Annotated in this window: 114 protein-coding genes, 2 tRNA genes and 2 pseudogenes (1 of these 118 running past the window's edge); 55 read left to right on the top strand and 63 right to left on the bottom strand. The window is 65.9% G+C overall.

Going from position 1 to position 110,928, the window contains the following annotated elements; genetic code table 11:
* Positions 1–227, top strand: the 3' portion of a protein-coding gene (gene phoU, locus PGB26_RS07550) for a phosphate signaling complex protein PhoU (RefSeq protein WP_271637039.1). The gene continues 493 nt to the left of window position 1, outside the view; the window shows 227 of its 720 coding nt (coding positions 494–720); the start codon falls outside the window, past its left edge; its stop codon occupies positions 225–227.
* 95 nt (positions 228–322) lie between these two features.
* Here phoU and PGB26_RS07545 read toward each other — a convergent pair whose 3' ends face one another.
* A complete protein-coding gene (locus PGB26_RS07545) occupies positions 323–1,066 on the bottom strand; it encodes a phosphoglyceromutase (RefSeq protein ID WP_271637038.1) in 744 nt (247 codons plus the stop codon).
* A 181-nt stretch (positions 1,067–1,247) separates the two neighbouring features.
* Between PGB26_RS07545 and PGB26_RS07540 the strand changes: the two genes are divergently transcribed.
* Positions 1,248–2,069 carry a class I SAM-dependent methyltransferase gene (locus PGB26_RS07540; protein ID WP_271637037.1) on the top strand — a complete coding sequence of 274 codons (822 nt, stop codon included), beginning with the start codon at positions 1,248–1,250 and terminating at the stop codon, positions 2,067–2,069.
* A gap of 39 nt (positions 2,070–2,108) precedes the next feature.
* Here PGB26_RS07540 and ygfZ read toward each other — a convergent pair whose 3' ends face one another.
* From ygfZ to PGB26_RS07525, 3 genes are all read right to left on the bottom strand, one after another.
* Positions 2,109–3,203, bottom strand: a complete 1,095-nt coding sequence (gene ygfZ / locus PGB26_RS07535) for a CAF17-like 4Fe-4S cluster assembly/insertion protein YgfZ (protein WP_271637036.1) — start codon at positions 3,201–3,203, stop codon at positions 2,109–2,111.
* A gap of 1 nt (position 3,204) precedes the next feature.
* Positions 3,205–3,807 (bottom strand): FABP family protein, encoded by a 603-nt coding sequence (locus PGB26_RS07530; RefSeq protein WP_271637035.1) that lies wholly within the window; start codon positions 3,805–3,807, stop codon positions 3,205–3,207.
* Between the two features lie 187 nt (positions 3,808–3,994).
* Positions 3,995–4,288: a hypothetical protein gene (locus PGB26_RS07525; protein ID WP_271637034.1), complete on the bottom strand. Its 294-nt coding sequence runs from the start codon at positions 4,286–4,288 to the stop codon at positions 3,995–3,997.
* Between the two features lie 91 nt (positions 4,289–4,379).
* Here PGB26_RS07525 and PGB26_RS07520 point away from each other — a divergent pair, with 91 nt between their 5' ends.
* The 7 genes from PGB26_RS07520 to pstB all read left to right on the top strand — a co-directional run bounded on the left by PGB26_RS07520 (position 4,380) and on the right by pstB (position 12,428).
* Complete coding sequence (locus PGB26_RS07520; RefSeq protein ID WP_271637033.1) at positions 4,380–5,057, top strand: winged helix-turn-helix transcriptional regulator; 678 nt, start codon at positions 4,380–4,382, stop codon at positions 5,055–5,057.
* A gap of 40 nt (positions 5,058–5,097) precedes the next feature.
* Positions 5,098–7,266 carry an RNA degradosome polyphosphate kinase gene (locus tag PGB26_RS07515; RefSeq protein WP_271637032.1) on the top strand — a complete coding sequence of 723 codons (2,169 nt, stop codon included), beginning with the start codon at positions 5,098–5,100 and terminating at the stop codon, positions 7,264–7,266.
* Positions 7,263–8,201, top strand: coding sequence for an NUDIX hydrolase (locus tag PGB26_RS07510; RefSeq protein WP_271637031.1), 939 nt, complete (start codon positions 7,263–7,265; stop codon positions 8,199–8,201). Before PGB26_RS07515 ends, PGB26_RS07510 begins: the two co-directional genes overlap by 4 nt.
* Positions 8,202–8,346: 145 nt before the next feature.
* On the top strand, positions 8,347–9,438 hold the full coding sequence (gene pstS, locus PGB26_RS07505; RefSeq protein WP_271637030.1) for a phosphate ABC transporter substrate-binding protein PstS: 1,092 nt from the start codon (positions 8,347–8,349) through the stop codon (positions 9,436–9,438).
* 99 nt (positions 9,439–9,537) lie between these two features.
* Positions 9,538–10,494 (top strand): phosphate ABC transporter permease subunit PstC, encoded by a 957-nt coding sequence (pstC, locus tag PGB26_RS07500; RefSeq protein ID WP_271637029.1) that lies wholly within the window; start codon positions 9,538–9,540, stop codon positions 10,492–10,494.
* Positions 10,495–10,522: 28 nt separating this feature from the next.
* A complete protein-coding gene (gene pstA, locus PGB26_RS07495) occupies positions 10,523–11,605 on the top strand; it encodes a phosphate ABC transporter permease PstA (protein WP_442923017.1) in 1,083 nt (360 codons plus the stop codon).
* A gap of 43 nt (positions 11,606–11,648) precedes the next feature.
* Positions 11,649–12,428 carry a phosphate ABC transporter ATP-binding protein PstB gene (gene pstB / locus PGB26_RS07490; RefSeq protein WP_271637027.1) on the top strand — a complete coding sequence of 260 codons (780 nt, stop codon included), beginning with the start codon at positions 11,649–11,651 and terminating at the stop codon, positions 12,426–12,428.
* 46 nt (positions 12,429–12,474) lie between these two features.
* Here pstB and PGB26_RS07485 read toward each other — a convergent pair whose 3' ends face one another.
* From PGB26_RS07485 to sigK, 4 genes are all read right to left on the bottom strand, one after another.
* The gene (locus PGB26_RS07485; protein WP_271637025.1) at positions 12,475–13,356 is read right to left on the bottom strand and encodes an aminodeoxychorismate lyase; all 882 of its coding nucleotides are present in this window, start codon (positions 13,354–13,356) and stop codon (positions 12,475–12,477) included.
* Between the two features lie 269 nt (positions 13,357–13,625).
* The gene (locus PGB26_RS07480; protein WP_271637024.1) at positions 13,626–14,255 is read right to left on the bottom strand and encodes a DNA-directed RNA polymerase subunit beta; all 630 of its coding nucleotides are present in this window, start codon (positions 14,253–14,255) and stop codon (positions 13,626–13,628) included.
* 29 nt (positions 14,256–14,284) lie between these two features.
* On the bottom strand, positions 14,285–15,052 hold the full coding sequence (locus PGB26_RS07475; protein WP_271637023.1) for an anti-sigma factor: 768 nt from the start codon (positions 15,050–15,052) through the stop codon (positions 14,285–14,287).
* On the bottom strand, positions 15,049–15,651 hold the full coding sequence (sigK, locus tag PGB26_RS07470) for an ECF RNA polymerase sigma factor SigK (protein ID WP_271637022.1): 603 nt from the start codon (positions 15,649–15,651) through the stop codon (positions 15,049–15,051). Before sigK ends, PGB26_RS07475 begins: the two co-directional genes overlap by 4 nt.
* A 157-nt stretch (positions 15,652–15,808) precedes the next feature.
* Between sigK and PGB26_RS07465 the strand changes: the two genes are divergently transcribed.
* From PGB26_RS07465 to PGB26_RS07455, 3 genes are all read left to right on the top strand, one after another.
* Positions 15,809–16,471, top strand: coding sequence for a fasciclin domain-containing protein (locus PGB26_RS07465; protein WP_271637021.1), 663 nt, complete (start codon positions 15,809–15,811; stop codon positions 16,469–16,471).
* A 159-nt stretch (positions 16,472–16,630) separates the two neighbouring features.
* Positions 16,631–16,703 (top strand) — tRNA-Lys (locus tag PGB26_RS07460).
* Positions 16,704–16,906: 203 nt separating this feature from the next.
* Positions 16,907–17,734, top strand: a complete 828-nt coding sequence (locus PGB26_RS07455) for a serine hydrolase domain-containing protein (protein ID WP_271637019.1) — start codon at positions 16,907–16,909, stop codon at positions 17,732–17,734.
* Positions 17,735–17,816: 82 nt separating this feature from the next.
* Here the strand turns inward: PGB26_RS07455 and PGB26_RS07450 are convergent, their stop codons facing one another.
* Positions 17,817–18,476, bottom strand: coding sequence for an IMPACT family protein (locus PGB26_RS07450; RefSeq protein WP_271637018.1), 660 nt, complete (start codon positions 18,474–18,476; stop codon positions 17,817–17,819).
* Between the two features lie 117 nt (positions 18,477–18,593).
* On the opposite strand from PGB26_RS07450, the gene PGB26_RS07445 reads away from it, so the two are divergent.
* From PGB26_RS07445 to PGB26_RS07430, 4 genes are read left to right on the top strand one after another with little or no spacing between them, the layout of a single operon-like run.
* Complete coding sequence (locus PGB26_RS07445; RefSeq protein ID WP_271637017.1) at positions 18,594–19,142, top strand: type 1 glutamine amidotransferase domain-containing protein; 549 nt, start codon at positions 18,594–18,596, stop codon at positions 19,140–19,142.
* Between the two features lie 54 nt (positions 19,143–19,196).
* Positions 19,197–19,880 carry a response regulator transcription factor gene (locus tag PGB26_RS07440; RefSeq protein WP_271637016.1) on the top strand — a complete coding sequence of 228 codons (684 nt, stop codon included), beginning with the start codon at positions 19,197–19,199 and terminating at the stop codon, positions 19,878–19,880.
* Entirely contained in the window at positions 19,877–21,220 is a 1,344-nt protein-coding gene (locus PGB26_RS07435; protein WP_271637015.1) for a sensor histidine kinase, read from the top strand. Before PGB26_RS07440 ends, PGB26_RS07435 begins: the two co-directional genes overlap by 4 nt.
* A 56-nt stretch (positions 21,221–21,276) precedes the next feature.
* A complete protein-coding gene (locus tag PGB26_RS07430) occupies positions 21,277–22,095 on the top strand; it encodes a PepSY domain-containing protein (protein ID WP_271637014.1) in 819 nt (272 codons plus the stop codon).
* Positions 22,096–22,173: 78 nt separating this feature from the next.
* Here the strand turns inward: PGB26_RS07430 and PGB26_RS07425 are convergent, their stop codons facing one another.
* Complete coding sequence (locus PGB26_RS07425; protein ID WP_271637013.1) at positions 22,174–22,719, bottom strand: DUF1697 domain-containing protein; 546 nt, start codon at positions 22,717–22,719, stop codon at positions 22,174–22,176.
* Entirely contained in the window at positions 22,716–23,294 is a 579-nt protein-coding gene (locus PGB26_RS07420; RefSeq protein ID WP_271637012.1) for an isochorismatase family protein, read from the bottom strand. The genes PGB26_RS07425 and PGB26_RS07420 overlap by 4 nt, the downstream gene beginning before the upstream one ends.
* A gap of 497 nt (positions 23,295–23,791) precedes the next feature.
* On the opposite strand from PGB26_RS07420, the gene PGB26_RS07415 reads away from it, so the two are divergent.
* Together PGB26_RS07415 and PGB26_RS07410 are read left to right on the top strand one after the other, a co-directional pair.
* Entirely contained in the window at positions 23,792–25,459 is a 1,668-nt protein-coding gene (locus PGB26_RS07415) for a sodium:solute symporter family protein (protein ID WP_271639615.1), read from the top strand.
* A gap of 5 nt (positions 25,460–25,464) precedes the next feature.
* Entirely contained in the window at positions 25,465–25,596 is a 132-nt protein-coding gene (locus PGB26_RS07410; RefSeq protein ID WP_271637011.1) for a putative transporter small subunit, read from the top strand.
* Between the two features lie 60 nt (positions 25,597–25,656).
* Here the strand turns inward: PGB26_RS07410 and PGB26_RS07405 are convergent.
* The 8 genes and pseudogenes from PGB26_RS07405 to PGB26_RS13900 all read right to left on the bottom strand — a co-directional run.
* A tRNA-Thr gene (locus tag PGB26_RS07405) sits at positions 25,657–25,728 on the bottom strand.
* 82 nt (positions 25,729–25,810) lie between these two features.
* On the bottom strand, positions 25,811–27,376 hold the full coding sequence (locus PGB26_RS07400) for an alpha/beta hydrolase (RefSeq protein WP_271637010.1): 1,566 nt from the start codon (positions 27,374–27,376) through the stop codon (positions 25,811–25,813).
* Complete coding sequence (locus PGB26_RS07395; protein WP_271637008.1) at positions 27,373–28,530, bottom strand: DNA polymerase III subunit delta'; 1,158 nt, start codon at positions 28,528–28,530, stop codon at positions 27,373–27,375. Before PGB26_RS07395 ends, PGB26_RS07400 begins: the two co-directional genes overlap by 4 nt.
* A 51-nt stretch (positions 28,531–28,581) precedes the next feature.
* A complete protein-coding gene (gene tmk / locus PGB26_RS07390) occupies positions 28,582–29,208 on the bottom strand; it encodes a dTMP kinase (protein ID WP_271637007.1) in 627 nt (208 codons plus the stop codon).
* Between the two features lie 29 nt (positions 29,209–29,237).
* On the bottom strand, positions 29,238–32,081 hold the full coding sequence (gene topA / locus PGB26_RS07385) for a type I DNA topoisomerase (RefSeq protein ID WP_271637006.1): 2,844 nt from the start codon (positions 32,079–32,081) through the stop codon (positions 29,238–29,240).
* Positions 32,082–32,190: 109 nt separating this feature from the next.
* Positions 32,191–32,517, bottom strand: a complete 327-nt coding sequence (locus PGB26_RS07380; RefSeq protein WP_271637005.1) for an Rv3654c family TadE-like protein — start codon at positions 32,515–32,517, stop codon at positions 32,191–32,193.
* A 37-nt stretch (positions 32,518–32,554) separates the two neighbouring features.
* Positions 32,555–32,908 carry a TadE family type IV pilus minor pilin gene (locus PGB26_RS07375; RefSeq protein ID WP_271637004.1) on the bottom strand — a complete coding sequence of 118 codons (354 nt, stop codon included), beginning with the start codon at positions 32,906–32,908 and terminating at the stop codon, positions 32,555–32,557.
* Positions 32,908–33,021: pseudogene (locus tag PGB26_RS13900) on the bottom strand (DUF4244 domain-containing protein); the annotation flags it as partial. The gene PGB26_RS07375 and the pseudogene PGB26_RS13900, both read right to left, overlap by 1 nt.
* Positions 33,022–33,141: 120 nt before the next feature.
* Between PGB26_RS13900 and PGB26_RS07365 the strand changes: the two are divergent.
* From PGB26_RS07365 to PGB26_RS07330, 8 genes are all read left to right on the top strand, one after another.
* Complete coding sequence (locus tag PGB26_RS07365) at positions 33,142–33,651, top strand: ImmA/IrrE family metallo-endopeptidase (RefSeq protein WP_271637003.1); 510 nt, start codon at positions 33,142–33,144, stop codon at positions 33,649–33,651.
* Positions 33,648–34,664, top strand: coding sequence for a hypothetical protein (locus PGB26_RS07360; protein ID WP_271637002.1), 1,017 nt, complete (start codon positions 33,648–33,650; stop codon positions 34,662–34,664). Before PGB26_RS07365 ends, PGB26_RS07360 begins: the two co-directional genes overlap by 4 nt.
* A 252-nt stretch (positions 34,665–34,916) precedes the next feature.
* Positions 34,917–35,741, top strand: coding sequence for a hypothetical protein (locus tag PGB26_RS07355; protein WP_271637001.1), 825 nt, complete (start codon positions 34,917–34,919; stop codon positions 35,739–35,741).
* 726 nt (positions 35,742–36,467) lie between these two features.
* Positions 36,468–37,382: a hypothetical protein gene (locus PGB26_RS07350; protein ID WP_271637000.1), complete on the top strand. Its 915-nt coding sequence runs from the start codon at positions 36,468–36,470 to the stop codon at positions 37,380–37,382.
* Positions 37,383–37,671: 289 nt separating this feature from the next.
* Positions 37,672–38,550 (top strand): hypothetical protein, encoded by an 879-nt coding sequence (locus tag PGB26_RS07345; RefSeq protein ID WP_271636999.1) that lies wholly within the window; start codon positions 37,672–37,674, stop codon positions 38,548–38,550.
* Between the two features lie 415 nt (positions 38,551–38,965).
* Positions 38,966–39,463, top strand: a complete 498-nt coding sequence (locus PGB26_RS07340) for a hypothetical protein (protein WP_271636998.1) — start codon at positions 38,966–38,968, stop codon at positions 39,461–39,463.
* Positions 39,464–39,490: 27 nt separating this feature from the next.
* Positions 39,491–39,742, top strand: a complete 252-nt coding sequence (locus PGB26_RS07335) for a hypothetical protein (protein ID WP_271636997.1) — start codon at positions 39,491–39,493, stop codon at positions 39,740–39,742.
* Positions 39,743–39,890: 148 nt separating this feature from the next.
* Positions 39,891–40,268 (top strand): hypothetical protein, encoded by a 378-nt coding sequence (locus PGB26_RS07330; RefSeq protein ID WP_271636996.1) that lies wholly within the window; start codon positions 39,891–39,893, stop codon positions 40,266–40,268.
* Here the strand turns inward: PGB26_RS07330 and PGB26_RS07325 are convergent.
* From PGB26_RS07325 to PGB26_RS07275, 11 genes are all read right to left on the bottom strand, one after another.
* Positions 40,221–40,868 (bottom strand): SOS response-associated peptidase, encoded by a 648-nt coding sequence (locus tag PGB26_RS07325; protein ID WP_271636995.1) that lies wholly within the window; start codon positions 40,866–40,868, stop codon positions 40,221–40,223. The two genes, PGB26_RS07330 and PGB26_RS07325, sit on opposite strands and share 48 nt — an antisense overlap.
* A 102-nt stretch (positions 40,869–40,970) precedes the next feature.
* Positions 40,971–41,285 (bottom strand): hypothetical protein, encoded by a 315-nt coding sequence (locus tag PGB26_RS07320; RefSeq protein WP_016465414.1) that lies wholly within the window; start codon positions 41,283–41,285, stop codon positions 40,971–40,973.
* Positions 41,282–41,842, bottom strand: a complete 561-nt coding sequence (gene lspA, locus PGB26_RS07315; protein ID WP_016465415.1) for a signal peptidase II — start codon at positions 41,840–41,842, stop codon at positions 41,282–41,284. The genes PGB26_RS07320 and lspA overlap by 4 nt, the downstream gene beginning before the upstream one ends.
* Entirely contained in the window at positions 41,839–43,752 is a 1,914-nt protein-coding gene (locus tag PGB26_RS07310) for a heavy metal translocating P-type ATPase (protein WP_016465416.1), read from the bottom strand. The genes lspA and PGB26_RS07310 overlap by 4 nt, the downstream gene beginning before the upstream one ends.
* A complete protein-coding gene (gene cmtR, locus PGB26_RS07305) occupies positions 43,749–44,108 on the bottom strand; it encodes a Cd(II)/Pb(II)-sensing metalloregulatory transcriptional regulator CmtR (RefSeq protein ID WP_016465417.1) in 360 nt (119 codons plus the stop codon). Before cmtR ends, PGB26_RS07310 begins: the two co-directional genes overlap by 4 nt.
* Before the next feature lie 95 nt (positions 44,109–44,203).
* On the bottom strand, positions 44,204–44,614 hold the full coding sequence (locus tag PGB26_RS07300; RefSeq protein WP_016465418.1) for an arsenate reductase ArsC: 411 nt from the start codon (positions 44,612–44,614) through the stop codon (positions 44,204–44,206).
* Between the two features lie 22 nt (positions 44,615–44,636).
* Positions 44,637–45,635 carry a metalloregulator ArsR/SmtB family transcription factor gene (locus tag PGB26_RS07295; RefSeq protein WP_016465419.1) on the bottom strand — a complete coding sequence of 333 codons (999 nt, stop codon included), beginning with the start codon at positions 45,633–45,635 and terminating at the stop codon, positions 44,637–44,639.
* Entirely contained in the window at positions 45,632–46,729 is a 1,098-nt protein-coding gene (gene arsB / locus PGB26_RS07290; protein WP_016465420.1) for an ACR3 family arsenite efflux transporter, read from the bottom strand. Before arsB ends, PGB26_RS07295 begins: the two co-directional genes overlap by 4 nt.
* Entirely contained in the window at positions 46,726–47,052 is a 327-nt protein-coding gene (gene trxA, locus PGB26_RS07285; protein WP_016465421.1) for a thioredoxin, read from the bottom strand. Before trxA ends, arsB begins: the two co-directional genes overlap by 4 nt.
* Positions 47,049–48,035 carry a thioredoxin-disulfide reductase gene (trxB, locus tag PGB26_RS07280; RefSeq protein ID WP_271636994.1) on the bottom strand — a complete coding sequence of 329 codons (987 nt, stop codon included), beginning with the start codon at positions 48,033–48,035 and terminating at the stop codon, positions 47,049–47,051. Before trxB ends, trxA begins: the two co-directional genes overlap by 4 nt.
* Positions 48,036–48,156: 121 nt before the next feature.
* A complete protein-coding gene (locus tag PGB26_RS07275; RefSeq protein WP_271636993.1) occupies positions 48,157–49,458 on the bottom strand; it encodes an NAD(P)-binding domain-containing protein in 1,302 nt (433 codons plus the stop codon).
* Between the two features lie 83 nt (positions 49,459–49,541).
* On the opposite strand from PGB26_RS07275, the gene PGB26_RS07270 reads away from it, so the two are divergent.
* Positions 49,542–49,901, top strand: a complete 360-nt coding sequence (locus PGB26_RS07270; protein ID WP_061015170.1) for an ArsR/SmtB family transcription factor — start codon at positions 49,542–49,544, stop codon at positions 49,899–49,901.
* A 3-nt stretch (positions 49,902–49,904) separates the two neighbouring features.
* On the opposite strand, the gene PGB26_RS07265 is transcribed toward PGB26_RS07270, so the two are convergent.
* Genes PGB26_RS07265 through PGB26_RS07250 form a run of 4 tightly spaced genes read right to left on the bottom strand, consistent with a single transcriptional unit; the run spans position 49,905 to position 53,091 of the window.
* Positions 49,905–51,344, bottom strand: a complete 1,440-nt coding sequence (locus PGB26_RS07265) for a hypothetical protein (RefSeq protein WP_271636992.1) — start codon at positions 51,342–51,344, stop codon at positions 49,905–49,907.
* A complete protein-coding gene (locus tag PGB26_RS07260) occupies positions 51,341–51,688 on the bottom strand; it encodes a helix-turn-helix domain-containing protein (RefSeq protein WP_061015168.1) in 348 nt (115 codons plus the stop codon). The genes PGB26_RS07265 and PGB26_RS07260 overlap by 4 nt, the downstream gene beginning before the upstream one ends.
* A complete protein-coding gene (locus tag PGB26_RS07255; protein ID WP_233486705.1) occupies positions 51,678–52,796 on the bottom strand; it encodes a tyrosine-type recombinase/integrase in 1,119 nt (372 codons plus the stop codon). Before PGB26_RS07255 ends, PGB26_RS07260 begins: the two co-directional genes overlap by 11 nt.
* Before the next feature lie 52 nt (positions 52,797–52,848).
* The gene (locus tag PGB26_RS07250) at positions 52,849–53,091 is read right to left on the bottom strand and encodes a hypothetical protein (RefSeq protein ID WP_271636991.1); all 243 of its coding nucleotides are present in this window, start codon (positions 53,089–53,091) and stop codon (positions 52,849–52,851) included.
* A 79-nt stretch (positions 53,092–53,170) separates the two neighbouring features.
* Between PGB26_RS07250 and PGB26_RS07245 the strand changes: the two genes are divergently transcribed.
* The gene (locus tag PGB26_RS07245; RefSeq protein WP_271636990.1) at positions 53,171–53,335 is read left to right on the top strand and encodes a hypothetical protein; all 165 of its coding nucleotides are present in this window, start codon (positions 53,171–53,173) and stop codon (positions 53,333–53,335) included.
* A gap of 1 nt (position 53,336) precedes the next feature.
* Here the strand turns inward: PGB26_RS07245 and PGB26_RS07240 are convergent, their stop codons facing one another.
* Both PGB26_RS07240 and PGB26_RS07235 read right to left on the bottom strand, forming a co-directional pair.
* Positions 53,337–53,654 carry a hypothetical protein gene (locus tag PGB26_RS07240; protein WP_271636989.1) on the bottom strand — a complete coding sequence of 106 codons (318 nt, stop codon included), beginning with the start codon at positions 53,652–53,654 and terminating at the stop codon, positions 53,337–53,339.
* A gap of 35 nt (positions 53,655–53,689) precedes the next feature.
* The gene (locus PGB26_RS07235; protein WP_271636988.1) at positions 53,690–53,860 is read right to left on the bottom strand and encodes a hypothetical protein; all 171 of its coding nucleotides are present in this window, start codon (positions 53,858–53,860) and stop codon (positions 53,690–53,692) included.
* A 140-nt stretch (positions 53,861–54,000) separates the two neighbouring features.
* On the opposite strand from PGB26_RS07235, the gene PGB26_RS07230 reads away from it, so the two are divergent.
* Positions 54,001–54,207: a hypothetical protein gene (locus PGB26_RS07230; RefSeq protein WP_271636987.1), complete on the top strand. Its 207-nt coding sequence runs from the start codon at positions 54,001–54,003 to the stop codon at positions 54,205–54,207.
* A gap of 269 nt (positions 54,208–54,476) precedes the next feature.
* Here PGB26_RS07230 and PGB26_RS07225 read toward each other — a convergent pair whose 3' ends face one another.
* Entirely contained in the window at positions 54,477–55,256 is a 780-nt protein-coding gene (locus PGB26_RS07225; RefSeq protein ID WP_271636986.1) for a hypothetical protein, read from the bottom strand.
* Between the two features lie 998 nt (positions 55,257–56,254).
* On the opposite strand from PGB26_RS07225, the gene PGB26_RS07220 reads away from it, so the two are divergent.
* Positions 56,255–56,695 carry a hypothetical protein gene (locus PGB26_RS07220; protein WP_064846260.1) on the top strand — a complete coding sequence of 147 codons (441 nt, stop codon included), beginning with the start codon at positions 56,255–56,257 and terminating at the stop codon, positions 56,693–56,695.
* Positions 56,692–57,369, top strand: coding sequence for a response regulator (locus tag PGB26_RS07215; RefSeq protein ID WP_010154757.1), 678 nt, complete (start codon positions 56,692–56,694; stop codon positions 57,367–57,369). Before PGB26_RS07220 ends, PGB26_RS07215 begins: the two co-directional genes overlap by 4 nt.
* Before the next feature lie 886 nt (positions 57,370–58,255).
* On the opposite strand, the gene tet(33) is transcribed toward PGB26_RS07215, so the two are convergent.
* On the bottom strand, positions 58,256–59,479 hold the full coding sequence (gene tet(33) / locus PGB26_RS07210; RefSeq protein WP_271636985.1) for a tetracycline efflux MFS transporter Tet(33): 1,224 nt from the start codon (positions 59,477–59,479) through the stop codon (positions 58,256–58,258).
* A gap of 38 nt (positions 59,480–59,517) precedes the next feature.
* Between tet(33) and PGB26_RS07205 the strand changes: the two genes are divergently transcribed.
* The 3 genes from PGB26_RS07205 to mobF (PGB26_RS07195) all read left to right on the top strand — a co-directional run bounded on the left by PGB26_RS07205 (position 59,518) and on the right by mobF (PGB26_RS07195) (position 63,279).
* A complete protein-coding gene (locus PGB26_RS07205; protein ID WP_010154754.1) occupies positions 59,518–60,087 on the top strand; it encodes a TetR/AcrR family transcriptional regulator C-terminal domain-containing protein in 570 nt (189 codons plus the stop codon).
* A 347-nt stretch (positions 60,088–60,434) separates the two neighbouring features.
* Positions 60,435–60,569, top strand: a complete 135-nt coding sequence (locus PGB26_RS07200) for a hypothetical protein (protein ID WP_255180144.1) — start codon at positions 60,435–60,437, stop codon at positions 60,567–60,569.
* Positions 60,570–60,729: 160 nt separating this feature from the next.
* A complete protein-coding gene (mobF, locus tag PGB26_RS07195; RefSeq protein ID WP_182815971.1) occupies positions 60,730–63,279 on the top strand; it encodes a MobF family relaxase in 2,550 nt (849 codons plus the stop codon).
* Positions 63,280–63,436: 157 nt separating this feature from the next.
* Here mobF (PGB26_RS07195) and erm read toward each other — a convergent pair whose 3' ends face one another.
* Positions 63,437–64,198 carry a 23S ribosomal RNA methyltransferase Erm gene (erm, locus tag PGB26_RS07190; RefSeq protein WP_130108831.1) on the bottom strand — a complete coding sequence of 254 codons (762 nt, stop codon included), beginning with the start codon at positions 64,196–64,198 and terminating at the stop codon, positions 63,437–63,439.
* Positions 64,199–64,465: 267 nt separating this feature from the next.
* Entirely contained in the window at positions 64,466–67,936 is a 3,471-nt protein-coding gene (mobF, locus tag PGB26_RS07185) for a MobF family relaxase (RefSeq protein ID WP_130108830.1), read from the bottom strand.
* A gap of 276 nt (positions 67,937–68,212) precedes the next feature.
* Between mobF (PGB26_RS07185) and PGB26_RS07180 the strand changes: the two genes are divergently transcribed.
* The 4 genes from PGB26_RS07180 to PGB26_RS07165 all read left to right on the top strand — a co-directional run bounded on the left by PGB26_RS07180 (position 68,213) and on the right by PGB26_RS07165 (position 72,183).
* Entirely contained in the window at positions 68,213–68,782 is a 570-nt protein-coding gene (locus PGB26_RS07180; protein ID WP_271636983.1) for a TetR/AcrR family transcriptional regulator, read from the top strand.
* Positions 68,783–68,874: 92 nt separating this feature from the next.
* Entirely contained in the window at positions 68,875–70,110 is a 1,236-nt protein-coding gene (locus PGB26_RS07175) for an MFS transporter (RefSeq protein WP_271636982.1), read from the top strand.
* The gene (locus PGB26_RS07170; RefSeq protein ID WP_271636981.1) at positions 70,107–71,033 is read left to right on the top strand and encodes a zinc-binding dehydrogenase; all 927 of its coding nucleotides are present in this window, start codon (positions 70,107–70,109) and stop codon (positions 71,031–71,033) included. Before PGB26_RS07175 ends, PGB26_RS07170 begins: the two co-directional genes overlap by 4 nt.
* A gap of 274 nt (positions 71,034–71,307) precedes the next feature.
* A complete protein-coding gene (locus PGB26_RS07165; RefSeq protein ID WP_271636980.1) occupies positions 71,308–72,183 on the top strand; it encodes an exopolyphosphatase in 876 nt (291 codons plus the stop codon).
* A gap of 334 nt (positions 72,184–72,517) precedes the next feature.
* On the opposite strand, the gene PGB26_RS07160 is transcribed toward PGB26_RS07165, so the two are convergent.
* Positions 72,518–74,089 carry a recombinase family protein gene (locus tag PGB26_RS07160; protein ID WP_271636979.1) on the bottom strand — a complete coding sequence of 524 codons (1,572 nt, stop codon included), beginning with the start codon at positions 74,087–74,089 and terminating at the stop codon, positions 72,518–72,520.
* A 36-nt stretch (positions 74,090–74,125) separates the two neighbouring features.
* On the opposite strand from PGB26_RS07160, the gene PGB26_RS07155 reads away from it, so the two are divergent.
* Positions 74,126–75,115: a C-terminal helicase domain-containing protein gene (locus tag PGB26_RS07155; RefSeq protein ID WP_182818768.1), complete on the top strand. Its 990-nt coding sequence runs from the start codon at positions 74,126–74,128 to the stop codon at positions 75,113–75,115.
* Between the two features lie 25 nt (positions 75,116–75,140).
* Positions 75,141–76,088 carry an abortive infection family protein gene (locus tag PGB26_RS07150; protein WP_081473272.1) on the top strand — a complete coding sequence of 316 codons (948 nt, stop codon included), beginning with the start codon at positions 75,141–75,143 and terminating at the stop codon, positions 76,086–76,088.
* A 521-nt stretch (positions 76,089–76,609) separates the two neighbouring features.
* Here the strand turns inward: PGB26_RS07150 and PGB26_RS07145 are convergent.
* The 12 genes from PGB26_RS07145 to PGB26_RS07090 form a co-directional block, all read right to left on the bottom strand.
* Positions 76,610–78,130, bottom strand: a complete 1,521-nt coding sequence (locus tag PGB26_RS07145) for a recombinase XerD (RefSeq protein WP_182818766.1) — start codon at positions 78,128–78,130, stop codon at positions 76,610–76,612.
* Between the two features lie 2 nt (positions 78,131–78,132).
* Positions 78,133–78,465, bottom strand: a complete 333-nt coding sequence (locus PGB26_RS07140; RefSeq protein WP_064846257.1) for a helix-turn-helix domain-containing protein — start codon at positions 78,463–78,465, stop codon at positions 78,133–78,135.
* Positions 78,462–79,568 (bottom strand): tyrosine-type recombinase/integrase, encoded by a 1,107-nt coding sequence (locus tag PGB26_RS07135; protein ID WP_064846256.1) that lies wholly within the window; start codon positions 79,566–79,568, stop codon positions 78,462–78,464. Before PGB26_RS07135 ends, PGB26_RS07140 begins: the two co-directional genes overlap by 4 nt.
* 146 nt (positions 79,569–79,714) lie before the next feature.
* The gene (locus PGB26_RS07130; protein WP_271636978.1) at positions 79,715–80,479 is read right to left on the bottom strand and encodes an IS6-like element IS6100 family transposase; all 765 of its coding nucleotides are present in this window, start codon (positions 80,477–80,479) and stop codon (positions 79,715–79,717) included.
* A 283-nt stretch (positions 80,480–80,762) separates the two neighbouring features.
* Positions 80,763–81,752 (bottom strand): IS481-like element IS5564 family transposase, encoded by a 990-nt coding sequence (locus PGB26_RS07125; RefSeq protein ID WP_011113072.1) that lies wholly within the window; start codon positions 81,750–81,752, stop codon positions 80,763–80,765.
* Positions 81,752–82,927: a chloramphenicol efflux MFS transporter Cmx gene (cmx, locus tag PGB26_RS07120; protein ID WP_047217927.1), complete on the bottom strand. Its 1,176-nt coding sequence runs from the start codon at positions 82,925–82,927 to the stop codon at positions 81,752–81,754. Before cmx ends, PGB26_RS07125 begins: the two co-directional genes overlap by 1 nt.
* A gap of 21 nt (positions 82,928–82,948) precedes the next feature.
* Positions 82,949–83,002: a chloramphenicol resistance leader peptide gene (locus PGB26_RS13895; protein ID WP_011113070.1), complete on the bottom strand. Its 54-nt coding sequence runs from the start codon at positions 83,000–83,002 to the stop codon at positions 82,949–82,951.
* Between the two features lie 115 nt (positions 83,003–83,117).
* On the bottom strand, positions 83,118–83,693 hold the full coding sequence (locus PGB26_RS07115) for a GNAT family N-acetyltransferase (protein ID WP_071894505.1): 576 nt from the start codon (positions 83,691–83,693) through the stop codon (positions 83,118–83,120).
* A gap of 127 nt (positions 83,694–83,820) precedes the next feature.
* A complete protein-coding gene (sul1, locus tag PGB26_RS07110) occupies positions 83,821–84,660 on the bottom strand; it encodes a sulfonamide-resistant dihydropteroate synthase Sul1 (protein ID WP_000259031.1) in 840 nt (279 codons plus the stop codon).
* Positions 84,654–85,001 (bottom strand): quaternary ammonium compound efflux SMR transporter QacE delta 1, encoded by a 348-nt coding sequence (locus PGB26_RS07105; RefSeq protein ID WP_000679427.1) that lies wholly within the window; start codon positions 84,999–85,001, stop codon positions 84,654–84,656. Before PGB26_RS07105 ends, sul1 begins: the two co-directional genes overlap by 7 nt.
* A gap of 163 nt (positions 85,002–85,164) precedes the next feature.
* Positions 85,165–85,956 carry an ANT(3'')-Ia family aminoglycoside nucleotidyltransferase AadA2 gene (locus PGB26_RS07100; protein ID WP_001206356.1) on the bottom strand — a complete coding sequence of 264 codons (792 nt, stop codon included), beginning with the start codon at positions 85,954–85,956 and terminating at the stop codon, positions 85,165–85,167.
* A 321-nt stretch (positions 85,957–86,277) separates the two neighbouring features.
* Entirely contained in the window at positions 86,278–87,042 is a 765-nt protein-coding gene (locus PGB26_RS07090) for an IS6-like element IS6100 family transposase (protein WP_001389365.1), read from the bottom strand.
* Positions 87,043–87,490: 448 nt separating this feature from the next.
* Between PGB26_RS07090 and PGB26_RS07085 the strand changes: the two genes are divergently transcribed.
* A complete protein-coding gene (locus tag PGB26_RS07085; RefSeq protein WP_271636975.1) occupies positions 87,491–88,135 on the top strand; it encodes a hypothetical protein in 645 nt (214 codons plus the stop codon).
* Positions 88,136–88,451: 316 nt separating this feature from the next.
* Entirely contained in the window at positions 88,452–88,913 is a 462-nt protein-coding gene (locus tag PGB26_RS07080; protein ID WP_271636974.1) for a hypothetical protein, read from the top strand.
* A gap of 176 nt (positions 88,914–89,089) precedes the next feature.
* Here PGB26_RS07080 and PGB26_RS13890 read toward each other — a convergent pair whose 3' ends face one another.
* The 3 genes from PGB26_RS13890 to PGB26_RS07070 all read right to left on the bottom strand — a co-directional run bounded on the left by PGB26_RS13890 (position 89,090) and on the right by PGB26_RS07070 (position 90,589).
* Entirely contained in the window at positions 89,090–89,242 is a 153-nt protein-coding gene (locus PGB26_RS13890) for a hypothetical protein (RefSeq protein WP_442922973.1), read from the bottom strand.
* A 7-nt stretch (positions 89,243–89,249) separates the two neighbouring features.
* Positions 89,250–89,561, bottom strand: coding sequence for a DNA-binding protein (locus PGB26_RS13885; RefSeq protein WP_442922972.1), 312 nt, complete (start codon positions 89,559–89,561; stop codon positions 89,250–89,252).
* A gap of 122 nt (positions 89,562–89,683) precedes the next feature.
* Positions 89,684–90,589 (bottom strand): restriction endonuclease, encoded by a 906-nt coding sequence (locus PGB26_RS07070; protein ID WP_271636972.1) that lies wholly within the window; start codon positions 90,587–90,589, stop codon positions 89,684–89,686.
* Positions 90,590–90,759: 170 nt separating this feature from the next.
* On the opposite strand from PGB26_RS07070, the gene PGB26_RS07065 reads away from it, so the two are divergent.
* The 3 genes and pseudogenes from PGB26_RS07065 (at position 90,760) to PGB26_RS07060 (ending at position 92,823) form a co-directional block, all read left to right on the top strand.
* Positions 90,760–91,125: a histone-like nucleoid-structuring protein Lsr2 gene (locus PGB26_RS07065; RefSeq protein ID WP_271636971.1), complete on the top strand. Its 366-nt coding sequence runs from the start codon at positions 90,760–90,762 to the stop codon at positions 91,123–91,125.
* Positions 91,126–91,290: 165 nt separating this feature from the next.
* Positions 91,291–91,425: pseudogene (locus PGB26_RS13850) on the top strand (DUF2510 domain-containing protein); the annotation flags it as partial.
* Positions 91,426–91,635: 210 nt separating this feature from the next.
* Positions 91,636–92,823, top strand: a complete 1,188-nt coding sequence (locus PGB26_RS07060) for a GmrSD restriction endonuclease domain-containing protein (protein WP_271639614.1) — start codon at positions 91,636–91,638, stop codon at positions 92,821–92,823.
* Between the two features lie 109 nt (positions 92,824–92,932).
* Here the strand turns inward: PGB26_RS07060 and PGB26_RS07055 are convergent, their stop codons facing one another.
* Complete coding sequence (locus PGB26_RS07055) at positions 92,933–93,697, bottom strand: DUF4839 domain-containing protein (protein ID WP_271636970.1); 765 nt, start codon at positions 93,695–93,697, stop codon at positions 92,933–92,935.
* A 205-nt stretch (positions 93,698–93,902) separates the two neighbouring features.
* Positions 93,903–94,214, bottom strand: a complete 312-nt coding sequence (locus tag PGB26_RS07050; RefSeq protein ID WP_271636969.1) for a hypothetical protein — start codon at positions 94,212–94,214, stop codon at positions 93,903–93,905.
* A 27-nt stretch (positions 94,215–94,241) separates the two neighbouring features.
* Here PGB26_RS07050 and PGB26_RS07045 point away from each other — a divergent pair, with 27 nt between their 5' ends.
* Both PGB26_RS07045 and PGB26_RS07040 read left to right on the top strand, forming a co-directional pair.
* Positions 94,242–94,421, top strand: a complete 180-nt coding sequence (locus tag PGB26_RS07045; protein ID WP_271636968.1) for a hypothetical protein — start codon at positions 94,242–94,244, stop codon at positions 94,419–94,421.
* A gap of 90 nt (positions 94,422–94,511) precedes the next feature.
* On the top strand, positions 94,512–95,369 hold the full coding sequence (locus tag PGB26_RS07040) for a GIY-YIG nuclease family protein (protein WP_271636967.1): 858 nt from the start codon (positions 94,512–94,514) through the stop codon (positions 95,367–95,369).
* Positions 95,370–95,379: 10 nt separating this feature from the next.
* On the opposite strand, the gene PGB26_RS07035 is transcribed toward PGB26_RS07040, so the two are convergent.
* The 4 genes from PGB26_RS07035 to PGB26_RS07020 form a co-directional block, all read right to left on the bottom strand.
* Entirely contained in the window at positions 95,380–96,459 is a 1,080-nt protein-coding gene (locus tag PGB26_RS07035) for a hypothetical protein (RefSeq protein WP_271636966.1), read from the bottom strand.
* 6 nt (positions 96,460–96,465) lie between these two features.
* Positions 96,466–97,071, bottom strand: a complete 606-nt coding sequence (locus PGB26_RS07030) for a GIY-YIG nuclease family protein (RefSeq protein WP_271636965.1) — start codon at positions 97,069–97,071, stop codon at positions 96,466–96,468.
* A 186-nt stretch (positions 97,072–97,257) separates the two neighbouring features.
* The gene (locus PGB26_RS07025) at positions 97,258–97,656 is read right to left on the bottom strand and encodes a hypothetical protein (RefSeq protein ID WP_271636964.1); all 399 of its coding nucleotides are present in this window, start codon (positions 97,654–97,656) and stop codon (positions 97,258–97,260) included.
* 77 nt (positions 97,657–97,733) lie between these two features.
* Positions 97,734–98,102 carry a hypothetical protein gene (locus PGB26_RS07020; protein ID WP_271636963.1) on the bottom strand — a complete coding sequence of 123 codons (369 nt, stop codon included), beginning with the start codon at positions 98,100–98,102 and terminating at the stop codon, positions 97,734–97,736.
* A gap of 123 nt (positions 98,103–98,225) precedes the next feature.
* Between PGB26_RS07020 and PGB26_RS07015 the strand changes: the two genes are divergently transcribed.
* The 5 genes from PGB26_RS07015 (at position 98,226) to PGB26_RS06995 (ending at position 105,294) form a co-directional block, all read left to right on the top strand.
* Positions 98,226–98,663, top strand: coding sequence for a hypothetical protein (locus PGB26_RS07015; RefSeq protein ID WP_271636962.1), 438 nt, complete (start codon positions 98,226–98,228; stop codon positions 98,661–98,663).
* Between the two features lie 246 nt (positions 98,664–98,909).
* Positions 98,910–99,362: a hypothetical protein gene (locus PGB26_RS07010; RefSeq protein WP_271636961.1), complete on the top strand. Its 453-nt coding sequence runs from the start codon at positions 98,910–98,912 to the stop codon at positions 99,360–99,362.
* A gap of 244 nt (positions 99,363–99,606) precedes the next feature.
* The gene (locus PGB26_RS07005; RefSeq protein WP_271636960.1) at positions 99,607–101,133 is read left to right on the top strand and encodes an HsdM family class I SAM-dependent methyltransferase; all 1,527 of its coding nucleotides are present in this window, start codon (positions 99,607–99,609) and stop codon (positions 101,131–101,133) included.
* Complete coding sequence (locus tag PGB26_RS07000) at positions 101,126–102,322, top strand: restriction endonuclease subunit S (protein ID WP_271636959.1); 1,197 nt, start codon at positions 101,126–101,128, stop codon at positions 102,320–102,322. The genes PGB26_RS07005 and PGB26_RS07000 overlap by 8 nt, the downstream gene beginning before the upstream one ends.
* Positions 102,319–105,294, top strand: a complete 2,976-nt coding sequence (locus PGB26_RS06995) for a type I restriction endonuclease subunit R (protein ID WP_271636958.1) — start codon at positions 102,319–102,321, stop codon at positions 105,292–105,294. Before PGB26_RS07000 ends, PGB26_RS06995 begins: the two co-directional genes overlap by 4 nt.
* 432 nt (positions 105,295–105,726) lie before the next feature.
* Here the strand turns inward: PGB26_RS06995 and PGB26_RS06990 are convergent, their stop codons facing one another.
* Complete coding sequence (locus PGB26_RS06990) at positions 105,727–105,987, bottom strand: hypothetical protein (protein WP_271636957.1); 261 nt, start codon at positions 105,985–105,987, stop codon at positions 105,727–105,729.
* Between the two features lie 1,019 nt (positions 105,988–107,006).
* Here PGB26_RS06990 and PGB26_RS06985 point away from each other — a divergent pair.
* The 3 genes from PGB26_RS06985 (at position 107,007) to PGB26_RS06975 (ending at position 110,495) form a co-directional block, all read left to right on the top strand.
* The gene (locus PGB26_RS06985) at positions 107,007–107,312 is read left to right on the top strand and encodes a helix-turn-helix domain-containing protein (protein WP_271636956.1); all 306 of its coding nucleotides are present in this window, start codon (positions 107,007–107,009) and stop codon (positions 107,310–107,312) included.
* Between the two features lie 557 nt (positions 107,313–107,869).
* Positions 107,870–109,033 (top strand): AAA family ATPase, encoded by a 1,164-nt coding sequence (locus PGB26_RS06980; protein WP_271636955.1) that lies wholly within the window; start codon positions 107,870–107,872, stop codon positions 109,031–109,033.
* A gap of 319 nt (positions 109,034–109,352) precedes the next feature.
* Positions 109,353–110,495, top strand: a complete 1,143-nt coding sequence (locus PGB26_RS06975; protein ID WP_271636954.1) for a plasmid recombination protein — start codon at positions 109,353–109,355, stop codon at positions 110,493–110,495.
* Positions 110,496–110,928 lie beyond the last annotated feature (433 nt).

Here is a 110,928-nt window from a genome sequence, read left to right as displayed (position 1 = left end):
TCGAGAAGGTGCTCAGCGACAACTGGAAGGGCGAAGCGACCGCGACGGTCGACGCCACACTCGCCAGCCGCTACCACGAGCGCTTCGCCGACCACGCGGTCGCCGTCGCGAAGAAGGTCGTGTACCTCGCGACCGGCGATTGGGCCGTGCAGGAGGAGGACATCGCCCTGGCTGCCGAGGCGCAGTCCAGCGCGGCTCCCTCCGCGCCCGGAGCCTCTGCGCCCTGACGCTCGACCGTCACCGGCGCCCGTGACGGTCGAGGCCCCCTCCGATCCACTCGGATCAGAGGGGGCCTCGACGGCGTGAGGGGGTGTCTACGGCGTCACTTCTTGCCCTGCGCGGCGACCGCGGCTGCGCCCGCTGCGGCAGCTTCGGGGTCGAGGTAGCGGCTCGCCCCGGTGGGCACGTTGTCATCGTCGAGCTCGTACACCAGCGGGATGCCCGTGGGGATGTTCAGCTCGGCGATGTCATCGTCACTGATGCCCTCGAGGTGCTTGACCAGGCCGCGCAGCGAGTTGCCGTGCGCGGTGACGAGAACCGTCTTGCCCGCATCGAGGTCGGGGACGATCGCGTCGTTCCAGTACGGCAGCAGGCGGTCGATGACGAGCTTGAGCGACTCGGTGCGGGGCACCTCGCCGTCGATGCCCGCGTAGCGCGCGTCGCCCACCTGGCTGAACTCGCTGTCGTCGTCGAGCGGGGGCGGCGGCACGTCGAACGAGCGGCGCCACAGCTGGAACTGCTCGGGCCCGAACTCCTCGAGCGTCTGCGCCTTGTCCTTGCCCTGAAGCGCACCGTAGTGACGCTCGTTCAGGCGCCACGAGCGCTTCACCGGGATCCACAGGCGGTCGGCCGCGTCGAGCGCGATGTTCGCGGTCTGGATCGCACGGCTCAGCAGCGAGGTGTGCAGCACGTCGGGCAGCAGACCCGACTCGGCCAGCAGCTCGCCACCGCGGCGTGCCTCGGACTTGCCCTGATCGGTCAGGCGGACGTCCACCCATCCCGTGAAGAGGTTGAGCTGGTTCCATTCGCTCTGGCCGTGACGCAGAAGAATCAGAGTGCGGGTCATGGGCCCAGCCTATCTTTTCCGGCTTTGGGTGGCGGGCTGCGTGACGTTCCCTTCGCTCGCAGAACGGGTGCCCCTCCCGCTTCGCGGGTCCCTCCCCGATGCTCGCTCCGGGAACGTCACTCCGCCCTCGACTGCACGTGTGGGGCGCGAGCGATATGGAACAAGTGGGGAGAATAGAAGGATGAGCGCACCTCTGGGCAATCCGACGAGGGGGACGACGGGAACGAATCGGCTGCGGCGGAACGACCGGTGGATCGTCGCGTCGGAGGCGTTCCGCAGGGCATCCGACCCGCTCGTGATCGATCTCGGGTACGGGGCCAGCGGTGTCACCGCGTTCGAGCTCGCGACCAGGCTGCGGCGGGAGAGGGCGGATGCCGAGGTGCTGGGCCTCGAGCTGGATCCCGACCGGGTCGCAACGGCCCGCGCCCAGCTCGACGAGGTGCGGGCGGGCCGAACGCCGTTCGCCGCCGACCTGCCCGTCTCGTTCGCGCGCGGCGGTTTCGAGGTGCCCGTGCCGGACGGCCGACGCCCCGCAGTGATCAGGGCGATGAACGTGCTGCGCCAGTACGACGAGGCGGACGTCGCGGACGCGTGGCGGCGCGTGACCGCCAGGCTCGCTCCGGGAGGGATGCTGTTCGAGGGCACGTGCGACGAGATCGGTCGCGTAGCCAGCTGGGTGGATGTGACGAGCGACGGAGAGCCGATGGCGTTCACGATCTCGCTGCGGCTGACCGGGCTCGAGCGTCCGGGCATCATCGCCGAGCGCCTGCCGAAGGCGCTCATCCACCGCAACGTGCCCGGCGAGCGCATCCACGCACTGCTGACCGCCCTGGAGCGCGAATGGGAGCGGGCAGCACCGCTGTCGACGTTCGGTCCGGTGCAGCGGTGGCTCGCCGCCGTCTCGGCGCTCAGGGCGCAAGGCGTCCCGGTTCACGGCACGAAGTCACGCTGGCGACTGGGCGAGCTCACCCTGCCGTGGCACGCGGTCGCCCCACGCCCCTGATCGGGCCTGTCTCGTGGCGAGGGCGCGAGTCGGGGCGCGTCAGCGGGAGTGGCGCGGATCCTCGCCGGCGGGGCGGCGTGACAGGCGCGTCAGGCGCGGAACATCGGCGGTGGCACCTGCGTCGGCGGGGACGATCACCTGCTGAGCGGCCGCGATCAGCGTCTCCCCCGTGCGCACGACCAGCTCGCCCACCGGCGCACGGCGCGACAGCATGGCCAGGGCGATCGGGCCGTCCTCGTGATGCATGGCGACCGATGTGATGTGGCCGACCTCGGCATCCCCTGCCAGCACCGTGTCACCCGGCGAGGGCATCACGACGTCGCTGCCGTCCAGCAGCAGCGCCGCCAGCCGGCGAGGCGGATGCCCCAGGTTGTGCACCTTCGCGACCGTCTCCTGCCCGCGGTAGCAGCCCTTGTTCAGGTGGACGGCACTGCGGATCCAGTCGGCCTCGTGCGGGATGCTGCGATCGTCCACCTCACGCGCCCAGCGCGGCCGCCAGGCGGCGACGCGCAGCGCCTCTGCGGCGAGCGCCCCCGCGAACGGACCGGTGAGGGAGCGAGCGTCATCGACGACGGCGATGCCCCAGGCGTAGTCCGCGGCGGGATGCCCGGCTTCGGCGGCGTACTGGTGCCCGCCGGGTTGCACGCGCGCCCACGGGTCGCGCCAGATCAGCGGGACGCCATGCGGAGCGGATGCTGTGACGCGAGCCTCGGCCGCGCCGCCGGCGAAGAACCCGACCAGCAGCGCGTCCGGTCGTGGCGTGACGGCGACACGCGAGCGGAAGACCATGCGGCTCAGCCACGCGGTCAGCTTCTCGGCATCCCCGTCGTCGGCGATCAGCCAGACGGACGAGCCGTCGTCGAGCACGCCCGCGGCGTACTCGACCCGGCCCTGCGGATCGAGCACGAGCAGCTCGGTGCTGTCGCCCGCGTGCAGCCGCGCCACCGACTGCGAGGTGATCGAGTCGAGCCAGGTCAACCGGTCGACGCCTGCGACCTCGATGAGCACCCGGTCGGTGAGAGGTGCGAGCGCCTCACCGGATGCCAGCCGCCGCTGCTCGACGAGCGGGTTGCCGAAGTGCGCGATCAGCTCACCCTCGCGCACCGCGCCGGGGAGGTCGTCGAACGCGCCCATGTCAGACCTTCGCCAGGCGAGCCGACGCGTGCGACTTCAGCTTCTCGCCGAGGGCGGTGATGTCCCAGGCCCAGAGCAGGTGACCGTCGACCAGCCCGTACATGCGGGTGGCGGCGGAGTACGGCTTCGATCCGGCCGGACGAACCACCGCATCCGTGGCGATGTCGATGCGCGGGCCGGCGATGCGGCCCAGGTAGAGCTCGAGCGTTCCGTCGGAGTGGGTCACCGAAACCTCGAGCGGGAAGCCGTCGTCGGTGCGCAGCGCCTCGACGTCGTCGACGGTTCGCGGCTGAGACTGTGCGGTGGGCGGAAGCAGAGCGGGCCCCGGATCGGCATCCGTGCGCGGCTGCGCGAGGCGCCAGAAGCCCGTCTCGGCGAGCAGGGCGACCGGCTCATCGGCACCCTCGGCTCCGAGGAAGGAAGCGGATGCGGCGTAGTTCAGGAACGGACCGCCGTCGTGGCTGAAGCTCACCCGGTGCGAGAACTCGCCCTGGTAGCGCTGCTCGCCCGCGGTGTACTCGATGACCCCGGTGCCCTCCCAGACACCGAGCAGCCACGACAGGGGCGCGAGATCAGCCGGCAGGTCGGTGGGCAGCTCGATCACGACGGCGTCGGATCAGCGCTGGCCGCGGAACAGGTTGACGAGCACGACGCCGGAGACGAAGGCGATCGCGAGGCTCGCCAGCCCCAGCAGGCCGAGGAAGAAGAATTCGAGCGCGACGAGGTCCATGCGCCCACTCTACCCCTCGCCCGCGGAGCGGGCCCCCTCCCCAGCGCGGGCCGAGTCGACGTCAGAGCGCCGTGGCGAGCGCGGCGATGCCGAAGACCGCCGACACCGCGCCCATGATCATCAACGCGCCGACCACGCTTCCCGCCACCCGCACGATGAATCCCTGTGCGCGACCGGAGGCGAGCTGAACCGCGAACGACACGAGCACGATCCCGCCGAAGGCGATCAGCAGCCAGCCGACCCTGTCCTCCTCGGGCAGCACGATGCCGAGGGTGACCGCGACCACCAGGGAGGCGATCCAGACCGCGACCATGCCACGGAAGTCGCTGCGCGGGGCGGAGGCCGGTTCAGACATGGTGACATCGTAACGGCCGCACCTGCGGGCAGCCGGCATGCCGCCTGCGGCTTCCCGTCATGCGGGTTGCGCCCGCCACTAGCATTGACGCGTGGTCCTCGTGCTGGCACTCACCTCCGCTCCCGAAGGGGATCCGGCACTGCCCGCGCTCGAGCTGCTGTCGCACGGCATCCGCCGCCACCCTCTCGACACCACCCGTCTTCTCGACCTGCCCGAGAGCGACGTCGTCGTCGTCGACGCGCGAGGCGATCTCGTCGCGGCCCGGGCGGCGTGCCGGCTGCTGCGCACCGCGGGAGGTGAGACGCCGGTGCTGCTCGTGGTCACCGAGGGTGGTCTCAGCGCTATCGCGTCCGACTGGGGATTCGACGACGTGCTGCTGTGCACGGCGGGACCTGCCGAGATCGACGCCAGGCTGCGGCTCGCGCTGGCGCGGGCGGATGCCGTGGCCCCCGCCCACGTTCAGGCCTCGGGCATCACGATCGACGAGCAGTCCTACTCCGCCAAGCTGCACGGCAGGCCGTTGGATCTGACGTACAAGGAGTTCCAGCTGCTGCACTTCCTCGCGACTCATCCGTCTCGGGTGTTCACGCGCGAGCAGCTGCTGAGCGACGTGTGGGGATACGACTACTTCGGCGGTACGCGCACCGTCGACGTGCACGTGCGGCGTCTGCGCGCCAAGCTCGGCGACGCCGAGCAGGTCATCGGGACCGTGCGCAACGTCGGCTACCGGTTCAATCTGCATGACGAGCCTGCGGCGGTGGCGGACTGAGTTCACGCATCCGTCACCGGTGGATGCAAGGATGTACCCCATGATGGAACCCGCCCTTGTCGACACCGGTCTCGGGGATGCCGAAGACGACGACTTCGATGCCCACGAGGCTCCGGACGCGGTGCTGCCCGACCACCGCTACCACGACCGCGAGCTGAGCTGGCTGGCCTTCAACCAGCGCGTGCTCGAACTGGCCGAGGATCCATCCCTGCCGGAGCTCGAGCGGGCGAACTTCCTCGCGATCTTCGCCAGCAATCTCGACGAGTTCTTCATGGTCAGGGTGGCCGGCCTCAAGCGCCGCATCCTCACCGGCCTCGCCGTGCCAACCAACGTCGGCCGTTCGCCGAGCGACGTGCTCGCCGACATCTCGCACGATGCGCACGCTCTTCAGCTGCGTCACGCGGCCGCATGGAACGATCTCGTGCGCCCGGCTCTCGCGGACGCCGGGATCGAGATCACCGAGTGGGACGACCTCACCGACGCCGAGCGCGGTGCGCTCGGGGAGTACTTCCAGGCTCAGGTCTTCCCGGTGCTCATGCCTCTCGCCGTCGACCCCGCGCACCCGTTCCCCTACATCTCGGGTCTGTCGCTGAACCTCGCGATCCGCATCCGCAACGCCCGCACGGGCCGGCAGGACTTCGCCCGCCTCAAGGTGCCGACCATGCTCCCGCGTTTCGTGGAGGTGCCGGGCACCAGCCCGATCACCCGCTTCATCCGTCTCGAAGAGCTCATCGCGAACCACCTCGGCGATCTCTTCCCCGGTATGGAGGTGCTCGACCACCACGCGTTCCGACTCACCCGCAACGAGGACGTCGAGATCGAGGAGGATGAGAGCGAGAACCTCATCCAGGCGCTCGAGGCCGAGCTGTTGCGGCGTCGGTTCGGCCCCCCGATCCGCCTCGAGATCACCGACGACATGGACGAGGTGACCCTCGAGCTGCTGATCAGAGAGCTCGACATCACCGACCAGGAGGTCTACCGGCTGCCCGGCCCGCTCGATCTTCGCGGGCTGTTCGATCTGGGCCGTCTGGATCGCCCTGATCTGCGCTATCCGCCGCACCTGCCCACCACCGCCGTGGCTTTCCAGCCGGGTGACAGCAACGAGCGCTCCGACATCTTCCGCGCCATCCGCAAGGCCGACGTGCTCGTGCACCACCCCTACGAATCCTTCGCGACGAGCGTGCAGGCGTTCCTCGAGCAGGCGGCCCGCGACCCGCATGTGCTCGCCATCAAGCAGACGCTGTACCGCACCTCCGGCGACAGCCCGATCGTGCAGGCGCTGATCGACGCGGCGGAATCAGGCAAGCAGGTGCTCGCCCTCGTCGAGGTGAAGGCGCGCTTCGACGAGGCGAACAACATCGTCTGGGCGCGCAAGCTCGAGAAGGCCGGCGTGCACGTCGTGTACGGCCTGGTCGGGCTGAAGACGCACTGCAAGCTCGCGCTGATCATTCGCGAGGAGGAGGGCGTGCTGCGCCACTACTCCCACATCGGCACGGGGAACTACAACCCGAAGACCAGCCGGATCTACGAGGACTTCGGCCTGTTCACCGCAGACCCGCAGGTCGGCAAGGACCTCACCCGGCTGTTCAACGAGCTCAGCGGCTATGCGATCGAGAAGAAGTTCAAGCACCTGCTCGTCGCACCCCGCCATCTGCGCAAGGGACTGCTGCGGCACATCGACGCGGAGCGGGCGAACGCCGAGGCGGGCAAGCCCGCCCGCATCCGGATCAAGGTCAACTCGATGGTCGACGAGGAGATCATCGACGGTCTCTACCGCGCCAGCATGGCCGGCGTGGAGGTCGAGGTCTGGGTGCGCGGCATCTGCAGCCTGAGAGTCGACCTGCCGGGCGTCAGCGACAACATCACCGTGCGCAGCATCCTCGGGCGCTACCTGGAGCACTCGCGGCTGTTCATGTTCGAGAACGACGGCGACCCGATCGTCTACATCGGCAGCGCCGACATGATGCACCGCAACCTCGACCGCCGTGTCGAGGCGCTGGTGCGACTGCGCGACCCCGCTCACCTGCAGGAGCTGCACGACCTGTTCGACCTGGCGATGGATCCGCAGACCAACTCCTGGCATCTGGGCGCGGGCGGTGAATGGAAGCGCGTCGCCGAGGCCGAGGGCAAGCCCCTGGTCGATCTGCAGGATCTGACGATGGCCAGCGTGCAGGGCCGTCGGCGACGCAGCAAGCGCGCGATCCGATGAGCGATTCGGCGGTCTACGCGGCCGGCGCGATCGTCTGGCGGATGGTCGACGACAAGCTGAAGGTGCTGCTGATCCATCGCACGAAGTACCGCGACGTGACGCTGCCGAAGGGCAAGGTCGATCCCGGCGAGATGCTCGCCGAGACCGCGGTGCGCGAGGTGCGCGAGGAGACCGGCATCCAGGTCTCGCTCGGAGTGCCCGTCGGGGTCAGCAGGTACTGGATGCGCCCGAAGCGGCAGAAGGTCGTGCACTACTGGGCGGCCGAGGCGACCGACGACGCGATCCGCGCGTCGTCATTCGTGCCGAACGGCGAGATCTCCGGCGTCGAATGGGTGAGCGTGAAGAAGGCGCGCAAGCACCTCAGCTACCCGGTCGATGTCGAGATCCTCGACAACTTCATCCGGCTCGTCGACGACGGCGTGCTGCACACCTTCCCCATCATCGCCCTGCGGCACGCCAAGGCGGTCGCGCGATCGGACTGGCACGAGGCGGACGCCGCTCGCCCGCTGACCGACAAGGGCCTGCGGCAGGCGAAGGCGATCGTCGGCCCGCTGCGCGCGTTCGGCGTTCGCCGCATCGTCGCCAGCGATGCGGTGCGCTGCACGCAGACGGTCGCTCCCCTCGAGCGCAAGCTGGGCCGGCTGGCCCGCCTGACCCCGAAGCTCAGCCAGGACGCGTGGGACGCGGGCGAGGCCGATGTCCGTTCCGTGATCGGGCGGCGGGTTCGCTCACGCAAGGCGACGGTGCTGTGCAGCCACGGACCGGTGCTTCCCGGCATCCTGTCCGAGCTCGCCCTCGCGACCGGAACCGTGCCGGGCTCGTACATCGACAGCGCCAGCGCGCTCAACGTCGCAGCGTTCTCGGTGGTGCATCTGTCGGCCACCAATCCCGGCTCGGGGATCATCTCGATCGAGACCCACGAGCCCAAGGTCTGACGCCGTCCGCTCGGAGCGGTCGGACTGGCCGCTCCTCGTTCACCTTCCGTTCACCTCTCGGGGAGAGTCTCGTTAACCGGCGCTCCTAACGTCACTGTGTGCCCTGCACCGGGCCATACACAATCCCCGATCGAACGGACCCACAGTGAAGATCACCCGCATCGCTCGTATCAGCGCCGTCGGCGCTGTCGCCGCCCTCGCACTCGCCGGCTGCGCCGCGAACGAAGCCCCCGCCGGCGACTCGGCCGCGGCCTCCGACCTCGAGGGCACGCTGAAGGCCACCGGCGCGTCGTCGCAGGGCTCGGCGCAGGAGGCCTGGGTCGCCGCCTTCCAGACCGCGAACAGCGGTGTCACCATCAACTACGAGCCGACCGGATCGGGCACAGGACGCGAGAACTTCATCGCCGGGGCGAGCGATTTCATCGGCTCCGACCGGGCATTCAAGCTCGACGAGTTCGCCGACGGCTTCAAGACCTGCTCGTCGGAGAACATCGTCGAGGTGCCGCTGTACATCTCGCCCGTCGCCGTCGCGTTCAACCTTGAGGGCGTCGACGAGCTCAACCTCGATGCGAAGACCATCGCGGGAATCTTCGCCGGCACCATCACCAACTGGAACGACGAGGCCATCGCCTCGCAGAACGAGGGCGTCGAGCTGCCCGACCTGGCCATCTCGCCGGTGCACCGCTCCGACGACTCGGGCACCACCGAGACGTTCACCGCATACCTGAACGCGACCGCTCCTGACGTCTGGACCAACGAGGCCGATGGAGTCTGGCCGATCCAGGGCGGCGAAGCGGCTCAGGGCACCTCGGGTGTCGTCCAGGCGATCAAGGCCGGCAACGGCGCGATCGGCTACGCCGATGCCTCGCAGACCAAGGGCCTCGGCCAGGTCAAGGTCGGGGTGGAGGGCGAGTACGTCGCGTACTCGGCCGAGGCCGCCGCCGCGCTGGTCGAGGCCTCGCCGCTCGAGGAGGGTCGCGGAGACGCCGACCTCGTCTTCGACGTCGACCCGGCTGCCGCCCCCGCAGGCTCCTACCCGATCGCCCTGGTCAGCTACCTGATCGCATGCGAGCAGTACGAGGACGAGAACACCGCCGCGCTCGTGAAGGCGTACTTCGAGTACGTGGCGAGCGAGGACGGCCAGAAGGCTGCGGCGGACAACGCCGGCAGCGCACCGATCTCGGACGGCCTGCGTGAGAAGGTCATGGCCGCCATCGACACGATCAAGGTCGGCTGACCCATCACCCTCAGCTGACACCGATGCCCCCGCGTCCGATCCGGCGCGGGGGCATCGGAGAGTCAGCCCGCAGATGAACTTCGACCCGAAACGGAGACCATGAGCACGACGACCAGGCAGGCGCGGCCTGCCCCGATCAGAGCCAAGCAGCGCCTCGGCGACCGGGTGTTCTCGGGCAGCGCCCTCGGCGCCGGCATCATCATCCTCGTCGTACTCGCCGCGGTGGCCGCGTTCCTCGTCATCCAGAGCCTGCCGGCGTTCGCACCGGACACCAGCGACAATCACATCCTCGAAGGCCGCTCGTTCTGGGAGTACGTCGGGCCGCTCGCCTTCGGCACGGTGTGGGCGTCGTTCCTCGCTCTGCTCATGGCGACGCCGATCGCCATCGGCATCGCCCTGTTCATCTCGCACTACGCCCCCCGCCGTCTCGCCGGTGTGCTGGGGTACGTCATCGATCTGCTCGCCGCCGTGCCCTCGGTCGTCTTCGGCCTCTGGGGCGGGCTGGTGCTCGCCCCGCTGCTGCAGCCCGTGTACGCCTGGCTCAACGAGAACGCCGGCTGGATCCCGATCTTCGGCGGCCAGGTCTCATCGACCGGCAAGACGATCATGACCGCGGCCGTCGTGCTCGCCGTCATGGTCATCCCGATCATGACCGCCATCTGCCGCGAGGTGTTCCTGCAGACTCCGAAGCTGCACGAGGAGGCCGCCCTCGCCCTCGGCGCGACGCGGTGGGAGATGGTGCGCATGGCCGTGCTGCCCTTCGCCCGCGGCGGCATGGTCTCGGCGATCATGCTCGCACTGGGGCGCGCGCTCGGCGAGACGATGGCCGTGACCATGGTGCTCTCCCCCGCGGCGGTGTACAGCTTCCTCGTGCTCACCGCCACGAACCCGACGCCGATCCCCGCGAACATCGCCCTCGCCTTCCCCGAGGCGCACGACACGGGTGTGAACACGCTCATCGCCACGGGTCTGGTGCTGTTCGTCGTGACCTTCGCGGTCAACGCGCTGGCACGCTGGATCGTGGCTCGCCGGGCCGAGTTCTCCGGAGCGAACTGACATGACGACGTCTCTGGAGCGAACCGACATGACCACGCTCGGCGCCGCTCGCGCCTCCTCCTCCCTCACGGCCGGCCGGCTGGCCCCATGGGCCCCGTGGGCGCTGCTCGGGGCATCCCTGGCCACGTCGTTCACCGTCTTCGCGCTCGGCGCCATCGGTGCCGATCCGGCCGACTTCAACATCGCCGGCGCCACCATCGTCGGCGTGCTGATCTACATGGTGCTCATCACGGTCGTCTCGTCGATCGCCGAGAGCCGCCGCAAGGCCGTCGACCGACTGATGACGGCACTGGTGAGTGCCGCGTTCGTCGTCGCCCTGCTGCCGCTGATCTCGCTGCTGTGGACAGTCGTCGCCAACGGCGTCAGCAGATTCGACGCCGAGTTCTTCAGCTACTCGATGCGCAACATCGTCGGCGAGGGCGGCGGCATCGTGCACGCGATCTGGGGCACCGTGCTCGTCACGCTCACGGCCACACTGATCGCCGTGCCGGTGGGCCTGATGACCTCGATCTACCTCGTGGAGTACGGGCGCGGCCGCATCGCCAAGGGCATCACCTTTCTCGTCGACGTCATGACGGGCATCCCGTCGATCGTCGCCGGACTGTTCATCTACTCCGTCTTCGCGCTGCTGGTGCGGCCGGGCATCTCGATGGGCCTGATGGGCGCGCTGGCTCTGGCCGTGCTCATGGTGCCGGTCGTCGTGCGCGGCAGCGAGGAGCTGCTGCGCATCGTGCCGAACGAGCTGCGTGAGGCGGCGTACGCGCTCGGCGTTCCCAAGTGGCTGACGATCCTGAAGATCGTGCTGCCCACCTCGATCGCCGGCATCACAACCTCGGTGATGCTCGCCATCTCCCGCGTCATCGGAGAGACGGCTCCCCTGCTGCTCACGGCGGGGTTCACCGCCAGCCTCAACACCAACATGGTGAGCGGCCAGATGATGACCCTGCCGGTGTTCGTCTACAACTCGTACATGAACCAGGGCACCGCGGCCGACGCCTCGGTCGCCCGCGCCTGGGCCGGCGCGCTCACCCTGATCCTCATCGTCATGCTGCTGAACCTGCTCGCGCGTCTGATCGCCAAATGGTTCGCCCCGAAGACCACCGGCCGCTGAGTCGCACCCGAACGATTCGCACCCGAACCCCAAGGAACCCGAAATGTCCAAGAGCATCGAAGTCAACGACCTCAACGTCTACTACGGCGACTTCCTCGCCGTCGAGGGCGTCTCCCTCGAGATCCAGCCGCGCAGCGTGACCGCGTTCATCGGCCCGTCGGGATGCGGCAAGTCCACGTTCCTGCGCACGCTGAACCGCATGCACGAGGTGATCCCCGGCGCTCGCGTGGAGGGCGAGGTGCTGCTCGACGGCAAAGACCTGTACGGCGCGGGAGTCGACCCGGTGCTCGTGCGCCGGCAGGTGGGCATGGTGTTCCAGCGTCCGAACCCGTTCCCGACGATGTCGATCAAGGAGAACGTGCTCGCGGGTGTGAGGCTCAACAACGGCAAGATGTCGAAGAGCGATCAGGATGCCCTGGTCGAGAAGTCGCTGATGGGCGCGAACCTCTGGAACGAGGTCAAGGATCGCCTCGACAAGCCCGGCTCGGGGCTCTCGGGCGGTCAGCAGCAGCGACTGTGCATCGCCCGTGCGATCGCCGTGTCGCCCGAGGTGCTGCTGATGGACGAGCCGTGCTCGGCCCTCGACCCCATCTCGACCTTCGCGATCGAAGAGCTCATCCAGGACCTCAAGAACGAGTACACGATCGTCATCGTCACGCACAACATGCAGCAGGCGAGCCGCGTGTCGGACAAGACCGCGTTCTTCAACATCGCCGGCACGGGCAAGCCCGGCAAGCTGATCGAGTTCGACGACACGGCCACGATCTTCACCACCCCGGCGATGCAGGCCACCGAGGACTACGTCTCGGGTCGCTTCGGGTAGAGCCCGGATCGGAAGCGCCGGACGGTCTGAGACTTCCGACGCCGGGTCAGCGCGGCGAGAGCAGGAACGCGTTCAGCTCGGCGGTCAGCTCGGGGTCGGGCGGCAGGGGCGCGCCGTCGACAGCTGTGATCGGCGCAGCCAGGCGGATGCTGGAGACCAGCCAGGCCGCATCGGCCTTGGTCAGATCGGATGCGCAGAGGGTCTCGTAGCGGGTCGTGAATCCGCGGGACTCCAGGTGCTCGAACGCGCTGAGCTGAGTGGTGCCGTGCAGGATGCCCCCGGCGGGCGCCGGTGTGAGGAACTCGCCGCCCGCGCGGATGATCAGCGACGCGGTGGGCGCTTCGAGCACGTACCCGTCGCGGGTGACGAAGATCGCGTCGTCGGCGCCGCGCCGCTTGGCCTCGCGCAGCGCCGCCATGTTCACCGCGTACGACAGGGTCTTCGCGCCGAGCAGCAGCCATGGTGCCCGCTCCCCCGCGCCGAGGTCGTAACCGCGGTCGAGCGTGACGACCTTGACCCCGTCGCGCCGCACGGCACTGAAGTCAGGGGCCGCCGCCACAGTCGCCCACGCCGTCGGAGCCGGCCCGTGCTCGACGCCGCGGCTGAGGAGTAGCTTGATCACAGCCTCACCCGCGGGAGCCTGGGAGGCCACGACCTGGATCGCCTGACGCCACTGGGCGAGGTTCGGAGCGGGCAGATCGCACAGGTGCGCGGAGTGCGCGAGTCGCTGCACGTGCGCCTCGACCTCGTTCGCGTGCCCGTCGACGACTCCGATCGACTCGAACACGCCGTCGCCTCGCTGCGTGCTGAGCTCTCCCACGCTGAGCGCCGGTGCCGCGACATCCATCGGTGTGAACGTGTCGCGGAACTCCGCACGCTCGTCAGCAGCATCGGCGGGGGCGATCATCAGGGCGAAGCGCTGAGACATATGCACAGCCTAGACGCGACGGGAATACCCCTGTCGATGACGCGTTACACTTGACTGGCCGGGCCGCATAACCCCGGGCTCCAATATTCGCCGCTGCGAGCGGCCTTCCGCCGAGAGGCGTTCTTGCGGTCCGGCCTTTCTTCTGCCCTCCAGTCACGGGCATCCGCCGTTGGAGACATCAGACGATCCGCGTCAGCGACGACGTGTCGACCCTCGCCGCGCCGCCCCGCGGCCGAACCGCCCGAGATTCCCGACGGTGCGCGGGCCGGTCAGGTAAGAGTGCCGCGGCGCCACGCCGCCGCTGCGGCCGCGAGATCCTCGGCGTAGGTCGTCAACCGCAGCGCCCGTCGGGTCAGGTCGCTTCCGCGCTGCGGCTCGGTCGGCTCGTAGTCGTCCGCCGTGTGGGTGGCACCGGATGCCTGCACCCGGCAGTACGCGGCTGCCCGCTCGAGCGCCACCGAGAAGTCGCCTCGGAACACTCCCCGCAGGATCGCGTCGACAAGATCGACCAGCTCGCCCGGGTCGGCGGGGGCCGGGGCACCCGCGATCGCCGCGTCTGCGGTCTGCAGCTCCAGGCGTCCGCGCTCGTAGAGCAGGGCCGTCAGCGGCGCATCGGAGCGGATCGCGATCTGCAGCAGGTAGAGCCGCCACAGGGCACCGGGCAGTGAGCGCGCGGGCGCGTGCGACCAGAGCTCGGCGATCTCGTCTATGCCGTTCTCTGCGGCGAAGGCGAGAAGGCGCTCGGTGATGACGCCGGACTCGTCGCTGCGGGCTCGCTCGAGCAGTGCGGATGCAGTCGCGTGGGCGACGCGCGACTGCTCGGCCGGATCGGCCTCGCCGACGATGTTGTCGAATGCCGTGGGCGGCCTGCGGACAGGGCGATGGAACTGCTCGGGCATCCGTCAAGGGTACGCCGAGTCGAGACCGTTCAGGCGGTCGGGATGACGATGATCGGGTCGGTCGTCGGCAGGCCCGACGGCGATCCGCCGGCCTGCTCGATCGTCACTGCGATCACGTCGCCCGCACGCATGGGCTGGTCGAGCAGCGCCGTCGTCGTGCCGTCGGCGGCGTCGAAGACACCTGCGGCGATCGGCTCGTCACCACGGACGAACCACAGCTCGTAGCTCTTGTCAGCTCCGAGGTCGTCGAGTCCGGATGCCACAAGCACGGCCTTGCCGACCTCCCCCGACCAGTGCGCCGTCGCCGTGGCGCCGGAGTCGAGCCGCACCTCCGCCTGCTCGGCATCCGGGGCGGAGCGGATCTCGTCGAGCGCGACGACGGATGCCGGCCGCTGCAGCTGCGAGACCACCGTCGTCGTCGCCACGCCGGCGCCGACGATCAGCGCGAGGCCGGCGGCGAGCGCGAAGAACCTGCGGCGCCACGGTGCTCCCGCGCGCGCCGGCGCATCGGTCCGCACGTCGTCTGCGACTGTCGAGGGGATCAATTCCTCGGGTGCTGCTGCGCCGTCCTGCGGCAGGCTCGCGATCTGCTGCAGCAGGCTCGATCGCAGCGCCGGCGGAGGCGCGACCGGGGAGAGTCCGTCAGCGAGGAAGGCCACCGTGTCGTGGTCGTCTTCGGCGATGGCCTGCCATTCGGGATGCTCGGCGAGCGCCGCGGCGAACCGCCGCGCGTCGGCTTCCGCGAGGGCGCCGAGGGCGTGAGCGGCCGCAAGCTCTGCGAACTCCTGCTCGTTCATGCTGCTGACACCCCCATCTCCCCGCGCAACCGCGTCAATCCGTCCCGCATTCTCGTCTTGATCGTTCCGAGCGCCACTCCTGTGAGCGCCGCGATCTCGCTCTGGCTGTACCCGCCGTAGTAGGCCAGGATGAGCGCTTCCTGCTGGGCCTCGGGCAAGGCCGCGAGAGCGGTGACCACGCGCTCGCCTTCCAGCTTCGATTCGACCGCCTCCTGCACCACGTCTCGTTCACCGCCGAGGTCGCGAACGCCGACGCGCATGTCGCGGTCGGTGCTGGACTGCGACGATCGCACCCGGTCGACGGCCCGGCGATGTGCGATCGTGAAGATCCAGGAGCGTCCCTGACCTCTGTTCGGAGCGAACTTCGAAGCGGATTGCCAGATCTCGAGGAAGACCTCCTGCAGCACTTCCTCGCTCTGCGAGCGATTCACGACGACTTTGAGGATGAGGGCGAACACGCGAGACGAGAGCAGGTCGTAGAGCTCGGCGAAGGCGCGCTGGTCGCCGTCGGCGACGCGAATGAGAAGGTCGGCGGCGAGATCGCCGGACGACCCGTCCTCGAGCACCTCGACGCCATCGATAACCATCTCGACAAGCATGCCGCATCCTTCCTCTCGCGCGCGGATTCGACCCACCGTTCTTCGCGCTCTTCGGGCCGAGAAACCGATTCGGATTGTTTCCCATCCGATCTCGGAGGGGTTCCGAACAACCGTCGACGCCGCGGGAGGTCCGCGGCACGGAACCCCGGAGGTTGAAATGCTCAGCACCAAGAAGAAGATCACCGCCGCTCTCTCGCTCGGTTTCGTCGGCGCCCTCGTCCTGTCGGGCTGCACGATGGGAGGCGAGTCGGACATGGAGTCGTCGGAGCCGAAGCCGGCCGAGACGTCGGAGATGTCCGATGCTCCCGAGACCATGGACCCGGCTGCGAACCTCGTCGGCCCCGGCTGCGAGGCCTACGCGGAGCAGGTGCCGGACGGCGCGGGCTCGGTCGAGGGCATGTCGCAGGACCCGGTGGCCACGGCCGCATCGAACAACCCGCTGCTCACCACGCTCGTCTCGGCGGTCAGCGGGCAGCTGAACCCCGACGTGAACCTCGTCGACACGCTGAACGGCGACGAGTTCACCGTCTTCGCGCCGGTCGATGACGCCTTCGCGAAGATCGACCCGGCGACGATCGAGAGCCTGAAGACCGACGCCGACACGCTCACGTCGATCCTGACGTACCACGTCGTCCCCGGTCAGATCGCGCCGGCCGACATCGAGGGCATGCACACCACCGTCCAGGGCGCCGACCTCGAGGTCACCGGCTCGGGTGACGAGTGGATGGTGAACGACGCGAACGTCATCTGCGGTGGCGTCCAGACCGCCAACGCCACCGTGTACCTCATCGACTCGGTCCTGATGCCCCCGGCTCAGTGACCAAGCGAGCACCGCGCGGGAGTGACGCGGTGAGATCAGCCCGGTGGGGATCCGCAGGCTGATCAGGGGCGTCCGTCGACGAGGAATCGACGGGCGCCTCTTCGTGTGCGCGAACCGGGCGGTCAGGACATGGTTCGACGGCCTCTAGACTTGAAGCACGGGCCTCTAGCTCAGTTGGCAGAGCATCGGACTTTTAATCCGCGGGTCGTGGGTTCGAGCCCCACGGGGCCCACCTGATGACGCGGTCAGGCAACCTCAGGCACATGACATATCAGAACCGCCTGCATGACCCGTTCGAGAACCTCGGCTCGGGTCGACGTGGGCCGGTTCACGTTGCGATGCTCGCACCCGCTCGGCGGCGACGCCCGAGTCCGTGTGGGAGGATGCCAACGCGCTCTGCGCCGAGGAGACGCTCACCATCGGGAAGGACGACGAATGACAGTCATCGACGACGCGCTGGCCCAGGTCGACAGCTGGCCGGTCGACAACGCCGCTGTCGCCGTCGTCGAGGCCGGCGGGGGCGTGCTCGGGTCACGCGGAGATCTTGATCGGGTGTACCGCCTGGCTTCCGTCACGAAGCCCCTCACGGCGTACGCGGCGCTCGTCGCCGTCGAGGAGGGCGTCTTCGAGCTCGACGACCCCGCAGGCCCTCCCGGTTCGACCGTGCGGCACCTGCTCGCCCACACCTCCGGCCTCGACTTCTCGGAAGACAAGGTGCGCGCCGAGCCGGGAACCCGCCGGATCTACTCCAACCGCGGCTTCGACGTGCTGGCCCAGACGCTCGAAGAGCGCGCCGAGATCCCCTTCGCCACCTACATCCACGAGGCGGTGTTCGCGCCGCTCGGCATGACTTCGACGAGATTGGTCGGGTCGGCCGGCGCGGGCGCCGAGTCCACGGCGGCCGACCTCGCTCGCTTCGCCGCCGAACTCCAGCGCCCCGCGCTGCTCGCTCCGCAGACCCTGGCACTCGCGACGACCGTCGCGTTCCCCGGTCTCGACGGCGTGCTGCCCGGCTACGGAATTCAGCGGCCGAATGACTGGGGGCTGGGATTCGAGCTGCGCGACGGCAAGTCGCCGCACTGGACGTCGACGAGCAGCTCCCCCGACACTTTCGGCCACTTCGGGCAGAGCGGCACGTTCCTCTGGGTCGATCCGCACGCCCAGGCGGCGTGCATCGCACTGGCCGACCGCGACTTCGGGACGTGGGCGTCGGAGGCCTGGCCGCCCCTCTCGGATGCCGTGCTCGCCGCCCTCCGCCACTGAGCCACCATCGCCGCTCGACCCGAATCCGTCGCCCTTCAGCGCGGCAACCACCACCGACGAGCCCGGCAGCCACCACCTCCTGTCAGCGCGGCACGTCGATGACTCGCTGCACTCCCGTGCTGACCGCCGCCACCGCTCCGCCGGAGAGAGCCGCGACCTCCGCCTGCAGACTCGGCACGGCTGACGCCGGCGCCCACACCTCGAACTGCGCCGAAGCAGCGTAAACGGCCTCCCCGAGCACGGCCCCGCTGCGTGTCGCCCAGTCGCGCAGCAGGTTGTCGAAGCGTCCGGCATCCGCGTGCGCAGCAGCCAGGCGCACCTGATCCAGCACCCGCCGATCGACCAGAGCGGCGAGGTCCAGAGTCTCGGAGACGGCCGACGAGTACGCGCGCACGAGCCCGCCGGCGCCCAGCTTGATGCCGCCGAAGTAGCGGGTCACCACGGCGACGACGTCGGTCAGCTCCCGGCGTCGCAGCACCTCCAGCATCGGGATGCCCGCCGTTCCCGACGGCTCGCCGTCGTCGGACGACCGCGCGCGATCGCCGTGCAGCCCGGTCACCTGCGCGCTGCAGTTGTGCCTGGCATCCCAGTACCGCTTCCTGACCCCGGCGAGCACGACATCCGCCGCGTCCGGCCCGTCCACCGGGGTTACCAGCGTCAGAAACCGCGACTTGCGGATCACCAGCTCGTGCTCGACGGGGCCGGCGATCGTCGCGGGCAGGGGATGCGACGACACGGACATCCCTCCAGCGTAGGCACGCGCCGCCGTACCACGCGTCGCGGCACCTCGCCATCCCCTGCCCGGATGCGCTCGAGCGTCGCAGAGTGGCATCACCCATCCCGATCGAAAGGACGCATCATGACGAGCATCTCCGACGCGAAGGTCGCCTTCCTCGCGACGAACGGCTTCGAAGACAGCGAGCTGACCGAGCCGTGGCGGGCGGTGACCGAGGCAGGCGCCGCCGCGACCATGGTGTCACCCGAGTCAGGCGAGATCACGGGCAAGAACGGACACGCCCAGGCCGTGGACCTCGCCGCCTCCTCCGCGTCAGCCGACGACTTCGACGCCCTGGTGCTGCCCGGCGGCGTCGTCAACTCCGACCACCTGCGCATGGACCGCGACTCCATCGATCTCGCCCGCGCATTCTTCGAGCAGCACAAGCCGGTCGGCGTGATCTGCCACGGCGCGTGGATCCTGATCGAAGCGGGAGTCGTCGACGGCCGCACCCTCACCAGCTACCCCAGCCTCACGACCGACCTGCGCAACGCGGGCGCGAACTGGGTCGACGAGGAGGTCGTCGTCGACGCGGGCCTGGTCTCCAGCCGCACACCCGATGACCTGCCGGCCTTCTGCGCGAAGGTGGTCGAGGAGATCGGCGAGGGCAAGCACCGCGAACAGCACGCCTGATCCCCTGTTTCGAGCTTCAGCTGCGCTTCAGGGTCCAGCAGCCAGACTGTGAGCATGCGGATCCTGCTCGTCGATGACGAAGTGCGCCTCGCCGACGGCATCCGTCGTGGACTCGAGGCCGAGGGCATGGTCGTCGACGTCGTGCACAACGGCGTCGACGGCCTCGCCCGGGCTCGCGACGACGACTATGACGCGATCGTGCTCGACGTCATGATGCCGGGCATGAGCGGATACCGGGTGTGCCAGGCGCTGCGCGCCGAAGGCGACTGGACCCCCGTGCTCTTCCTCACCGCGAAGGACGGCGAGTGGGACGAGGTCGAGGGGCTCGACATCGGCGGCGACGACTGGCTCACGAAGCCGTTCTCGTACCCCGTTCTCGTCGCGCGGCTCCGGGCGCTGGTGCGCCGCGGTGCGCGCGAGCGCCCGGCTGTGCTCGAGGCCGGCGACCTGCGTCTCGACCCGGCAGCACGCCGCGTCTTCCGCGGCGACAGCGAGGTCTCGCTCACCGCCCGGGAACTGGCGGTGCTCGACTTCCTGATGCGTCGCCGTGACGAGGTGGTCACCAGGTCCGAGATCATCGCGAACGTGTGGGGCGCCGACTTCGACGGCGACGCGAACATCGTCGAGGTGTACATCGGGCACCTGCGCGCGAAGGTCGACCGCCCCTTCGGCAGGGAGAGCATCCAGACCGTGCGCGGCGCCGGCTATCGCCTGGCGGGGCGGGATGGCAGGGCATGACCACCCCGCTGCGCTCCATCCGCTCGCGCCTGACGATCGGTGCGCTGCTGATCGTCGCCGCGGCCCTGATCGCCGGATCGTTCGCCGCCGTGCAGGTGCTGCGGGCCACGCTGACCGAGGGTGTCGCCGCGGCCGTGCAGCAGGACGTCGACACGATCTCGGCGCAGCTGGATCGCGGCCCGGGGCGGGTGGATGCCATCGACGACGACGTCCTCGTGCGGCTGCACGGCCCCGGGGGCGCTCACGACGGCGAGCGCGATGACGACGGGGCTGCAGCTGACTCCGACCAGGTGAACGACGACGATGCCCGAGCTCTTCCCGTCGTACCGGACGACCAGGCGCAGCGCATCGAGGTCGACGGCGATCCCTACCTCGCCGCGAGCGAGGAGACCGATCGGGGCACGCTGACCGTGGCGCGATCCCTGTCCGGAGTCGACGAGGCGGTGTCGGCATCGGCCGCGCTGCTGGCGGTCGCCGTGCCGCTCGTGCTGGGCCTTGTGGGTCTGGTGATGTGGGTGGTGGCGACCCGCGCCCTCGCGCCTGTCGAGCGGCTGCGCCGACAGGTGGATGCCATCGACGCGACGGGCCTCGATCGACGGGTGGACTCCGCCGGCGATGACGAGCTGGGTGCGCTCGCGCGCACGATGAACCGGATGCTGGACCGCCTCGAGCAGTCGCAGATCACGCAGCGCCGGTTCGTCAGCGACGCGTCGCACGAGCTGCGCTCGCCCCTGGCCACCATCCGGCAGCATGCCGAGCTGGCGACAGCGCATCCCGAGGCGAGTTCGCTGGCTGCTCTGAGCCGCGTCGTGCTCGATGAGGGCGAGCGGATGCAGGAGCTCGTCGAGGGTCTGCTGCTGCTGGCCCGGCTCGACGAGGGTCGCGAAGCGCCGATGGCGCCGACGGACCTCGACGACATCGCCCTCGCCGAGGCGCACCGGCTGCGCGGTCTGGGGATCGCCGTCGATGCGAGCGGGATCGGCCCCGGCCGCGTCCTGGGCAACGCGGCGCTGCTCGCTCGGGCGGTGCGCAACCTCGCCGACAACGCCGCGCGCCATGCGCATGCACGAGTCATCCTCCGCGTCGTGGAGCAGGGAGACAGAGTGCTGGTGCAGGTGGAGGACGACGGCACGGGCGTCCCGATCGAGGAGCGCGAGCGCATCTTCGACCGGTTCGTGCGGCTCGACGAGGCGAGGGCTCGGGATGCCGGAGGCAGCGGCCTCGGACTCGCCATCGTGCGGGAGATCGCGATCGCCCACGGCGGAAGCGTCACGGCATCCGAAGGAGCTTCGGGAGGAGCGCTGATGACCCTCTCGCTGCCGCGCTCCGCCGATGCCTGAAGAGGTCTTCAGGCATCTTCAGGAGCGCTTCACCGCCTGCGGAGCACAGTGGAATCATGGACAACGACGAGAAGACCCCCGCATCCTCCGATGACCGCGCCGGTCGGGATGCGGCGCCCCACGACCGCACCGACTCCGACGCCCCGACCGAGCGTTTCGACGGGCCCTCGACGCCCGCTTCCGGCGCCCCGGTCGTCGGCACGGAGAACCCTGCCCGTGGCCGGAGCCGCAAACGCAGGATCCTGGTCGGCGCCGGTGCCGCCGCGGCGCTGCTCGCCTTCGGCGGCGGCGCATTCGCCATCGGCGCTGCCGTGGCCGATGACGACGACGACGAGCGGCCGGGCATCCACATGGTCGGCTCTCACGACGGCGACCATGACGGCCAGCCGGGACAGGGCCGCGGCGACGATGACCGGGACGACCGCGACGGTGACGGCGCTGCGGGATCCGCGCCGGTCGATGAAGCCTCGCTGCGCTCCGCCGCCGAGGCTGCGATCGAGAGCGCGTCGGCCGAGGGCATCACCTCGATCGAGGTCGAGCGCGGAGGCTACGAGATCGACGCCCGCCTGGCCGACGGCACCGAAGTCGACCTGTTCGTCACCGCGGAGGGCCAGGTGCGCGAGCGCGGAGACGACGATGCGGATGACGACGACGCGGCCGATCCGCTGATCGACCTCGGCCGGCTGGGCGACATCCTCGCGGCGGCCCAGTCCGCAGCCGACGACGCAGGCGCGGACGAGAGCGCGTTCCACGCCCTGTCGACGAGCGGCTCGGGCGCGGTCTACGAGATCGAGCTGCGAGGCGGCGACCGCAACGAGGTCGAGGTCGAGCTCGATGCCGATCTCGGCGTGGTCCGGGTCGACATCGACAGCTGAGCCCCGCACATCCGAGAGCCGGGGACGGCAGGGCCGTCCCCGGCTCTGGCATGCCGTGCTCTGCGACGACGGGCGAGGTCAGGCAGGCGCGGTCAGCCGCACCAGGGTGCGCACGGTGTTTCGGTTGCGGCCCGTCCCCGCCGTGCCCAGCGCGCGGTCGAGCACAGCTCGAGTGAGCTTGGTCGAGGCGACCCCGCCCCGGCCGTAGTCGATCCACAGCTCGCGGCCGACGAGCGCGACGCGCTCACCCGGCTGCAGCCGCGCGGTGACCTGCTCCATCGCGCCCGCAGCGGCCTCACCCTCGAGGAACATCGCATGCACCATCTTGTCGAGCTCCGCATCCGGGAACGGATCCTCGCGCTCGGCCCGCGCGAGCTCGGCGTGCGTCCTGGCGATGACCGGGGTGTCGACCCCGAACTCCTCCGCGACGAGCGCTCTCACATCGGCGTAGGCGCGCGCGAGGTCCTTGGGCGTGTCGCAGATGATGTTGCCGCTCGCGATGTAGGTCGACACGTTCTGCAGACCGCCGCGGTCCGACAGCAGCGCCCTCAGCTCGGCCATCGGCACCCGGTTCGCGCCCGACACGTTCACCGCCCCCAGCAGCAGCGCGCAGCGCCCGGTCACGGGCGTGCCACGGCGAGCTCGGCGCCGGCATGCGCGAGCTCGGCGAGTGCCGCCTCGCTCGGCTTCTCGGCCACGCCTGCGACGAGATCGGTCAGCACGCGCACCCGGATGCCGTGCGCGATGGCGTCCAGCGCCGACGCGCGCACGCAGTGGTCGGTGGCGATGCCGACCACATCGGCATCGGTCACCCCGTGCGCCGTGAGGATCTCACCGGTGCGCTCCCCGCTCTCGGTCACGCCCTCGAACATCGAGTACGCCGGCACACCCTGCCCCTTGCGCACATGGTGGGTGATCGCCGCCGTCTCGAGCAGCGGGTCGTACTCAGCACCCTCCGTCCCGGCGATGCAGTGCGAAGGCCAGGTGTCGACGTATTCGGGCTCTGCCGCGATGTGACCGCCGTTGTCGCTCTCGGGATCATGCCAGTCACGCGACGCGACGATCACGTCGTAGTCGGCCGCATGCTCGGCCAGCAGCTCAGACACCGCGGACGCCACAGCGTCGCCCCCTGCGACGGCGAGCGCACCGCCCTCGGTGAAGTCGTTCTGCACGTCGACGATGAGAAGAGCCCTGGTCATCCACTGAGCGTACGCGCAGAGGAGCAGGCGGTGTGCGCCCGGCAGGCGATCGCCGCCGCATTTGACTTGCCCCGGCCGGTTGCTACCGTGGAGAGGCGGGCCGGACATGCTCGCAGCGCTGCCGCCCGGTCACGAGCGCCCGCCCCGATGAGGACCTGAGGTCCGGCCCTGGGTGCGCCACGACGAACCGCCTGCGTCGTGAGCAGCGCCCGTTCTCTCCGGCTCGCACGGAGGCTTCTGGCCTCCGCGCACGTACGCGTCGCTTCTCGGCGGAGGCGGCATCCGCGCGCGTGCTCGCCGAGAGAAGGAACCGTATGCCGGCCAGTGTCCGTTTCGTCCCCAGCCCCGCCGTTCTGCGCACCGGCCCTCTCAAAGCCACCCTCCCCTCGCGTTAGCGCTCTCTCGTCCCGTCCACCGGCAGTGCCGCCGGCCCTTCGACAAGAGAGAGAAACGTGGAAAACCTGCAAACACTCGCCGGACCCGTCGTGGTCCTGCTCATGCTGCTGTTCTTCGGCGGCAGCCTGTACATGTCGCTGCGCATCCGCAAGCGCACCGAGAACGCCGACGGGTACATGACCGGCGGCGGGAAGATCGGATTCGGCATCTCAGCCGCGTCCATGACCGCCACCTGGATCTGGGCGGCGTCGATGTACGCCTCCGCCACATCCGGCTACACCTACGGCGTCTCCGGGCCCATCCACTACGGGCTGTGGGGCGCGCTGATGATCCTGCTCATCTACCCGTTCGGGCGGCGCATCCGTCAGGTCGCACCGCGCGCGCACACGATCGCCGAGGTGATGTTCGCCCGTCACGGCCGCTCCAGCCAGCTCATGCTGGCCGGATCCAACGTGCTGGGCAGCCTCATCAGCCTCACCTCGAACCTCATCGCGGGCGGCGCGCTGATCGACATGCTCTCGCCGTTCACGTTCTCGCAGGGCATCCTCGCGATCGGCGCGGGCGTGCTGCTGTACACGCTGTGGTCGGGGTTCCGTGCGTCGGTGCTCACCGATTTCGCGCAGGTCTGCGCGATGCTGGGCGCCGTGATCGTCATCATCCCCGTGGTGTTCCTCGCCGCCGGCGGCCCGAGTCTGTTCGAGACCGGGGCGTCGAACCTCACCCCGCAGCAGGCGGACTTCTTCTCGTCCGACGCATTCTTCAACCAGGGCGCTCCCTACATCGCGGCGGTGCTCGCATACGCCATCGGCAACCAGACCATCGCGCAGCGTCTGTTCGCGGTGCGCGAGGATCTCATCAAGAAGACCTTCGTGACGGCGACCTTCGGATACGGTGCCACGATCATCGGCATCGGCATGCTCGGCGTCATCGCGCTGTACGCCGGGGTCGCCCCGGTGGACGGCGACGTGAACAACCTCATCCCGCAGATGGCGGCCACCTATCTGTCGCCGCTGCTGCTGTGCGTGTTCTTCGTCATGATCATCGGCTCGCTCTCGTCGACGGCCGACGCGGATCTCACCGCGCTGTCGTCGATCGTGATGGCCGACATCTACGGCCAGAACGTCGCAGGCAAGAAGAAGGCGAACCCCCGCACCATGGTGCTGATCGGACGCATCACGATGATCGTGGCGATGGTCGCCGGGCTGTTCTTCGCGGGAAGCCAGTTCAACATCCTCGATCTGCTGGTGTTCGTCGGCGCGCTCTGGGGCGCCCTCGTGTTCCCCGTGATCGCCAGCTTCTACTGGAACCGCGTCACCAACCTGGCCTTCTCCGTCTCGGTGATCGTCGCCCTCGCGGCGTTCCTGCCGGTGCGCTTCGAATGGGTCGAGCTCGACGGTCCGATCGGGATCGTGTCGGACGTGCTCTCGACGATCGGCATCGGCGTCGTGCTGGGCCTGATGGCCTTCGGCTTCTTCGGCAAGCGCGTCGCCCTGATCGTCGCGACGGTGGCGACGCTGGCATCGGCTCCGTTCACGATCGGCTTCCTGCACACCTACCCGGTGCTGTCGGGATCGCTGATCGCGTATGCCGTGTCGACGATCGTGTGCGTCGCCCTCACGCTGCCGAGCAGGAAGGCGGACTTCGACTTCGATCTGATCAAGCAGCGCACGGGCGACTTCGACTCCGTCGACACCGATGAGCTGAACACCGAGCTCGCCCAGCTCACCGAGACCGAGAAGCCTCTGTCGGCTGAGAACGAGAGGAAATGATGGACATGTCGACCATCGCCCTGACCGCCTATGTGCTGGTGTGGCCTGTGATCGTGGCGGGAACGCTCACGGTCATCGTGCGCGCCTTCGTCGAGGAGGCGAAGCAGGCCAAGGCCGAGGACCGCTCGATCATCTGATCGTCGCGGCCGCTGAGACCACTTCGGGCCCGGGATGCTGTGCATCCCGGGCCCGAGCTGAGCCACCTGTCAGGATCGAACTGACGGCCTTCCCATTACGAGTGGGATGCTCTACCACTGAGCTAAGGTGGCGTGCGCAGCGGACTGCGGCACAAGCAATGATCCTACTACGACGATCGGGCGGGCGCGAAACCGAGCGGGTGCCGCCCGCCGATCACTCGCATCGCAGCCCGTCGTCGGGAACCGTGCCGTCGATGAGGAAGCTCTCGACAGCATCGTCGACGCAGCCGCTGCCCTTGTTGTAGCCGGTGTGCCCCTCGCCCACCCGGGTCACGAGCACGCCGTTCTCGAGCTGCTGCGCGAGGGACTCCGACCACTCGTACGGCGTGGCAGGGTCGTTGGTCGTGCCGACGACGACGATCGGGCCAGAGCCCGAGGCGGTGATCGGCTCGCGCACGCCGACCGGCGGGTAGGGCCATACCTCGCACGGGTCGGGCCCCTGCCAGTACGGGGCGAACGTGGGCGCGAGCTTCTCGATCTTCGCGATCGCCGCAGCTTCCGCGGCCGGGTCGTCCTCGACGGGATAGTCCATGCAGTTGTACGCCCGGAACGCCTCGGAGGAGTTGTCGGCGTAGGTGCCGTCGGGCTCGCGTCCGTTGTAGCTGTCGGCGAGCGCGAAGAGCACCGACGGGTCACCCTGCAGCACGGCGGTGAAACCCTGGGTGAGATACGGCCAGCTCTGCTCGCTGTACATCGCGGTGATGATGCCCGTGATCATGGTGTCGACGGTCAGCATCCGCCCGTCGCCGTTCTCGATCGGGGTGCGGGCGACAGTGGCGAGCAGCGCTTGGACGTCGGCTACGGCGTCGTCGGTCGAGCCGTTGAACGGGCAGTCACCACCGGAGAGGCAGCCGGAGAGATACGCGCGCAGCGCCGACTCGAAGCCGATCGCCTGCGTCGTGCCGACCTCGAGCCCGGGGACGGCCGGGTCGATCGCCCCGTCGAGCACCAGCCGCTGCGCGCGCTGCGGGAACAGCTTCGCATACGTGGCGCCGAGGAACGTCCCGTACGAGTAGCCGAGGTAGTTCAGCGTCTTGTCGCCCAGCACGGCCCGGATCAGATCCATGTCGCGCGCCGAGTTCACGGTGGTGATGTGCGGAAGCAGTCCGTCGCTGTTCGCCTCGCACGCATCTGCGTATTGCTGGTTGCGCGCGGCGATCTCGGCCTCCCACTCGGGGGTGTCGCGCGGGGCGTCGAGCACGCCGTAGTTGTACTCGTCCATCTGCTCGGCGTCGAGGCAGGCGACTGCGCTCGATCGGCCGACGCCGCGCGGGTCGAAGCCGATCACGTCGAAGCGCTCGATGAGCTCGGCCCCGACCGCGTACTCCAGGCTCTGCGCGACGAAGTCGTAGCCGCTCGATCCCGGGCCGCCCGGGTTGATCAGCAGCGATCCCTCGAACTGCCCGGTCGCCTGGTGCCGGATGAGCGCGAGGGTCAGATCGCCCGCGGTCGGGTCTTCCCAGTCGCGCGGAGCCGTGACCTCCGTGCAGTCGAACCGGGCACCGCACGCCTCCCACTCGAGCTTCTGCGAGTAGTACGGCTTCAGCTCCGCCGAGACGCCGGATCCGTCAGGATCTCGGGAGATCGAGGTGGGAGTCTCGGGTATCTGCGCGTACAGGCATCCGGAGAGCGCGAGTGATGCCGCGACGAGCCCGGCCAGCACGGCGGCGGCTCGACGCAGCGGGCGCAGGGATCGAGGCCCGGAGGTTCGACGGTTCACGGGGTCCTTCCGCTGGAGACGGTCACGAGAAGACTCTCGACGGCGAGCAGCGGTGCGACATTGCGCTCCAGCGACTCGCGGGTGGCGGCCACCGCGTCGAGGACGAGGATGGTGCGCTCGACGGGCCATGGGGCGGCGACGCGGTCGAGCTCATCGCGCAGTTCGCGGTTGATCAGCTCGTCGCCCCGGCCGAACTGCAGCATGGCCACGTCGCGGTACAGCGACTGCAGGTCGGTGAGCACCCGGTCGATGCCGTCACGCAGGCTGCGCGTCGCGCGCTTGCGCTGATCGTCTTCGAGCGCGCTGATCTGCGCGCGCAGCGCGGGTGGCACCGCCTGTCCTTCAGCGATTCCGACGGTGCGCAGCAGGGCGGCTCGCTCGGCGGCGTCCCGCTCGGCGGTGAGCGCCTTCGCGTCGTCGGTGGCGGCCTGGATGATCTTTCCCGCGACCTCGACCGCCGTGCTGACACCGCGCACCCCGAGCACCGCGCGGAGCGTCTCGTCGCGCCGGCGACGGGCGTCGCCATCGGTGGCCAGCCGCTGCGCCATGCCGATGTGCCGCTGCGCGTGGCGGGCGGCCTGCTCGGCGACGGTGGCGTCGACGCCGGTGCGCGCGGCGATGAGTCGCGCCACGTCGTCGACGTCGGGCTCGCGCAGCCGCAGCGGGCGCACCCGTGAACGGATGGTCGGCAGCAGATCGGCTTCGCTCGGCGCGCACAGCACCCAGACGGTCTTCTCGGGCGGCTCTTCGAGCGCTTTCAGCAGCACGTTCGACGTGCGCTCGACCATGCGGTCGGCGTCTTCGACGACGATCACGCGGTAGCGTCCGGCGGAAGGGGCGAAGTACGACCGCTCGACCAGAGCTCGCGCCTCGGCGATCGTGATGATCACCTTGTCGGTGCGCAGCGCCGTCACATCCGGATGCGTGCGGGCGAGCACCTGACGCATCGTGGCCTCGTCGTGCGGACCGTCAGCGATCAGCGCGGCTGCGAACGCGTAGGCCAGCGTCGATCGTCCCGAGCCGGGTGGGCCGGTGATCAGCCAGGCGTGCGAGAGCGATGCCGGGTCGTCAGCGGCCTGGCGAAGGGTCTGCACCGCGGCGTCTTGTCCCCACACGTCCGTCCACGGGAACGGCGCGGTGGCGAGGGCTGTCATGCGCTCCAGCCTATCCGCGGGGTCGACATCGGCTGCTCCGCCCCATCCGGCTCAGAGGAGTACCGACAGGCGTGCTCGGATCAGCGCGGCGATGTCGTCGGGGTCGAGCGAGGCGTCGACCACGAGGAACCGCTGCGGCTCGTCGGCGGCGAGCGCGAGGTACGCCGATCGCACGCGGGCGTGGAAGTCCTCCTTCTCGGCTTCGAGACGATCGAACGGCTTGTCGTCCGCGTCGAGCCGGCGACGCGCCGTCGACGGGTCGAGATCGAGCAGCACGGTCAGGTCGGGCAGCGCTCCCTCGGCTGCCCACAGCGAGAGGTCGCGCACCTCGGTGGCGTCGAGCACGCGTCCGGCGCCCTGGTAGGCGACGGACGAGTCGAGGTAGCGATCCTGGATGACGACCTCCCCGCGAGCCAGCGCGGGCCGCACGACCGTGGCGACGTGGTGTGCCCGATCGGCGGCGTACAGCAGGGCCTCCGCCCGGGGGGCGATGTCGCCGCGATGGTGCAGCACGATGTCGCGGATGAGGGTGCCGACCTCGGATCCGCCGGGCTCGCGCGTGTGCAGCACGGTGCGGCCGCGCTGCTGCATCCACTGCGCGAGCAGCCCGGCCTGGGTGGTCTTGCCGGAGCCGTCACCGCCCTCGAGCGTGATCCACAGCCCGGGCGCCGACGTCACGATCCCGCCTTCACTTCCAGTCAGCCCGCTCACTGCGCACGAGCTGCGGCGCGCGCCGCATCGGCCTTCGCGATGGCGTTCGCCTTGCGCGTGGCCGCCGCCTTCTTCGCCGCCTCGGAGCGTGCAGCCGCCTTGTCGGCGTCCGATGCCGGCGCCTTCTTCGCCGCGGTCTTCTTCGCCGCGGCCTTCTTCGCCGGAGCCTTCTTCGCGCCGCGCTTGGGCGCGGGTCCCTTGGCGCGCTTGTCGGCGAGCATCTGCACGGCGATTTCGAAGGTCACGTCATCGGGTGTCTGGCCGCGCGGGATGGTCACGTTCGTCTCGCCGTCGGTCACGTAGGCGCCGAAGCGGCCGTCGCGGATGCGGATCGGCTTGCCGCTGACGGGGTCGGCCTCGAACTCCTTGAGCGCGCTGGATGCCTTGCGCCCGCCGTACTTCGGCTGCGCGTACAGCTCGAGCGCCTGCTCGAGGGTCACATCGAAGATCTGCGACTCGCTCTCCAGCGAGCGCGAGTCGGCGCCCTTCTTCAGGTACGGCCCGAAGCGCCCGTTCTGCGCGGTGATCTCCTCGCCCGTGGCAGGATCGGCACCGACCACACGCGGCAGGCTGAGCAGCTGCAGCGCGGTGTCGAGGTCGATCGTATCGACCGACATCGACCGGAACAGCGACGCGGTGCGCGGCTTGGGCGCAGCATCCTTCTTGGCCTTCTTCTTGGGCTTGTCGACGACCTCGCCGGTCGCCTCGTCCACGGCGTCGTCATCGGAGACCGGGTCGTTCTCCTGCACGTACGGGCCGAAGCGGCCGTCCTTCACGACGACGATCTTGCCGTTCTCGGGGTTCTCGCCCAGCACGCGGTCACCGGCGACCGGCGCGTCGATCAGCTCGCGCGCCTTGTCGGCGGTGAGCTCATCGGGCGCGAGATCCTCGGGCACGTTGACGATGCGCGGTTTGGCCTCGGGGTTCGCCGGGTCGATGACTTCGAGGTACGGGCCGTACTTGCCGAAGCGGAGCGTGGCGTCGTCGGTGATGCGCGTCGAGTTCAGCGCTCGCGCGTCGATCTCGCCGAGATTGTCGACGACCTGTCGCAGGCCCACCTGATTCTCGGAGCCGTAGTAGAACGACTTCAGCCACTCCACGCGGTTCTGCTCGCCGCGGGCGATCGCGTCGAGATCGTCTTCGAGGGCGGCGGTGAAGTCGTAGTCGATGAGGTCGGCGAAATGCTGCTCGAGCAGGCGCACGACGCTGAACGCCAGCCACGTGGGCACGAGGGCCTGCCCGCGCTTGGTCGCATACCCACGGTCGATCACGGTGCCGATGATGCTCGCGAAGGTCGACGGCCGGCCGATGCCGTGCTCTTCCAGTGCCTTCACCAGTGAAGCCTCGGTGTAGCGGGGCTTCGGGGTGGTGCGGTGCCCCTTAGCTACGGACTCGCCGATGGCGAGTTCGTCGCCGACCGCGACCGCCGGCAGCGACTGGTCGGCCGAGGAGTCCTGCGCGTTGCGCTTCTCGTCGCGGCCCTCCTCGTACGCCTCGAGGAAGCCCTTGAACGTGTAGACGGTTCCAGATGCCGTGAACTCGACCCGCTTGTCGGCGGCCTGCGTCTCGAGCGTGACCGTGGTGGTCTCGTACTTCGCATCCGACATCTGGCTGGCGACGGTGCGCTTCCAGATCAGGTCGTACAGGCGCTGCTCGTCGCGGTCGAGGCCGGAGGCGACAGACGCGGGAGTGCGGAAGGTCTCGCCCGAGGGGCGGATCGCCTCGTGGGCCTCCTGGGCGTTCTTGCTCTTCGACTTGTACACCCGCGGCTTCAGCGGCACGGCCGAATCGCCGTACAGGGCCACGGCCTGGCTGCGCGCGGCCTGGATCGCCTGCGTGCTCAGCGCGACCGAGTCGGTGCGCATATAGGTGATGTATCCCTTCTCGTAGAGCCGCTGGGCGACGCTCATCGCCTGCTTGGCGCTCATCGAGAGCTTGCGCCCGGCCTCCTGCTGCAGGGTGGAGGTGGTGAACGGGGCGTAGGGGCTGCGGGTTCCCGGCTTCGCCTCGACCTTCGTGACCGTGGCGGTGCCGGCCGCGTCGACCGCGGCGGCGAGCGCCTCGGCGTCGGCCTCGGACAGCACGACGACGGCCTTCTTGAGCTTTCCTGCGTCGTCGAAGTCGGTTCCGCGGGCGAGCTGCCCGCCGTCGACGCGCACGAGGCGCACGCCGAACGCGGCGCCCTGGGTCGCTGAACCCGCCGAAGCGGATGCCTGAGCCTCGACGTCCCAGTACTCGGCCGAGACGAAGGCCATCCGCTCGCGCTCGCGCTCGACGACCATGCGGGTGGCGGCCGACTGCACGCGGCCGGCGGACAGACCCGACTTGACCTTGTACCAGAGCACCGGCGAGACGTCCCAGCCGTAGAGGCGGTCGAGGATGCGACGGGTCTCCTGGGCGTCGACGAGGGCGAGGTCGAGCTCGCGCGTGTTGCCCACGGCTGCCTGGATGGCGTCCTTGGTGATCTCGTGGAACACCATGCGCTTGACGGGCACCTTGGGCTTGAGCGTCTCGAGCAGGTGCCAGGCGATGGCCTCGCCCTCGCGGTCCTCATCTGTGGCGAGCAGGACCTCGTCGGCGCTCTTCAGCGCGCGGCGCAGCTCTGCGACCGTCTTGGTCTTGCGATCGGACACCACGTAATAGGGATCGAAGTCGTTCTCGACGTCGATCGAGTACTTTCCATACGCCTTCTTGTCGTCGGCGGGGATGTCCTTCTTGTCGGCGAGGTCGCGGATGTGACCGACCGAACTGAGCACCTCGTACCCGTCGCCGAGGTATCCCTGGATCGACCGCATCTTCGTCGGGGACTCGACGATGACGAGCTTCTTGCCTTCTGCCAAGGGGCGTCCTTTCTTCGAAGCACACCATACACACCGCGATCCTGGCGTGAGCCGAGAGATCCTCCGGCGAATCGGCTGACACGCGGGCGGTGCGAGGGGCGTCGCACGTTCAGCTTTTCGGGGGCCCCGCTCGGGCTCGGGCGACGGCGACCAGTCCAGAGTACGCGGATCTGACCTCGACCGTTGCCGTGAGAGCGTCGACGGTGCACGAGGCGAGCTCCGATCCGGATGCCTCGGCTACGCGCGCGGCGAGAGCGCAGGCGTCCTCCCCCGTGGCGACGGCTCCCGACGCGGCGTCTGCCGCCGCGAGAGCAGCCGCGTCGGCCGCCCCCGCCGCGCGCTGCGCGGTGACGGCCGCGCCCCCGACCGCCGCTAGTCCGAGCGAGAGGCTGGCCGCGACCGCGACGACCCCTGCGGCGAGCGCTGTTCCGCTCATCGGTCGCCCCTCCCGGGCACCGCCCCTGCGCAGACCATCACAGCCCTCCCGCGAGGGCACAGCTCGACGCGCTCAGCGGCACCGAGATCAGCCGTCCGATGCGCATGTCCAGCGACGCCGTCACGCACACCAGGTCTCCTGCCGTGCGGGATGCCGATGACGCCCCGTCCACAGCATCGCGCACCACCGCCGCTGCGCGAGCGGACGTCTCCCCCCGTCCCAGCAGGCGAGCGGCATCGGCTGCGGCATCCTGCAGCGAGACCTGCATCGCGGCGGCGCCGAGCGCTCCGACACCGAACGCGACCGCGATGAGGGCCGCCGGCAGGGCGACCGCGAGCTCGGCGGCGACCGACCCGCGGTCGTCGCCGAGTACGCGAGAGGGGCGTGGCATCAGGCGACCGTCAGCGCCCGTCGGACGAGGTCGGTGAGGATGCCCCTCACCTCGTCGGAGCGCATGATCACGACGAGCAGGCCCGCGAATGCCACGGCGGCCGTCATAGATACTCAAAAACATACTTCATTTATGGTTTGCGCTCCTCCTCTTAAACACTGTTCGGCGGACGTCTCAATCCAGGCCAGGGTCGGTGGCCTCCGATACAGTTGAAGAGCACAGGGGGTGCGACCATGAACGGGACTCCGGAGCCGTCTCCGCTCTCCAACAAGGCAATCGGCGAGTACGCCGACCTCGTTGGACGCCATCACGAGATCTACTCCGCGAACGGCCACGCTGACATTCAGAAGCTGCTGGCGTCGCTAGGTGGACGCGTCACTATGTCTCCGGAGTTGTTTGATCGGGAAGCGCTGACCGTCTACGAGCCCGGGAACTTCGAGATCCATATTCCGCAGTTCACTTCGAGTCGACGAGACCGCTTCACCATCGCACACGAGCTCGGCCACTATTTCCTGCACTACTTACATCCGAAGACGACCGGGATGCGGACGTTCGGACGTGGGCAGCGGAACTGGGCAGAGACCCAGGCGAATGTATTTGCGTCTCATCTCCTTATGCCGGAGGAGGCGTTCCGCACGGCATATCGCGAGCACGCAGGAGACTGGTGGTCGATTGCACAGGTCTTCAACGTCTCCCCGAGTGCCGCTCAGGTGCGAGCCCAGGTGCTGGGGCTTCGCAGTTGAGCGCGCGCGGTGCTCGATCCGTCCTCTTCCTGTCGAGTGATCTAGTTGGTTCCACGAGCTTCAAGCAAAAGACACGTGGTTGGCAGAAGATCTTCCTGAGCTTCTATCGCGAGCTTCCCCAGATGATCGCTGAGGCGAACCGCGAGATCGACGAGACAACCGAGAGCGTCTTCCACTTGTGGAAAGCGGTCGGCGACGAGCTGGTGTTCGAGGTTGAGATCGCCTCAGAGGCCGACGTGAGCCGCGCTGTGAGGGTGTGGCTTCGAGCCATGGCTATGTACGAGGATCAGGTTCTTTCCGACCGGGGACTGGCCCTGAAGGGTGGAGCGTTCATCGCAACCTTCCCCGGGCCAGACAGTGAGTCCACGATCCCTCGCAAGCCTGAGATCGAGGACTCCGACGGCGCAGTGGTTCTCCTCAACAAGCAAGCCCTGACTGGCACACGCGCGTACACCAAGTATCTCTACGACTACTTCGGGCCGAGCATCGACACCGGTTTCCGCTTGTTTGGTCTGTCTTCACGTCGCTACTTCACGATGTCCATCGAGACCGCGTGGGCCATGGCCGCCGCAGCTCGCACCGCGGACACTCACAGGCAGGGCGAAGACATCCATTACATGTCGGACTTCGTGTTCCACGGCTCGCACTTGCTGAAGGGAGTGTGGGACGGCCGGGAATACCCGGTATTTGCCATCGACCGCGAGCAGGGCGATCCAATCCACAAAGCACTGGCCGGGATCGGCGGAGGCCCGCTGACCAGCGACCAGGTGATCGACCTCTGCCATGCTTGCGCGAGCGATGAGTCATGGCCATTCGCGCTCTACCTGCCATCGTCTGACAACGAGAAGTTCACTGCGGTACCCGAGGACGCGATGGCGGAACTCTACGCATCCGAGACGTCAATGGACGGTGCCGAGACGGAGCCCGAGAATGGAAACGGCGACGGGCTTGATGCCACGCCTCCGCTTGGCGGCCAAGATGTCGAAAGCGCGACAGCAAGCGTAAGCGAGTGACCGGTCCTGACGGGCGGATCTGCAGCTTGATACTCGGCGCGTCCGCTCTCGGACGTCGGTTAGGCACGGCGAAGAGGACGCCGGAGCGCAACAGACTTGGAGTGCCAAACATCGTCGCTTCGGAGGCATAACATCGTCACCTGAGCGGTTGGAGCAGGCATAGGGTCGGGCAGCGAGTGCAGGCTCACCGCATTCAATCGGCTCCTCGAGAGCGGTTCCAGTGGCCATGGCGCCGTTCGATAGCCTCTCGAGGTGAGATCGATCAGCCAAGAGAACCTCGCCTTCTGGGGTGCAATTGCCCAAATCATCCCGGTAGCCGCCCTCGCTCTCGTCCTTGAAGCCAGGCTGGTAGCGCGCCGGCTCGGTAAGAAGCGCGCTATCCGATCCCGCTCTTACCGGTGGATGTGGGCACTGTGGCTCTTCGTAACCTGGTTCCTCCTCTCGTACGCCCTCGTTCGAGCGCTGATGATTCTTTCGAGGGTGTCCTGGGGTGGGGAGCATTGGACGAGTTCACGTTTCACAAAGCTTCTTGCGATCATCGCAGTCATTAACGGGTTCTTCCTGGTCGCGTATCTGCCGGTGACACGCGTGATTGCAGCAGCGACCACGCCCAGGGGTCTCCGAGATCCGTTCGCGTACCCATGGTCGGCCGGGAACCGGCTGATTCGAGAGATGCGTGCTGACCTCCGCACGTACGTAGGTGATCACGAGGAGGCGCGAAACGCGCGCCACGAAACTCTTCTCGAAGCGTCGAAGCTTCTTGTGTTCATCTGTGAGTCGGAAAGACGCCAAGCCACCGCGCGAAGCTGGCTCGACTCGGATCCGCCACTGACTCAAAATGAGCGCGCCGAGATACGAAAGTCGCTCAACGAAGCGGGATCCCTGCGGAATAAGGCGCGGAGAGCATTCGAAGAGATGATGAGCAACTACGAGCAGGCGAAGGCCAACTCGGACCTCCTCTACAAGTACGAGCGCCGCTCCGCCAAAAGGCTCAAGAAGTTGCTCAAGATGAGACAGACCAGCGCCGCAGAGAGCGACAGGTTTGTCAGAAGGCTGATCGCCGATTCCGGCCGATAGACCGGACTGCGCGAGGGGCCCCGCCCGTCGTCGCCTGATAACCCCGTATCCCCGCTTGCCCCTCTTGCGGAGCGAATGTGGCACACTCGTCGCGATGAGACACCTCGAAGAACTCGCGCACGAGGCGCTCGAACTGGGATGGACATCGGGGCAGGTGCAGCTATCACGGCTACTGGACGATGCGAGGCGCCTCGACTGGATTCCGGTGCCGATTCGTGCCGGCGAGCCGGCGGTGGGCACTCTCCGCGTAGTTGACAGAGCGGACGCACACCCGAATTCGCTCAGTGCTCTCGTTGGATCAGAAGCCCAACCCCTGCACACTGACGGCGCGCATCACCGTAGCATGCCCGATATCGTCATCCTCTCGGCAACCGAGCCAACTCCAACACCCACAATGCTCTGCCGGCCTGGGGAGCCGACACCTGCTCAGCTTTCCGGGGTTTTTCGTGTTGGAGGCGGAAAGAACGCGTTCTACGCTGGGGCCGTCGATGACTCCGGCCGTTGGCGATACGACCCGGGGTGCATGGTTCCCACGGATCATGAGGCGCGAGAAGCTGCATCCCAATTCAAGGCCCTCGCGAACTCTGCGGTGGCGCACCAGTGGTCGCGGGCCGGCGAAGTCTTGGTGATTGCGAATCGCCTCACGTTGCATGGTCGTGCGGCAGCGGTCGACGCTAGGACACGGCGCGTGCACCGCATCGCGTTGACTACAGGATGGGAATACTGATGGCCGCTATCCCGGGATTCGATGACCTGTGGGCGAAGGCTCGCCTCTGCGCGAAACGATCACTGGCCTCGGATGAGGAACGTGACTTTGGGGAGCGGGTGTTCTGGGCGACCACCGCTTTGGAGTTCCTTGCGAAGGCGGCTCTCGCGAGGGTGTCCCCACTACTCATCATCCCGCCCGATGCCGAAGGAAAGCATGTCCTCGCCACGCTAGGCGTTATCGCTCACGATGGAGCGAGCGTTCAGACGATTCAAGCGAAGGCGCTGTGGGCTCGTGCTGAGCGCGTCTTCCGTCCTTTCTCCGGCAGGGAGGCAACGCAGTTCAGCGCGATTCGAAATGACTATATGCACGGCGGCGGCGCAGGGATCCCGCCGCACCCCGAGGAGATCTGGTGGGGGAAGTACTGGCACCAGGCGGCTATTCTCACCATCGCGGCCGACCAAGACTTGCATGCTCTCGTCGGGAGCGCCGAGCTTCCTCGCGTCGAAACCTACCTCTCGCAACACAAGACTCATGTTGAGGAGCATGTTCAGGCGCTTCTTGAGCGAGCCCGCCAGCGCATCGAGCAGCGCGATAACCCGTCGACGTCGGCGTCGCTTCGGGACGAGTTGAGTCGACCTTTCGACGCGTCGGGGTGGTTGTCTCATTCGACGTCGGCGATGTGCCCGGTGTGTGGCAACGAGGGCGTGCTCGAGGGAGAGGAGTCGGGCGACACCGAAGTCGTCTGGCCAGACCCGGAAGAAACCTGGGGCTCACCGGTCGAAGTCGTGACAGTTCACGCAGACTACTTTGGGTGCAGCAACTGCCGGCTGGTACTCGATCGCCATGAGTTCCTGGTGCAGGCGGGACTTGACACAGAGTTCACCGTTGATCGGGATTACGATCCTGGCGACTACGACTATGGCAACGACTGAACGCCGTTGTCCCCCAGACCGTCGGGCTCGAAGTGCCAACTCGCCGTTTCGGTCCTCGCCTCCGAAATAGGAGGCTTCGCCTCGATAGTGGGGATACGGGGTCTTAACGTCGGTAGGGGCCAGACAGGGAAGTAAGAACAGGCTGCAGGTGAGATCGCGTTCCCAGCGCTCGAGCGGGCAGGCAGTAGCGACACGCGGGCATGATGCCGAACCTAGGCGAGGGCTATTGGTTCGTTCGTCGCGGCCCACGCAGCGCGGTCTACCGTGGAGCCGAGAGCGAGGTGGCGGTATGGCAGAGCCGTTCGAGGTGACGGATGAAGACGAGCTGCGGCAGGCCGCAGAGATCCGCAGGCGGATCGATCAGGCGCCGCTCTTGCTGGACCGGTACGAGCAACTGCCGACCGTGCCCGCGCTCGGCTCAGACATGGCCGGCGACGACATGGCCACGGCGTGGATGACGAGTAGTCACCTCGTGAACGCGACGCTGCTGATGGCGGCGGACAACATGCGAGCACTGTGCGGGCTGCTGTTGCCGACGGACAGGCTGTCGATGCCGCTCTTCGCACACTACCCGCTCCTGCGATCCATCCTCGAGGCGTCAGCGCTGGTGAAGTGGCTCCTCGAGTCCGACGACCGCAACGGCAGGATCACCCGGATGCTGCGCACGAGGTGGTCGGACACGATCCACAGCCGTGACCTCAAGAAGGAGGAGGTCGAGACTGTGAAAGCTATGGGCGAGTATGACGTCGAGGAGCTGGACCGCGCAGAGAAGGCGATCTCTGAACGCTACGCGCGGGATGTGGCCAAGATCCGTGAGATCGCCGGCGCCTTCTCCATCTCCCACTCGGTAGTGAAGAAGGGTCAAGCCCCCTGGGTGCATATGGTGCGAGCGGTGTGTGCGGTAGCTGCGGGGCCGGACTGGATTGCGGTTCCCGGCGAGTATGCCGCGAGTACGTGGCGATCGCTGAGCGGGCTATCCCATCCGTCCTACGGCGGGCCGGTCAACAACTCATCGATGGAGCGGATCGGGGACGGTTCGTCCAAGGGCACCCTGCTCGCGCGGTTCAGTGCGGATCTCGGGCTGACGCAGCGCGCGGTTGATGTGGCGTGGAACACCCTGCACGAGGCAATCGACCTCGTCGAGCAGCGATACGCGACTGCTCGCTGAGGGACCTCACCTACACCCGGGGCGTCGAACATCTGGACGGCGACGCCGTCATCGTGCGCCCACCCCGACGTGATACGGAGTGAGCCGTCGCCCTCGAGCATGATCGTAGTCGCGCGAATAATAGCGTCACGTTGCCATCTAATGTGACGATCTCCTTTGAATCGCGATGGACGACGATGTGACATCTCCACGTGAATGAGTCCAACTTGCAGAAACGCTCGGCACCGATTCCGTGACACCTCAAAAGACGATCCGTCGGGCAATTACTGTGTACCCAGTGAACCGAAAATATTCCAGTCGGGTGAGGAATACGCGGCCGTCGGCGAGGTCCGTGCGTGGGCTCGTCCGTGCGATCTGTCGACTGAGTGCCAGCCCGGAGTGGTTGGTCGCCTCCCTCACTGAGACGTTGAACGCCATGCCCACGCCCACCCGGCTGACGGCAGCTGAAGTCGAGTATCTGCTGAGCTCGAGCGCGTTCACGCCCGACCAGGTCACTCAAACCAGCGACAGAGTTGCTCGGGGTTCCCTGGCTCTCGCCGGCGCGGAGAGCTTTCTATCCGCTCTTTACGGCACCTGGACCCTCACGCAAGTCGCGTCCTTCCTGGGCGTATCGAATCCAGAGGTTCTTGGGGCTGTCCAGCGTGGGGAGCTCTACGTGGTCTCGATTGCGGAGAGCCTCAGATTCCCGGTCTTCCAGTTCGACATCGGTCATCCCGAGCGGCTGATCCCGCACCTCCCCGAACTCATCGCGGCAGTCGGCGGTCGCTGGAGTTGGCTCAGCACCGTGGCCTTCATGGAGACGCGTCAGCAGAGCCTGGTCGCCGCTACCAAACAGACGCCGCGCGCCTGGCTACTTGACGGGGGCAGCTTCGACGACGTCAAGCAGATTATCGAGTCCGCAGGCCTGCGCTAACTATCCCGCTGTAGAGAGGACTGTGCAATGACCACCAACTCATGGCGACAAGAATGGCCCGCGCACAGGGTCAGACTGATTGACGTCACCGCCCGGTATCTCGTGGACGGGCAGGCTCGCGCCAGCCAAGGGGAACTACCGAGTTGGAACGAACTCCCACCCGAGCATCAGAGCAACTTCAGCGACACTGTGGCTGCGGTCTTCGTTGCTCAAGCGCAGGCGTTCGCAGAGATCGAAGCAAACATCAGAGATGCCGATGGCTCGCGCACCGGCGAATAGCGCGACGAAGCGTAATGCCGACGCTGTCGCATGTAAAGCAGAAGCACCGACCATCGGACGCCCTAGCAAGGGGACCCGCGATGCGATCCTGATCCGCCCCGGCGCCGAGCTGGCGGCTCTGCTCAGACGCGAGGGGCCTCAGAACTTCATGACTGCAGGAGAGCACGCAGTCTCCCTCCTCGCACGCCATTTCGGGATGCCTCAGTTTGCGCCTAAGCCGTCGCTTAGGAACCCCGAGAGATACATAACGCGCAACCAAGTCACTGATGACCGCGTCTCGATTCAGGTGCGGCCGCCCATCGAGTTCGGCGGGCTGCTTAAGGAGTGTGCACGGGTCGCTGACATGAGCTATGGCGCCTACGTCGTCGCCATACTCGAACAGGCGGTCTCCCGCGGCGACCTCCTCCCTGAGTTCAGCGCGACGGTGGGAGTTGCCAACACCACTGAGGGATATGACTCTCAAGTGGGGACCGAAAGCTCAAGCCGGCTGGATGATCGCGGGATCCCCGGTGTCCACGGTTCGTGAGTTGTTCACCTTCCGGTCGACGACGTACTGCCGGATGGTTGCGGCAACTTCCTTGGAAGAGCCGTCAAGGATGGTGAGCAGCTCTTCGCGGCCGCCGCGGTCGAGCTTCTCGGGCTCCAACCACGCCTCCATAGCGTCTGGGTCAAGGAAAGCGGGCATCCGATCGTGGACCTCGCCACTGGCGTCGCGTGCTTCGCGGGTGACGACGACGAAGCAACGCACGTGTTCACCGTGCACGTCCATCGACCAGGTGAGGCCGGCTGCGGCGAGCAGTCCGTCGCCATGGAGGAAGTGCGGGGTCTTATCGCCCTTCTCACCTGTCCACTCGAAGTAGCCGCGCATCGGAACCACGCACCGCGCCGCGGTGAACGCGGGCGCCCAAAACCCGGTGGCGAGCTTCTCGATCCGGGCGTTGATGATAGGGGCGCCCTTGGGCCGGTTGGCGGGCTTCTGCCAGTCCCAGCGCACGAGCTCCAGAATGCGCCCCTCGCCACGGTCGCGGACGATCGGGGCATCGTCGGTCGGCGCGATCGAGTAAGAGCCGTTCCACGACTTCCACCAGTCTTCGGGCTCACCGCCCTCCGCGACGAACTCCCGCACGAGCTCGTCGGTCTGTCGGTGGAGAGCAGTATTTCGGGAGGCAGTATTCGCACCACGGCTTGGTGGGCTCCATGTTGACCAGGTGATGATCGTGTCCGCCGGTTACGCCTGCTCGGGCAATGCTCGGATCGCCCGTTCGATCTGGGACGTGGTTGGTGCCCCAGCGAACCCGTTCTCCGTTGTGTAGACGCGGCACGCAAGTGCCTGTACAGGAGATGTCGGGAATAGGTCGACGCCGTCGGCCAGGAGCGTGGGCGATCCTCCGAACCCGAGGCTTGCCGCTTCGGCCTCGGTGTGGATCGTCACCAGCTCGACGGCGACGCCCCCGAGCCCGAGAGCGTCGAGCGCCGCGCGTGCGTTGGCTTCGGCGATGTCCGTGTTGGGGCAGTCGACGATGTGCAGCAATTCCACTTTCATGAGGCGCTTTCCGTTCTCTCGCTGTTGGTCATCGTGCGAGCGTTCGGCAGGAGGAGGTTCAGGCAGACGAGTCCGACCCCAATCACGACGAAGACGTCGGCGACGTTCCCGACGAAGAGGTCGCCGTAGGCGAGGAAGTCGGTGACGTGGCCGCGGCCGAACGCGGGCGGGTTCATGATTCGGTCGATGAGGTTGCCGACCGCGCCGCCGAGGACCAGCCCCAGCGCGAGGCCCCAGCGGGCACCGCGCAGCCGAATGGCGAAGATGACCACCGCGGCGGAGGCGAGTACGCCGATGAGGGTGATGATCCAGGTGGCCCCGGAGCCGAGCGAGAACGCGGCTCCGGGGTTGTAGACCAGGGACAGGCCGAACAGGTCCCCGACCAGTGGGATCCGTTCCCCCGGGGCCAGCTGTGCCACGGCGAGGGCCTTCGAGGCCTGGTCGAGCACCACAGCGAGCACGGCCACGACCAAGGTGAAGCCAAGGGCTCTCCTCGCCTGCGGCCGTGGGCCCGTACGGTCTTCGCCGACTGTCGCGGCGACGTCCTGCACGGTCACGCGATGGTCTTCCGGGTCCGGGCGGCGCGCAGACCGTTGAGGATCACGACGACCTCGGCGATCTCGTGCACGAGCACCACGGCGGCGAGGCCGAGGACGCCGAAGAGGGCGAGCGGGAGCAGGGCGCTGATGATCAGCAGCGACAGGATGATGTTCTGGTTGATGATGTGCCGTCCGCGGCGGGCGTGGTCGAACGCGCGCGGCAGCAGCCGCAGGTCGTGGCCGGTGAAGGCCACGTCGGCGGACTCGATCGCGGCATCGGAGCCGGTCGCGCCCATCGCGATGCCGATATCGGCAGCGGCCAGGGCGGGGGCGTCGTTGATGCCGTCGCCGATCATCGCGACCGAGCCCTTCGCACCGAGCTCTGCGATCGCAGCGGCCTTGTCCTCCGGGCGCAGTTCGGCGCGGACGTCCTCGATCCCCGCTTGGGCGGCGAGGGCGCGGGCGGTGCGAGCGTTGTCGCCGGTGAGCATCGTGACCCCGATGCCCTGCGCGGCGAGGGTACGGACGACCTCGGGGACCTCCGGGCGCAGCTCGTCGCGGACGCCGATCGCGGCGACCGGCTCGCCGTCGCGGTGGACGATCACGACCGTCATGCCCTGCTCCTCCAGCCCCGCGACCTGGTCGCCGAGGAATCCGGCGTCGAGCCAACGCGGGCTGCCGACCGTGATCCGCGCGCCGTCGAGCTCGCCTTCGATGCCGTGACCTGCCTGCTCGGTCACGCCCTCGGCTGCAGGGGCCTCAGGCGCTGCAGCGGTGATCGCGGCCGCGAGGGGGTGGGTGCTGTGCTGCTCCAACGACGCCGCCCACGCCAGCGCCTGCGCCTCGGTCACGCCGTCGGCGGTGAGCACCGCGGTGACGGCGGGCTCGTTGCGGGTCAGGGTGCCGGTCTTGTCGACCGCGACGTGGCGGATCACGCCGAACCGCTCGAACACGGCCCCGGACTTGATGATCACGCCGAACTTGCTCGCCGACCCGATGGCGGCCACCACGGTCAGCGGGACCGAGATCGCCAGCGCGCAGGGCGATGCCGCGACCAGCACGACGAGTGCGCGGGTGATCCACAGCTCCGGGTCGCCGAGCAGCGACCCGATGATCGCGACGAGAGCGGCGAGGATCAGCACGCCGGGCACGAGCGGGCGGGCAATGCGGTCGGCGAGACGGGCGCGGTCTCCCTTCTCCGCCTGCGCCTTCTCCACCAGGTCGACGATCGTGGTCAGCGAGTTGTCCGTGCCGGCCGCGGTCGTCTCGACCTCCAGCGCCCCCGCGGTGTTGATCGCACCCGCCGACACGGCATCGCCGGGCTCGACCTCGACCGGGATCGACTCCCCCGTGATCGCGGACGTATCCAGGCTGGAACGTCCCGTGCGGACGACGCCGTCGGTCGCGATCCGCTCGCCCGGCCGCACCAGCATCAACTGACCGACAGCCAGGTCCTTCGCGGCGACCTCCACCGAGACGCCGTCGCGGCGGACGGTCGCGGTCTCCGGGACGAGCTTGAGCAGCGCCCGGAGCCCGCCGCGAGCACGGTCCATCGCCTTGTCCTCCAGCGCCTCGGCGATCGAGTACAGGAACGCCAGGGCGGCGGCCTCCTCGACGTAGCCGAGGATCACCGCGCCGACGGCGCTGATGGTCATCAGCAGGCCGATGCCGAGCTTGCCCTTGAACAGCTTCCGGATCGCGCCCGGGGTGAACGTCGACGCGCCCAGCAGCAGACCGATCCAGAACGCCACCAGTGCCGGGATCTCCATCCCGGACCACTCCAGCGCCAGGCCGGTGAGGAAGGCGACGCCGGAGAAGACCGGGACCATGATCCCGCGGTCCCGCCACCAGGGGCGCTCCGCCTCCTCGGCTTCATCGCCTATGACAGTCTCGGGCTCGTCGTGCTCGCAGCCGCACGCCGCGCTCACTCGCCTGCTCCCGTCCCGCAGCAGCCCGGCACGGTGCACGAAGAGTCCACGCAGGGAGCGTGCTCGTCGACAGCAAGCGTCACGTCCACCAGTGCGGTGAGCGCCGCCGCGAGGTGCGGGTCGGCGATCTCGTAGCGCGTCTGCCGCCCCTCAGGCTCGGCGACCACGATGCCGCAGTCGCGCAGACAGGTCAGGTGGTTCGAGACGTTCGAGCGGGTCAGCTCCAACTCGCGCGACAGCACGGCCGGATAGCTCGGGCCGCCGAGCAAGGTCATCAGGATCCGGGAACGCGTCGGGTCCGCCATGGCCCGGCCGAGCCGGTTCATGACGTCGAGGCGAGAAGCAATAGTCAGCATGCACTGATTATACAGTGCTTGCTGAACTTACGAGGCAAGGAGGCTGTCGACGGAGAGACGAGGTCCCGGGGACAGTGCACGGCAATCGGAGTCGCTCAGACGAGTTCGCTGACCAACTGTTCGATGCGGGTGCGGATCTCGTCGCGGATCGGACGGACGGCGTCGATGCCCTGCCCGGCCGGGTCGTCGAGCTTCCAGTCCTCGTAGCGCTTGCCGGGGAAGAACGGGCACGCATCGCCGCAGCCCATGGTGATGACGACGTCGGAGGCCTGCACCGCTTCGGTGGTGAGGACCTTGGGCTGCTCGGCGGTGATGTCGATCCCGAGCTCGCCCATGGCCTCGACGGCGACGGGGTTGATCTGGTCGGCTGGCATGGACCCGGCGGAACGCACTTCGATGCGATCGCCTGCGCGGTCGCGCAGGAATCCGGCGGCCATCTGCGAGCGGCCGGCGTTGTGTACGCAGACGAAGAGGACGGAGGGCTTGGGTGCGGTGGTGTCGATCATGGTGGCTCCTGTGAGGGATGGGTCAGTGGGTGAGTTCGTTGACGAGGGCACGGACGCGGCCTTCGATGTCGTCACGGATGGCTTCGACGCCTTCGCGCGAGGCGAGGGCGGGGTCCCCGACCGCCCAGTCGTCGTAGCGAACCCCGGGGATGATGGGGCAGACGTCGCCGCAGCCCATGGTGATGACGACGTCGGCGGCGCGGACGGCGTCATCGGTGAGGGGCTTCGGGAAGCGCGCGGCCGCGGCATCGCCTTCGATCTCGGCGAGGATCGAGCGCACGTGGGGGTGGATGATCTCGGCGGGGCTGGATCCGGCGGAGCGGGCGATGACTTTGCCGCCGGCGATCTGGTTGACCAGGGCCGCGGCGAGCTGGGAGCGGCCGGCGTTGGCGACGCAGACGAAGAGCACTTGCGGGACGGAGTGGTTGCGGTCTCTGGTGATGTCTGCGAGTCGTTGCCTGGCGAAGCGTTCGGTGAGAGGGACGAGCGCGCCGGTGACTTTCGCGGTACGGGCCAGCGACGTGTAGGACTCACGCACGATGCTCAGCACAGTCTCCGGGGCGAGCTCGGGGATCTCGGCGGCGAGTTCGTCGGCGAGGTGGGTGATCCGGATGTCGAAGTCTGGGCGGATGTCGCGATCTTCGCTGTTCCCGTCCTCGCTGGGCGCCGTCATGGTCGCCGGGGCGAAGGAGTCCAGCAGGGCGGTGACGGCGCTGCGGCGGCTCGGGTTGATGCGATACCAGACCCATGTCCCGCGGCGTTCCGAGGTGAGCACGTCGACGTCCTTGAGCACCTTCAGGTGGTGCGACACGGTCGGCTGTGACACGTCTGCGAGCTCGGCGAGGTCGCAGACGCAGGACTCGCCGCGCGGGTCCGAGGCGATCGCAGAGAGCATCCGCAGTCGCAGCGGGTCGGCGAGTGCCTTCAGGGTCGCGGCCACCGTGCCGGCGGCCTCCTGGCCGATGGCGTGCGTGGCGACCGGGCTGCAGGCGTCGGCCGTGCCGGTGAGGGTGAGGTTCATGAGGTGATCCTTTCGCCGGTGTACGGATCGGTGTGGAACCAGGCTCGGGCCGCCCAGAGTGAGACGTAGACGAGCCCGACCAGGACGGGCACTTCGATGAGCGGGCCGACCACGCCGGCGAGGGCCTGGCCGGAGGCGGCGCCGAAGGTGCCGATGGCGACGGCGATCGCGAGTTCGAAGTTGTTGCCCGCTGCAGTGAAGGCCAGCGAGGTGGAGCGGGCATAGTTCAGCCCGAGTGCCTTGCCGGTGAGGATGCCGGTGAACCACATGATCGCGAAGTACGCCAGCAGCGGGATGGCGATGCGCGCGACATCCAGGGGATGGGACGTCACCTGCTTTCCTTGCAGAGCGAACAGCAGCACGATGGTGAACAGCAGCCCGTACAGCGCCCACGGTCCGATCACGGGCAGGAACTTCTCCTCGTACCAGTCGCGGCCGCGGCGCCGCTCGCCGATCCACCGGGACGCGAAGCCGGCGACCAGCGGCACGCCGAGGAAGACGAGCACGTTCAGCGCGATCTGCCAGACCGAGATCTCCAGCCCCTGGGTGTCCAGCCCGAGCCACCCGGGCAGCACGGTCAGGTAGAACCAGCCCAGCAGCGAGAACGCGACCACCTGGAACACCGAGTTGATCGCGACCAGTACGGCGGTCGCCTCACGGTCGCCGCAGGCGAGGTCGTTCCAGATCACGACCATCGCGATGCAGCGGGCGAGCCCGACGATGATCAGTCCGGTGCGGTACTCGGGCAGGTCGGGCAGGAAGATCCAGGCCAATGCGAACATCACGGCCGGGCCGACCAGCCAGTTCAGCACCAGCGAGGAGATCAGGAGCTTCTTGTCTCCCGTGACGGCGGCGATCCGGTCGTAGCGGACCTTCGCCAGCACCGGGTACATCATCACCAGCAGTCCGAGCCCGATCGGCACCGAGATGCCGCCGACCTCCATCCGGCCGAGCAGATCCGACAGCGCCGGCACGAACCGCCCCAGAAGCAGACCCGCGACCATGGCGAGCCCGATCCACAGCGGCAGCCACCTGTCCAGTGTGGAGAGCCGCCGGGTTGCGGCCCGGGCAGGGGTGGTGGTTGCGGTGGTCATGCGAGCAGTCCTTCGATCTTCTCGGCGATGACAGGCTTCGGGTGCGCGCCGATGAGGATGTCCGTGCGTGTGCCGTCGCGGTAGAAGCCGAGAGTGGGGATGGAGGTGACGCCGGCGGCGATCACTGTCTCGGGGTTCTGGTCGGCGTCGACCTTGACGATCTTCACGCGCCCCTCGTACTCGGCAGCGAGCTGCTCGAGCAGCGGGGCGACCTGCCGGCACGGCCCGCACCAGGTGGCCCAGATATCCACCACGACGGGGAGGTCGGAGCCGAGGACCTCGTCCTGGAACGTCGCGTCGGTGACGGCGGTGAGCGTGCTCATGCGAAGACCTCCTCGGTCTCGGTCAGGGCGTCCAGAGGCGCGGTCGCGTTCTCGAAGGCGGCGAGGAAGTGCTGGGCGTCCTGCGCTGCGGCGCAACCTGTGCCGGCGGCGGTGATCGCCTGCCGGTAGGTGTGGTCGACGAGGTCGCCGGCGGCGAAGACGCCGGAGAGGTTCGTGCGGGTCGAGGGGTGATCGACGAGTACGAAGCCGGCGGCGTCGGTGTCGACCGTTCCGGTGACGAGCTCGGAGCGGGGGTCGTGGCCGATGGCCACGAAGAGCCCCGTCGCGGGCAGGTCGCGCTCGGCGCCGGTGACGGTGTCGCGAAGCGTGACGGACTCGAGCTTCTCGGCGCCGTTGAGGCGTGCGACTTCGCTGTTCCAGGCGACCTCGATCTTCGGGTGGTCGAGAACGCGCTGCGCCATGATCTTCGATGCCCGGAACTCGTCGCGGCGGTGCACGATCGTCACCTTGGGGGCGAAGCGGGTGAGGAACAGGGCCTCCTCCATCGCGGAGTCGCCTCCGCCGACGACGAGGATCTCCTGCTCGCGGAAGAAGAACCCATCGCAGGTGGCGCACCAGGACACTCCGCGGCCCGTGAGGCGCTCCTCGTCCGCGAGGCCGAGCTTGCGGTACGCCGACCCCATCGCGAGGATCACCGCGCGGGCGTGGAAGGCCTCCCCTGCACCCGTCTCGATGACCTTGATCGGTCCCTCGAGGTCGACGCGGATCGCGTCATCGAGGAGGATGCGGGCACCGAAGCGCTCGGCCTGCTGACGCATCGACTCCATCAGTTCCGGGCCGTTGACCGGGTCGACGAAGCCGGGGAAGTTCTCCACCTCGGTCGTGGTCATCAGTGCGCCACCGGTCGTCACGGAGCCGGCGATCACCACGGGCGCCAGGTTCGCACGGGCCGCGTAGATCGCAGCGGTGAACCCCGCAGGGCCGGACCCGACGATGACCAGCTCAACCTCTTGAATCGACATGCTTCTATATTGACATCAATCTATGCAAGGCGCAATCGGCTCTGGCGTCGTTCACCGACTCTTCACCTGGACACGCGAAGAGGGCGGCCTCCCACGGGAAGCCGCCCTCTTTCCGAGACCGTCAGCCGACGGTGACGGGGCGCGAGCCGATCTGCAGCACGGACGGCGTGGCGCAGCAGCTGCTGCCTTCGGCGTCGAAGCCGCCGGCGCCGCCGCACACTCCGGTGTCGGGCAGGACAAGCTCGTTGCGGTCCGCGGCCTCATGGTCGCCGGCAAGGTGGGCTGCGACGCTGCGCACCTGCTCGTAGCCGGTGAGCGCGAGGAAGGTGGGGGCGCGGCCGTAGGACTTCGCACCGACGATGAACAGGTCCTTCTCCGGCTGTGCGAGCTGGCGTGCGCCGGTCGCTCCCACCGAGCCGCAGGAGTGGATGTTGGGGTCGATCTCCGAGGCGATCCCGGCCACGGCGTCCAGCGATCCGTCGAGCTCGATGCGCACCTCCCGCAGGATGCTGGTGTCGGGGCGGAACCCGGTGAGGGCGAAGACGCGCGTGACACCCGAGATCTCCTGGCCGTTCTCGGCGAGGATCGTGAGCGTGTCGCCGTCCTGCTGGAACTCCGCGACGCGGAACCCGGTGACGACCTCGACGACGCCGGCTTCGATGACCTTGCGTGCGCGGGAGCCGAGTGCGGCCCGCTCGGGCAGCTCATCTCCCGTTCCGCCGCCGAACACGTTCGTTGCACTCCCGCGGCGCAGCAGCCAGGTCACCTTGGTGACCGGCTCGCGACGCGCCAACTCACTCAGGCGCAGCACTGCGTGCGTCGCGGAGTGGCCGGCGCCGACGACGACCACGTGCGAGCCGGCCAGCTCGAACACGTCGTCTGGGATCCGGTATGAGATGCGCTCCGAGGCAGCCGTCTCGCCGACCGCGGGGTATCCGTCAGCGCCCGCGGGGTTCGGAAGTGACCACGTGCCGGTCGCGTCGATTACAGAGCTGGCGAGGATGCGGCCATCACGGCCGTCCTGGTCGACCGTGTGCACGACGAACGGCTGCGCCTTCCGGCCGCTCGCGACGACCTTGTCTCGACCCTGACGAGCGACACCGGTGACGGTGGTGCCGTAGAGCACCCGGTCGCCCAGAGCGTCGGCGAGCGGGGAAAGGTACTCGCTGACCCACTCAGCCCCGGTCGGGTAGCCGCTTGCTGGCGCCGTCCAGCCGGTCGGCTCGAGAAGGCGTCGCGCTGCGGCATCGGTGAGCTCCGGCCACCCGGAGAACAGTCGCACGTGTCCCCACTCGGACACGGCAGCACCGGCCGAGCCGCCCCGCTCGACGACCACGGCGTCAACGCCGCGTTCGGTCAGGTGGGCGGCTGCAGCCAGGCCCTGCGGACCGGCACCGATGACGACGACAGGAAGCTCAGACATCACATCTCCTCAGATCGAAAAACTTCAATACGAGAACACTCGCTTACCTATCGAAGTTTGTCAATACGTGTCAGACTATCCGCATGAGCCTTCCCGTGACCATCGAGCAGAGCACGTGCTGCGTGCCGCGCATCACCGCATCGATCACCCCCGAGGAGGCCGAGCGTTCCGCTCGGGTGTTCAAGGCCATCGGTGATCCGACCCGCGTGATGCTGCTCTCCCTTATCGCCGGCACCGAAGGCGGCGAGGCCTGCATCTGCGACCTCATCGAGCCGGTCGGATTGTCACAGGGGACGGTCTCGCACCACATGAAGCTCCTCACCGACGCCGGGCTTGTCACCCGCGAACAGCGCGGGAAGTGGGCGTACTTCGCGCTCAACGACGGGGCGCTCGAGGCGGCCGCGGATGCGCTGCGACCTGCCGCGCTGGGCAGTGCGAACTAGTAGTCAGCGACGCACGGCTGGGTAGTTCGACCAGATCCCGCCGGCTTTGCTCTTACGCCGGTCCGCCGTGTGGTTGCCGATTCCGATGACGTCGGCAACCACGGCCGAGGGCATCCGCATGCTCAGCAGGTTCATCCGGGTCTCGCGTGACACGCGTGGACGGATCCCGAGTTCCGTGAGGCGCAGCCTGATGTAGGCCGCAGTCATGTGAGCGCCGGGCGAGAGTCCCTCGAACAGCCAGCTCGATTCCCCCGCGGCGTATCCCCGTCGCGGCGCGTCGGAGAGGTGCCGTCTGACGATGTCCCCGACCCGGTCATCGAGCACGACGGGCGTGACCCCGAACCGCACGGTCACCTGCGCCCCGGTGGCGTCTACTCGGTCGCGAGTCATACTGACGGCGCGTCCGAGGATCTGCGCATAGAGGAGCATGAACAGCCCTGCCACGCGCACTTCCAGTTCCACATCTTCTCCGTTGAGCAGAAGGTCGATATCGCGCCACAGCTCCTCCTCGGTCACGTTCGACATCGTGTTTCGTGCAGCCCGGACGTTGGTGGCGAGGTCGCCCGTCAGCCGCGTCTTGGTCGCCCACCGCACGAAGTGCTCCACGGGCTCTCGCGTCTTGACGCGGGCGATGTAGTGATCGAGCGTGCGTTGATCAAGGTCACTGACGGCGAGCCCGCGAGCATCCATCCAGGTCAGGAACCGGACGACCGCGGCCAGTTTCCCGCGCTGGCCGATGAAGGCCTCGTTGGACAGGTCTCGATCGCGGTCTCGATAGCGCCTGTGAAGCTTGGGCAACACGTCCCATCTGTAGAAGCGGCGGAGCTTGTTCCCGGTCGGGCGCTCGAGAGTCGCAGCCACCGCGGCAACGTGCAGCGTGAGCTCGTGCTGCAGCACGTGGATGTTCGGCAGCACCTGGGCTTCGATGAGCAGACGCCGGAAATACCGCGTTGCTGGCCTTTGCTGGAGTTGATCAAGAGACGAGTGATCAACGGGCAGCGCGCCCGTGGCCATGCCGCGCAGAGTCTCTGTGACGTGCGGCCGCCGCAGCCAGCGCACCACCGAACGCGGGTCCATCGGCGCGTTCGCAAGGTACACGCGAAGCTTGGTCAGCTCGATCGGAGCCGATCCCTTGGGTCCGATGAGCTCGTCCAGTCGTGCCTGCAGCCGGCATCGCCCGCAGTGCGTTCCGGTCAGGAACTCCTCACTGCCGCACGTGCGGCACGCGAACCGTGGCGGGTGTCCGGCGCAGATCGCACAGGTGATCACGCCTTCATCGGTGCGAAATGCGAGGACTCGGATGTTCCCGCACAACGGACACTCTGACGGGTTCCTGCGGAGCGCGCTGTAGCAGACGTTGCAGATCTTCTCGCCGAGCAGCGAGTAACGGCCCGCGCTCGAACGCCCGCAACGGTCACACGTCTGTGACGGCGTAGCCGTCATCGGCCTGGATCGGCGGGACGATGAAGTCGCGCACGCACAGGACGAAGGTCCCCGATCGCCGTGTCACGCCCCCGCCCAGTGCCCGTCTTCTTCGCCGCTGCCGGTCGCGCCACGACAGTGATGAGGTCGTTCGGCTGGCATCCGAAGATGCGGCACAGCGCCGCAAGAACTTCGACGTTCAACCGCTCCGGTGCTTTGGTGACCAGTCGATACACCTGCTCGCGGGACAAGACGATGCCCTGCTCGCGCAGCGGCGCGAGCAGCTCCGTGGTCTGGAACATCCCAGCCTCGGCCATCAGAGCACGCAGGTGCCAGTCGATCGGCCCCTTCGAGTCAGTCCCCATCACGGTCCTCCGTGTTCCTCTTGAGCGCATCAGCGAGCACCCGGTTCTTATAGTCGTCCCCGACAGACGTGTAGATCGCCGTCGTCGAAGCGAACGTGTGGCCCACCTGATCCTGCACGAACTTCTCGCTGTAGCCCCACTCGATGAGGTTCGTCACATAGGTGTGCCGCAGCGAGTGCAGAACCAGCTCTTCCGGAAGTCCGGCTTCGTCGCGCAGCTCGGCGAAACGGTCGTTCAGGTAGCGGCCACCGATTCTGGTCCTGCGCTCCGTCGGCCAGAGGATGTCCGTCTCCCAATCACCGACCACCCGCGGCCGGCCCTGGTCCACCCAATGGGTGAGGCCGTCAACGACCCAGTCGAATTCGGGCAGAGTCAGCACGGTCCGTCGCTTCGGACCGGTGCCCCGACTGCCCTTCCCGTGCCGGACATACACCGCTCCGAAACTCCCGAACCCCGGGGCCACCGGGTTCGACCGCAGATCGGCAACGTCGAGCCCAATGCACTCGGAACGCCGCAGCCCAAAGGCGTAGATGGTCTTGAACATCTGCGCGTTCCGGAGCGCAGCAAGCGCACCCTTCCTCCTGGCACGTACGATCGCCTCGACCCGAGCATCCGCAGCATCGAAGAACCGCTCCAGCTCATCGAAAGTGAGCGCACGTCGCCCGGGATCCCCCTCATGGTCGAGCAGGTGCGAGATCGTGTTCCAGTCATGGCAGATCTGCTGCGGCGCATCCCCGAACCGAGCCAGACACTCCGCCTGCCAGCCGTACCGCGGGTCAGTGAGGAAGTCGCAGAACAGACGGATCCTCGTCTGATACCCCCGAATCGTTGACCGCTTCAAGGGACCCTTGCCGGGTCGCACGCGCACTGAATAGTCCTCGAGATCCCGCGGCTGCCACTGCCACGGGTACGCCGCGCAGAACTCGGCGAAATCCTCGATGAACCGCCGGCGCGAATCGATGGTGGTCGCCTGCAAACCGCGACTTGTCTGCTGGTTCGCCCAGCCATCCAGCATCGACTCGAAGACGTACTTCCCCTCATCGAGGGCGACGACATTTCCTGTCAGCCGCAGCGAAGAGCGACCATCAACATCTGAACCAGAACGCACCCCTCCATGGTTGCAGCAGTTGCATCATTGTTGCAACCACTCTCCATGATCTTCACCCGCAGAGGCTGTTGGACACGTTCGTGAAGCACCACCCCAGCAGGCAAGAAGGTGACTTGGTAGCCGAATCACCCTTGTCGGCACCATACGCGACAGCCACGCCGCCCGTGATCCACTCCTGGGCTCGGCGGCCAGCTCCCGCCGAGCCTCCTGCCGCGACCGAGAAACTCCAGATCAACCATGCAATCGCAAGCAAGTGATGCATCTGATGTCGATACTGCTTGGTCTTGGCGTCCATCGCGAATCGTCCACACATGCTGGTGACCCTACTCCGCCAGCTACCATTCATGACTTGTCACTCTGGATAGGGTCACACCATGACCTTCAACGATCAGTTCGCCCTATTCACGATTGCCTCGTGGGCAGCGGCAGCCTTGGCATTCATCATCAGTCTGCTCATCCTGTACTGGGTGATTCGGCTCGCCGTCACTCACGGTCTCCGCTCCCACCACCACTGGCTGGAGGAGAACGGGCGCCGCTGACTCAGTCATCTAGCTGCACGGCGTTGCCCCACACCCAGCACCGAAGCGTCTGATCCTCACACCGGAACTCGATGCCGGCCGCCAAGGGAGTGGAGCGCACGATCTTCGCATCGACGCGGATCGACTCCGGTCCGAACCGGACCCACGCTCTCACCCTCCGCTGCAAACGCCACGGATAGACGGTCATGGGGTGCTCGTCGAGGGCGAGTTCCCTTTCGGTCAACGACTGTAGCGGCCCGCGCTTCGCCGCCTCGCGGATAGACGCCCACTGCGACCGTCTGTCGACGTTTGCTTCGCGCAGGGCGCTCGGTCGTCCCATGGCCGGTGTCCTTCCTCCGGCCGAGAGCTTAGATTCTACGTCCGACGGCGGCCATCGTCGAAGTCGGCGCCATCGAACTCGCGCGGCATCTCGACCTCGTCAAGCGGCTGCAGGTGCCCACAGTGCGGGCAGGCAAACGCGTGCGGCTCCGTGCGCATCACGATGTCGCATTCGGGGCAGTGCGGCTGCACGGCGAAGTCGTCCACGGGGCAAGCGTATGCCCGCGTCCAACCCGTTGGGTGGTCAAGTCCACCTCTGAGCGGTGTTGTGGGTGCCCTCTAGCGCATCGCGATGGCAGAGTCGACATTGCTGCCGGTCCTGTCCTTGGAGAGAAGGTGCAGAACGCATGGACGAAGACGAAGTGAAGCGACACTTGGCGTTGATTCAGAAGTCGCACGAGCTGGAGGGCAAGCAGGTCGCCCCTGACGCGTTGGATCGCGCCCGTCGCATCCTCTCAGGCTCCCTGAGCGCCATCGATGCAGAGACGGAACTCGCCGATGCTCTACTGCGAATCTCGTTGCGCGAGAATCAACCTCGAGACGGGTCGGTCTGAGACCCCACGTGGTGCAGGCTGAGGATCGCGGCTGCTGCGGTGTCGTGACCCGGAAGGCCCGTGATGCAGCTGAAGCTACCTGCGCCAACGACGAGTTCTGAGACGAGGCTGGCGTCCGCGACGCGCGCGCTGATTCGGAAATCAATGCTCTCGGCGATGCGGTTGAAACTCGAATACTCAATTAGGCGAAGTAGAACCGCAATGAGTGCCGTCGTCCACGCTGTCACCGTTGAGGTGACGCCGATAATCAACAGAACCAGTACCGCACCTTACCGCTTAGCGATTGGCACCGCTTCCAAGTATGTCGGTTGCTTCCCGCTCAAATCGAGCACATGCGTGCCGAAGTCCCCGGTAGTAGCACCATCGAATGAGTCGACGTCGAAGTCGCCGCCCGGATAGAGGATTGACATGTTCAGCGCAGGTCCGATGGTGGAACTCATCTGCGTATAGCGGCTGAAAAGCCCCCTAATCCGGTTTTTGACATGTCGAGGATTCGTGCATTCTTCTAGTAGAACTCTGAGTGCTTCAATGTCCTCGCTACGCACAACGCCGTACGCTCCCACGGCTTGAATGAATGTGAGCGGCTCCTGCACATCCTTCTTTGGTTGAAACGGCAAGAAATTGAACCGACTGCTAGCGACGGGATGGTCAGCGACGCCCCACTCTTGAAAGTTACTCATCAAGAGGTAGCGGGGCGAGGCGAATAGTCGTTGCGGATCATACACAAAACCTGAAGCCATCACCGTGAAGCGGCGATCCTGCCCACGATATGCCATAAACGACGGCGATGTGAACAAGTCGCGTACTTCGATTTTCGCCCATACCCAGAAAGCATCAAAGTTCTCACCGCACTTAGCCCAAGCCCGTGTAAAACACTCGGCAAGATGGTGGATCATCGGCTTGCCTTCCACAAGAGCAAGCCCGGTATATCCAACGAGATAGTCGGAGTCCGGCAACTTCAGGAGGAGGGCCTTGCACGCGTTCTCGGCAGCCACGGTAGTACGACCCTTGATCACCGACGTCAATCGTCGATCTGCGATCTGAATCACGTAGTCAGTAGAGCCTGCTGTCAGGATCAATGTCATTTGCTCGCTCGCCGAATCTCGCTCAGTTTCGATCTTTCATCCGCCTACTGGTTCGGTTCGATCGGCATCCCGCCGGGTCGCGCCGCGGACTCTTGCATGTCCGCAATGTCGGCATACAGGTGCGGATTAGGGTTGGCAATGGTCACTTTGAAGGTGCCCCTCGAACCGAGCGCAGTGCGGCTGCAGGGCGAAGTCCTCCACGCGGCAAGCGTATACGCGTCCTAACCCCGCGGACGGTCAGCTTGACCCGGCGAATGGGGCTTGGCGCCGATACTGGTAACCCTGCGTATCAAGGTTGGGCGTATACGAGCTGAGTCAGGCTGTGGTTCAGCCGAGGGGCCTGACATCGCGAGCGTGGTCACGGCCTTGGCAGCAACGCCGATCGCGGGCACCATGGCGCGTGCGCCGATCTGCTCGGCCAGGGGCGCGCAGCGGGACCGTGCTGCTTCATCTGTCGGAGAACGCAGCGCGGCACCGGCACCACTGCGCATCCGGCTCGGGCATGTTCCCCCGCGAAGGGCTGGGGCAGTCAGTTCCGGCCTTCAGAGCGACGCGGGGGAGGGAATCGAGGACGCGTGCTCGGCGGCATGTGGGGATGCGACTGAGGGTCTGCGCTGGCGCTGGCCTAGACTCAGCACTGAGCGGGGACGGTTGTCCACGCTCCTGGTCGATCCATCCAGGAAGGTTGGGACATGTTCTTCAGGGCTCGGGCCAGCCTGTAAGTGGCGAGTAACAGGACCGCGCTGGAACGTCGCGCGGTCCTTTGTTCTGCCCACTCGCCCGCTCATTCCTGAGGGAAGTTCATGTCTTCTACCGATTCCTCTTCTTCTCTGCGATCCTCGCTACCACGGCCCAGGTGGCCATTGCTATTGTCCAATGCCTTGGATGCCGCTGGGCGTCGGGGTGTCGACTTCGTAACTGATGTCTTGGCGGTACTGGTTCTTGGAGCCAGTGCTGCGCAGATGGGTTTGCTCAACGCCATCGGAACACTGGCATTCCTCGTGCTGGGGATCCCGATTGGGGTCCTGGTCGACCGCTCGCCCACGGTGCGGCTGCTCGCTGGCTCTGGCCTGGTCCGAGCAATGCTGCTGGCGACGGTGATCACTGCCCTGGCACTGGACTCGCTGACCATGGTCCACTTGTACCTGGTCGCTGGGTTAGTCGGCACCACTACGGTCGTCACCGAGACCACACAGACTGCCATTGCCCCTCGAGTCGCCGGACAGGACGCGGTGGCCGCCCTGGAGATGCTCGATCCTCCACGCGATGAGTTCCCGCCTCGCCCCGACGAGACCTGTCACTATTACGAGGCGGAAATCAGCTTCTTCGAACGAGTCGACGTCCACGTCGTCTGCTTCGCCTCCGACCAGGTCAGCAGGATCGGAACGGTTCCCGCGCCATGACCCCGGAGGATCGCACCGACACCCCGCCGATCCGTGTCCTGATCGCGGATGACGACCAGCTCGTCCGCACCGGCGTCGCCGCTATTCTCGCCTCCGCCACTGACCTTGACATCACCGCCCTCGCCAGCAACGGCCACGAGGCCGTCGACGCCGCGGCAACACACCGCGTTGACGTCGCACTGCTGGATATCCAGATGCCACGACTCGACGGCATCGGAGCTCTCCGTGAGATCCGGCACCGACTGCCCGAGCTTCCGATCGCCATGCTCACCACCTTTTCCGACGACCATCTCATCGCCGATGCGATCAACGCCGGCGCCCTCGGTTTCCTCCTCAAGTCCGACGAACCTCAGCAACTCATTGCCGGCGTCAGGGCCCTCGCGCACGGCGGAGGCGCGTTCTCCCCTCGAGTCGCCCGCTGGCTCGCCGCCGAGCAACGAGCGGGCCACCGCACCCGAACCGCGCGAGACGAACTCACTGCCCTGCTCACCGAGCGCCAGATCGAGCTCCTCACCCACATCGCTCGCGGACTCTCCAACGCCCAGATCGGCAGGGCCATGCATCTGTCCGAAGGCACCGTCAAGCAATACGTCTCCCAGCTCTTCAACACCCTCGGCATCGACAACCGTGTCCACGCCGCCATCACCGCCTACCGACATGGACTCATCACCTGAAGCCGACCCTGACCACACTAATGGTGGGTAGTGGCGCACTCGAGAGCATGGTCATCGTCGGCATCTAGATGGCGGTCGTCTACAGCGGCGCAATCTTTTAACCAAAGTGGACAGCGCGTCCGCGATCAGTCCCCGCTCCCCTGATCGTCGAAGGCAGTAGCGTCGTGACGGTTTCGATGCGCGTGATGATCGCGAGGGATGGCTACAAGCACCTCCTGCGCACGGTCGCGGCCAAGGACGACGACCGCGAGCCAACCCCGTAGGGCCGGCAAAGTAGTTGCGTTTCGATCGGGTAGTTTCTGCGGTTCCCAGATTACGGGCTTAAGGGTCGTTCGTGCTGTCCGCACAGGCCTCAGTCAACCTGCGTCTCGATGCAGTAGCGTCGCAGTTCTGCGATCATCGCGGTCTTGGGGGTGCTGACGAAGCGGAACGCATGGCTGAAACGGACGCGCATTCCTCCAGCCTCGAGGTAGCCGTCGCAGGAAGCGCGTCGTCCGTGGGTGACGACAGAAATGACCTCCACCCGCTCGGGAGAACGGCGGGCGCACCTCTCGGGCTGCACTGGGGCCGCTGTGTGTGGATTTCTCGATGAGCGTCCAGCTCATGTCATCGGCAAGCCACTCGGAGAGGGCCTCCAGCTCTCCCTTGGCCCGGTTCACAACGAAGTCTCCGTCAACGCACTTCCGTGAAGACTCATGGTGCTATGGCTCGATCCGATGCGCCCGGCCTTTCTCCGCGATCGGCACGCACATTTCGATGGGTCTATCAGGCTCCCAGCTGACCTGTCCTTGGTAGATGATGCCGAGTTTCCCGGTGGCGCCGTCTCGCTAGTCGGCCATGGCGAAGCAGTGTCGCCGCCGTGTTGCTCCTGCTCACGTCTCACAACTCACATCGAGTCGCCGCTCGCCCATGAGCCGAACTTCGGGGACGCTGCTGTACCACGCATGATGAGAATCACGCAGGGCACGTAGAGTGCTGCGGCGCAGAGCCAGAGGAAGCCGTCGGCGTTGATGTAAGTGAGCGCGAAGATCGTTGTGAAAGCGACCGGTCCGAAGATCGATGTGACGCTGTTGATGCTGGCGAGCACACCCTGGAGGCGCCCTTGGTGCTGTTCATCGACGCGCTGGGAGAGAAGGGTTTGCAGAGCGGGGAGGCCGATGCCACCGATCCCCAGTGCCGCCAAGATAGGCGCCATGGAAAATGCGTCAGTGACAATCGCCAGGCCTACGAAACCCAAGGCGTCGGTAACACACCCGATGATGACTGTTTTTGCCTCACCGATCCACTCCACGATGCGGCCAGTAAGGAGGGCCTGCACGAGAACCTGTACGATCCCGAAGACGGACAGGGAGATTCCAACTTCGACGGGACTCCAGTCGAGGCGGTGTTCAGTAAACAGCACCCAGGTCGCACCTGGAGCCTGCCCAATGAATTGAACAAGGCCGAATGCGACTAATAGGAAGGTAATCCCAGGCACCGCGCTGAGGCCGGGGCGACCACGATGCTGAGCGAGCGACGCAGAGCGCGCAGGGGAATCAGGACGGGTCTCGCGTAACAAGATAAAGGTGAGTGCCAGATTGCTCGCTGAGAGAAGAGCAGCGAGCAAAAACGGCAGATGTGGCGAGATGGCACCGAACAGTCCACCCATGGCTGGCCCCGCGATCATTCCGCCGCCATAGCAGGCACTGAGTAAACCGAAACGCTTGGCGCGCTGGTGGGGTGGCGTGATGTCGGCGATCACGGTGGCGGTGACCGCATTGGTCGCTCCGGTTATCCCAGCCACTGCACGGGCGATATAGAACACCGACAGAGCGGATGTCGTGGCGAGCACGAGATAGTCGACGGTCGCACCGGCCAGGGAAACAAGCAGCACCCGGCGGCGGCCGAATCGGTCCGACAGTGTTCCCAGTACGGGGGCAAAGATGAACTGCATTACCGCGTAGAGCGCGATCAGCACTCCGACGTTCAGCGGAACCGCATCAGCGGTGACCCCTGCCTCGTGTAGCAGTGCGGGGAGAATCGGCATCACCAGGCCCATGCCGGCGGCGTCGAGGCTAGCCGTGATGAGGACCGTGGCCAACGAGCCACGAGCGGAAGTGAGAGATGACACCTTATCAACGATAAAGTTATCGATGATAAAGTGCAAGCATGGCTCAGAAACAAGCGCGACTCGATCGTGCAGCAGTCTTGCGCGGTGCGAGGCATGTGCTCAATAACACGGGGATCGACGGTTTCACCACGCGGGCGCTGGCTGCGCATCTGCGGGTGCAGCAGCCAGCGCTCTACTGGCACTTTCGGACAAAGGGCCACCTGCTCGGATCGCTCGCAGCTGATGTGCTTGATCGCGAACACCACGCCTCACTCCCAGAGTCAGGGGAGCGCTGGGACGACTTTCTCCTGCGCAACGCGCGGAGCTTCCGGACAGCGCTTCTGGCAGTCCGGGATGGAGCACGGCTGCACGCAGAGTTTCACCGTCAAAAGAGTGACCAGATGCCAGCGGGCTCGGATGCCCCCGAAAGTCAGATCGAGTTTCTCGTGTCCGAAGGATTCGCTGAGGTCTCTGCGGTCCGAGCTCTCATGGCTATCAGCCGCTATACGGTCGGTTTCGTACTAGAAGAACAAACAGCGCTCGACAACGGATGTGAGCCTGTCGATCAAGACCTAGATTTCGAGTTCGGGTTAGTTGCAATGGTTGAAGGGCTGGCATCAAAGCGATGAGGGATGCTCGCGCTTTGGGTCTCTGCGTCAGTAAGGTCAATCCTTTCCCGCTCCCGCAGCAGCTCCTCCGCGATACTGACGTTTTGCTCATGGCTACGGAGCTCACTAACGAGCAAATCAGGGACCGTATGCATGTCGCGTCGCGATCGCGGAACGGCACATCAGCAGCATCTTCACCATGCTCGACCTTAACGAGCGCACAGGAAACAAGCGCGTCATCGCCGTCCTCGAGTACCTCAAGAACTAAGCGTCGAGTGCGTGACCGGCGCGATGACCATAGGTAACGGCGGTTTAGCATCGGTGCCGCATCTTGACACGACTCAATCCGCGACAGCTAACCTCCGCATATGGAGTTCGACGGAATGGAGATCCCCGACGATATCGAGGTCACGGTCTGGGGGAGCAACGAGCACCGGCTCTGTAACGTCTGCCGCGCAGAATGCGACCCCGAGCCGAGCGGCGCCGACGGGTACGGCGTGTGAATCGTCTACGTCTGCCGCGACCACGGAGTCCAATCCGTCGTGGACCCATTCGAGCATCTCCGTTGAAGCGCGCTCTTCGCTATCTCCCTGCATTGACGCAAACATCGCGCTCTCCGCCTTCCGAGGGTAGATCCCAAGATCTGCGGCGCACCTGCCCAGTGTGACGATCTCGATCAGGGTCATGACCGCTGGGGACGGGTACCGGTACCTGCTGAACGCAGTTGTCGCTGGCGACGGGGATCGCGATGCGTCGTCAGCGCTGACAAGGTACTACCTTGAAGCAGGAACGCCTCCCGGCATCTGGCTCGGGGCCGGCCTCCCAGGACTCGCCGGAGAGATCGCCGTCGGTGCCTCGGTGAGCGAGGAGCAGTTACGGCGCCTCATGGGGCACGGGCAGGATCCGAACAGCGGCGAGCAACTGGGGCGTCCGTACCGAAAGTTTGCCACCGCGGGCGAGCGGACGCAGCGCCGCCTCGATCAGCTCCCGAAGTCCCTTACCGCAGGTGAGCGTACCGCGCAGCAAGCGCTGATCGAGGCGGAGGAAGCACAGAAGCCAACGAATGCGCCGGTCGCAGGGTTCGATCTCACGTTCTCGGTCCCGAAGTCCGTCTCGACCCTCTGGGCAGTTGCCGACGGCGGCACGCAAGCACTCATTGCCCAAGCTCACCACGCAGCGATCCGAGACATGATCGCCCTACTCGAGCGCGACGTCGCGATGACCAGGGTCGGCGCGAAAGGGGCGCGTGGCGCCGTCGCGCAAGTCGACGTGCGGGGTGTGATTGCGACTGCCTACGATCATTACGATTCTCGGGCCGCGGATCCACAACTCCACACGCACATTGTCGTCGCCAACCGCGTGCAAGCAGCTCATGACGGGAAGTGGCGCACGCTCGATTCTCGCGCTATCCACGCCGCCGTCACCGGCCTATCGGAGCATTACAACGCGGTCCTCTCGGACCATCTCACTCAGATCCTCGGCGTCGGGTGGGAAGCCCGTGAGCGCGGTGCGGGGCGCTCCACGGCGTGGGAGATCGTTGGCGTGCCGCAGGAGCTGATGGACGAGTTCTCTTCCCGTACTCGCGATATCGAGCAGGTCAAAGACCGGCTGGTCGACGACTACGTCTCGAAGCACGGGAGGCAGCCGTCCCCGAAGCTGGTGTGGCAGTTCCGGCAGCAGGCCACGCTCGAGACTCGGCCCCCGAAGCAGCAGCACTCTCTCAGCGATCTCACCTCCCAGTGGCGAGAACGCGCGACCGCGTTGCTGGGTGAGGACGCGCCAACCTGGGCGTCGGCACTGCTCGCCGGTAGTGAGCACGAACCGTTGCTGCGGGCAGACGATATCCCGTTGGAGGATCTCGAGGAGGTCGCCGAGGTCGTGGTGCAGCAGGTCGGTGACCGGCGAGCGACGTGGAAACGGTGGAACCTCCACGCGGAGGCCGTGCGACAGACGATGGCTCTCCGCTTCGCGTCCGCGAACGACCGGGACGTCATCACCCAGCAGATCGTCGATGCCGCAGAACGGGTCTCGCTGCGCCTCACTCCGCCCGAGCTCGCGAAGAGCCCCTCGCTGTTTCGTCGCGCGGACGGGTCGAGCGTGTTCCGACCCAAAGCCGGAACGGTGTTCTCCTCCGAGCAGGTGCTCGCGGCAGAAGACCGACTCCTTGGCGCGTCGAATGATCGGTCGGCGCCGACCGTACCGCTGGCATGGATCGAGGACGCTGCCAGAACGAAGAACCGCGACGGGCACACCCTGTCGGTGGACCAGGAGCAGGCGATCGCGAAGATCGGCGTCTCCGGCCGCGTCCTCGACGTACTCGTCGGCCCCGCAGGGACTGGGAAGACCACAACGATGCGTGCCCTGCGCCGAGCCTGGGAGCGACGCTACGGGCCAGGCTCGGTGACCGGGCTCGCGCCCTCGGCCGCTGCCGCCGACGTCCTCGCCGGGGATCTGGAGATCGGGACGGAGAACACGGCGAAGTGGCTGCATGAGCATCGCCTCGGGAAATGGAACCTCACGCGCGGACAGCTCGTCATCATCGACGAAGCCTCCTTGGGTGGCACGTTCGCGCTCGATGCCATCACCAGTCACGCCCAGCAGGTCGGCGCGAAAGTGCTGCTCGTGGGCGATTGGGCGCAACTCGCAGCGGTGGACGCGGGCGGCGCGTTCGGGATGCTCGTGCGTGACCGCGGCGACGCCCCGGAACTGGTCGATGTGCGTCGCTTCCGAAACGACTGGGAGAAGCAGGCGTCCCTGCAGTTGCGGATCGGCGACACCGACGTCATCGATACCTACATTGCGCACCAGCGCGTCACGCCGGGCGGATATGACGAGATTCTCGAAGCCGCCTACCAAGCCTGGCGCACAGACCTCGCAGCGGGAAAGAGCACGGTGCTGATCGCGGAAACCCTCGACACGGTCTCTGCGCTCAACACCCGCGCCCGCACCGACCGAATCCTCCAGGGCGACGTCGCTGTGGACGGCGTCAAACTCCATGACGGCAACGAAGTTTCCCGCGGAGATCTCATCATCACCCGCGAGAACAATCGGCGCCTCTCGCTCGGGCGAAGCTGGGTGAAAAACGGCGACCGCTGGCACGTCGCCCATGCGAACGACGACGGATCCCTCACCGTGCGGCGGGCAGGATCGAAGCGGCGCACCACGATCACGCTGCCCGTGAGCTACGTCGCCGAGCACGTCGACCTCGGCTAGCCGAGGTTCCCCAAACACACTCACCTGTGAACGTGCGCGTGCGCGCGGTTCTATTCTACCGGTCGCCGTGAGGACGCTCACGCGACCGACTCGTCATCGCGGGCCGAGAGACCACGAATCGCGAAAGTTGTGTCGTGCATGGTGGCTCTGGGGGTGGCTACTCAGGTATCGCGTTCCAGATTCCGGCCCACTGCTCCGGTGTCAGGTCCCTCGGCAGTGCGCGTGTATCGACGCCGCACTGCCTCAGGAGTTGCCGGGCTCGGCCGGGGTCGATGTGGCTCGCGTTCGCGATGACACGGTCGAGGGTTCTGCCTCGGCCGGTGAATACCGCGCGTACGAACTGTTGGTACCGGGTGCGCTGCGAGCCGGGAATCAGCGGATCTTTGCGCCTGCTGATCTGGATGATGCCGCCATCGACGCTGGGGCGTGGTCGGAAACCCCAGGAGGGAACCCGGCCGTGGAGGTCGAAGGTGAACCAGGGCGCGGTTTGTGCGGTCAACATGGTGGAGCCACCGATCCCGCAGCGTTTGCGGGCGACCTCCCATTGCGTAAGGAGCACCGCCTGAGTCCAGGTGCCGACGCGGAGAAGTCGGCGCAGGATCGGGGTGGTGAGATGGAAGGGGATGTTCCCCACGATCACGGGGTGGTCGAGAGGGACGGTGAGCGCGTCGGCGTGATTGATTTTCACATCCGGCAGCGCGCGGCGGAGGCCAGCGATCCGGTGCTCATCGAGGTCAATCGCGGTCACCGGCCTGCCGAGCTGGGCGAGAGGTCTCGTGAGTGCGCCGTCTCCAGCGCCAAGTTCGAGTATCGGCCCTTTCGTCGCGGTGACTAGAGCGGTGATCTTGCTGATTGTGGGTGTGTGGATGAGGAAGTTTTGGCCGAGTTCGTGGCGGCCACCGTGGGATGAACGAGGCATGTTCGCGCTCCAAGAAAGAAAGGATGGAACGCCTCGGAAACAGGGCAGAGCGCAGACGGAGAAAATGGATGCGCAAAATCGCCGTTCCGAGACGCGAATGGTCTCTCGGATGGACGACGCGCGAAGCGTTCAGCGAGGCGCGCCGTCAGGCGCGGCGGTCGCGAACAGCAAGCGTGTGCGTCACAGCGAACACGCAAATCAAGTTACCCATGCCGATCATCTTACCCGATCGCAGCACAGAGTTCATCGGAGCAGCAAACCCGGGAATCACAGGCCGCGTGCTGGCCCGTCACGACCTGGGTCGCTGCCGGGGGTGGTGCGCTGGAACGGGTTGAGTTGCCGCTCTCGCTGCTCCAACAGCCGTCGTGTCTGTTCCTGCTCGGCCCGCTTGGCTGCAATGATTCGTGCAGCGTCGTTGACTGAGAGGTTGCGGAGTTCGTCGGCTTCGGCGCGCGCCAATGTTGCTCGCGTGAGGGCGTCTCGGGCGGCACGCTGTGGGTTGACGGTGCGCATTCCGAACTGATCGCTGCGTGCTTGCTCGGTTCCAATTTCACGAGCCAACAATGCGAACCGTTCTTGCTTGTGTCGCCGCGAGGTTTTTCCTCGGTCGGTGCGCGCAGCGTCGGCGGCGCGGGCGGCTTCGGCCACGCGGGGGTCACCTTTCGCTTTCTGTGCCGCTGTCTGGGCTGCCCATCCGGGGAGTGCTTGGTGATTACGGGGCGGTGCGCTGCCCCAGTTGTCGCGCACTCGCGCCCGTTGAGTCTGCGTCTGTTCCTTCGCGGCCTGGTGCTCGGCGCGGGCTTTGCGCCGACCGAACCTGCCGACGGCCGAGAGTCGGGTGCTGGCGGCGGCTTCGTCCTCGACAGCGGCAAGGTAGGTCGCGCCGTCCTGCTCTGCTCGTTGGACGAGTGGCCTGGTGACTTCGGTACGGACGTGCTCGGCTGCGTCCTCAGCAGCGTGGATTACGGCGTCGGCTTGCTCATCTTCGGCACGGTGGGCGTCTCGTTGGGCGTCGAGGCGCGCGGCTTTTTGCTCCCACCGGTCTGCCTGCTCCTTGGCGCGCTCGGCTACCTGGTCGAGGCGAGCGAGTTCTTCGGTGACGAGCTTGACCGGGCCATTGGCGACGAGGCCGCGTACGGCTTCTGCTGCTTGGGCTGTGACGTGGGCGAGGCCTCGGTCTGCAGGGTCGCGTTCCAATGCCTCGATGAACTGTGCTCTGGCATCGGCCATGTCTTCGGCGATGACATGCAGCCGGTTGGTCTCGCGGCCTCTGGTCATCCCGACGTAGACCCCGGCCGCGGTGGTCGCCTCCGACAGGATTGTGTGGGAGGTGGTGACGGTTGCGCCTTGGACGCCATACGCGGTCGCCGCATAGGACAGGTGCGCATGCCCGGCCACATACTCCGGCGGCAGGGTGACAGTGCGGGGGTTCTTGCGGCCGCTGCCAACCTCGCGGGCATAGACGGTGCCGTCGTCGGCGATGTGCTGGACGATCCATTGCTGTCGGTTTGCGACTCCGAGCGCGGTGTCATTTCTGCGGGTCTGGATCAGGTCACCGGCCCCGATGGGCAGGCCGTCGCTGCCGGTTGCCGTCACCTCGTCATCAACCTCGCCACGCTCAACCCGGCCGGTGCGCATGCGCTCATTCAACTCCGCCGCCTCGTCGTTCGTAACGACCGTGATCGCCTCGCCATGGTGAGCGGTCTCGGTGATACGCTCGCAGGCTTGCTCATCATCGGCGTGCAACGTCACGAGCCCCAGCACGGCAAGCTGGTCGAACACGTCGCCAGGGGTCTCGCGATCGCGCAACGCCAGCGTGAGTGCTGCGTACTCGGCATCGGCGAACCTGTGTAGTTCGGTCATGTCATAGGTTCGGCCACGTATCTGCGCGGCCATTTCGAGCACCCCGCCTCGGCCGACGGCGGGGAGTTGGGCGCGGTCGCCGACGAGCGCGACGTTCGCGCCTGCCTCGGCAGTGACGGCCAGGAGGGCGTGAGCGGTGTCTTGGTCGAGCATCCCGGCCTCGTCCACGATCACCCGCTCACCCCGCGACAAGCGCGTATCTTTCGGCGGGCCGGTGTAGGCGCGACCACTCTCGGGGTCGGTATCGCCCACAGCGATGCGTGTCCATACGCCGTCAGCATTCCAGCGCCACCCGTGCGCATACACGAGCGCCGCGACGCTGGTTGCGGGCACCCCGAGTTCTTCGTGCGCGACCTGCGCGGCGCGCAACGTCGGGGCAACCACCCGCGACGGTCTGCCATGCTCGGCGGCAACGTCGATGGCGGTGCGGAGCATGGTCGTCTTTCCGCTGCCTGCTGCTCCTTCCACGATCACCAGCGCATCGGCAGATGCGACGGCCGCTGCCGCGACCGTCTGCCCTCTATCGAGTCCGGCGGCGATCGCCGCCTCTGTCACGTCGGGGTGCTCCGACTTCCGCTTTGGCTTCGTGGCGGTGAGTTGGTCGCGGAGCGCGGCCTCTGCGGTGAGCACGCTGAGGCTGGTCAGGTGCGCGACATGCTCCGGCGTCGCCGCGCCAGGCGGCAGCACCGAGAAGCAATCCGAGACGGCAAGCTCGGTCGCCAGGGTGATGAACTCCCGTAACTCGGCAGGGGTTGCCTGCACACCTGCTTCGGTGGTGATGCGGGTGACGTGCTCCTGGAGCGTGTGCCTCGTCCACGCCGAGGATGAGGCGGCGCTCCGATCCAGCGCCCGCGATGCAACCTCCTGCACTGATAGCTCATCCACCGCGACGGCTGGTTGCGAGGTGCGGTGCTCAGACGTTGCGGGGTCGTATCCGGCCTCACGGAGTTCCTGCACCCACCATTGCTCATCCTTGAGGTCGACAGGCTTCTTGCCAGGCCGCTGGTGCGTCCACGCGATGCCTTGCAACCGCGCCGTCATCACCCGCCCCAGCTCCTCGCCCGGATGCGCGGCCTCCCACTCGGCTTCGAGCCGGTCGAGGTTGCGCCTGATCTGCGCCGACCGCTTCGACATCATCGCGTTGAACGGCTCCAACTCCCTGATTTCGCCGCTGGCCGGGTCGAGAGCCAGGCCATGCCTGGTAAGGGTCTGCGCGAGCTGCGGGTGCGCAGCGATCACCGCCGTACCGAGGGCGCGGATCGCGCCCTGCTGCTTGAACAACGCTGCCGTATCCAGTGCCCGCCACTTCCCAGCCGCCCACACCCGCATGCCGATCTGCATATGGATATGCCGATGCGGATCACCCGCACGCGAGGTCTTATGACGGATACCGACGACCTGCATCCGCTCGATAGGCAACACTTCCCGCGCATCACGCGGACCGACCCGAGTGACCGAGTGCTGACCCAGCCACTGGCGAATCTCCGCAAGGGCGTCCTGCTGCGCAGCGTCGAGTGCCACCGATACATCGGGGTGGAGTGCAGCGGCAACCGACAGGCTCTTGGGGGCATTGATCGTCATCTCCGCGAACAACGGCGACCCCTTCATACCCACGGCCGCCGCGCGCGGAGTTCCCATCGACTCGCCCGTGCCGGGATTGATCCAGTCCACCCACCCCTCGTACTCATCCGCCGACAGAGCGTGGGTAGCGGTGACTTCGCCGCGCCCGTCGAGTACCGCGTACTCGGCCACGGCATCATCCGCGCCGAGGTAATACTCATCCGCGCGGGAACGGTCGGCTTCGATATAACGGCGCGCGGCAGCACCGTTGCCGCGAAACAGGATCACCCCGCCCTTCATCTCGGCCTCCCTCATGAGTTGTCTCATGAGGGAGGTGCGCACGCCCCACCCACGGTGGCATACGTGCATATTCGGTTCTCTGCGGTTTCTTGGGGGCAGCGGCGACTGGGTCGGCGGGCGTGAAGGCGGGCAGTCTGCGGCTGTAGCGTCGTGGCTGGCGTGTCTGATGCGGGCATGTCGATGAGTTGCCCGATGCGGGTGTGCGACGCCTCGGGTTCTGGTGTGTTCGTTACATAATGGGGTACGGTTGGTCTCATGGCGCGACCGAGAGCTTTCGATCAGGAACACGTGGTGGGCACGGCACAGCAGGTGTTCTGGCGGCACGGCTTCCATGCGAGCAGCATCGAGGAACTGTCGCGAGCCACGGGGCTCGGGCAGAGCAGCCTCTACAACGCGTTCGGCAGCAAGGACGGTCTCTTCGCTGAGTGCCTTGGCGTGTACCTGGACGAAGCTCAAGGTCGTCTCGCCGGGATACTCGACGACACCACTCGTGACGCAGTCGGGCGGATCGAGGCCCTGCTTCTCGCGATCGCTTCGGATGAGATCGAACGCTCAGCGCATGGTGGTCCGAGGGGGTGCCTGGCGGTCAACACCGTGGCCGAGTTTGCCGATGACCCTGATGCCACGGCCACGATCGAGCGGGTCGGCCGCGACACCAGGGAACGGCTAGAGCTACTGGCGAGCGCACTTCGCATCGGTCAGGCAGCCGGCGAGATCACAACCGACGTCTCTGCTGACGGCCTGGCGGCCTATGTCAACGCCGCGATCGCCGGCCTGCGCATCTCTTCTCAGGGAGGAGCCAGTCCCGAGACGATCCACGAGATCGTCAGCGCTACCATGCGCGCCCTCCGTCCGGCGTAGACGCGGCGGCCGGAACGCACCGCCAAGCACGCCCAAGTCTTCCATGTCCACATTTTGAAGTATTCGTTACAGAATCGGAGAAGGAGTCTCTCTTGATCACGACCACTGAAACCGCCGCGACGCGGCGGGTTCCCGCGGCGGTGTACATCCTCGCTGCGGGCATCTTCGCGATGGTGACCAGCGAGTTCGCCGTCGCCGGGCTTATGCCCCAACTCGCCGACGGGCTCGGCACCGGTGTTGAACAGATCGGCTATCTGGTGACGATCTTCGCCGTGGCGATGGCCGTCGGCGGACCGATCCTCACCCTCTTCTTGCTACGTGTACCTCCCAAGACGGCGCTGATGGTGATCTTCGCTATCTTCCTAGTGGGGAACCTCCTGGCGGCACTGGCCACGTCGTACTCGATGATGGTCGTCGCCCGCATTATCAGCGGAGTCGCGGCACAGGCATTCTTCGGCGTCGCGGTCTCCCTGTGCGCTCGCTTGGTCGACGAGCGGATACGCGGCCGCGCGGTGGGTGTGGCGATGAACGGCCTGATGTTGGGAACCTTGCTGGGCCTGCCGTTGGCCACTCTCGTCGGCGGACGGCTCGGGTGGCAGTCGGCGTTCTGGACGATCTCGATCATCACGGTGATCGCCGCGATCCTCACCGTGGTCGTGGTCCGCAACCCGCCGCAGGCGGATAGCTCCGAGCGTCCGAGGCCATCGGCCTCAGACGAGTTCGCGGTGTTGCGCCGGCCACAGTTCCTGCTGGCGATCGTGTCCAGCACGCTCATCATTGGCGCGACGTTCTCCGCGTTCACCTTCTTCACCCCGATCCTCACTCAGATCACGGGGTTCGCTGAGGGCACGGTCCCGCTGCTCCTGCTGGCCTACGGGGCAGCAACCCTGGTCGGGAACATGATCGTGGCCCGTCTCGCGGACCGGCACACCATCTCCACGCTTCTAGGCGGCACCGCCCTGAACATCGTCTTTCTCACCGGGTTCGCGATCTTCACCGATGTTCCTGCACTGGCGCTGGTGTTCATGTTCGGCATCGGCTTGGTCGGGGTAACGATGAATCCGGCGATGGCGGTCCGCGCCCAACGCGCCGGGAATACCGCGCCGCTGGCGAACACCGTCCACTCGTCGTTCATCACCCTTGGGATCATCCTCGGCTCCGCCATCGGCTCAGCCCTCATTCCTGTCTACGGGCTCCGCTCACCGGTGATCCTCGGCATCGGTATGGCGGTCCTCGCGATCCTCGTCATCTTGCCCGCACTCGCGAGCCCGTATCTCCGACACGGCATTCGTGAGGACGCTCACGAGCGAGAAGAGGTGCAGGCATGAGAGCCATCGTGTCGTCAGGGGGTCAGTTCGTCTTCGCTGAGGTGTCAGAACCTGTGCGGGCGGACCCGGAAGAGGTGCTCATCGAGGTCGAGTATGTGTCGCTGAACCGCGGCGAGTTCGGTGTCGGCTGGCAGCCGGACGCGGTGATCGGGTGGGATGCGAGCGGCGCCGTCATCGAGACCAGCTCGGATGGTCTTGGCCCCGTCCGCGGCAGCCGTGTCGTTTCCTGGGGATTGAGCGGCGGCTGGGCACAGCGCCGCGTCGTGGACCGCCGGAATCTCGCCATCCTGCCCGCGGATATCGACTCAGCGACGGCTGCCGCGCTTCCCGTTGCGGGACTGACGGCACTCCACGCTGTCCGGCATCTGGGCGAACCGCCCGGCGCGAACATCGCTGTCACCGGTGCCACAGGAGGGGTGGGGCACCTCATCGTCCAGCTCGCCGCCCGCGCCGGATTCCACGTGGCTGCACTCACCCGAAGCCCGGAACGAGCCGCTCCACTGGAACGACTCGGCGATCCTCTCACCCGTGTGGTCGACGTTCGCGACATTGGCAAGCTGCGCACGATGGAAGCCGTCATCGACACCACGGGCGGCCCAGTTCTCGAGCAACTTGTCTCGCTGGTTGCGCCAGAGGGCAAGGTCGTACTGGTCGGCGCAGCAGCTGGCTCACCGGCCCTGCTCGACACCGCCTCGCTCATTGCAAGTCGCATCGATTTGGTGAGCGTCAAGATCTCAACGCCGGTCGGTGCCGAACTCAAGTATTTGGTCGATCTCGTCGCCAACGGACAACTTCACGTCGCCGTGCATAACGCCGAGAGCTGGGACGGCCTAACGAACCGTGTAACGCCTGACACCTCAGCCTTCGGCAAGACCGTCTACCAAGTCGAGAGTTCGCCGCAACGGAGTCTCCTAACCGAATAACTCTGCGCATGGCCCCGTAAGCCGGGTGTCCATCGCGCGAAAAACTCCACGTAGCGATTCGGCCCACCAGAGGGGACGGTCCCGGACAGGGGATCGATAGCGAGCAAGACCGCAAGTCGGGCTCTCGGCAAGCCACGCGGCTCCAACAGGACCGTGCACTGCTTTTGCGCGAGCCACGCAAAGCGTCTGTCGGCGGGTGGCCGGCGTAGAGACCCGGTAACAGGCGCCCGGGCGTGGGTGTCGGTGGCGCACCTCCTTCACGGGAGGCGCCACCGTGACCGAACACACCCCACCCATAGCAGGCGACGATGCTGCGGCCCTGGCTGGCTCGGCCAGCCACGAGTTCGAGACACCAGAGGGACTACGTGCTCTGCTGATTCGCTTGCATGAGTCCGGGCCTGGAGCCTGGCAGGGTGATCGTGAGGCGGCGGAGCTGATGCGATACACGGCGGTCAAGTACCAGCCATTGGCCCGTAAGCACGGGTTGGATGCCTGGGAGGTTGCCTCGGCAGCGTTCGAGGTCATGCTCGCCCCCTCAACGCGGAAGGCCGATAATCCGTGGGCGGTGGTGACTCGCGCCGTGCAGATCACCTGCGGCGTCGAGGTTCGGGCTGCGGGGATGCTGGTCTCCACCGGCAAGGTTCGGCACACGTCCAGGATCGCCGGATTCCACGATGCCATCCGGTTCGCCGAACGAGAGAACCTGGCCGACTACCATCCTGCCTTCGCCGTCACTGCCGAGACCGACGACGAAGACGAGTCACAGGACGGCGACTGCGCCAGGGTCGCTACGGCCCTGTCAGAGATAGTGGAGCTCTTCGCCTCGGCGGGGTGGGATGCGGTGCTGGTGGCCGATTGCGTAGAGCATGTCGCCTACCGGCTTGCTGATCTGACCTCCCGCTCGAACGCGGTGGAGGTGCTGCGTCGCGACCACACGGTGCCGGTGCTGCTGGGCGTGCCGCCGAGGTCCTGGTCGGCGTTGTTGCGGATCGTGTTGGGGCATCCTGCTCCGAAACACGCGGGTACTGCGACCGGCGATGGTGTTCTGCTGCGCTTACTTGGCGGCGAACCCCTCGACTCGCTGCGTTGCGACACCGGCCTGTTGGCCGCGATCTGGGCCGCGAAGCCGGATAAGTCGGACGTTCCCTGAGTCTCGACGGTGCGCGGGTGAAGCGTCGCACCTGTCAGTATGAGCACTCCCGCCACTACTTGTACCGCTGCCTCTGCTGTCTCGTCCTCCTGCTCCGCGTCGCCGACACCTCCTGCCGATTCCACACTGGGGGCGCGCCTGGCTGCTGCTTCTCGCCAGGCGCAGGGATTCTCTTCAACGGTGAGCGATCCGACAGTGCTGACCGAGCTACGAGGGCTGTGCGCGACACCCCGTCCGACGAAGCGGGCGGTGGCCGTGACGCGACGAGGCCCCTCTCCGTAGACCGGTTACGCTGGCCAGGGCGCGGGGCCAAGAGCACCCGATTCGTTGGGGGTCAGGCGCGCCAGATGAACTCGACCCGGCGGGCGAGGATGTCGGCACGGTAAGCGGCACGGCGGACGTGGAACGCTTCGACGCTCTCGTTACGACGGCGGGCTGGTGTCGCACCGTTCATCCCTTCCGGGAGGGCGTGAATGAGTACGGCTTCGAGGATCAGGCTTGCGGCCTGGTACTGCCACAGCGGAGTGCGCCCTGACCACTCCGTGGCGACGGTGGTCACGTCGATGCCCGGCCCCGCGTACTGTTCGGGCAGGGCGGCGGTGTACTCGCGACGGGTGGCCTCGATCCGCTCGGCGATCCTCGCCCGCTGCCGCATCCACATGGCCTTGTCGATCAGCCCGTCGTAATGGTCATCATCCAACCGCGCCAGACGCTCCCGATCCGCGTCGAGCCTCGCGGCAAGCCCGACGCGCGTCACGAGATCAGCACCGGACTCACGGCGTTTGCTGGGGTGGAGGGTGATCTGCTCGAAGGTCGCGAGCACCGCCTCTTCTACGAGCTTTGAGATGTCGGCAGAGCGGATCGACCGGTGACACCCGCCGCGCGTGGCCTGCACGCACTGGTACACGTTGCCCCGGTGCACCATTGTCGTTCCGCAGGCAGAGCAGCGGATCAGCCCCGAGAACGGATACATGCGTTTCGCCGCCCCGCTGCCTGGCTGATGGAAGTTCCTGGCCTTCTTTCGGGCGTCGAGGATGTCGGAGACTTGCTGCCAGGTGTCCTCGTCCACGATCGCGGGCCATGCCGCCTTCACCTGCATCTTCGATGTCTTCGCTCGGCTCCCGTCCGGCAGGATTGGACGATACTCACGCACCCCCTTGATGGAGGGGTTGCGCAGCATTAGCTTTAGCGTCCGATCCGACCACGCGCACCCGTGGGTTGTGAGAACTCCACGCTCATTCCAGTCCTTGCGAATCCGGTACAGCGACTCACCCGCCAGCACCCGCTGCATGGCCTCGACCACTATCGGCCCGGTCACCGGATCAATAACGAGGACGCCTTTCTCGGCGCGGTATCCGAACGGCACCCTGCCCCCATGCCAGGCACCCTCGACCGCCTGCTGCTTCGCTGAACGGGCGACACGTCTTGCGGTGTCTGCTGAGGACTTGTTCGCCATCGCCACCAACACCCTGGCCATCGCCACATCGGAATCGGTGTCCAACCGAAGCGAGCCGGTCACGGAGCGGACAGTGAACCCGCCGAGGACTTTCGCGTCGATCAAGTCCTCCAAATCCCGGGGGTCACGCACCGCCCGATCCAAGTCGTACGCGACCATCACCTGCGACTGCCCGTCGCTCAGATGCTTGAGCATGGCGCGGAACTGCGGACGGATCACCCGCCGCACCCGCTCACCCGAGGGCAACGTGATCGTGCGCTGCTTGAACGCCGAGGTGTCATTCTCCCGAAACACCGCCACGACTTCCCACCCGTGCGCTTCGGCGTAGGCGCGGCAGTCGGCCTCCTGCCGGTCAACTCCACGCTCGGTGCCCTCCGGGTCATCACTGATCCTCACGTACACCACCGCCAGCAACGGCTCCGTGGTCTGTTCCTGCTGTTCGTGGCCCATGCTTCGGTCCCACCTTCCTACTCATGTGAGAGGTAGGTGCGTTTACAGAACCTCGGCTACGCCGTCACCGCGCACCGTGCCCAAGGGGCCACCGTCGACACCGCACACGCGGTCGTCCACTCACCGGAAGTGACCCGAGAATCCCTCTACGTCGCGATGACCCGCGGCCGCGAATCCAACCGCGTCTACGTCGCCACCGACGAGCATCACCTCGAGGAGCATCAGCACCGTGAGGACCTGCAGAACACCGCCCGGAGCATCCTCTACGGGATCCTGCAGCACCCTGGCGCAGAGCTCTCCGCACACGACACGATCACCGTGGAGCAGGACTTCTGGGGCTCACTCGAGCAACTCGCGGCCGAGTACGACACCATCGCACAAGTCGCCGGACAGGAACGCTGGATCGCCCTCCTGCACGCCGGAGGCCTCACGGCGGAGACGATCGACGAGCTCGTCGAGACAGACGCCTTCGGGATCCTCACCACCGAGCTGCGCAGGCTCGAAGCCGACGGGCACGACATCGACAGTCTTCTCCCGCGCATCATCCAGGTTGGAGGACTGGACGAGGTGCAGGATCTCGGGTCGCTGCTGCGTTACAGGCTCCAGCGCATCACGGCGGCCTACCAGCCTGCTCCGCAGCGGACCGCCAGGATGATCGCCGGCCTGGTCCCGCGCGCGACCGGGATCACCGATCCCGCGATGAGGCAAGCCCTCGACGAGCGGGAGCAGCTCATGGAGCAGCGCATCGATGCCCTGGTCGAGAAGCTCCTCAAGCAGCCAGAGCCCTGGTTGACGGGACTCGACGAGACCGCTCCCGCAGAGGGTGAGGCTGCGGCACGGGCGGTCATTGCGTACCGCGACCGGTGGGGCGTCACCTCGAGCAGCCCACTCGGAGCGGTGCCCGGCGACGATGCTCAGCGCGTCGACTACGAACGCGCCCAGGGCGTGCTCGTGAGCCTTCAGCAGACCGAGCACTCCCCGGAGGAAGTGCGGTCCAGACGGAGTCAGAGGCGGTCGATTTCCTGATGTATGCGGCCGATATTCTTAGTGCATGACGCCAACGAACCGCGCGCGGATCTCTCGCCAGACGCGCTCAAACGTGTTCGATTGGCTCTCGCTTTCCGAGTACGACTGGTCGGGGCGGCTGCAGCATCCGCAGTTCCTCGCCCGGCTCTACGACTTGGAGGAGCTGCCGAGCAGAGACCACAGGTACCGCACTGCCAGCGGCGACATCTACCAGCACATGGTGAACAACTGGGACTGGGAGGATGACTGGGTCTTCAACGACGACCGTTTCCAGCTTCGTAACGGCAGCGACGAGACGTTCCTCAACTTCTTAGCCGAGACAGTCCATCCCATTGTCCGCGACGATCCAGACGCCGCTGCCGCGATGGTCGCTGCCTACAATGACACCCTCCGCCGAGATGGGTATGAGCTCATCGAGACAGACCGTTTCGGAGATCGCATCATCTATGGCTGGCGTCAGATTTCCGCGTATTACGCCCCAACCGAGCTAACGCTCGCCAAGACGCCCGACCTCACCGAGAACTCTGTGCTGCGCCGTCACCTCGATCTAATCAACCGCGACCTCAGCTCAGATCCCGCTGCGGCGATCTCCTCCTGCAAGAACCTCCTCGAGAGCCAGTGCAAGATCGTGCTCACGGATCTGGATATCGAGTTCTCCGAACGAGACGAGCTCCCGGCTCTTTTCGCAAGCACCGCATCGGCACTCGCGATCAATGCCGACGCGGTAGACGGCAGCAAGCGCGGCAGCGACGCCCTCCGCAAAGCGATGCGCGCCCTCTCCACTCTCGTGCAGTCCGTCGCGGAGGCACGCAACTCAATCGGCGACGGGCATGGCTCCGTCAACGAGAGCCCCGCGACTCCACGACATGCACGCCTCGTGTTCAACTCGACTGTTGCAGTCGCGCAGTTCATCGCCGACACCTGGCACGAAACCTCCCATGAGCAAAAGGCTGCGCTGGGCTCCTCCTTCTGACGCTTCTCCACTCCAATCCGCAAGCGGAACTCCACCGCTCTTCCGCACTCCAACCGAGCAGCGTAGACTGCGAAATGGCAGGACAGACCACGCGCGAAGCCTGACGTCGGGCGGAGCAGACCGCCCCAAGAAGCCTCGGGGCACTCACCACACAGGACCAGCCACATCGAAGTGCTCCCGTGTGAAAAGTGAGGCCATCATGAATCTCATGCAGCGTCTGTGGAACGCCAGCGTCCGCACCCGCATCTTCCTGCGCCGCCGCAGCCGTACTTGTCATGCTGACACCTATCGAGGACAGCAGACACTGACCCAGTGCGCTCCGGTGGCCACCACTTCGTGCCACCGGAGCGCGCTGACCGCGGCGGCATGCCCGGGCGCATGTCGTGCCCTGGGTTCGGTTCCGTGGTGAGGACGAGCCGCGGGCGCGGGCATCTGTTGCTGGACATCCAGCAGGCCGACGGCCAGACCATCCTGGTGTAACTGAACGCGAGCATGGCTGGGCAGATCGTGGTGGTCGCCGGCTATCGCTGGTCGCCCGCGTGGCGGGCCGCATATCGGGCCCACGGTTCTGCGGACTTTTCGGCGTGGAGGAAGGCGACGTGGTGGCTGTAGCCGAGTGCGTCGGCGACTAGCGACGGTGGGCATTGGAGGACGAGCTCGCCGAGGGCGCTGTTGCGGGCGCCGAGGAGGTTCACGCCGAGGGCTCGCAGTCTGTCCATCACGGTGTTGGGGTGGAGGTGTCGTCCGGCGAGGATGCTTGGGAACATCCAGGGGCTGTCCGTCCCTGCCGCTGTCCGGAGGTTGGGCCGAGCATCGCGGTGCTGGCGGATCATGTTGGCGAACGGCTCAGGCACGTCCACTGGATGGCGGCCGAGCTGGATTCTCATGCCGTGAGGGCTCTCGGCGATGGCCTCGGTCGTCAGAGTGACGACTTTGACCAGTGGTTGCGCGTAGAGGAGCAGGAGCATGCCGGCGACGCGGTAGGGGAGTGACTCGCTGGTCCCGGTGAGCAATTCGCGGATCCAGGCAAGTCTCTGCTCCTGGCTCAGGGACGGGCTCGATCGGGGAGTGCGATGCGCGACCGTGACACCGGTGTTCAAGCGGGACTTCTTGGCGAGCTGGAAGAAGTTCCTGATCATGGTGCGAGTGGTCGGTCCGCCTGCCAGCCACTCGTCGGCGTCTTGCTGGGTGCAGGTCGCGGCGGTGCGGTGGTGTGTCTGGTGCAGCCAGGTCAGGAACTTGACTGTCTCGGTGATCTCTTGCTTCGCTGAGTGCACCGGGCCGCGCGTGTTGGCGCCTGCTTCGGATTTGGCGCGGATGTTGCGTAGGTGGTGCCAGGTCGCGAAGTGCTGGACGGGCTGACGGACCTCGGCGGGGAGCCCTTCTAACTTGACGGCGATCCACTCCTCGAATCGGTGCAGGTAGGCATCGCGGTAGGGGAGTAGGCCGTGATGTTGCAGGAGTGCTCGGATGTGTTCGGTCGGCTTGCCGGGAACGGCGTCGAGGCCTTCGTGGGAGATCGGGATCGTGCCGTCGCCAAGGCCACGCAGGAGCGTCTGGACCTTGGGGGATCGCTTCCAGACGAGGATCGACTCGGGTCGCTCGGATGCGCATAGCGCGTCGACCAGACCGCGCAGAGCGGGGTGTTCCGGCTCGCCGCCGAGGACCTGGTGGAGGTCGGCGCGAAGCGCACATCGGGCGCAGAGCCGCCCTCGGTGATGCCCGGCTTCGGTGTCGCAGCTGTCGCAATGGAAGTCGTGGGGGATCTCCGCGCAGGTCGCGCAGATCGGACCGCCGCCGGCGCTTGCGGGTCCTGGTAGCAGGCGGTCTTGGAGGCACTCCGGGCAGACGCCTCGGGTGTGGACGGCGTTGTAGTAGCAGATGTTGCAGAGCCGGCCCTCCGGCCATGTGACGGCGACCCGCGGGATCTTGCGGCCGCAGCGTGCGCACGGGTTCCCGGTCGTCGAGGTGATGCGTGGACGACCCTGGATGGTGGAGCGGGGGGACAGGCCTGCTGGTCCTCGACTCGCCACGGCAGCCATCCCTACTCGTCGAGAATGTTCGCGCGCCGGGGTCGAACTGATCGGTCGAGGCTGACGACGTTGGAGCCGGGCTCGGTCGCGGTCTTCCGGCGCCGGACGTCCGCGGCGGTTGTCGTGACCAGATCGGCTGGTGTGCACTCGAAGATGTCGCAGAGTGCGGCGATAACTTGGAGCGAGACGCGCTCCGGCCGCTGATTGACGAGGCGGTAGACCTGCGGTCGGGAGAGCGTGATGTCCCGTTCGCCGAGCAGCGGGATGAGATCGGTCGTGTTGTGCAGACCTCTGGCCGCCATCAGCTCGGCCAGGCGCCACTGGTAGTCGACCTTGCGTTTCATGGTGTTCCATCCTTCGTGGTGCGGGCCAGGGCCTCGTTGACGGTCCTGTCGAGAGCGCTGCGGAGCGTGCTGCGCCGGAACTCGTCGCCGACGAACTGGTAGATGCCGGTCGTCGAGGCGTACTCGTGCCCCATCTGGTCCTGGACGAACCGTGGGTCCCAGCCAGCCTCCAACAGATGCGTAGCGTAGGAGCGTCGGAACGAGTGCAGATCGAGCCCGTCCGAAAGTCCGAGCTCGTCGCAGTAGCGGCGTAGCCGGCGCAGCAGCGCCGGTTCTCCGACCAGGCCGCCGCGTTCGCTGGGGAACAGGTCGAGTGTGTCGGGCTCACCGCGACCGTTGGCGAGCCAGTCCTCGAGGATCGGAGGCGTCCATCGCCAGACGGTGAGCACGCTGCGGGGTTTGTAGGGCGAGGAGCGCTTTGACTTGCCGTAGCGGACCTTGCAGACGCCGAACCGGCCGAACTCGCGCGCATGCGGGTTGCGGGCGAAGTCGACGAGCTGCAGGTGTCGCAACTCGTTGAAGCGGAGGCCGTAGGCGTAGGCGATCTTCATCATGACCGCATCGCGATAGGCCGCCTGCCAGCCCTTGCGTCCCGACCGCCCCATGCGTTCGACCTCATCGTCGGCGTAGACGAAGAGTCGATCGAGCTCGGACCGCGTGTAGGGACGCTTCGTGGGTCCGCCGTCGTACTCCTGGACGTGCGGTGCGGAGTTCCAGTCGAAGAAGACCTGCGCCGGGTGGGTGCCGAAGTACTGCTCGCAGACCCGGTCCCATCCGTAGTCGGGGTTGCTGACGTAGCTCGTGAACGCCCGAAGCGCAGAGTGGTAGCTGCGCAGCGTGGAGCGAGAGACGTGTCGGACGGTGCGCAGGTCGGCCGAGAACTCCTCGACCATCGCCGGCGTCCAGTTCCACGGATCCTCGTTCATGTGCTCAACGAACCGGCGCACACAGCGCAGCCGCTGCTCGATCGTCGCGAACTGCAGGTTCCTGGAGAGCTGCTGGTTGCGCCAGCCGTCCAGCATGAGCTGGAGCACCTGCTCCTCGGGCCGAAGGACCGGCAGCGAGGGCACCACCGAGACCCGACCCACACCGTCGACGTGCATCCGACACCTCGTTCCGCGGTTGCATCCAATGAGTCAATGATGCATCCGATGAGACGCCAAGGGTATACGTGCTGGTCAACGGCGTGTCTGCGGGCTCTGTTGCAAAGATTGGCGGCAGTCAGAGGTAGGCTGTCGCTCTGCGCCGATCAGGCGGCTGCTGCGAAATGGTGGTTGAGCATGCCCATGGCCTCCGTCAGCGCCGAGGGCCCAATGCCAAAAGCTCTCTCCACAAGGCGCACCTCGCCCCTGATGCCGGGCTGCAGGCACCAGGAGCGAGCCTGTCCTTTGCGCAGGGCTCGCATGACTTCGAATCCCTTGATCGTGGCATAGGCCGTGGGGATCGATTTGAAACCGCGCACCGGCTTGATCAGTATCTTGAGCTTTCCGTGATCGGCCTCGATCACGTTATTGAGATACTTCACCTGCCGGTGGGCCGTCTCCCGGTCCAGCTTTCCTTCGCGCTTCAATTCGGTGATCGCTGCACCATAGCTCGGCGCTTTGTCGGTATTGAGCGTGGCAGGCTTTTCCCAGTGCTTCAGGCCTCGCAGGGCCTTGCCCAGGAACCGCTTCGCTGCCTTGGCGCTGCGGGTCGGCGACAGGTAGAAATCGATCGTGTCGCCCCGCTTGTCGACTGCCCGGTACAGGTAGGTCCACTTGCCCCGCACCTTGACGTAGGTTTCATCCAGGCGCCAGCTCGGATCAAAGCCACGCCGCCAGAACCAGCGCAGCCGCTTCTCCATCTCCGGGGCGTAGCACTGGACCCAGCGATAGATCGTCGTATGGTCGACCGAAATGCCGCGTTCCGCCAGCATTTCCTCAAGGTCGCGATAGCTGATCGGATAGCGACAATACCAGCGCACCGCCCACAGGATCACATCACCCTGGAAATGGCGCCACTTGAAATCCGTCATCGTTCCGTCCGTCCAATCTCCGCCAAGCATGCTCAAGCTTCACGATTTTTGCAACAGAGCCTCACATCACCCTGGAAATGGCGCCACTTGAAATCCGTCATCGTTCCGTCCGTCCAATCTCCGCCAAGCATGCTCAAGCTTCACGATTTTTGCAACAGAGCCATATCGACAACCTCTCGCGCAACCAAGACATCGCGGTCGGACTGCAAGTGATCTTGAAGCCACGGGCCCGTCCCACCCCGACATGGACCTCGATGCCCGAACGGACGTTAGATTTCGAGTTCTAGGTGTGATGTCCAGGGACGTTGTTGAGTCGGTCGAAGGGTACGCCGCCAATCGCAGAGTGGTGTCGGTGGTGGTTGTAGAAGTGGAGCCAGCCGGGCAGCGCCAGGCGTCGTTCGGCCTCTGAACCGTAAAACCTGGCATAGGCCCAGCCGTCCCCGAGCGTGCGGTGGAATCGCTCGATCTTCCCGTTCGTCTGCGGCCGGTAGGGGCGTGTCCGCTTGTGTCGGATGCCGAGCCGAGCGCAGAAGTCCCTCCATGCGTGGGATCTGTATGCCGACCCGTTGTCGGATAGGACTCGCTCGACGGTCACGCCTCGTTCGGCGAACCAGGCCACGGCGCGTTCGAGAACTCCCACCGCTGTGCTCGCCTGCTCATCCGACCAGATTTCTGCGTATGCGACGCGGGAGTGGTCGTCGATGACTGTGTGAACGAACGCCGTCCCGGTGCGCGGCTTGTGATCTTTTCCTCGTGGTAATCCCGGAGTCGCGAGCTTGTTCCGTGCGCCTTGCTGCCGACCTACGTAACGATGTCCACCGCCGTCGGGGATGTTGCCGAACTTCGTGACATCGACATGAATCAACGATCCCGGATGAGGATGCTCATATCGCCGCAATGGCTCGCCAGTGACACGATCGATATGCGAGAGGCGGTTCACGCGGCAACGGACGAGGACCGCGTGAACAGTCGACGTCGAGAGACCAAGTCGCGCAGCGATCTGGGCTGGCCCCAGTCGAAGCCGCCAGCGCAGGTTGATGATCTTCTTCTTGACATGCTCGGGCGTCCTGCCTGGGATCCGGTGCGGCTTGCTGGAGCGATCCTGCATCCCAAACTCACCCTCTTCCCGGTAGCGGCCTGCCCATTTCCGGGCAGTGATCGGGGAGACCATGAACATCTTTGCGGCGATCGTGGCCGGATAGCCGTCTTCGACAATCAGCCGGGCTAACCGGAGACGGGCACGAGGAGTGAGAAGAGCGTTCGGATGGGTCATCAATTGGCCTCCGCCGCGGTCTTCGTAAGCGCGCGTCTGGTGAGAAGCATGATGACGAGAGCGATCGCTGTCAGCACCGAAGCGACCCAAACCGGCGCGAGCAGCCCCAGCCCGGTCGCGAGCCCGAGCGCACCAAGCACGGGCCCCGCTGCAGCTCCGATATTCAATGCTGCGGTTGCGTACGAACCGCCCATCGTTGGCGCACCCGATGCTGCATACAGCACACGCGTGATCAGAGTACTGCCGACGCCGAACGACAGGAATCCCTGAACGAGGACGAGGACGATAAGCGCGACGGGATGAGATGCGACCACTGCCAACACGATCCAGCCTGTCAGCAATAGCGGTCCGCCGACTGCGAGCACGAGGCCAGGTCGTTGATCTGATAGTCGTCCTGCGATCGTGACGCCAAGGAACGATCCGATGCCGAACATCACCAGCGCGACGGACACCCACGCTTCGGCCAAGCCCGCGGTCTCGGTCACGATGGGTGCCAGGAAGGTGAATGCCGCAAAGGTCCCTCCGTTGATCAGCGCTCCGAGTACCATGGCCAGGATGAGCCGCGGCGTCGCCAACTGGCTGAGCTCGACACGGAGCCTTGGTGAGGTCGCGCTAGTCTCGCTCCGACCAACATTGTTCGTGACGCCACGAATGACTCCAACGGCCGCGGGAATACAGAGGATGGCGATCGCCCAGAACGTCGTTCGCCAGCCCAGCGCTGTGCCGAGCAGTGCCCCGGCGGGGACGCCCACGACGGTTGCGATCGTCGTGCCGGAGAGCAGGATCGACAGTGCACGCCCCTTCTGGTTCGCTGGCACGAGGGTAGTGGCCGTGCTCAGTGCTACGGCGAGGAATCCTGCGTTTGCGAGAGCGCTGAGCACCCGGGTGATGAGCAGGAGAGAGAACACTGGTGTCATCGCTCCGATGACGTGGCTTCCCGCGAACACGAGAAGGCAAACGATCAATGTGAGCCGCGGTGGCCAACGGCGAGCGAATGCCGCCATCACTGGCGCGCCGACGACCATACCGACTGCGAATGCGGAGGTCAGCAGGCCCGCAGTGCCGACCGAGACGTCAAGTTCGGTCGCGATCGCGGGGAGCAATCCCGCGAGCATGAATTCTGAAGTGCCCATGACGAAGACCGCCAGGGCAAGCATGTAGAGGGCAAAAGGCATCGAGTACTCCGAGGTGTGAGATCAAGAAATGGTTCTTCTTGTCACCACGGCCAGCGCCCCGGGTACGCCAGACATACGCCCACACAGATCGTGGGCGTCGTAACTAGTGGTTCAAGGGGCTGGCGGTGTGACCGACAACCCCTGACCTGTCTGATTCGGGACTCGACATGCCCCAAACTCTAACATGCCTTCAATGGCGAGCGGTCTGGACAGATACTTCTTGAATCGGCACGGTGTCATTACGGGCGGGGGCCAGAACAACGTCCCTGGACATCACATCTAGGCGTTCTGCGATGAAGGTTGGATCCCAGCCGGGATTGAAAGTGTCGACGTGGGTGAATCCGAGCCGCTCGTATAGGCCACGCAGGTTCGGGTGGCAGTCGAGCCGCAGCTTGGCGCACCCCTGCGTTCGCGCGGCATGGCGGCAAGCCTCGATCAGCGCGGAGCTGACACCCCGGCCCGCATGTGTCCGTCGCACCGCGAGCTTGTGCAGATATGCGGCCTCCCCCTTGAGGGCGTCGGGCCAGAACTCGGGATCCTCGGCCGACAAGGTGCAACAGCCGACGATGCCGTCGCTGCAACTCGCGACTAGGAGCTCGGATCTCAGGACGAAGGTCTCCGCGAATGTCCGGTCGATCCGCGCGACGTCCCAGGCGGGCGTTCCCTTGGCGGACATCCACGCCGCAGCGTCGTGCATCAGCCGCACAACCTCGTCGATATCACCCGAGCAGGCGACCCGAACGTTCGGAGGCTCCTCGCTGTCCATTCGCTCCCCTGGCGCGGTATGAACCGCCGCCTCATAGTGCAGTTTGATCCTGACGAGCCCAGCATGTCTGCGCCCACCTTCGCGGAACCTGACCAGGGTCCGCTAGCGGGCGGCCGGAAGGTGAATGCTAGGCATGATCTAACCCTCGGTCTCTGGCGTCGCGACTGCGAAATTTCGCGAGGGTTTCCGAGAAGGTGATTGCGCTTCGCAGATCTCCAGGCGCGTGGGTGCGGACGTAGTCAGCGCCATTGCCGATCGCGTGAAGTTCCGCCGCAAGGCTCGCTGGACCCAGATCCTTTACAGGAAGGCCAACGGTGGCGCCCAAGAAGGATTTCCGCGACACCGAGACCAATAGCGGAAGCCCCAACGCCGACTTCAGCTTTTGAAGGTTCGACAGCACGTGCAGCGATGTTTCCGGTGCGGGGCTCAAGAAAAATCCCATCCCCGGATCGAGGATGAGCCGGTCGGCAGCGACCCCGCTCCGTCGCAAGGCGGAAACCCGCGCCTCGAAGAACCGCACAATCTCGTCGAGCGCGTCTTCGGGTCGAAGGTGACCGGTGCGGGTGGCGATGCCATCCCGCTGCGCTGAGTGCATAACCACCAGCCTGCAGTCCGCCTCAGCAATATCGGGATAGAGCGCAGGGTCAGGAAATCCTTGGATATCGTTCAGGTAGCCCACGCCGCGCTTGAGCGCATAGCGCTGGGTTTCCGGTTGGAAGCTGTCGATTGAAACACGGTGCATCTGATCGGACAGGGCGTCTAAGAGCGGCGCAATACGTCTGATCTCATCGGCCGGCGATACAGGCCTCGCGTCCGGATGGCTGGCGGCCGGTCCGACATCCACGACGTCTGATCCGACTCGCAGCATTTCGATCGCCGCGGTGACAGCGCCGGCGGGGTCTAGCCGCCGGCTCTCATCGAAGAAGGAGTCCTCGGTGAGATTCAGAATGCCGAACACCGTCACCATGGCGTCGGCCTCCGCAGCGACTTCCACGATGGGGATCGGGCGAGCAAAAAGGCAGCAATTATGAGCCCCATACCTACAAAGCCCCACGCATCAAGCTTTTGCCCATGAAGCAACCAGGCAATGGCTGTAATTATGACGACGCCGAGTCCCGACCAGACTGCATAAGCAACACCGACAGGGATGGATTTCAGAACCAGAGAAAGAAAATAAAATGCGATGCCATAACCGATTATGACAACGGCGGAAGGGGCAAGCTTAGTAAAGCCCTCGCTAGATTTTAATGCGGATGTTGCGATTACTTCGCCAACTATTGCGATAACAAGAAAAAGCCAGCCTTTCATGATATATCTCCCAATTTGTGTAGGGCTTATTATGCACGCTTAAAAATAATAAAAGCAGACTTGACCTGATAGTTTGGCTGTGAGCAATTATGTGCTTAGTGCATCTAACGCCGGAGTTAAGCCGCCGCGCGTAGCGCGGTCGGCTTGAACGAATTGTTAGACATCATTTACCAACTGACTTGATGATCTCGCCTTTCACAAAGCGAATAAATTCTTCCAAGTGATCTGCGCGTGAGGCCAAGTGATCTTCTTTTTGTCCCAGATAAGCTTGCTTAGCTTCAAGTAAGACGGGCTGATACTGGGCAGGTAGGCGTTTTATTGCCCAGTCGGCAGCGACATCCTTCGGCGCGATTTTGCCGGTTATTGCGCTGTACCAAATGCGGGACAACGTAAGCACTACATTTCGCTCATCGCCGGCCCAGTCGGGCTGCGAGTTCCATAGCTTCAAGGTTTCCCTCAGCGCCTCGAATAGATCCTGTTCAGGAACCGGGTCAAAGAATTCCTCCGCTGCCGGACCTACCAAGGCAACGCTATGTTCTCTTGCTTTTGTAAGCAGGATAGCTAGATCAATGTCGATCATGGCTGGCTCGAAGATACCCGCAAGAATGTCATTGCGCTGCCATTCTCCAAATTGCAGCTCGCGCTTAGCCGGATAACGCCACGGGATGATGTCGTCATGCACGACAAGGGTGACTTCTATAGCGCGGAGCGTCTCGCTCTCGCCAGGGAAAGCCGAAGCCTCCATAAGATCATTGAGCAATGCTCGCCGCGTCGTTTCATCAAGCTTTACGGCCACAGTAACCAACAAATCAATATCGCTGTATGGCTTCAGGCCGCCATCCACTGCGGAGCCGTACAAATGCACGGCCAGCAACGTTGATTCCAGATGGCGCTCAATGACGCTTAGCACCTCTGATAGTTGGTTCGAAATTTCGATGGTCACCGCTTCCCTCATGATGTCTAACTTTGTTTTAGGGCGACTGCCCTGCTGCGTAACATCGTTGCTGCTCCATAACATCAAACATCGACCCACGGCGTAACGCGCTTGCTGCTTGGATGCCCGAGGCATAGACTGTACAAAAAAACAGTCATAACAAGCCATGAAAACCGCCACTGCGCCGTTACCACCGCTGCGTTCGGTCAAGGTTCTGGACCAGTTGCGTGAGCGCATACGCTACTTGCATTATAGCTTACGAACCGAACAGGCTTATGTCCACTGGGTGGCTCTGTTGCAAAGATTGGCGGCAGTCAGAGGTAGGCTGTCGCTCTGCGCCGATCAGGCGGCTGCTGCGAAATGGTGGTTGAGCATGCCCATGGCCTCCGTCAGCGCCGAGGGCCCAATGCCAAAAGCTCTCTCCACAAGGCGCACCTCGCCCCTGATGCCGGGCTGCAGGCACCAGGGGCGAGCCTGTCCTTTGCGCAGGGCTCGCATGACTTCGAATCCCTTGATCGTGGCATAGGCCGTGGGGATCGATTTGAAACCGCGCACCGGCTTGATCAGTATCTTGAGCTTTCCGTGATCGGCCTCGATCACGTTATTGAGATACTTCACCTGCCGGTGGGCCGTCTCCCGGTCCAGCTTTCCTTCGCGCTTCAATTCGGTGATCGCTGCACCATAGCTCGGCGCTTTGTCGGTATTGAGCGTGGCAGGCTTTTCCCAGTGCTTCAGGCCTCGCAGGGCCTTGCCCAGGAACCGCTTCGCTGCCTTGGCGCTGCGGGTCGGCGACAGGTAGAAATCGATCGTGTCGCCCCGCTTGTCGACTGCCCGGTACAGGTAGGTCCACTTGCCCCGCACCTTGACGTAGGTTTCATCCAGGCGCCAGCTCGGATCAAAGCCACGCCGCCAGAACCAGCGCAGCCGCTTCTCCATCTCCGGGGCGTAGCACTGGACCCAGCGATAGATCGTCGTATGGTCGACCGAAATGCCGCGTTCCGCCAGCATTTCCTCAAGGTCGCGATAGCTGATCGGATAGCGACAATACCAGCGCACCGCCCACAGGATCACATCACCCTGGAAATGGCGCCACTTGAAATCCGTCATCGTTCCGTCCGTCCAATCTCCGCCAAGCATGCTCAAGCTTCACGATTTTTGCAACAGAGCCTGTCTGCGTAACCGGCTCAAACGCGTCCACGCACAGCCCCGGGCGCCTTACCGCTGCTCGACATCGTGTACGGAGAGGCATCTGCGCAGGTCAGAGCCCTCGCCAGACGTCTCGCAGCACCATGTCGCCCGGGGGACCGTGGTGATTCATCTGATGCAATACGCAGACTAGTAGTTCGGATAACTGTGATTATCGGCGGTTAGATTCACACCCCTTGAAGTGAGATGGGGCTGAGCTGAGATTAACACGCAGGGCCGCGGATCTGCACGGAAACGAGCAGACCTACGCCCGGGATCGCATGTCGACTCAAGACCACGCCGGGCAGCATCTGGCGTTCTGTCGTAGAGCCCTGCAGCAGGTGTCGGCGCTCTCTGAGAGGATGACGTCGTGTCCACCACCAAGCAGGCGAGCGACGACTCTGCGTCGGCGATCGTGTCCGATCTGCCCACTGAGGAGGAGTCGAGCTCGCGCAACTTGAAATGGGTCTGGTTGATCGTCGGCCTCGTCGTCGTCCTCGCCGGCGGGGTCGTTCGGCAGCTGTGGGGCGATGCGCTGGGTGAAAGCATCGCGGACTGGTGGACTGGCGTTGGCGGCTGGTGGCATACGGACGGTTGGTCATGGGTCAGTAACTGGCTGACGACTGCGGGCTTCGGTGGCTTCGCGGCCGTCGTCGCCGCGTCCCTGGCGTTTTCCGGTGCCCGCCATCAGGCGCGCCTGAACTCCTGGTGGCAGCGAGCTGAGTGGGCGCTCAATCTGTATACGAAGCCGGACGCGAAGGATATGGAACGTCGTGTGGGTGCTGCAGCTGTCGCGGCGTTGCAGAGCAGTCGGCTCGCGAAAAGGGACGAGAAGCGGTTCCTGGCCGAGGTCGCGGCGGCCGTGACCTTCGATCCAAAGGGCGACGGCGTGGGAACCGATGACTGGTCGGAGGCTGCCGCGGACGTCCAACCGTCCTCCACCACGAATGGGGACACGCCAGCAGCCTCGATTCCCGGTAACGGCAAGGAAGAACGCGTCCGTGATGAGCGTTGATCTTGATGACCGGTGCTGGTGTGGACTTTTCTCGCTACGGTGACGGATACTTGAAGCACATAGGACAGAGGGAGGTGCGTGATGACACAGGCAGAGCTTGAGAAGCGTGCTGGCCGTCCTGCCCCAACGCAAGCCGAGCGCCGGATCGCGGCCCGGATCGTTGTCGAAGGCAACAAGGCAACTCGGACGAAGACTCCGAAGTGGATCCTGGAGTTGGCGAAGTCAGCCTGAGTTTTTCATTGAGCCCCTGGCCGAACGGCCAGGGGCTCTGCTGTAGATGCGAGCCGCTGTGTTCGGGCCAGAGGAGTGTGCAGAGATGCGCAAGATCAAGCTGAATGATCCGCAGCCGAGCTACATCGAGCGTCCTGTAGACGACCCGAAGAGGGCGATGGACGGTGCTCGGAAGCAGATACGCGCTGAACGCAAGCGTCGTGCTCACTTCCTGATCACGTCGCCGGTGCGCCTCAGAGCCTCAGCGCAAGAGAGCGGAGGTGGCAGCGTGAGCACGCAGGAACCAACCGACGACTTCTCCGGGTCGACGCCACTCGAGATCTGCCAGAGCTATGCCGCCGGACGCATCTCTCGAGCCCGCCTCGTGGACGAACTCACGCGATTCCCCTACGTCCCGGGCGGCATGACGGACGGCTACGACTCCCTCATCGTTGACCCACCCGGCACCTGGTCAGAGGTCAGCGACGCGATGCGTCGAGGAATCATCGACGACGAGGTGTACGAGGAAGTGTTCAATCGTCGGCACGGACTCTCCGGGGAAAGCTGACGCTTTGCCCTGTCGATAGCCGGAACCAGTTTTCACACAGCACGGGGCTCGGGCACGATGACTCGTACTCGGTGGCCCCGACGAGTTCACCGCACGAGAACGGGTCGCTGGGGCGCTCGTATCTGAACCGATCGACACGCGTTCGTCGGTTCGGGCATCTACTCGGCTGTGCCGTCTCAGGACGGGATGTTAGCGATGGGCGCGTTGATCGTCGTGCGAAGCGCCTGGGCTGCGGAGCGCTCTTCGATGATCTGCTTGTCGAGCTCGGCGTTCTCGTGTCTCTTCGCCTCAAGCTTCGCGACGGCATGCCCTAACTGGCTGCGAGCCACCTCGACTTCAGCCTCGAGCGCTGCCTTCTCGGCCGCATACGTCTCGGCCGAGGCCGCGGCGGCGCGATCTGCCGCATCGAGTCTCTCGTCGGCGGCCGGCGACGCGCTGAGAGTGCTCGACGAGAGCTGCCGGCAGAGCAGCGATGGTGGCGGCTGACGCTGCCCGACCTTCGCGCCACTGCCGCAGGTACCGCGTCGCATCAGCATTGTTCACGCTCGCGCGCTCCCGCACTGATGCGACGGCGGGCTTGACGCCTTCGCGGTCGACCTCGTCCGTCGCGGCGTGGATGCGGGCTTCCGGTGTGGCTTCGTTGATCACGACCCCTGTGTCGACCAATCACGACCCCTACATCGACCATGGGTAGTAGTAGTAGTAGTAGTAGTAGTAGTAGTACTACTACTACTACTACCCGCAACATGGTGGCGCTGTGCGCATCGGCGTTACCTTCTCGGCCACCAGCTGGGGTTCAAGCCGATCTCCAGCAGAACGTGTGCCGAGCTGTTCGCTGCGGTGACTTCGCCTTCCTCAACGCTGTAGAGGAAGAGGGGCATCGCTGCTCGTTCGGCGGCCTCGAGAGCGCCGGTGGCGTATGCACCTGACGTGAAGAACAGAGGGCGTCGCTCCTGAGCATCTACGGCGGCCACGCCGATGTGCTCGCGAATAGCAGCGACCCCCACCGTGCCGGTGTAGTGCTTCACTTGTGCGATGAAGTGTTGGTTCTCGACGTCGATGCCGCCGTCGCCGACGAACCGAGTCACCGTCGCATTCTCGGCACCCATGTGGATCATCCAGTCCCGCACCCAGCTCTCCGCGCCCAACGCAGACACCCCGTATGGCTGCTGGTCGGGGTGTGCGTGGAGTACCTGCCACTGAGCGAGAGACTGCCGAGCAGGGGCAAGGACGGCCTCGAGCTGTCGATTGGCGGCCTCTTGCTGTCGATCTGCTCGCTCTTGCTCGGCCGCGAGCTCCGCTCGGATGCACGAGTGGAAATGCTCCAGCCCCTGATGCTTCGCTGACTTGATCACATCCATGTCGGGAGAGAGCCGGGCGAGGATCACACAGCCCACGGCGAAGATCACGAGGGCGATAAGCGCGTTTCCCAGCGCAACACCCGCAGCGACGGCGGAGGTGAGAACGACGACAGACCCGATCACGATCCATGGCAACCGCTTCGCGATAACGGACTTCACGTGAGCATCCAACGATCGCACTTCAGCGGCGTAGCTCTCCGCTGCCGCAGTCGAGAACTCACCGAGCACTCCGGGCCCTTCTTTACGGACGAGCGCCTGAGCGCGATCGGCAAGGTTGGCGTAGAAGCGCGCAGCGGTGTCCGTGAGGGTGGTCATACTCACCTGCTGTTCTGGAAAGGACGTTCATGGGCTCGGGCTCGGGCTCGGGGAGATCGACGCGGCGAATACGACAGCGGGGTCTCAGCGCGAGCTTATCTGCGCATGGCGACACAGCTCGGGCGCTCTCGGAACGGTGAACCCGCGGGCGCGCTGATACCGTCAGCACTATGGCACGCAGAATCATCCACCAGCTCGTCGACGACATCGACGGTGCGGTCCTTGACGACGGCGCAGGCGAGACGGTGAGCTTCGCGCTCGACGGGCGGCCGTACGAGATCGACCTCTCGGAGAAGAACGCGCTGGCTCTGCGCGATGCGCTCAACCCGTGGATCGACGCTGGACGCCGGGTCCCTGCCGGCGGCCGCCCTAGTCGTGGGCGCGGGCGACGCGGATCTCAGGCCAACCAGAGCAGCGCGGGTGCGAAGCGCGATCTCAGCGCCGTGCGCAGCTGGGCGCGGAAGAACGGACACGCGGTCTCTGACCGCGGCCGTGTGCCGGCGTCCGTGCTCGAGGCATACGACGCCGCGAACTGATTTCCGGCGTTGGACGCCGGCACTGTGCCGCAGCGGGAAGCGTCTTGTCGGCCACATGCCAGGCGATGTCCGTGGCTGCTCATAGGATGAGCACAGCACCGCTCGACGAGGGGTGTAAGGGGACCCGGGTCAAGGGGTCAGTATCCGATCGTGCGCTTTGCGCATATGATCGCCGGCCTACTCGGGACGCTGCAGCGCGTGAGGCTTCGCCGGCGGAACGGTGGAGAGATGACGAGCACTCCGGTGGCGGGCTGGTATCCAGACCCAGCTGATTTCACGCAGATGCGCTGGTGGGACGGCGCCGCGTGGACTGCGCACACGCGGTCGATCCCTCAGTCCGCTGCACCGTCCGGCCTGCAGACACTCCCGCCGCCGGCCAGTGGCACGGCGTTCTCCACTCGAGAAGGCGGAGAGTCCGGCGAGAAGGTCCGGAAGAAGCTTCCCCTGTGGGCGTGGGTTGTGATCGGCATCCTGACGCTAGCGGGGATACTCCTCTCTCCCATCTTCACGATGCTGTGGCTCGTAGTGCTGATCACCGGCATCGTCGCTCTGACGAAGAACACCCCGACCTGGCTGCGGTTCCCGAGCCGGAAGACGGCGACGATCGTCACGGCGATCTCCGCCGTGTGCTTCCTGCTCACCGGCAGCGTCGCCAACGCCGTCATCGGCGGCAATGCTGACCGCCCGAGTTCTGCTTCTCCGCCAACGACAGCTCTGGAGAGCCCTGGTCTGCCGTCGCCGTCCGCGGAGCCCACCGAGAGCTCGACACCGGCCGCCGTCGAGGAGGCAGAGTCTGTGCCGTTCGCGGGTGACTCGTCGACGGTCGCCGACACCTCGAGCACCGAGGGCATGACGGCGCTTCAGGTGCTGGAGACTCTGCCGGTGAAGGGCAGGGCGTCGAAGACCGGCTACGACCGCGACCTGTTCGGGCAGCGCTGGCTGGACGTCGACCGCAACGGGTGCGACACCCGCAATGACATCCTCGCCCGCGACCTCACCGCGATTGTGCGCTCGGGTTCATGCCGGGTGCTGACGGGCGCGCTGAACGACCCGTTCACCGGTCAGGCAATCAGCTTCGTCCGCGGCCAGGGCACCAGCGAGCTCGTGCAGATCGACCATGTCGTCGCGCTCTCGGATGCGTGGCAGAAGGGCGCGCAGCAGCTCACGGCGAACCAACGCGCGACATTCGCCAACGACCCCCTGAACCTCCTTGCTGTCGAGGGGTCTGCGAATGCGCAGAAGGGTGACGGTGATGCAGCCACCTGGCTGCCCAAGAACACGGGCTTTCGCTGCGAGTACGTTGCGCGTCAGGTCGCGGTAAAGGCCACGTACGGGTTGTGGGTCACTCAGGCTGAGCACGACGCGATCGCCCGCGTGCTGAGCGCGTGCCCCGAGGAGCCGGTGCTCACCTCAGGCTTCGCGAAGGTCGTGCCGGTGAAGCAGGAGCCGGCACCTGCACCTGCACCTGCTCCTGCGCCGGTGCCTGTGAAGGAAGAGCCCGCCCCTGCACCCCAGCCCGCGGCCCCAGCGCCTGCAGCACCGGCCCCTGCTCCCGCACCTGTGGAGAAGGCACCCGTATCCGTCTACTACGAGAACTGCACGGCGGTGCGCGCCGCGGGCGCTGCGCCGATTCGCACCGGAGACCCGGGGTACTCCCGCAAGCTCGACCGCGATGGTGACGGGGTGGCCTGCGAGTAGGTGCTACGGCTCGTGGCTAGTCAGCTCGCATCGCCGACGCCGGATACTTCCGAACTTTGGTTCAGATGCCGTGCGTAACCGTGGAACCTGCCGTGCGTTACCGCGGAGCTCAGCGGACCCTGGTCTCCACTGGCTCGAGTAGGAACATCGGGTCTACGAATGCGCCAACCCGGGCGACGACGTGCACGTTGGTGCCGACGCCAATCGCGTCAGGAACGTCACCCGTCAGATGCAGGTCGTTTGTGATGTTGACGTCGCGGAACTGGAAACTCGGACCGCCGTTCGAGTGAGTCTCGCTGTAATCCCCGTACGTGATGAGGATGTCGTACCGGGTCGCGTATCCCTCATGGCTGTTCATCGCCCCGATCGAGCCATCGAACTCGATCAACCGACCGGCGTATTGCTGCGCGAAAGCCGCGACAGTCGGACCGTCTGAGGGACCTGTGAGAAGAGCCGCGAGGACGGGGCTATTATCGACCGTCAACGGAGCCTCCTCAATTGGTGCCGTTGCGATCGGCTCGTCCGGCTTCTCCGAGGGCTCATCCCGCGGCGCGCCACCTTCTGCGCTGGAGGTGCTTGCCGGCGCCGGGGTGTCATCGCCGTCACCGCCCGTGATCGCAGCCATGATGGCGATGAAGGTGAAGAGAATCACGAGCACCCCGCCGAGGATCGCGTACATCTTCCACGGAGTCTTCGGCTTGGGGCGGCGGAAGACGAGCTCGGTGCGTAACTTGCCGGGCTTCTGGGTGACGTACTCCCAGCCGTCCCCTTCCCACTTCGAGATCATGAGCTTCTCGGTGCCACGGACCGTCTGGACGCTCCTGGTCTCATACTTCACCGTCTCGGACTCAGGGCGCACGTCACTGTCCGTCATTGGGTTCTCCCTCTGCAGATCCCGGGAGAACAGCTCACCGCCGGGTCATGGGGAGCATATCGGCTGGACGGTCAGTCCGAGAACGGACGCGAGCATCTGTCGTCTCATCCCGGTAAGGGCTTCAACCATGCGCAACAGTGCGCAGATGGATCAGCAACAGTCGTGCCGGAAAGCGTCCGCTGCAGCGCTTGAGTGTGCACGACGGCTACGTGAGCGGATAGGCGACCACCTCGGCGAGGCGATACCGCGCCCACCCGTCGCCGTCAGGTGCATCCCACTGAAGACTCCGGCCGGCGCGGTTCAAGCGATCGTGCTCGTCCTTAGTGACCCAGCACTTCTGGAGAAGTTGGCCGAAGATCGACAGCAGGTGGTCTGGTGACGTGGCAGGTCCTCCTGCGATCGGCTCCTGGCGCGTGTTCGATCGCGGATCAGCCTGGCTCGGATCGACGATCTCGACGATGATCCGCTTGAAGGGAATCACGTGCTCGACGACCCGTTCGGCCGGCTCCAGCTGCATCGCGTCCCGGGTCGCGAAGGCCGCCTCATGGCTGTCGTCGAGTACACGGAGTATCTGCCGAAGGCGGCGCGGGTACCCTCCGGACCCTTTGGTCCACAGGTTGCCGCCGGCCGCCAGGTGTGGCCGGACCTCCGTCTCGATGAAATCGAAGCAGCGGTCGCGGCGCGTGCACGGCGCTCATCGGGGCGCGAGGCGTTCATGGTGTGATCCTTCCATCGACGGGAGACCGGGTCGTATCCCTAGAGTGACCAGGGAGAGCGTCCGTTCGCTCGTCGCCAGTACCGATGGGAGCACCGCTTGATCACCTTCAAGGATTTCCTTCCCGTTCCGCAGCCGCAGCTCACGAAGGTGAAGTTCAACATGCGCGCGGGCGATGGCAGCGGTGAAGCGTGGGATTTCCTCATGGATGACCACGAGCGCTGGCTCAATTTTGGTCGCTGGCGCACGAAGCAGACGAACAACAACATGGGTGGCGCGCGGTACTTGCTGGCCTTCGCGCAGTATTACCCCTATGGGCCGCAGTACTTCATGTTCGGCGGCGCGTTCGAGGTGACCGAGATCAAACCCGATCGCCTCGACGACCTGGGGTACGAGCTGGCCCCGCTCCCGCTGCACGAGGAGTACATCAAGCGCCTGATCATCAAGCTCGACAGGCCCATCGGTCGTACTCCGTACCTGCGCCACTACGTGGGGCTTCAGGAGAGCCGGCTCGCCCCGCAGGTCTACGAGCTCGCACCCGACGTCAAGCTCGGCACGTTCCCCGGATACCAGAACGTCCGGCTGCGGCATCACGAACTGCAGCGCATCATCGCCGGCGACGAGCCCAGCTGGAAGGACGCGCTCTCCAGCGTCAAGGGCGTCTATGTCATCACCGACCTGAGCTGCGGGCGGCTGTACGTCGGGTCGGCGTCAGGGGAGGCGAATGGGCTGTGGCAGCGCTGGTTCAGCTACGCGCACTTGAAGAACCTCACCGGCGGCAACCGGGAGCTCGAGCAGCTCCGCAAGGATCTCGGCGATGGGCACATCGTGGAGAACTTCCAGTACTCGATTCTGGAGATCTTCGACCCCAAGACCCGAGCTGACACGATCCTGGCTCGCGAGTCGTTCTGGAAGAACGCGCTGGACAGCCGCGCGCACGGGATGAACTGGAACTGAGAGCTGGGGTTCAGCTGGTCGGGGCGTCAGGCTGTGAGAACTCGCGGCGCCTGATCACCTTGTCGACGCCTACGATGGCGGCGAGCTTGGTGACATCGCGGCCGCCGGGCACGCGGTTGAGCATGAACTCGGGCGGGAACTGCTCGAGCAGCGGGTTCTCGCCGGCGAACGAGCGCGCGGTCTTCAGCGCGAAGATGCGCGTGGTGTCGAGCGCGCGGAAGCTGTCGATCGAAATGATCGAGGTCTGCGGGTCTCCCCAGATGAGCCGGTCCAGGGGCTTCGTTCCGGTCCAGTGCTGCTTGATGCGCTTCAGGATGCCGGTGGTCTCGTTGGTCGCACCGACGTAGGCCTGACGGTACTCGTCGAGCACCATAATGTAGAGCCCGGCGACGCCGTCCCACTTCCTGAGGTCGGTGACCTCGACGATGCCGCGCTGGCTCTTCACAGCGCGCTGCAGAGCAGCATCGAACTCGCCGTGGTCGAGCGACGCGAAGTGCGACATGTTGAGGTCGAAGTTCGCCAGTGCCTGGGCTTGCATCTCCACGCACCAGGCGTCGGTGTAGATCCTGTGCTCGGCGTCCTCATAGAACTGATCGACCCTGTCCCAGAGTTCGGGATCCATGTCCCGTGTCCAGCGAGAGAGCGACGAGCGCTTGCTGATCCTGGCGTAGGTGTCGCGGGACATCCGGAGGCTCAGGCCACGGGTCGCGCGCACGGGGATGCCGAAGTGGATGGCGGACTCCGTGCTCCTGGTATTCGTGCCAGCCCGCCGGATGGAGACCGCGACGCCCCAGATCTTCCGCGGCGGTCGCGGCTGCCATCGGTGCCAGACGAGGGAGTGCCCGGAGTTGACGAGAGCCTGCAGTGCCGCGTTGGCCTCAGCGCCGATCTCGACGTTGAAGATGCGCGCGGGATCGAACTCGAGGTGTTCGTCTTCGGGGATGAGCTTGTGCTGGTCGAGCTCCCACGGGGCGGCGGCGACGACGAGGAAGCCGGCATCTGTCAGCTCGCGGCGCAGCTGGTCGGCCTGCTCGGCCGAAGGTGCCCACACGAGCGTCTCGCGCGGCGTGGTGGTGATCTCGAGTTCCATGAGACTCTAGCTCTCAGGGCCCCATGCGGCAGCCTCTGCGGCCATCGCGGCACGTGCAGCAGAGAGGCGGGCGAGCTTGCCGGGGTTCTTGTCCAGGTTGATCGGCGGCGTGAAGCGCACGATGACCGCGGTCTCGACGTCGCCCAGCGGGACGGGCATGCCCGCCGGCGCCGACCAAATGGCGAGCGTGAGTCGCGAGTGCATCCACTCATTGAGGCGCGCGTCTCCGCCGTCGGCGAGCCCGTAGTTCGAGAAGCGCTCCGGCTTCGCAAGATTGCGCGGCACGGCGTGCAGATCAAGCGCCTGGCGCAGGAGGGCTGCGAACGATCGGCGCACGGTGGAGCCGCCGGTGCGCGGCGTGGAGTTCGGGTTCGTGGCGAAGTGGCCGTTCAGATCGCGTGAGACCAGGCTCGCCTCGGCCTTGCCCACGTAAAGAGGCAGGTCGAGTGCCGGCTCGAGTTGGAGGTCGTGCCAGGCCTGCTCGTCGCCGTAGATGGCGTACAGGCCCGGGCGTGCGGGGACGTGCTGCGCGGCATCCGTGATCGCCCAGCGCTCACCAGTGAGCGTCGCGACGGCGGCCGCGGCGAGGTCCTCCAGGGAGGGTTCCGTCATGTGGTGACTCTACTGGCGTGACCGGCTTCTCCGAGCTGGCGCTCGTCGCCTCATCCCACCGACCTCCGAAGAGACCATTGTCGTCGGCGTATTGCCACGGCACCCACGACCACGCGTCGGGCTCATGCCCCGCATGCCAGACGTCGCCGAGACCGTCTGCGACCTCGATCTCGAGTCGGTCTAACATCATCCGATGTACGCGAACGACTTCGCCGCGGCGATGACTTCGCGGGCATCTCTGAGAGGATCGCCCTCACGCAACAGCTGGGCCGGAGCCTGGTCGTTCAGGGCCGGGTTCATGCCCTTGAACCAGGACTGGACCGTGGAGGTGTCGTACCGCTCGCGCAGGAGAGCTGCTGCGTAGAACGCGTGGCGCAGCCGCTCGCGGTCTACCTCTCCAGGCTCACCTGCGCCGTCCGCCCACGACGTGACCGAGCGTGCTGCCTTGACGCCTCCGATGTACGCCACCAGCCGGACGCCGATCATCTCCCGCAGTTGCACGATCAGCTCAGCGAAGGGAAGCCTGATCGAGTCTTCGTAGGCCCGCAGGGGGGGTCGCTGGTCGGAGGTGATCGTGGTGCTCATGACTCGATTCTACCGTCGAAATGCGCTGTAAAGATACGGTAGAAATGCATCCAAAAATGCAGCTATGGCGGTGCCCCTCAGCCGCTGAACGAGTCGTCGACGAGCGCCTGAATCGCGTGGGAGATGTCAGTGAAGCGTCCCTCGCGGATCGCGTTGACAGGGGTATCGTCCTGTAACCAGGGATTCGCACCGACGAACCAGGCGCGGGCGGTGTCCGGATCCTCAATACTCGAGATCCTGCGCCACTGCTCGGCGGCGAAGCGGATCCGCTCGGCGGCCCACGGCCACGGTTGGGGGCCGTTCTCCGATGCCCAGGACTCTGCCGTGTGGGAGTTCTTCGCACCCGCGAGTGCGGCCACCAGTGTCGGGCCTAGGGCCTCGGTGAGAGTGTGCACCAGCTCTCGCGGATCGGAGACCATCGTCGATTCTGCTTCGTGTTCAGTCACGATGCGTGCTCCCGTTCTGCTCGGTAGGTCGAACCTATCCGGTGCCACTGACTGTGCGGGATAAGCAGAGTCGAGCGTAGGCGCGTCGATCTAGCGCGTGAGCGCGACGGATAGGCTCTGTCCATGGAAGCCTCCCCGTCCTTCGACCGGGACGCGTGGGATGCGCAGACGGCGCGCGCCAGCCGCCGTCGCACGGCGCGGAGCATTCTCATCGTCGCGGCGGTGCTGTTCGCGTTGTTCTACGTCGCGCGCGTGGGATGGCTGTTCATGTGGGCGGACGAAGGTGATGTGCCGCCTTTGTCGTCCGTGCCGCTGCCTGATGGAGCCGCGGTACTCAACGAGACGGTTGGGTGCGGGAGCGGCGGGTGCTCTGTGGTGTTTCTCGTGCGGCCGCCCGAAGGTCAGTCCGCCGAGGAACTCGCTACGCAGATGGGTGCGACGCCGCAGCTGTCTGTCCCGGGCAACCTGTGGGATCCGCGCACGGTGTGGCTTTGGGCGGAGCCGGCAGCCGGCGCCCTGAAGATCACCGCCGACTACACGTCCAGCGAGTGGGTGCCGTAAGCCGAGCATGGCCGTGGCCAGTAGTGCGTCAGGGTCTCGTGTTGAACGCGCTGTGCCACGACCACGCCCGCAGTCTCTATCACCTCTGCTCGACTCGGTCGGCCTGGCCACTATGCTCCAGCTATGCCTGCGCCCTCACGTCTCGTCCTCGCAGCGGTTGTTGCGGTCCTGTTTCTCGCTGGGTGTGCCCCGCAGGTTGGTGACGCTCAGGTAGAGCAGTCGCCGTCACCCACCCTGACTCCGATCGTGGAACCCTTGAAGCTTCAGGGCCTCCAGGTTGGCGCGCCGCTGACACCTGCTCAAGCCAGGAAACTGAACGGGATGCGCGGCACGCTTCGCCCGTACGAAATGAACGACGGATCGTTCATCGTTCTGGACGTGAAGAAGTCGCTACCCGAGCCGGTCATGCAGGAGGTCGTTGCGTCAATCGGGGAATCCGACAGCTCCGACCTCGGCGCGTTCTTCCGGAAGACTGACGAGGCATCTGCGAAGACGGGCAAGACTCTCATCGTGGTGCGCTACATGTCCGCGTCCACGAAGGACGGCGAGCCGCTCACTGCCTGGATGGCAAGCTCCGCGGCAACGAGCTTCCCGGGGTTTAACGGAGGCAGCGCAGAGGAAGTCGCAGCTCAAGCGCGGGCGTGGGCTGACGAACAACGCGACCCGGCTCAGATGGAAGTCGTCATCGTTCCGAGCTGACGCTGCGACACTGACGGTGATGTGGCGTCACGATGCACGGAAGCTGAGTCCCACCGAGCGCTCCGATCATGAGCCGTCGTCGTCGATGCGCAGCACGTTCAGCATGCCCGTGGTTTTGACGCTGCCGTCGATGTAGATGTCCTGAACGCCGGTGCAGGGCCTCGTACGGGATGTCAGACGCGCCGATACGGTAGGAACACGTGCGCCTTCTCGGGATCGCCGACGCACGTTACAAGGAGTACCGATGACGCTTGCACCCGCGAACCCCGACCACTTGACGCAGCGAGAGCTCGAGCAGGCCCTGTGGGGTGCTGCGAACGCGCTTCGTGGCCCGGTCGATCCCGGCGACTTCAAGGCGTACGTGTTCCCGGTGCTGTTCTACAAGTGGATCAGCGACGTCTACGACTACCACCACGAGCAGGCGGTTGAGGACCTGGGTGAGGACTGGTCTCAGCAGCAGGAGGACGACGAGTACCAGACCTTCCTGATCCCCGACAGTGCGCACTGGGATGAGACCTTCGAGGTCACGAAGAACTCCGGGCAAGCCCTGAACAAGGCGCTCGTCGCGATCCAGGAGGCGAACCCCGGCAAGCTCGCCGGCGTCTTCGGAGATGTGAACTGGGCCAACACGGAGCGGATCCCGCAGGCTGCTCTTCGGGCGCTGATGGCGGTCTTCGACAAGCTCACCCTCGATCCTGCTCACGTCTCCGGCGACATGCTGGGCTCGGCGTACGAGTACCTGCTGCGGGAGTTCGCAGAGGCGTCGGGCAAGAAGGCGGGCGAGTTCTTCACCCCGCGGCCGGTGGTGCACCTGCTGGTGAAGATCCTCGACCCGCAGGCCGGCGACTCCGTGTGTGATCCGGCCTGTGGCTCCGCGGGCATGCTCGTGGAGACGGTCGAGGCGGTGAAGCTCTCCGGCGGCAACCCGCGGTCGCTGTTCCTCTACGGCCAGGAGTACAACCTCACTACCGCCGGCATCGCCCGGATGAACCTCTACCTGCACGGTGTGGAGGACTTTGAGATCAAGCGCGGCGACACGTTCCGGGAGCCGAAGCTGCTGGACGAAGCAGGACGCCTGCGGAAGTTCAACGTGGTGATCGCCAACCCCCCGTTCTCGCTGGACAACTGGCCGGCATCCACCTGGGCGAAAGACCCGCACAAGCGCGCCCTGGGAGGCATCGTCCCGCCGGCGAGGAACGGCGACTGGGCGTGGATCCAGCACATGCTCTCCGTGATGGACGAGCGCGACGGTCGCGTCGGGGTGGTCATGCCGCACGGCGTGCTGTTCCGCGGCGGCCGCGAGGCGGAGATGCGCAAGTGGGTCGTCGAGAACGACAAGCTCGAGGCCGTGATCGGCCTGCCGAACAACCTGTTCTACTCGACCTCGATCCCGGTCAGCCTGCTGATCTTCCGATCAGACAAGAGCGCCGAGCGCCGCGAGCACGTGATGTTCATCGACGCCCGTGCCCGCTTCAAGGCCGGCAAGAACCAGAACACCCTCAGCGACGACGACGTCGACGCCATCGACGCTGCCTACAAGCGGGGCGAGGACATCGACGGTGACGGCGGGCTCTCGCTCTCTCTCGTACACCGCGAGAGGATCCGCGAGCAGGACTACGACCTCAACATCGGACGGTACATCCAGACCGAGACCAAGGCCGAAGCAGACGTCGACGCTGCGCTCGCATCGTTGCGCGAGGCGCAGGAGCGCATGGATGCCGCCCGGGCGGCGCTGGACCTGCGGCTGCGGGAGGCAGGGTTCGATGCGTGAGGGGTGGCGGGAGGCTCGGCTGGGGGATGTAGCGGCCGTCTCCTCGACTGCGGTACCTCTCTCGAGTGTGACGTTGCCGTACATCGGCCTTGAACACTTCGACAGCGGATCGCCTGCGATCGTGAGGAGTGCCCTTTCAAGCGACATGAGTGGCTCTGGGATCCTGGTTCAACCGGGTGACGTTTTGTTCAGCAAGCTGAGGCCTTATCTCAACAAGGTCGCTGTAGCGCATGAGACCGCAGTGTGCAGCACGGAGGTACTGGTGTGGAGGCCGAAGCTCGATACCGGCATCAGCAAGGCCTTCCTCTCCCTCGTCCTGCGGTCGAAGGAGTCCATCGACTTCGCGAATAGGTCTTCCAAGGGCACCAAGATGCCTCGCACCAGCGCGACGGCTATGGTTGCCCTCCCTATAGCTCTCCCCCCACTGTCAGAGCAGTACCGGATCGTGGATCTGATGACATCTGTCGACACCGCGATCGCTGCTGCTGAGGCGGAAGCGACCGCCGGACGATCTTCGTACATGGCGCATCTGACTGCGGAGTTCACCTCGGGCGCGAGTTTCGCTCCTCTCGGAGCAGCTCTATCGCGCTCTGAAGATCGAACGCGAGTCGAGCCCGATGCAACCTATCGGCTAGTGGGGGTGCTTCGATCCGGCGAGGGATTCATAGACCGCGGCGTCGAAGCGGGTGAGAACATCGGTTACTCGACCCTCACGCGCGTCAGAGAGAACCAGCTCGTGTATCGGAAGTTGACCGCCTGGGAGGGGCCCATCTCGGTTTCCACTCAGAACGAAGATGGTGGATTCGTCAGTAGCGAGTTCCCTGTTTTCGAGGTCGATAGCTCCAGACTGCTTCCCGATCTGCTTCGTCACTACTGTCGATGGCCGGGGTTATGGTCGCTGATGCAGCAGCGTCTGAAGGGGTCTGTTCTCCGACGCATGCGTCTCAACGCGGACCAGCTCGAAGCAATCGCCGTACCTATGCCGGGGCTCACTGCTCAGGAGACGTCGCTTCGACTATTGGATTCGCAGTGGGAGCACGTTGCGACAGCCCACGCCACTGCCGAAGCACTCCGCACGCTGCGCAGCAACCTGCTCACCGTGCTGCTCTCCGGAGAGCATGAGATCCCTGAGAGCTACGACCATCTCCTGAACCTCGACGACGAAGACGACAAGGGCGCAGCAGCATGACCGGGTACACCGAAAAGGGCACTGTGCAGAAAGCGCTCGTCGAGCTGCTGGTCGATGCCGGATGGGCGCACGTGGAGGGCAAAGACCTCCCGCGCACGACGCAGCAGGTCTTCATCGAGAGTGACCTCCGCGACGCGATCGAGCGGCTGAACCCGGCCCTTGTGGGCAGAACCGACGCCGTGCTGGCGAAGGTCAGGCAGGTGGCCCTGAGCGCGGCGGCCGAGGGACTCATGACCGCCAACGAAGAGTTCACGCACCTGCTGCGCGGCGGCGGGACGGTGCTGATGCCGGACACCAACCATGACGAGCCGTTCCGGCTGCTGGACTTCGACAACCCCGGCGAGAACACCCTGCTGGTCTCGGACGAAGTGACCTATCAGGGCGCGCGGTTCGACCTGGTGCTGTGGATCAACGGCATCCCGGTCGTCGTCGGTGAGACCAAGACGCCGGTGTCGTTGGTGAAGAGCTGGAAGGACGGCGCCAAGGACATCTACACCTCCTACGAAGTGCACCAGCCTGCGTTCTTCACTCCCAACCTGCTCTCCTTCGCCACGGAGGGCAAAGACTTCAGGTACGCCGGTGTCCGCACGCCGTTGGATCACTGGCAGCGGTGGGGCTCGGCTGACGTGCCGGCGACCATCGAGGGCTGGGCGCGCGTGCAGATGAGCGTTCAGGGCCTGCTTACACCCGAGGTGACCCTGAACCTTATCGAGCACTACGCGATGTACGACCGGCAGTCCGACGACGGCGCCGCACGCACGATCAAGCTGCTGCCGCGCTACTTCCAGTACGCGTCCGTGGAGAAGATCGTCGAGCGCGCGACCAGCCAGGCAGGATCGCGGGGACTGATTTACCACACGCAGGGGTCCGGCAAGACGCTCACGATGAGCTGGGTGGCGACCCGGCTCTACTTCGACCCGCGGATGCACAACCCGACCATCGTCGCCGTGGCGGACCGCACGCAGCTGGTCACTCAGACCTTCTCCCAGTTCGCCTCTGCCGGCGTCCCCCAGCCGGTGAAGGCGGGGAGTACGAGCTCGCTGCAGCAGGCGCTCAAGGACGGAGCGCGGGGCATCATCGCCACCACCGTGCACAAGTTCGCCGGCGCCGGCGTGCTCACGGAGCGGGAGAACGTCATCTTGCTGGTCGACGAGGCGCACCGCACGCAGGAGGGGTCTCTCGGCGCCGACATGCGCGCGGCGCTGCCGAACGCGCACCGGTTCGGTTTCACCGGCACCCCGATCGCGGATCTGGACCGCAACACCTACCAGCTGTTCGGCGACGAGCGGGACCCCGGCTGGGCGCTGGACACGTACGACTCGGACCGCTCGATCGCCGACGGGACGACCGTCCCAATGAGAGTGATCCCCAGGCCCGTCCGGTTCGACGTCGCCAAGGAAGAGCTCGACGCGGCGTTCGACGCGCTGGCGGACGAGGAACAGCTCAGCGACACGCAGAAAGAGTCTTTCGCGCGTCGGGTCGCCAACGCCCGGGCGATCTTCCACAACCCCGAGCGGATCGCACAGGTGGCCGCCGACATCGTCGCGCACTTCTACGCCTCGATCGACCCGCACGGCATGAAGGCGCAGGTGGTCGTCGCCGACCAGGAGCTGTGCATCCTGTACGAGCGGGCGCTGCGGGAGGAGCTTTCGCGCACGGGCAGGGGTGACCAGGTAGCCGTCGTGATCTCCGCCACCGGCAAGAGCGAGTTCGAGGCGTACAAGCTCTCCGAGGGGGAGGAGGAAGCGCTGCTGGATCGGTTCCGTGACGTCAACGACGGCCTGAAGTTTCTCGTGGTTACGGCCAAGCTCGGCACCGGCTTCAACGCGCCCATCGAGGGGGTGCTGTACCTGGACAAGCCGATGAAGCTGCACACGCTCTTCCAGACCATCACCCGCACGAACAGGCCCTGGCGGCACCCGGATACCGGATTCACGAAGCGCTACGGCACGATCGTCGACTACGTCGGCCTCGGCGGTGCCTTCGCGCGCGCGATCGCCCCTAGCGACCCCGAGCACGTCCAGCGCGAGCTGGAGACGGACACGCTGCTGGAGAACCTTGAAGCCGCCCTCAAGGAGATGCGGCGCCGCTTCGTGGGCATCACCCGCGACGGTTCGATGGACTCGCTGCAGCAGGCTCTCGAGCGGCTCCCGCCCGGCAGCGAAGACCGCGCCGAGTACAGAGCCGAGTACCTCTACGCCCAGGGGCTGTGGGAGACGATCGCTCCCGATGAGCACCTGACCGAGTGGGAGGGCGACTACCGCTGGTACGCGCAGGTGTATGCCGCGATCCCGAGTGAGGACTCCGAGGACGACATCCTCTGGGAACGGCTCGGGCCGAAGACCCGTGCACTCGTGCACCAGCACATGCGCAACGTCCGGGTCGACGACAAGCAGGTCGCCGTGGTGATCGCCGACGCCCAGACCATAAAGCAGATGACCGACGCCGGTCAGCTGCCGCCGGTGCCGACCGAGTACGAAGGCAAGTCCGCGCAGGAGATCATGGACTCGCTCACCCAGCGGATCCGCAAGAAGCTCGACGGGGGCGGCGCCAACGAGGCTGCGTACAAGTCGATCGCCGAGCGGCTGGAGCAGCTGCGACAGCAGATGATCACCACCGCCGAAGACTCGCTCCTGTGGCTCACAAAGCTGTTCACCGTCGGCACGGACCTGAAGACCGTGGAGGACGCCGACGAAGAGGGCGTGCTCGCCGACCTGCCGGACCCGAACGTGGGGATGCTCACCCGGATCTTCGAGGAGCACAAGCCGGCGGGCATGACCGTGCTCGTCAGCCAGGTCGCTCGCGAAGTCGACCAGCTGGTCAGCCACGCCGTGCACCCGCAGTGGACGTCACAGGAGGGTTCCATGAAGGCGATCAAGCGTGAGCTGAACGCCCTCTTCAAGAGGTACGGTCTGCCGCGCACCGGCGAGCCGATGGCGTCGGCATGGAAGTACATCCTGAAGCACTACTGAGATGCAGATGCCCCGGTCCGACCGCCGATGGCGGGTGAAACAGGACCGGGGCGTGGAATCCTCACACGAAAGGGAAGGAACCAGGTGCAACCGTAGCAGGCAGTTGTACACGTGAGCCATGGTTCGCGTCTCATCCGCCACTGCCGTGACACGCCTATCGCGATCTCGACAGCGGGAGCGCCGTTGCCATTCAGACGTTGGGCCAGTCGCCGGTGAGCCGCGGTCGATCATGCCGCGCACGGTGTCGAGCCGCTGCGCGGTGGTGCCGCCGTCGGTGACCTCCTTGAAGCCCATCAACTCCGCGATGCGGGTGAGCGTTCGCTCGGCGAGATCAGCGCGCTCGGCGAGATCAGCGCGCTTGATAAGGTTATCGAGCTGAGGAGTTCGGCATGTCATTCATGGGGGTGGATCCGTTCGAGGGACAGCGCTGGGTCAGGCCGCGGCGTGCCGGCGTCGACGCAGTCCGTAGATGGCGTCGTTGGTGCCGTCGTGGCACCAGCCGATGCGCGTGGCCAGCGGGTCCGTGCAGCGCAGCAGCTGTCCCGGGCGCGAGCGGGCGTAGCGCCATGCCCGGCAGCCGCTCTCCTCCAGCTGGGCGCGCAGGCGACGGCTAAACGTGTACCGGCTGAGGGGTTCTTCGCGTCGGTGACGCTCGTTCATCCACTCGAGGTAGACCTCGTGCAGGAACGACATCGGCAGGAGTTCCAGATGAACGCGCTCTCGTGCGCGTTCCAGAGACTCCTCCCCACGCGCAAGCACGTCAAGGTCACGGCAGGCTCGAAGCTCAAGGCGGCAGCGGAGTAGTCACCGCCGCGCGCTGAAGAGGCCGCCACCGGAGTATCGGTGGCGGCCTTTCTGCTCAGTCAGGGGCCATCGGGGCCGAAAGTACCGTTTCTTGGATCTGCATCGGTTACACGACGCGCAGCAGGAAAACCGAGGTCAAGAGCTATTTCGGACCATTGCTCGCGGAGCAGGTGTAACCGGTCGGCGGAGCTCGCGGAGCAAATACGGTACGCCGGGATGGCGGGACTTCCCTTGATTTCTCGATGAAGTAGAGAGAAAGAAGAGAGAGATGTAACCGATGTACCGCAGAATCCGAGAAAGTACACACATGCGCGCATGCGCACACGCATGTATAGAGTTCCTTTGAAAGCGCGGTACTTCGGTTACAACGTGGTTACTCGGACTCGTTAGCCCTGATCAGCGGGTAAATCGGGATGTACCAGCGCGCGACTGGCTATCGGTAACAATCACTCTGGCTAACACTGTTGAATTTGAGTTTTTATTCCCGTTGGCCGGGGCTTTTCGCGCCTCATTGCCCTGTACCGCCGATTCGGTACGGGGCTAGTTCGGGGCATGTCGCGCTGCGTTCGTTCCATCCAGATTGAACGCGACCTCGAGGTTAGCGGTAACCCGACGAGCTTTCTCCATATTTGCTCGTAAACGTGGAGAATTCTTGCATATCGAGCGCCTCTGAATGCTAACCTTGCATTGTTCGACCGCCGGTCGGATGCACCCGACGGGTAACGGGGTCGGATCCCGCCGTCGTCACTTATTTCCGAAGCCACAGGCGAGTGCGATCACCAGCGCATGATGAGCCCAGCGGTGAGAGTCTGGTGAGACGCGGGTCAGGTCAACTGACCCTGGCGAGAACACCATCGGCAGATGCTCGTGAGACATGCAGGTGCCCTCCTCTTTGAGAGGAGCGGGCCTTGCCTGCTATTACGACCCCCCGAAACAGTTCTCGACTCACTCTCCAGGAAGCTGCGCGTCGTCGCAGTATCGGCCAATCGACGCTTCGTCGAAAGATCGCCGACGGTATCCTTCCAGCCGAACGGATCGGCCGGCGCATCTACATCAGCCCGGGCGACCTCGATGCGCTGGCGCAGCCGATCGTCGGGCGCCCGACCGCCGAGCGGTCAATCGATGCCGCCGTCGCTCGCGTCGTCGCCGAAGCCCCACGACTGACACCAGCGCAGCTCGAACGCCTCGCTGTCATCCTCGGAGGTGCACAGTGACCGACGAATCGAGCCACCTCGACCACGCAGGGCCTCCCAACGAGCCTGTTGGCGCGCTTCGCGCGGTCCCGTCTGTTCACGCGAGCTCCGCTCGCGGGCAGAGCACGGCCGAGGAGCGCATCGAGCCGTTCCCTGGAGGAACGGGTGGCGATGAGGGAGATGCTTCCCCGCGAGGGCTCGATCCGAACCGTTCTCACCCGTTCCCTCTAGGAGAGGGAACGGGGGAACGGCACGGATCGGTGTTCGCAGCGCCGTCACCTCGAGTCGTTCCCGAGGGCGGGAACGACTCGAGAACGGGAACAGAGACGACTGAGGACTCCTTGGCGTCTATCGGGCTCACCCTTGCTGGCAGCCAAGTTCACCCGTCATTCCCTGCGAGCCAGCGAGCGGAGCGAGCGGTCCAAAGTACGACGGTCATCCCGCCGAAGGCGGGCTCGTCATGGTCTGCGCACGGCCTGAGCGACATCGTCGCACGATTGCGCAACGGTACGTTAGATCGCCCGCGTCCTACCGTCGGACGGCTGTCGGACGGCTCGCACTGGTTATACAGCCGCGCGGTGAACGGGCTTGCTGGCGAATCTGGCTGCGGCAAGAGCTGGACGGCGCTCCAAGCCGTCGCGACGGAACTCCAGGATGGCAACAGCGTCGTCTACGTCGACCTCGAGGACAGTGCGATCGGCATCGTGTCCCGTCTCCTCGACCTTGGTGTACCTGACGCATTCGTAGCTGACCCCACCCGGTTCGGATACATCCATCCCGAAGAAGCGTTCAAAGACGATGTTCGTTCCGATCTTTGGGCAGTCCTTGACTTCATGCGGCCCACCCTGGTCGTGATCGATAGCACGGGCGAGAGCATGGCGCTGGAGGGGACGGACCCGAACTCTGATGACGCAGTTGCACAGTGGTTCAAACGTGTCCCGGATGAGATAGCACGCCGTGGCCCCGCCGTACTACTCCTCGATCACCTACCGAAGTCGGACAGCGCCGCTGCCTCACCAATCGGGTCCCAGCGGAAACGTGCAGCGATCTCTGGCGTTCAGATGATCCAGACCGTACGCGCGGGCATGTCTTTCGCCAAGGGGCGGCCGGGTGAAGCGCGCTTGACCTGCACGAAAGATCGGCATGGGCACTTCATCACCGGCGAGGTTGCCGCGATCCTGTCTGTGAACCCCGCCCCCGCTCGCGGCGACGAAGGCATCGACGCTGTGCTTTCTCGAACATCGGGTGATGACTGGGCGCCGACCCGCCACATGCACGACATTTCGCAGCATCTTCAGCAGGTGGGCACATCCCTCAATACCGGAGAGATCAAGCGGTCAGTGAAGGGCAAGGCCGACACCATGACGGCTGCGCTGCGCATCCTCGTCGACAGCGGCTACATCTCATCGACGCCTGGCCCAAGGAACTCGACCAACTACGAACACATCAAGCCGTTCCGCATCGGGGATCCCTACGACGTGCCGCACGATATCGCCGCCGGTGGCCGCTCGCAATGCGGTCATCCGTGGCACGACGGTACCTGCAACCCTGACTGGTGCCACGCAACGCATCGCGGGCGATGCAACCAGCTGATCGACGAAGGGTACGACCTCGATATCGACGGTGAGGTCATTCAGGAGCCAGCGGAGACAGCGGAGCGCAAGCGGCAGCTCGTGAGGTCGATAGTCGATCGCCCGGCGGTGCCAGGTCGCAACTACTCCTCTGTGAAGGAGTGGGAGTGATGTGCGCGAAGACCATCGGGAGGACACGAACGGAACTCCTCTTCAGCACGATCGGGCACGCCCCGATCGTGCGGTGGAGCAGCCGTGCTGCGACGCGCCCCGCAGGGCCACAGGAGCTTTCACGGAGCGCAGCGCTCGCGAAAGTGTATGGGGCTACACCTTCTTCTGACGCGAAGGAGGAGCCCACCCACCGAAGGAAGCACTGGGGTGGGCTCCGGATGAGCGACAGGAGAAGCCCCTCGGGAGAGCCGCCGGAGGCTTCGTGGGCTGTTGCGTCGAGGACGGAACAGCCCACGAATCACGTCGAGAGGAGCGAAGGATGAGCTACACGATGACGTTCGACGCGTCCCACAAAGTGGGGCGTGGCGGCCACGCGCAGGCTTTCTTCAGGCACATTGCGCGGGATCTCGATCAAGCGGCAGGCTTCCAGTTCACACAGGCGAATAAGAACATCGTTCCGGACAGGACAAGGCTCAATCTCACCGTCGTCAACGACGGTGAGGGTGGGTTCAGGAAGGCGCGCTCCGTGGCCGGCCGGCCTCCATCCGACGAGTTCGATGTCTACCTGAAGCAGCGCTTGAGTACCGTCGACCGGAAGCTTCGGAAAGACGCGGTGCTAATGCGGGGTCTGATCCTTCAGCTGGACCCCAGGTGGTTCGAGGAGCACAACCCAAGCTGGCGCGCCGAAGGGATGAACGCTGAAGCTGCCCGGTACATGGGGGCCGCGCTCGACTGGGCATGCGCGGAATTCGGACAGGCCAACGTGGTCGGGTGGTCCGTTCACTTGGACGAGGTCAGTCCTCAGTTGCAGGTCATGGTTACGCCCATCACTGACGACGGTCGACTGTCGCAGAAGGATTTCTTCAAGGGCCCGGCCGACCTCAAGCGCCAGCATAAGGAGCTGCGCGACGCTGTGGCCGCAGTCGGCTACGACGTCGAGTATCGCGTCACCGAGCGCTCGAGGGAACACCTCAGCAGTAGTGAGTTCCAGGCGAAGGCGGATCGGCTCCGTGACGCAGCGCAGGAAGCGGAGAGGGCGCAGAGCGCAAATCAGCTCCAGGCGATGAGGCTGCTCAAGCGGAAGTCCGATCTCGATGAACACGAGGCACGTCTCGCCGACCGTGAGCAAGAGGCAAGGGTGCTCAGCGCCAAGGCAGATCAGGCTGCGCAAGACGCTCGGGTGGCAGCCGAGTCCGCCCTTAGGGCTCGGGAGGCTGCATTGCACGCGCGCAGGGCAGCAGACAACGAGAGGCACCGGATGGAGGACATGCATAAGCACCTCGAGGAAGTGCCCGCGGATGTCGACCGATGGCTGGACAAGGTTTCCTTCGGAGGGCAGACGCTACGGAGCCGCTTTGATGCCGACATGGCTAAGCTCAAGGCCCTCCGGCGAGAGGCTCTTGCGATGACTCAGAAGAGCGACCCGCCGCCGAAGTCGTCACGAACAGAGTTGGAACTCTAAGCCGACCACGAAGGGCCATCGAGTGTCCATGTTATGGGCACTCGATGGCCCTTTGCTGACCACTCGATAGTTTCCTCGTTTTGTTGGACTGATCTGGCCGTCAGGTGGGCCATCCTGAGGCCTATGACTGGCCGACTGATGGTCAGGACCTTGTTGATCGTCCCACTAGTGTCCACTATATGGACACTAGTGGACGTCGCGTGGGCACCTCCCGGCCCTCGAGCCAGCGCGAGCAACAGAAGTTCGGATGATAGGGGTGAGCGTCCCGTCACCCGTCAGCGCGACCGGACGCCGGAGCTGCGGGGAATATGGCCCACTAAACCCAATTGGCACCACGATGCTGCGGACAACTCTGTGAGACTCGCCGCCTCAACTTGTGAGCAAACTGTGGACAGAATCACAGCCGTGTAATTCGCTTGGGGCCCGAACTCGC

The sequence above is a fragment of the Microbacterium sp. nov. GSS16 genome (assembly GCF_028198145.1).
GTDB lineage: Bacteria > Actinomycetota > Actinomycetes > Actinomycetales > Microbacteriaceae > Microbacterium.
The sequence above is the reverse complement of the archived record's forward strand: the minus strand, read 5'-3'. Positions and strand labels throughout refer to the sequence as shown.

Excerpts from the sequence above, each read along its gene's own strand:
- PGB26_RS07545 (WP_271637038.1), bottom strand. The coding sequence starts at position 1,066 with ATGACCCGCACTCTGATTCTTCTGCGTCACGGCCAGAGCGAATGGAAC.
- PGB26_RS07540 (WP_271637037.1), top strand. The coding sequence starts at position 1,248 with ATGAGCGCACCTCTGGGCAATCCGACGAGGGGGACGACGGGAACGAAT.
- ygfZ (WP_271637036.1), bottom strand. The coding sequence starts at position 3,203 with ATGGGCGCGTTCGACGACCTCCCCGGCGCGGTGCGCGAGGGTGAGCTG.
- PGB26_RS07525 (WP_271637034.1), bottom strand. The coding sequence starts at position 4,288 with ATGTCTGAACCGGCCTCCGCCCCGCGCAGCGACTTCCGTGGCATGGTC.
- PGB26_RS07515 (WP_271637032.1), top strand. The coding sequence starts at position 5,098 with ATGATGGAACCCGCCCTTGTCGACACCGGTCTCGGGGATGCCGAAGAC.
- PGB26_RS07510 (WP_271637031.1), top strand. The coding sequence starts at position 7,263 with ATGAGCGATTCGGCGGTCTACGCGGCCGGCGCGATCGTCTGGCGGATG.
- pstC (WP_271637029.1), top strand. The coding sequence starts at position 9,538 with ATGAGCACGACGACCAGGCAGGCGCGGCCTGCCCCGATCAGAGCCAAG.
- pstA (WP_442923017.1), top strand. The coding sequence starts at position 10,523 with ATGACCACGCTCGGCGCCGCTCGCGCCTCCTCCTCCCTCACGGCCGGC.
- pstB (WP_271637027.1), top strand. The coding sequence starts at position 11,649 with ATGTCCAAGAGCATCGAAGTCAACGACCTCAACGTCTACTACGGCGAC.
- PGB26_RS07485 (WP_271637025.1), bottom strand. The coding sequence starts at position 13,356 with ATGTCTCAGCGCTTCGCCCTGATGATCGCCCCCGCCGATGCTGCTGAC.
- PGB26_RS07480 (WP_271637024.1), bottom strand. The coding sequence starts at position 14,255 with ATGCCCGAGCAGTTCCATCGCCCTGTCCGCAGGCCGCCCACGGCATTC.
- PGB26_RS07475 (WP_271637023.1), bottom strand. The coding sequence starts at position 15,052 with ATGAACGAGCAGGAGTTCGCAGAGCTTGCGGCCGCTCACGCCCTCGGC.
- sigK (WP_271637022.1), bottom strand. The coding sequence starts at position 15,651 with ATGCTTGTCGAGATGGTTATCGATGGCGTCGAGGTGCTCGAGGACGGG.
- PGB26_RS07465 (WP_271637021.1), top strand. The coding sequence starts at position 15,809 with ATGCTCAGCACCAAGAAGAAGATCACCGCCGCTCTCTCGCTCGGTTTC.
- PGB26_RS07455 (WP_271637019.1), top strand. The coding sequence starts at position 16,907 with ATGACAGTCATCGACGACGCGCTGGCCCAGGTCGACAGCTGGCCGGTC.
- PGB26_RS07450 (WP_271637018.1), bottom strand. The coding sequence starts at position 18,476 with ATGTCCGTGTCGTCGCATCCCCTGCCCGCGACGATCGCCGGCCCCGTC.
- PGB26_RS07445 (WP_271637017.1), top strand. The coding sequence starts at position 18,594 with ATGACGAGCATCTCCGACGCGAAGGTCGCCTTCCTCGCGACGAACGGC.
- PGB26_RS07440 (WP_271637016.1), top strand. The coding sequence starts at position 19,197 with ATGCGGATCCTGCTCGTCGATGACGAAGTGCGCCTCGCCGACGGCATC.
- PGB26_RS07435 (WP_271637015.1), top strand. The coding sequence starts at position 19,877 with ATGACCACCCCGCTGCGCTCCATCCGCTCGCGCCTGACGATCGGTGCG.
- PGB26_RS07430 (WP_271637014.1), top strand. The coding sequence starts at position 21,277 with ATGGACAACGACGAGAAGACCCCCGCATCCTCCGATGACCGCGCCGGT.
- PGB26_RS07420 (WP_271637012.1), bottom strand. The coding sequence starts at position 23,294 with ATGACCAGGGCTCTTCTCATCGTCGACGTGCAGAACGACTTCACCGAG.
- PGB26_RS07415 (WP_271639615.1), top strand. The coding sequence starts at position 23,792 with ATGCTGCTGTTCTTCGGCGGCAGCCTGTACATGTCGCTGCGCATCCGC.
- PGB26_RS07410 (WP_271637011.1), top strand. The coding sequence starts at position 25,465 with ATGTCGACCATCGCCCTGACCGCCTATGTGCTGGTGTGGCCTGTGATC.
- PGB26_RS07395 (WP_271637008.1), bottom strand. The coding sequence starts at position 28,530 with ATGACAGCCCTCGCCACCGCGCCGTTCCCGTGGACGGACGTGTGGGGA.
- PGB26_RS07380 (WP_271637005.1), bottom strand. The coding sequence starts at position 32,517 with ATGAGCGGAACAGCGCTCGCCGCAGGGGTCGTCGCGGTCGCGGCCAGC.
- PGB26_RS07375 (WP_271637004.1), bottom strand. The coding sequence starts at position 32,908 with ATGCCACGCCCCTCTCGCGTACTCGGCGACGACCGCGGGTCGGTCGCC.
- PGB26_RS07365 (WP_271637003.1), top strand. The coding sequence starts at position 33,142 with ATGAACGGGACTCCGGAGCCGTCTCCGCTCTCCAACAAGGCAATCGGC.
- PGB26_RS07350 (WP_271637000.1), top strand. The coding sequence starts at position 36,468 with ATGGCCGCTATCCCGGGATTCGATGACCTGTGGGCGAAGGCTCGCCTC.
- PGB26_RS07345 (WP_271636999.1), top strand. The coding sequence starts at position 37,672 with ATGGCAGAGCCGTTCGAGGTGACGGATGAAGACGAGCTGCGGCAGGCC.
- PGB26_RS07340 (WP_271636998.1), top strand. The coding sequence starts at position 38,966 with ATGCCCACGCCCACCCGGCTGACGGCAGCTGAAGTCGAGTATCTGCTG.
- PGB26_RS07335 (WP_271636997.1), top strand. The coding sequence starts at position 39,491 with ATGACCACCAACTCATGGCGACAAGAATGGCCCGCGCACAGGGTCAGA.
- PGB26_RS07330 (WP_271636996.1), top strand. The coding sequence starts at position 39,891 with ATGACTGCAGGAGAGCACGCAGTCTCCCTCCTCGCACGCCATTTCGGG.
- PGB26_RS07320 (WP_016465414.1), bottom strand. The coding sequence starts at position 41,285 with ATGAAAGTGGAATTGCTGCACATCGTCGACTGCCCCAACACGGACATC.
- cmtR (WP_016465417.1), bottom strand. The coding sequence starts at position 44,108 with ATGCTGACTATTGCTTCTCGCCTCGACGTCATGAACCGGCTCGGCCGG.
- PGB26_RS07300 (WP_016465418.1), bottom strand. The coding sequence starts at position 44,614 with ATGATCGACACCACCGCACCCAAGCCCTCCGTCCTCTTCGTCTGCGTA.
- PGB26_RS07295 (WP_016465419.1), bottom strand. The coding sequence starts at position 45,635 with ATGAACCTCACCCTCACCGGCACGGCCGACGCCTGCAGCCCGGTCGCC.
- arsB (WP_016465420.1), bottom strand. The coding sequence starts at position 46,729 with ATGACCACCGCAACCACCACCCCTGCCCGGGCCGCAACCCGGCGGCTC.
- trxA (WP_016465421.1), bottom strand. The coding sequence starts at position 47,052 with ATGAGCACGCTCACCGCCGTCACCGACGCGACGTTCCAGGACGAGGTC.
- trxB (WP_271636994.1), bottom strand. The coding sequence starts at position 48,035 with ATGTCGATTCAAGAGGTTGAGCTGGTCATCGTCGGGTCCGGCCCTGCG.
- PGB26_RS07275 (WP_271636993.1), bottom strand. The coding sequence starts at position 49,458 with ATGTCTGAGCTTCCTGTCGTCGTCATCGGTGCCGGTCCGCAGGGCCTG.
- PGB26_RS07270 (WP_061015170.1), top strand. The coding sequence starts at position 49,542 with ATGAGCCTTCCCGTGACCATCGAGCAGAGCACGTGCTGCGTGCCGCGC.
- PGB26_RS07265 (WP_271636992.1), bottom strand. The coding sequence starts at position 51,344 with ATGACGGCTACGCCGTCACAGACGTGTGACCGTTGCGGGCGTTCGAGC.
- PGB26_RS07260 (WP_061015168.1), bottom strand. The coding sequence starts at position 51,688 with ATGGGGACTGACTCGAAGGGGCCGATCGACTGGCACCTGCGTGCTCTG.
- PGB26_RS07250 (WP_271636991.1), bottom strand. The coding sequence starts at position 53,091 with ATGGACGCCAAGACCAAGCAGTATCGACATCAGATGCATCACTTGCTT.
- PGB26_RS07245 (WP_271636990.1), top strand. The coding sequence starts at position 53,171 with ATGACCTTCAACGATCAGTTCGCCCTATTCACGATTGCCTCGTGGGCA.
- PGB26_RS07240 (WP_271636989.1), bottom strand. The coding sequence starts at position 53,654 with ATGGGACGACCGAGCGCCCTGCGCGAAGCAAACGTCGACAGACGGTCG.
- PGB26_RS07230 (WP_271636987.1), top strand. The coding sequence starts at position 54,001 with ATGGACGAAGACGAAGTGAAGCGACACTTGGCGTTGATTCAGAAGTCG.
- PGB26_RS07220 (WP_064846260.1), top strand. The coding sequence starts at position 56,255 with ATGGGTTTGCTCAACGCCATCGGAACACTGGCATTCCTCGTGCTGGGG.
- PGB26_RS07215 (WP_010154757.1), top strand. The coding sequence starts at position 56,692 with ATGACCCCGGAGGATCGCACCGACACCCCGCCGATCCGTGTCCTGATC.
- PGB26_RS07205 (WP_010154754.1), top strand. The coding sequence starts at position 59,518 with ATGGCTCAGAAACAAGCGCGACTCGATCGTGCAGCAGTCTTGCGCGGT.
- PGB26_RS07200 (WP_255180144.1), top strand. The coding sequence starts at position 60,435 with ATGGAGTTCGACGGAATGGAGATCCCCGACGATATCGAGGTCACGGTC.
- erm (WP_130108831.1), bottom strand. The coding sequence starts at position 64,198 with ATGCCTCGTTCATCCCACGGTGGCCGCCACGAACTCGGCCAAAACTTC.
- mobF (WP_130108830.1), bottom strand. The coding sequence starts at position 67,936 with ATGAGGGAGGCCGAGATGAAGGGCGGGGTGATCCTGTTTCGCGGCAAC.
- PGB26_RS07170 (WP_271636981.1), top strand. The coding sequence starts at position 70,107 with ATGAGAGCCATCGTGTCGTCAGGGGGTCAGTTCGTCTTCGCTGAGGTG.
- PGB26_RS07160 (WP_271636979.1), bottom strand. The coding sequence starts at position 74,089 with ATGGGCCACGAACAGCAGGAACAGACCACGGAGCCGTTGCTGGCGGTG.
- PGB26_RS07150 (WP_081473272.1), top strand. The coding sequence starts at position 75,141 with ATGACGCCAACGAACCGCGCGCGGATCTCTCGCCAGACGCGCTCAAAC.
- PGB26_RS07145 (WP_182818766.1), bottom strand. The coding sequence starts at position 78,130 with ATGGCTGCCGTGGCGAGTCGAGGACCAGCAGGCCTGTCCCCCCGCTCC.
- PGB26_RS07140 (WP_064846257.1), bottom strand. The coding sequence starts at position 78,465 with ATGAAACGCAAGGTCGACTACCAGTGGCGCCTGGCCGAGCTGATGGCG.
- PGB26_RS07135 (WP_064846256.1), bottom strand. The coding sequence starts at position 79,568 with ATGCACGTCGACGGTGTGGGTCGGGTCTCGGTGGTGCCCTCGCTGCCG.
- PGB26_RS07130 (WP_271636978.1), bottom strand. The coding sequence starts at position 80,479 with ATGACGGATTTCAAGTGGCGCCATTTCCAGGGTGATGTGATCCTGTGG.
- PGB26_RS07125 (WP_011113072.1), bottom strand. The coding sequence starts at position 81,752 with ATGACCCATCCGAACGCTCTTCTCACTCCTCGTGCCCGTCTCCGGTTA.
- cmx (WP_047217927.1), bottom strand. The coding sequence starts at position 82,927 with ATGCCTTTTGCCCTCTACATGCTTGCCCTGGCGGTCTTCGTCATGGGC.
- PGB26_RS07115 (WP_071894505.1), bottom strand. The coding sequence starts at position 83,693 with ATGGACAGCGAGGAGCCTCCGAACGTTCGGGTCGCCTGCTCGGGTGAT.
- sul1 (WP_000259031.1), bottom strand. The coding sequence starts at position 84,660 with ATGGTGACGGTGTTCGGCATTCTGAATCTCACCGAGGACTCCTTCTTC.
- PGB26_RS07105 (WP_000679427.1), bottom strand. The coding sequence starts at position 85,001 with ATGAAAGGCTGGCTTTTTCTTGTTATCGCAATAGTTGGCGAAGTAATC.
- PGB26_RS07100 (WP_001206356.1), bottom strand. The coding sequence starts at position 85,956 with ATGAGGGAAGCGGTGACCATCGAAATTTCGAACCAACTATCAGAGGTG.
- PGB26_RS07090 (WP_001389365.1), bottom strand. The coding sequence starts at position 87,042 with ATGACGGATTTCAAGTGGCGCCATTTCCAGGGTGATGTGATCCTGTGG.
- PGB26_RS07080 (WP_271636974.1), top strand. The coding sequence starts at position 88,452 with ATGCGCAAGATCAAGCTGAATGATCCGCAGCCGAGCTACATCGAGCGT.
- PGB26_RS07070 (WP_271636972.1), bottom strand. The coding sequence starts at position 90,589 with ATGACCACCCTCACGGACACCGCTGCGCGCTTCTACGCCAACCTTGCC.
- PGB26_RS07065 (WP_271636971.1), top strand. The coding sequence starts at position 90,760 with ATGGCACGCAGAATCATCCACCAGCTCGTCGACGACATCGACGGTGCG.
- PGB26_RS07060 (WP_271639614.1), top strand. The coding sequence starts at position 91,636 with ATGCTGTGGCTCGTAGTGCTGATCACCGGCATCGTCGCTCTGACGAAG.
- PGB26_RS07055 (WP_271636970.1), bottom strand. The coding sequence starts at position 93,697 with ATGACGGACAGTGACGTGCGCCCTGAGTCCGAGACGGTGAAGTATGAG.
- PGB26_RS07050 (WP_271636969.1), bottom strand. The coding sequence starts at position 94,214 with ATGCAGCTGGAGCCGGCCGAACGGGTCGTCGAGCACGTGATTCCCTTC.
- PGB26_RS07045 (WP_271636968.1), top strand. The coding sequence starts at position 94,242 with ATGGCTGTCGTCGAGTACACGGAGTATCTGCCGAAGGCGGCGCGGGTA.
- PGB26_RS07035 (WP_271636966.1), bottom strand. The coding sequence starts at position 96,459 with ATGGAACTCGAGATCACCACCACGCCGCGCGAGACGCTCGTGTGGGCA.
- PGB26_RS07030 (WP_271636965.1), bottom strand. The coding sequence starts at position 97,071 with ATGACGGAACCCTCCCTGGAGGACCTCGCCGCGGCCGCCGTCGCGACG.
- PGB26_RS07025 (WP_271636964.1), bottom strand. The coding sequence starts at position 97,656 with ATGAGCACCACGATCACCTCCGACCAGCGACCCCCCCTGCGGGCCTAC.
- PGB26_RS07015 (WP_271636962.1), top strand. The coding sequence starts at position 98,226 with ATGGAAGCCTCCCCGTCCTTCGACCGGGACGCGTGGGATGCGCAGACG.
- PGB26_RS07005 (WP_271636960.1), top strand. The coding sequence starts at position 99,607 with ATGACGCTTGCACCCGCGAACCCCGACCACTTGACGCAGCGAGAGCTC.
- PGB26_RS07000 (WP_271636959.1), top strand. The coding sequence starts at position 101,126 with ATGCGTGAGGGGTGGCGGGAGGCTCGGCTGGGGGATGTAGCGGCCGTC.
- PGB26_RS06995 (WP_271636958.1), top strand. The coding sequence starts at position 102,319 with ATGACCGGGTACACCGAAAAGGGCACTGTGCAGAAAGCGCTCGTCGAG.
- PGB26_RS06990 (WP_271636957.1), bottom strand. The coding sequence starts at position 105,987 with ATGTCGTTCCTGCACGAGGTCTACCTCGAGTGGATGAACGAGCGTCAC.
- PGB26_RS06975 (WP_271636954.1), top strand. The coding sequence starts at position 109,353 with ATGAGCTACACGATGACGTTCGACGCGTCCCACAAAGTGGGGCGTGGC.